Below are 113,872 nucleotides of genomic sequence, written 5' to 3'. Positions count from 1 at the left end.
TCGCGCTGCGGGAACGGGATTTCGATACCCTCTTCCTTGAAACGCTTGAACACGGCAAGGCGCAGATCGTTGCGGGCGTTGAACCCATCGAGCACATTGGCGAGATGAATACGCAGCGTGAAATCGAGCGAAGAATCTCCGAACCCGGCGAATTCCACCGAGGGTTCAGGGTTCTTCAGCGCTTTCGGATGGGCGCGGCCAATCTCCAGCAGGATCTCGATGATGCGTTCCGGATCGGAGTCGTAACTGACGCCGACGGCCACATCGGTTCGCCCCAATTTGTTGCGGTGCGTCCAGTTGCCGAGCGAGGCATTGATGAGCTCTGAATTCGGCACGATGATTGACTGGTTCTGGAAGGTTTCGATTTCGGTCGCGCGCACGGAGATGTGTTTCACGATGCCTTCTGTTGTTCCCGTGACCACCCAGTCACCCACCTTGAAGGGTCGTTCGACGAGAAGGATGAGCCCCGAGACGAAGTTGGAGACGATGTTCTGCAAACCAAAGCCGATACCGAGAGACAGTGCACCTGCAACCAGAGCCAGATTGGAAAGGTTGATGCCGGCCGCGGACACACCGATCAGCAGGGCTACGCCAGCACCGACATAACTGAGCCCTGTGCTGACCGAATTGCGCACCCCCGCATCCATGTTCGAGCGGGCCAGAACGTTATTGTCCACCCAGCGGAGCAACCATTTACTGAAGTAAAGACCGACCAGGAAAATCAGGATGCCGACCAGAATGCTGACCAGCGAGATCTGAATGCTGCCGATCTGAATATTGGACGTGATCGCCTGCGCATAAATCCAGATATCCTGGGCATAGAAGCCCCATTGCAGCATGATGAGAGGAATGCCCAAAAGGAGCACCAGGAAATAGATGCCAAGGCCAAAAGCCAGTCCAAGCTGATCGAGCGCAACATCGCTGAGTTTGAACCGTACCTGAAGCCGCTTGCCGAAATCAGTGTCTGCAATCGCATCACGCTGCGAAACCGCCTTGCCGGAAACGAAGCCGATCCACATTGTTACCAGCAAGGCACCGGTCAGAACAATCTGCGATGAGACAAAGCGGGCAAGGCCCACATAACCTGAAAGCGCGGCGACAATCAGTGCAAGACCTGTTGCAACGAGAAGCCAGCGAATGCTCGGCGGCCATGCTGTCCCCTTGCCGAAAAGCGGATCTTCAGTATTCGGCAGCGGTTTGATGAAAGCCATGAAGATGAATACGAGCCCCGCCAGAAGCGATGCCAGGAAACTGTTGGCAATGGTGAGCACGAGCGGCGCCCCGAGGGCCGAATAAATCCCCGCCATCAGATAATCGCCGGCATTGATCAGCGCCAGCGCAAGCGCGCAGAAAAACAGGCTCCAAGCACCGCGGTTCGACACTGTAACCAGACGCCAGCTCGCTCGGGTGGGCTCCAGTACCGCGCGCGTGACCGTGACCACGAAAAAGAGGACAACAAGCAGACGCAGGATCACGGCGACAATGGGTTCTATGTCAAACCGCAACAGGCCGAATGTATCCATGAAGAAGTAGATGCTTGCCGCAAATGCCGCCGTTGACGCCGACGGCAGCACTGTTGACCAGAATGCGACAGACAGGCGGGTGATGTAAAAAGGGACTTCGTCGGTCTGGCTGCGGTCCAGAAACGGCCCGAAGACGCGGTAGCCGAAAGCCACGAAGATCAGTGCCGTGAGGCAAGAGAAGAAGATCGCGCCCAGCAGTGGCAGCCGCCGGAAGTTCCAGGTGAAGGAAAGCCAGGTGCTGACCGCGTTCACCAGCGTGTTGGATTGTGAGGAATACGCCTCCCGCGCCTCATCCAAAGCCGATGTATCTATGGTCGTTCGTTTAAACAGCGTTGAGGTGAAGAGGCTTTGGCGGGCATTCGATACCTCACTGTTCAACCGCGCAGCCGTTGAGGTGAGATCCTCAGCACGGCCGAGAACACTATTGATGGCAGCACTTTCTGATTGGAGGCTGGTGCGTTCGCGCGTGATAATACTGTCTTCCGGAGCCGAACCTTCAGCTGGAGCATCCCCAATCGCCTTCAGCCTGTCGTTTATGACATTAAGCCGCGACTGCAGGCTGTTCTTGACGGATGCAATCTGCTGCGTTTGCTGTTCAATGCTCGCACGGGCAGCCGCCAACTCCGATTCGTTTTCTTTGTTTTCCGCAATTTTTGCCGCCAGGTCGGACAGTTGATCAGCGACCGCCTTGAGCTGCCTGTCGCCGCTCTCGGCAATGCTTGCCCCATCAGAGGATGCGTCTGCACCATTCTGTGCGAGCGCGGGCGCGGCCAAGACGCCAAGAGCGAAAAACAGGCTGACGAAACAACTGATCAAAATCTTCTTCATGAAATCCCGCCGGTCCCTGCATGACGCCTTGCAAATTAAAAGCCGCTATCCGGTTTTGCCAGATATTCCAGCTCCTCTTTCGTGGAAGGACGAGCCAGAATGGAATTGCGATGCGGGAACCGACCAAATTCGGCAATCACATCGCGATGCGCCTCCGCATAGCGAAGATAGGTGTCATTTCCAAGTGCTTCACAAAGGCGCACCGCGGTGTTCTGGTCGTCCATATTCTCGGAGTGCTCGAAGGGCAGATAGAAGAACAGGCGTTTGCGCGGATGGACCTCCGCATCGGCACCGAGTTCAAGCGCAAGGCGCGCTTCACGCAGCCCCAGCGGGTCGGCGGCAAAGGCATAAGGCGTGTCGCGGTAGATGTTGCGGGAAAACTGGTCAAGCACGATAATCGCCGCAAGGCGCGTTTCGGCATTTTCATGCCATTCCGGGCCAACAGAGCGCAGAAGCGCGCGGTGCGTTGCGCCGAACCGCCTCTCGATCTGCCTGTCCAAGTCCTCGTTCTTGACGAACCAGTCCTCTTCACTCAATTCCGAAAACCAGAATTCGATAACGGCCTCCGGATCAACGATCTGATCGTTTTGCATCAAGCCTCCTCACGGCACTGAAAATCCCGACGACTGCGCGCGAGCCACAATACAGCATTTCCAGTTCATGAAAACGGCAGCTTTGCAGTCGATTGCCTCAACTCGGACCGCAGTATTAGATGGCCCTTTGTGCTGGATAGAGACATGCCGGCGCAAATTCAATGCTGCGCCGGCAGATGAGAGAATCAGGCTTTGGCCAGCGCCTGTTCCAGATCGGCAATGATGTCGCTGGCGTCCTCGATGCCGATGGAAAGACGCACGACATCCGGTCCCGCTCCAGCGGCGATCTGCTGCTCCTCGGAGAGCTGACGGTGCGTTGTGGAGGCCGGGTGAATGACGAGCGACCGCGTGTCACCGATATTGGCGAGATGGGAGAACATTTCCAGGCTCTCGACAAAGGTCTTGCCGGCCTCAAAACCGCCCTTCAGGCCGAAGGTAAAGACAGCGCCGCCACCCTTGGGCGAATATTTCTGCTGCAGCGCATGGTTTTCATCATCCGGCAGAGCCGAATAGGAAACCCATGAAACCTTGTCATGCTGCTTCAACCAGCGGGCCACTTCGAGCGCATTGTCGCAATGTTTCTGCATTCTGAGCGGCAAGGTTTCGATACCGGTCTGGATCATGAACGCGTTGAACGGCGAGATAGCGGGACCGAAATCGCGAAGCCCGAGAACCCGCGCAGCAATGGCAAATGCGATTTCGCCCAGCGCCTGATGCAGGACCACGCCGGCATATTCCGGGCGCGGTTCGGAAAGCATGGGGTAATTACCGGATTTCGACCAGTCGAACTTACCGCCATCAACAATGATGCCGCCCATGGAGTTTCCGTGCCCGCCCATGAACTTGGTCAGCGAATGCACGACAATATCGGCACCGTGCTCGATCGGACGCACGAGATAGGGTGTGGCCATGGTGTTGTCGACGATGAGCGGGAGGCCATGTTTGTGCGCGACCTCTGCAATGGCTGCGATGTCGACAAAGGTGCCGCCAGGATTGGCGAGGCTTTCGATGAAGATCGCCCGCGTCTTCTCATCGATCTGCTTTTCGATATCGCCCATGTCTGCCGGATCGGCCCAGCGCACCTGCCAGTCAAAGCTTTTGAACGCGTGTCCGAACTGGTTGATCGAACCGCCATAAAGCCGCTTGGCCGCAACGAAGTTGCATCCCGGCTGCATGATCGTGTGGAACACCAGAAGCTGGGCGGCGTGACCCGACGCCGTTGCAAGAGCAGCTGTGCCCCCTTCCAGCGCAGCCACCTTCTCTTCCAGAACCGCCGTTGTGGGGTTCATGATGCGGGTATAGATATTGCCGAATTCCTGAAGGCCGAACAGCGCGGCCGCATGATCGGTATCCTTGAACACGAAACTGGTCGTTTGATAGATGGGGGTCGCCCGGGCACCCGTCGTCGGATCCGGCGCTGTGCCGGCATGGATAGCCTTGGTGCTGAAACCTTTTTGGTCGCTCACGATCATGTCTCCTCTAATCTGGCCGGGTTGGTTCGGCTCTTCCTCTTGGCTGCCAACAGATGAACGCGTTTGCTGCAGAGTGCAAGTGCACCCACGCGAGAACACCCTCGGCTTTCCGCTCCCATCGCATGTAAACGGATAGGGCCATTGATCAAGATCAAAGCAATCCAACGCCGTCCGCAGAATGATAAATGCAATAAATCAAATCCGCGGCCAAAAATGAGGAAAGTTCGGGGGATATGAGAGCACAGGCGTCAATGCAAAAGGCCAATCCGGCAGAGTGTCTTCAAGATCCCTGGAGGGCTTGGCTCGCCCAGAACGACGGACAGAACGCGCTGAGGGAAATAGACCGCATTGCGCTTGACAATATCGCCGCTCACGCTGGTGTCACTCCTGGTAATGAAGACCAGAAGCCATCAAACGCCGACGAAATGCCTTTCATGATGCAGGCGCTCAATATTGACCCGGTTGACGTGGAAACAAACGATCCCGAGGCTTTCAAATCCATGCAGGCCGCCTGCTCGACCTGTGCCAACAAGGGCGGCTGCCGTTCAGATCTCCGTGACGGCACGGCATCGGAACGCTATCTCTCCTATTGCAACAATGCCGACCGTCTCAACGCATTGCGTGCGGACCCCGACATGCTTGCGCCCTAACGCGCATCGCAAAACGCTAAACTGCGAGATTTCACAAGCCCAAACGCGGAATCTCGATCGCCGGGCAACGGTTCATCACAACCTTCAGACCCGCCGCCTCCGCTTTGGCAGCGGCAGCATCGTCGCGAATCTCAAGCTGGCCCCAGATAACGCTGGGACGCTCGGTCATCGCCAGTGCATCATCGACGACGGCGCTGAGATATTCCGGTGCGCGAAAAACGTCCACCATGTCCACCGGCTCGTGCACATCGCCAAGCGTTGCCTGTACCGGTTCGCCCAAAATCATCTTGCCGGCCTGGCCCGGATTGACGGGAATGACGCGGTATCCTTTGCTCTGCAGAAACTTCATGACCCGATGGCTTGGCCGCTCCTCCTTTGGGGAGGCACCAACAAGCGCAATGGTTTTCACAGTCTTCAGAATGTCGGTAATGTAGTCGTCTGAGTAATGATCGTGGTTCATGGAAAACCTCTCTTTGGCAAAAGCCTTGCAGGCTATGGATAGCGGCAGGTCAACAAAGCGCCTTGATCTCGCTTTAGAGTTTAGCGCGATAATTGAGATAAGTTCTCGCAAGCCAATTTCAAATGGATGCCCATCATGCGCCTGATAATTGCCGTTCTTTTTTCCGCGCTTTGCGCCTCGCAAGCCCTGGCCATTTCCCGATATGAAACCCAGTCGATGACGTGCGGCCAGATCAGGACTGCCCTCGACCGCGAGGGCGCCGCAATCTTGCGCTATCCATCCGAGCACACACCCGGTCTGACACTCTATGATCGCTACGTCGGCAGACAGAATGCCTGCGGACCGCACGAAGTGACACAGAGAACGGACGTGCCGGCAAAGGACGGCAGTTGCCCTGTTCTACGCTGCATTGACGAGCCGGATCGCTGCGATCTCTTCATTATGGCACCGGGCTGCGATTGACCGCAGCCCTCATTAGTCGGGCAAAACCAGGTGCCCGCTTTCATTCATTTCAAAGAATGGGTTGTGAGCGACCTCCCAGAGATGCCCGTCCGGATCGGCAAAATAACCGGAATAACCGCCCCAGAAGACCTTTTCGGGCGGTTTGGCCGACGTTGCGCCGCACGAAAGCGCAAATTTGTAAACGGCATCGACGCCGGCGCGCGAAGACAGGTTGTGGGCAAGTGTGACGCCCGAGAAACCTTTTTGCGTATCTTCGACCCCTGCATCTTCGGCAAGAGCCGCGCGTGAAAACAGGCCGAGCACAACGCCCTTCAACTGTATGAAGGTCACCGCCTCCTGTGAGACGCTGGAACGAACCCAGCCCAGCCGCTCGTAAAATGCGGTTGCGCGAGCAACATCTTCCACGCCCAGCGTGACCAATGAAATACGCCGATCCATCGACATGACTTTTCCCTAGTGCTGCTTGTACTTATTTTGTTCTTGTTCATGCTATGCGTGATGCGCACGCTCTCGTCAATCCGAATTGAAAAACCAATAACGAAAGAGCCGCTCAAACAGGCAAAAGATTTAAAATTTCAAAACGTTAAAAAAATTCCAATATTGACGAATGCCAAGTTTTAAAGGCCTAAACCCACAAATCAGAGATTGTTTTTGCTTTGTGCCGCTTTTGTACATCCGTATTTCAGATAAATCTAATATTGAGGATGCTCAGTGAAATGGTCACGTCGCAGAAAGCGCAGAAAAACGCGCTGTATTTCGGCGCGCGAATTCGCTACGTCATTGCAGGTATTTCCGTCACACGGGTGGCCGATCAGCATCAGCGCACCTCTCTGCCAGCGGAAACCTCGCGAACGCTTTGCTCCTGAAACGGGAACTGCCGGTGCCACCTGACGTCGTCGCCCTTGTCCTTTTTTCCGCGCTCCTGCATGCAACATGGAACGCAATCGTCAAAAATGGCTCCAACAAGATGCTCGATTCCTCGGCGATTGCGCTCGGCGCTTCGCTGGTTTCGATCATCGGCCTCTTCTTTCTGCCGGCCCCCGGTTGGCAAATATGGCCCTTTGTCATCGGTTCAACATTGATCCACTTCGCCTATTATCAGCTCATCGCGGCGGGCTATCACCACGGCGGCATAGCGCTCGTCTATCCGCTTATGCGTGGGGCAGCTCCATTGATTGTGACCTTTGCCGGAATGACGATCTTTGGCGAATCGCTGCATGGTGGTGCGCTTGTGGGCATTTTCGTCATCAGTGCGGGCGTTCTGGTCATGGCGCTTGAAGCGCGCCGCGGCGGTCCGCTCGCCGCACTCTTTGCGCTTGCCAATGCCTGCGTGATCGCCACTTACACGATGGTCGACGGTTATGGCGCACGTATTGCCAATGACCCTGTTGCATACACATTCTGGATTTCGATCTTCCCGCCGATACCGCTCTACCTCTATGCCTTTTTAAAACGCGGCAGACATGAGGTCGTCGACCATCTTCGCCATAATTGGTGGCGCGCCATTGTTGGCGGCGGCGGCTCCGTTGGCGCTTACAGTCTTGCACTCTGGGCGATGACGAAGGCACCGGTTGCCATGGTGGCAGCACTGCGCGAAACCTCCATTCTCTTCGCGCTGCTGATTTCCATTTTCATCTTCCGGGAACCAGCCAGCAAATGGCGCTACGCCGCAGGTGTCACAATTGCCTGCGGCGCGCTCATTCTCAAATTGGCCTAGAGGCGCTTCAGACAGCGGCAGCCTCTTGCTGAGCAATGAGCTTTTCCTCTTCCGCCTGCACCTTTGCGACCGCCGGAAGCGCCATGATGCGCTCCTTGAGTTGCGAAAAGGCGGGCCGCTCAGGCACCAGGCCGAACATCATCGTCCAGTTCAAGGCAACGCCCCACAGGATGTCTGCCATGCTCATCCGCTCACCGAGGATATAGGGACCGTTCGACAATGCGCCTTCCAGCGTATCGAGCATCAGGTCATAAGTACCGTAGAAAGACTGGCTGATGGGGCCTGGATTATTGCCGAGCGCCTTGTCCATCAGTGCCGGTTCAAAGCAGGCCGCGTAATAGACCAGCCAGCGAAGGTAGACCCCGCGATCGGGATCGTCAGCAGCCGGTGCCAGCTTGGCTTCAGGAAAGAGATCGCCAAGGTAGATGGCAATGGCCACCTGCTCGGTGACCAAACGTCCGCGATGGCCAATGGCCGGCACTTTGCCCAGGGGATTGAGGGCCAGATAGTCCGGACGCCTGTTCTCTCCTGTCTTCATGTTCATGACATGAACATCGTAAGGCACGCCAAGGGTTTCGAGCATGACCCGCGTCCCGAATGCACGGGTTTGGGGCATGTAATAGAGGGTAATACGATCATCGGTCACCGGAGAGCTCCTTGATTTGGCGTTTCGATGAGAACACTCTAGCGCCCTATACCTGTCAGCTTTTGTCATATACAAAATGAAGCGGCAAAAATGAGAGTTTTTTCGTGCGCGCAACACGCCTGATCAATATTCTGACGACACTCCAGGCCCGCGGTCTTGTCTCGGCCGGCGATCTGGCCGAGGAAAACGGCGTGTCCTTGAGAACCATTTATCGCGACATTGACGAGCTCGCAGCGGCAGGCATTCCCGTCTACAGCGAACGTGGCCCTGAGGGCGGTTACCGGCTGCTGGAAGGCTACCGCGTACGCCTCAACGGCCTCTCCCCGGAAGAAGCTGAAGCACTGTTCCTGTCGGGCCTATCAGGTCCTGCCACGATCCTCGGCCTTGGTTCCATCATGACCGCGGCACAAAAGAAACTGTCTGTCGCCCTGCCCGAAAAGCTGCGGGAAAGCGCAGAAAGGATGCGGGCTCGGTTTCACCTCGATACGTCTGCCTGGTTCGACCAGCCGGAAGAACCGGCGTTCATTCAGGACATATCGAGCGCCGTCTGGAACGATCGGCTGGTGAAAATGCGCTATCGAAGCTGGCAGGCCGAGAAGGAACGCACGACTGCACCCCTGTCGCTCGTCTTGAAAAACGGTGCCTGGTACCTGATCGGCCTGACCGACGGGCAGAACCGCACCTATCGTGTGTCGCGCATCCAGGCGCTGGACGTAACGAACGAAACCTTTCAGCGACCCAAGGGCTTCGATGTGGAGACCTATTGGCGTGAAAGCGCCCAACGTCTGGAAGCCGAAATGCATCCGCACATCGCAAAAGTCCGCGTGTCGAACCTGGGCTACCGCATCCTCACCGGCATCAGCCCCGCCTTTGCCCGGGCACGCATGGAGGTTTCCGAACCCGACGAAGCTGACGGCTGGCGCACCGTCAAATTGCCGGCAGGCTCCACGCACGAGTCCGTTTCAACCTTCCTGCGTCTCGGTGCCGAAATCGAGGTCCTGGAGCCGCCGGAGTTCCGCCAGGCGATGCGCGAGGCGTCGGTGAAAATTCACGCCTTCTACAACTGATCCGCTCACCCGCGCATGGCAGCGTCCACAGCCACCCGCACCCAGCGCGCCATCTCATCAGGATCATCCCAGGCATCTTCAGGTACCGACCAGTAGGGCATTTTCACCGGCTTGCCGGTCTTGTTATGCGTATATACCCAGCGACGACTGCCGGCCTGCTCGTAAAGCGCACCAGCCTCCTCGTCTCCCTTCAGCATCATTTCACCGCGCAAGCGGACGGCGAAGATACGCCCATCGACATAAACGCCTTGTCCGCCAAACATGCGCTTGATCGTAACGGGGCCGACCGATTGAAACATCTCTTCAATGGCATCATGATCCATCGTCAGTCTCCCAGTTGCCCGCCTGCCGCAAGAATGGCCGCCGGCGTATCGACGTCCAGATGCGCGGCTTCGCCGATCTCGACATCGATGACATCGACTTCGCTCTTCTCAAGAATGTGCCGCGCGCCGATATCCCCTTCAAGCCGGCGAATGGCGCCGTAAAGGCTCTTCGGCACGATCACTGGATTGCCACGTTTGCCCGACGAGACCGCACGCACCACGGACCGACCGCCGGCAGCGCGGAACGCCGTAATCAGCATGTCGATATCCTTGGTGGTGACACCCGGCATGTCGGCCAGCATGATGCAGAATCCGTCCATATTCTGAAGTGCTGCGAGCCCGGTTTGGATCGATGATGCCATGCCGCTTGCAAATTGCGCATTGTGCTCCAACTGCACGTCAAGACCGGCTATAGCCTTCTCGATCTCGTCACGGCGGTGACCGGTGACCACGACGACACGGTCGGCGGTGCTTGCGCGTGCTGTCTCAGCGCTCAGCCGCACCAGAGGCTGAGTGCCAAACCGCGCCAGCAATTTGTGATGCGCACCGCCCATGCGGCTTGCCTTGCCGGCGGCCAGAAGCGCAATACCAACCGAAATCTCTTCCTTCCTGGAGCGAACCGTTTCCCGCGGTTGCGGCCTCAGCGGTATCTCCATCAAAAGCCCGCCAACACCAAGCTTGGCCGCATCGCTCTGGTCCGGCTTTTCGCCGGTAAGAAGTCGGGCCAATATCCAGTCGAACGCATTTTCCTTGGGACTGCGCGCGCAACCCGGTGCGCCGATCACCGGCGTATCCCCCATCCAGCCAAGCACAAGCAGGTTGCCGGGATCGACCGGCATGCCGGTAATGGTCACTGTGCCACCGCCCAAGCGAATGGCGGCCGGAATAACGTCATCTGGATCTGTCATCGCCGAGGCGCCAAAGACAACGACCATCTCATGCGTATCGGCAAGCTTTCGCAACGCTGCGGCCACAGCCTCGGCGCTGTGATCGACACGCACTTCTTCCCCCAGCCGGCTTTGGCTCGGCAGCAAACGTTTTTCCAGAAGCGTGCGCGTCTTGTCCATCACCGAAGGCTTCAGATGCGGCAGCTTGGTGGCAACCAACCCCACCTTCCGGGATTGGTATGGGGCCACCCGGAACGCTTTACCCCCGGTCAGCAAGGCGACTGCCGCATCGACGGATCGGGAAGAAACGGCAAAGGGAATGATCTTCACCGTTGCCACCATGTCACCCGCATGGACGGGTGCGCGTTCTTCCAGGGTGGCAATGGTGAGCGCCGGGTCAATCGCGTTGACAGCATCGATCAAGGAACGATCAACCCGGAAAAGTCCGGCATCCAACGCATGAAAATTGACCCGCCCGGTTCCAGGCGGCGACACTTTGATCCCGTCAAGTTGAAGGGCATCCGCCACGCGTTGTGCGGCCTCATCTTCAGCTATGTCGCCTCTCTCCAGGCGCGCAGCCACCACTGTTTCCATGCCCGACGAACGCAGCGCTGCCACGTCTTCAGCGGTCAGCCGCCTCCCCTTAGGTAATTTTTTTCCCCCTACGGTAACAGCATGCGCGAGGATTGATCCTTCAGCCTCACCAACGGCAACGGGGCCGAACTTCATGCGCTGAGGCCTCTGCGACGCAGGGCCTGAATAATGTCGCCGAGAATTGCCACGGCGATCTCACCGGGCGAGGACGCACCGATATCAAGCCCGATCGGTGCCGAAATACGCCCGATCTGTTCACCTGACAGGCCCGCAGCCTGCAGACGCTCAACCCGCTTGCCATGCGTTTTTCGACTGCCAAGCGCGCCGACATAAAAGCAGCCGGTCTTGAGCGCCGAAATCAGCGGGTAATCATCGATTTTCGGATCATGCGTGACCGCGACCAGCGCCGTAAATGTATCCAGAGGCCGTTCCTTCAACACGTCTTCAGGCCAGTTTGCCGTGAGCTTGATCCCGGCAAAGCGCTCCGGCGTTGCAAATGCGGTCCTGGGGTCGATGATCTCGATATCGAAACCGGCAATACCGGCCATCGCTGCAAGCGCCTGCGAGATATGAACCGCGCCAATCACCACGATGCGCGCCGGCGGCACCTGCACATTCAGGAAATAGGAGCTTCCCTCACCCTCCACAATGCCTGATTTGCCGGACAGGAAAGCCTTGTTGATTACATCTTGCGGCACGCCCTCTGCACTCTGGCCCTCCCGCACCAGCTGATCGGGACCGCCCGACAGGTTGCTGACGAGAATCGCCGCCTTGCGGGCAGCCCGCAACGTATTCAGCTCTTTCAAAAGGCCAAGATCCATCAGGACACCTTTTCCACATAGACACGAATCCGCCCACCGCAGGAAAGCCCGACCCGCCAGGCCGTTTCATCGGCAACACCAAATTCGAGCATTTTCGGCTTGCCGGTGCCAAGCGCATCCATGGCCTCGGTAATTACCTCGCCCTCCACGCAGCCGCCGGAAACCGAGCCGAAGAAATTGCCGTCGCCATCAATCACAAGATGACTGCCGACCGGACGCGGCGCAGACCCCCATGTTTCCATGACCGTGGCGATTGCCACATCCCGGCCTTCGCCGCGCCAGCGCTCGGCAATATCAAGCGGATTGTCCGTACCACTCACTTCAGGCATGAAGACCTCCCAAAAAACGGCGTGGATCGGTGTCGCGGCTCCGGCTCGCGCCAGACAGCGCCTCGACCAGATCACCGATCGCCTCCAGGTTATGCACGGGACGAAACTCGTCCACATGCGGCAGCATTGCTCTGACCCCGCGTGCGCGGGCTTCAAAGCCATCGAAACGCAACAACGGATTCAGCCAGATGAGGCGGCGGCAGGAACGGTGCAGACGGTCCATCTCGGTGGAAAGCTCCTCAATGGAATCCCGTTCCAGCCCGTCCGTGATCAAGAGGACCACAGCACCTTGACCCAGAACCCGTCGGCCCCAGAGCCGGTTGAACTCATATAGGGTTTCGCCGATGCGCGTTCCACCCGACCAGTCTGTCACCATGGACGCGCACTCATCCACAGCCTCATCGGGGTCCTTGTTGCGCATCTGGCGCGTAACATTGGTCAGCCGGGTGCCGAACAGAAACGTGTGAACGCGCCGCCGCTTCTCCGTCATGGCATGCAGAAAATGCAGGAAGATTCGGGTGTATTGGCTCATGGAGCCGGAAATATCGGCAAGAATGACAAGTGGCGGCTGGATGGTTTTCGGCGCACGAAATGCCGGCAGGATCAATTCGCCACCCGTGCGCAGGCTCTGGCGCATGGTGCGGCGCGGATCAAACTTCACCGGGTGCGGGGTTGGCCTGTAGCGCCGTGTCCGCACCTCATCGAATGGCATCTGCAACTGCGAAAGCGCCTTGCGGGCAACAGCCAGTTCCGCAGACGACATCTGCGCAAAATCCATCTTGCGCAGCACCTCACTGGCCGATGTGGTAAAGCGCGAGTCGATTTCGAGTTCCGGCTCTTCCTTCGGCGGTTTTCGGTTTTCCTGCTCGGCCACCAAAGCATCCGTAGCCCGCTTTTCGCCAGCCTTGCGCTTCTCCTTCTCAGCGCCGGCAGTGCGCGGCGACATCATCTGGATCATCTTTTCGATGAGATCGCGCTTGCGCCAGAACAACCGGAAGGCTTCGTCAAAAACGGCCTTGTCTTCATGCCGCTTGACGAAAACGGCAAACAGCGCCGTGTAAAACTCTTCTCTTGAGCCGATGCCGATGGCATCCACCGCCATGATGGCATCCGCCACCGCGCCCGGCCCGATGCGAAGCCCGGCCTTGCGCAGGGCGCGGGCGAAATAGACAATATTATCGGCAAGCCGCCCCTCGCCCGGCGGCATGGGTGGGATCACAAAACCATCGCCTTCCGTGCCGGTTTCCATGGTCAGCCCGCCAGCAATTCCGCTTTCACGTCATCCAGGAGCTTACGCCCTTCACTGCCTTCGATACGGGCAATGTCGTCCTGGTATTTCAACAGCGTGCCAAGCGTATCGGAAATCGTCTCGGGGTCGAGCGCCACACGATCAAGTTCCGTCAGCGCCGTTGCCCAGTCAATGGTCTCGGCAACACCCGGGCTCTTGAAAAGATCGACCGTGCGAAGCTTTTGCACATAGGCAACGACCTGCTTTGCCAGTTGTGCGTTGCAATGAGGCACCTTGCGGGAAATGATGTCAAGCTCCTGGTGGGCCGCCGGATAGTCAACCCAATGATAAAGACAACGGCGCTTCAGCGCATCATGCACCTCGCGGGTGCGGTTCGTTGTAATGATGACAATCGGCGGCTCCGCAGCCTTGACCGTGCCAAATTCCGGGATCGTGACCTGAAAATCGGAGAGCACTTCGAGCAGAAAAGCCTCAAAAGCTTCATCGGTCCGGTCAAGCTCATCAATCAGGAAAACCGGCGCGCCACCGCTTCCCGGCTCCAGCGCCTGCAGCACAGGGCGACGGATCAGGTATTTGTCAGCGAAGATATCGGATTCAAGCCGGGCGCGATCCTCGACACCTGTCGCTTCGGCCATACGGATTTCCAGCATCTGCGCGGGATAGTTCCACTCATAAACGGCGGACGATACGTCGAGCCCTTCATAACACTGAAGGCGAATGAGATCCCGCCCCAGCGCCTTGGCGAGCACTTTGGCAACCTCGGTCTTGCCAACGCCGGCATCACCTTCCAGGAAAAGCGGCCGCCCCATCTTGAGCGCAAGAAAGATCACCGTCGCCAGCGACCTGCCCGCCAGATAGTCCTGGCTCTCCAGCATTTTGACGGTTTCGTCTATGCTCGTTGGCAGGTCCACTCTGTCGGTCATTGTTCACTCCCTTCGGCCCGCCTTCTCCCGCGAGCATCGCTTTTGAAGAGAGAGTCTATATCGCGTGATAGCCCCGGTCCATATAGACAAGCGATTTTGAGCCATTGCCAAGGCGCAAACCTGCAACTTCGCCGAAGAAAACATTGTGGGTGGAGGCCCGCTTCACATCCACGATACGGCAATCGTAATTCGCAATGGCACCGCGCAGCACAGGTGCGCCGGTGGCCAACACATCCCATTCGGCCTGCTCAAAACGCTCTTCTTCGGTCAGGCCGGAAAACCCCGAGAAATGATTGGCAAGCGTTTGATGCTCCTCACCAAGCGTGTTCAAGGCAAAAATGCCGCTTTGCGAAAAGATGTCGTTGTGCGGGTTGCCATGGTTGAGGCAAACGAGAACCATCGGCGGGCTGTCTGAAACCGAACACGCAGCCGTAATCGTCACACCGCGAAGCGCACCCTCAAAGGCCGTCGTCACGATCTGCACATGGCCGGCATAGCGTGCCATGGCGTTTCGGTACTCTTGCGGGTCAATATGCGGTTTGCTCAACAAGGTTTCTCTCCGGTTTATGCTTGACCTAGCATATGGTGGTTAAGATTATGTGCGCCAAGGCTTAACGCCCGCGCATCGGGCAAAAAGAGACTGCAGACGAGGTTAACCGGACATGTATTTGAGATTTCTGACGTCTGCAGCACTCCTTGCCCTTCCCAAGCTCGCATGTGCGGCAGGTCTGACGATTGCCGTTGTCGCCCCGCAATCAGGCCCCTACGCGCTTCTTGGTCAACAGGTGATAACAGGCGCAAAAAGCCAGATTGAGGCCGCCGGAAATACAATGCTCGCCATCGACGAGACCTGTGAAGACAATGCCGGCGAGGCCATCGCCACAAAGGTGATCGCAGGCGATGCCGCAGCCGCCATCGGATTCTTATGCTCGCAATCGCTTTGGGGTGCATTGCCAGCCCTTGCGCAGACCGACATTCCGGCAATCACGCTCTCGGTGCGCTCGCCGATCCTCTTTGAGGATGCGGCAAAGAAGCAATGGCCGCTCTTTTCGCTCGCTCCGGCACCCGATGCGGAAGAGAAGGCCATTGCCGATATCATTGCCAAACGCTGGGCAAAGGAGCCTTTCGCCATCCTTGATGACGGCACCATCCACGCGCGCGAATTGGCCGAACACGTTCGCCAGAGGCTGGAAGATGTCGGTGTGGTTCCAGTCTTCGCTGACGCTTTTCGCCCCGCATTGGAAAAACAGACACAAGTGGCACGACGTCTTGAAAAGGCAAATGTCAGCCATGTTTTCATCAGCGGCGACCGCAACGATATTGCCATCATTGCCCGCGACGCAAAGGCCGAACAGCCAGACATCACGGTCATGGGCGGAGAAGCGCTGCTGGCTGCCGAAGATAACGTGCCGCTGCCAAGCGGCGTGCTTGCTGTATTCCCCGAGCCCTGGCGCGACCAGCCGCAAGCCTCCGCAGTTCTGGGCGCTCTATCGGAGCAAAATGTGATCGTTGAAGGCTACATTCTGCCAGCTCACGCGGCCGCTTTCATCGCGGCCAAGGCTTCTGAGCAGGCGAAGAAAGAAGGCAAGAAGCCATCCGAAATCTTGCGGACGCAAACCTTCGCGACTGCCATCGGCCCGGTGAAATTCGGGAATGACCAGATCCGCGAAACCAGCCCTTACGCGGTTTTCGAATGGCAAAATGGCGAATTCAAGCCGGCTGAAAGAGGCGAGACACAATAAAAACGGCCGCCACCCCAAAAGGCCCGACCGTCGATAATCCCTTGAATGTAACAGAGTGCTAAAGCATGTCGCGTTTAATCGCCCGCGATTAAGCGACAACGTACATGCGGCAAAACAAGGACAAAGCAGGATCGCATTTGAATCAGATAAAATGCGATCCGCTTTAACGCCTGTTATCCGGCGATTGCGGCCCCGACCGCGTCCAGCGCTGCATCTGCCTTCGCACCATCCGGGCCGCCGGCCTGCGCCATGTCTGGGCGACCGCCGCCGCCTTTGCCGCCCAGTGCTTCGGACGCCGCGCGAACAAGGTCAACAGCGCTCACCTTGCCCGTCAGATCGTCGGTGACGCCAACAACCACGCTGGCCTTGCCATCATCAGCAACGGCAATGAAGGTCACCACGCCGGAACCGATGCTCTTCTTGCCTTCATCAACAAGCCCCTTGAGGTCGCGGGGTTCAACGCCAGTCAGCGTGCGCGCCAGATATTTCACGCCCCCAGCATCGCGGATGTCTGAAGCAGCATTGCCACCAGCCCCGCCGCCAAGCGCCAGCTGTTTGCGCGCCTCGTTCAACTCACGCTCCAGCTTGCGGCGCTCATCAAGTAGCGTCTCGATACGACCGAGCACATCCGCCGGCTGAACCTTCAACAGACCCGCAATGGACTTCACACGCTCATCCTGCTGATCGAGATATTCGCGCGCAGCATTGCCCGTCAGCGCCTCGATACGGCGAACGCCGGCCCCCACAGCGCTGTCGGACAGAATATGCACCAGGCCGATATCACCGGTCGAGCGCACATGCGTGCCGCCGCACAGTTCGACGGAGTAAGACTTGCCCGCCTTCGAGCCACGAACACCGTTGCCCATGGAAACGACGCGCACCTCGTCACCATATTTCTCGCCAAATAGGGCCATCGCCCCTTCGGCAATTGCATCGTCCACGGTCATCAAACGGGTCGTTACCGGTGCATTCTGCAACACGATTTCGTTTGCCATATCCTCGACAACGGCAAGCTCTTCCGCGCTGATGGGTTTTGGATGGGAAATGTCGAAACGCAGCCGCTCGGGCGCCACCAGCGACCCCTTTTGCGCAACATGCGTCCCAAGGGTTTCACGCAAGGCCTCATGGATGAGGTGCGTTGCCGAGTGATTGGCACGCAATTGACCGCGGCGGGCATGATCAACCTCGAGCTGAACAGCATCACCAACCTTCAGCGTCCCGCTAGCGACTTTGGCGACATGGACAAACACGCCCTCGCCCTTCTTCTGAACATCGCGGACGGAAACCTTGACACCATCATGGCTGATTATACCGGCGTCGCCCATCTGGCCGCCCGACTCACCGTAAAACGGCGTCTGGTTGACCACGATCTGAACCTCGTCGCCGGCCTTGACGCTATCGACCGCAGCACCATCCTTGACGATCGCCTGCACTACGCCTTCCGCAGTTTCAGTATCGTAACCGAGAAATTCGGTCGCACCGTGCTTGTCCTTGATCTCGAACCAGATCGTTTCAGTCGCAGCCTCGCCGGAACCCGCCCAATTGGCCCGGGCTTCCGCCTTCTGCCGCTCCATGGCAGCCGAAAAACCGTCCGTATCGACGGAGATGCCGCGCGCGCGCAGCGCATCCTGCGTCAAATCGAGCGGGAAGCCGTAGGTATCATAGAGCTTGAAGGCCGTCTCACCGTCGAGTTCACCGCCCTCGACCATATCCGCCGTGGCATCGGAAAGCAGCCCAAGCCCACGCTCCAGCGTCTTGCGGAAACGGGTTTCCTCAAGCTTCAGGGTTTCGGAAATCAGCGCTTCAGCCCGCACCAGCTCCGGATAGGCCTGACCCATTTCACGCACCAGCGATGGCAGCAGCTTGTACATCAGCGGGTCCTGCGCGCCGAGAAGCTGCGCGTGGCGCATGGCGCGGCGCATGATCCGACGAAGCACATAACCGCGGCCCTCATTGGACGGCAGAACACCGTCTGCAATCAGGAAAGCGGACGAACGAAGGTGATCGGCGATCACACGGTGGCTCGCACGGTTTTTACCCTCGGCCTCGACACCGGTCGCGGCGACCGAAGCCGCAATCAGGGCGCTGAACAGGTCGATATCGTAATTGTCATGCTTGCCCTGCAAAAGAGCTGCAATGCGCTCCAGACCCATGCCGGTATCGATCGAAGGACGCGGCAAATCCAGACGCTGTTCCTTCGTCACCTGCTCGTACTGCATGAAGACGAGGTTCCAGATTTCGATAAAACGGTCCCCATCTTCATCCGGCGAGCCGGGAGGTCCACCCCAGATATGGTCGCCGTGATCATAGAAAATCTCCGAGCACGGCCCGCACGGGCCAGTATCGCCCATCGCCCAGAAATTGTCGCTGGTCGGGATGCGAACGATCTTCTCATCCGGCAGGCCGGCAATCTTCTTCCAAAGGTCGAAGGCCTCGTCGTCAGTATGATAAACCGTCACCATCAGGCGGTTGCGGTCGATGCCGAATTCCTTGGTGATCAGGTTCCAGGCAAGCTCGATGGCATTTTCCTTGAAATAATCGCCGAAGGAAAAATTGCCGAGCATCTCGAAGAACGTATGGTGGCGCGCCGTATAACCGACATTGTCGAGGTCGTTGTGCTTGCCGCCGGCGCGCACGCATTTCTGCGCCGTCGCCGCCCGCGAATAGGGGCGTTGCTCAAGACCGGTAAACACGTTCTTGAACTGCACCATGCCCGCATTGGTGAACATCAGCGTCGGATCATTGCGCGGCACTAGGGGGCTGGAGGAAACAACCTCATGCCCATTTTTCTTGAAGTAGTCGAGAAATGCCGACCGGATTTCGTTGACGCCACTCATGGATTACCCTTTGCCACCTGAACTGTGCTGATTTCACAAGAAAACCACGCGCTTTTATAACCCGCTCCGCCATGTGTCCAGACTGACGGCATCCGAGCAACAAAAGAAAAGCCGGTCCGGATCGACATCGACCGGACCGGCTTGAACATTCGTACGACCAAACGCCTCAATCAGCCATCCGCAGCGCTGTCATCCACGCTGTCGTCGCCGGAACCGTTCTCAAGGAACTTCTCGGCAATCAGACCGGCATTCTGGCGCAATGCCAACTCGATCTCATTGGCGGTTTCGGGGTTGTCGCGCAGGAACTGCTTGGCATTTTCACGCCCCTGCCCCAGACGCTGGCTATCATACGAGAACCATGCCCCCGACTTCTCGACAATACCGGCCTTCACGCCAAGATCGATCAGCTCACCTGTCTTGGAAACGCCTTCGCCATACATGATGTCGAATTCAACCTGCTTGAAGGGCGGCGCCATCTTGTTCTTGACGACCTTGACGCGGGTCTGGTTGCCGACAACCTCATCACGATCCTTCACCGCACCAATACGGCGGATATCGAGGCGAACGGATGCATAAAACTTCAGCGCGTTACCACCTGTCGTCGTCTCCGGCGAACCGAACATGACACCGATCTTCATGCGGATCTGGTTGATGAAGATCACCATGCAGTTCGAACGCGAGATGGAAGCGGTCAGTTTTCGAAGCGCCTGACTCATCAGGCGGGCCTGCATGCCTGGAAGGCTGTCGCCCATTTCACCTTCGATTTCAGCGCGCGGCGTCAAGGCGGCAACGGAATCGACGACGAGAACATCGATAGCTCCGGAGCGAACCAGCGTGTCGGTGATTTCCAGCGCCTGCTCACCCGTGTCGGGCTGCGAAATGAGAAGATTTTCCAGGTCAACACCCAGCTTGCGGGCATAAACCGGATCCAGCGCATGTTCGGCGTCGACAAAGGCGCAAATGCCGCCGCGCTTCTGCGATTCTGCAATGGTCTGCAGCGCAAGCGTGGTCTTACCGGAGCTTTCCGGCCCATAGATTTCAACGATACGCCCCTTGGGCAATCCGCCAACACCGAGTGCGATATCAAGCCCGAGCGAGCCTGTGGGAACAGTTTCAATCTCGACCACATTCTCGTTCGAGCCGAGTTTCATGATCGAGCCCTTACCAAAGGACCGTTCGATCTGTGAAAGAGCTGCTTCGAGGGCCTTGCTTTTGTCCACGGATTTTTCCTCTACAAGCCGTAAAGAGTTTTGTGCCATTGGTATCCACCTTTAGGTTATTGATGTTGGAGAGGCAACAAGGCCGCCGCTGGTAATTTTGTACCGCATTTGTTCTCTTTTTGCAAGTGCAGTATAATGCATTGAAAAATTGCGTTTATTTGCGATTTGTTCTTTTTATGTTTTCGCCCTGAATGACGCCAAGCCGCGTCTCGTTCGCCCAGCCGTAAAAGCGAATCGCCACGTCAATCTGTGCTCCGTTGTCTCAGTGATTCCCGCTCTCCTTGCACCTGGAAATTGGTCTTCGAAGGAAAGCGCCGGATTGGGTCGGCACGGACATGGCAAAACGCGCAAGGCGGGAAGTGGAGAATTCATGATTGGCCCGCTTTGGTCCTTGCGGAAATGCGGCCGCAGCCGCTAAGACCAGCATATGCAGCGCGCCGCAGATTGCGCGGAACCGGAGAAGAAACCGATGACCAATGCCGCCTCCCCGCTTCTCGATATGTCCTACAGCGACGAAGTTGCCGCCGCCAAGCGCGACGGCGTGCCGATTGTCGCGCTTGAGTCGACAATCATCACCCATGGCATGCCCTATCCAGGCAATCTGGAAATGGCGCGCAGCGTGGAGGCCATCATCCGCGAGGCCGGTGCCGTTCCCGCGACAATTGCCGTCGTCGACGGGGTATTGAACATCGGCCTGGAAGCCGAGCAGCTGGAGGCTCTGGCGCTGACCACACATGCGATGAAGCTGTCGCGGGCCGACATTGCCTTCGCAATTGCCGAGCGTCGCACGGGCGCAACCACCGTTGCCGCGACGATGATTGCAGCCGCACGCGCCGGCATCAAGGTCTTCGCCACGGGCGGTATCGGCGGCGTCCACCGCGGCGCAGAAGAAAGCTTTGACATTTCCGCCGACCTCGAAGAGCTGGCACGCACCGGCGTCATTGTCGTCTGCGCTGGCGCCAAGGCCATTCTGGATGTACCCAAAACACTGGAAGTGCTGGAAACCCGCGGCGTTCCCGTGGTCACCTATGACGCAGTGGAGTTCCCCGCCTTCTGGTCGCGCTCTTCCGGCCTGCCAAGCCCGCTTTCGCTCAATAGCCCGGCAGCCATTGCAAACTTCCAGACGACTCGCGAGCTTCTGGGCCTCAATGGCGGCATGCTGGTGGCCAATCCAGTGCCGGAAGATGCCGAAATTCCGCGGCAGGAAATGGAAATCTATATCCGCCGCGCGCTCGACAACGCCGAGGCGGAAGAGATCACCGGCAAGGCGGTTACCCCCTACCTGCTGGATACCCTTTTCCGTCTCACCGATGGCCGCAGCCTGCAGACGAATATCGCGCTGGTGGAAAACAACGCGCGTCTGGCGGCTGCCATCGCCGTCGCGTTGGGCGATTGAGCCTCATCCAAGCCGCTTTTTTTCCGTTGAAAAACAAGAGAATCGGTGACAATCTCGCTGCATAGACAATAACTCGACTGGGGAGTCGCACCATTTCTCGTGGAGGGCGTTAACGTTCGGTTAACCGCCTTCTGGCGTCATGATCGGACATACATTTCTTGTGAACGACATGACGAGGTCAACATGAACGAAGAAATGGCATTGCAGTTAAAGGGCTACGGTCTCACCACAGCAGAGATACTCTACCGCCTGCCCGATCACCCCTCGTTTCTCCAGACATATCTGTGGCAACACTACGATCTGGCACCGCATTTCCCCGAAATGAAAAGCTTCCTGAAGTTCTGGCAGGAAAAGCTGGATGGCCCGCTTCACTCGGTGCGCTATGTCCACCGCAAGCTGATTTCGGCTTCGGAATGGCGGTCACTGAGCGGTGAGTTCGTGATAAACTAGCCACGTCATCGCAAGATCGTGGATTTCAGGAGCCGGGCCTCAAATTGCCTCGACTAGCCGCTGCGCAGCCGCCCGCAAAACCTGCGGTTCAAATCCTGAAAAGCCGATCACCAGACCGTGCTCCATGCGATTGCCACGATACATGGTGGAAAGCGCCTGCACGCCAAGCCCCGCCTCTGCCGCCGCGTTGAGCATTCGGCCCTCCTCTTCCGCATCCTTCAAACCGGCGATCAGATGCAAACCCTGATCGGGTGATCTGATATCAAAGGGGCCGCGTGAAAGCCCTTCCACCAAGGCATCACGCGCATTCGACGCGCGTTTGCGCGCACGGCGAATATGGGAGGAAAAATGGCCCTCACGCATGAAGCCCGCCATCACGGCCTCGGTAAGCGCATTGGGCGAGCGGTCCACCCGCTTGCGCAGATCCAGAACTTTGTCGAACAGGGCCTCCGGCACCACGGCATAGCCTAGCCGCAACCCCGGCAGGACGACCTTGGAAAACGTGCCGAGATAGATCACGCGGCCCTCGCCATCCATCCCCTGGAGAGCCGCCAGCGGTGCGCCGGTGTAACGGAACTCACTATCGTAATCGTCTTCGATGATCCATGCGCCGACCCGGCTCGCCCATTCGATCAAGGCCTTGCGGCGCGGCATTGTCAAAGTGACACCCAGAGGAAACTGGTGCGACGGGGTCAGATAGACGGCCCGAGCATTGTCTGCAAGCACCCGCCCCTTCTCCGGGTCGAGGCCTTCGCGGTCAACCGGCACGGGAACCACCCGCATGCCCGCCTCGTCCAAGGCGCGGCGAGCATTCTTGTAGCCGGGATCTTCCATCCACACTTCATCGCCGCGCTTCAGAACCGCATTGGCGATCAGATAAAGGGAGGCCTGGGTACCGGAGGTGATCATCACCTGATCCGGGTCAACCCGCATGCCGCGCGCCGACCGCAAGTATGACGCGACTTCCTGTCGGAGGCCGATATCACCTTGCGGTGACGCGTAGGTGAAGAGCGTTTCAGGCGGCCGCTCCAAAACCTTGCGGAAAAGCTGCCGGAAGGCTCTCAGCGTCGTCTCGTCAGCGGTGCCACAGCCAAGCGTACCCGGCAGCACCTCCTTCACAACCGTACGCCTTCTGGCGACCGCAGGCGCATGGCTCGCCTGAGGAACATCTCGCGCGACAAACGTTCCCGAGCCCTGCAGGGTTTCAGCGTAACCTTCTGCGATCAGCTGATCATAGGCACCGACAACGAGCCCCCGCGACACACCAAGCTCTTGAGACAGCATGCGGCTGGGCGGCAATTTTTCGCCCGGCATCAGCCGGCGCGTTTCGATCAGGCGTCGCAACTCGCCATAAAGCGCCCGCTGGCGCGGCCCACCATCGGGCAGAATGGGGATCAAGCCGGACCAATCCGGAAAATTGGACTTATTTTTTTGCATAATATTGGACCTTCTTTAGTCCAATAATACACGCATATTTGCCTCCATCAACGACCATTCAACAAGGACCGCGGCAATGAGCAAAGTGAGGGTGCGGGTCTGCGAAATCTATGCAGCACCACAAGAGGTCGGCAACGCCACCGTCTTCCGGCGGGCACCGTTTATAAGCCCGCTTATACTGGCGACCTTGTCGATGGCATTTCCACTTTCCAACAGGAGTAGAAAATGACTGAATCGCATGAGGCGAAAGACACGGCTTACGAAATCAACCAGCGTAATCGGGTAAAGCGCGAGCACCACCGCGCCCATTACGATTATGAAACCGTCCATGCCATTTTGGATGCAACGCCTTTCAGCCATGTCGCCTACATGATTGACGGTCAGCCCTACTGCACGCCGAAGGTCCATTGGCGCGATGGCACAACACTTTTCTGGCACGGTTCGTCGGTCAACAGGCTCCTGAAAGCCAATGGCGGCAGTGCACCTGTCTGCCTGACCGTTTCGCTGCTGGATGGACTGGTGGTCACCCGTTCTGCCTATCACCACACGGCAAATTACCGGTGTGCAATGTGTTTCGGAACCGCGCGTCTGATTGAAGATGACGATGAGAAGGCCGCAGCACTCGACGCCATGGTCGAGCGTCTTTACCCTGGTCGTCTGGCCGGATTGCGCCCGAACACAGCCCAGGAAATGAAGGCGACCAGCGTGGTGCGAATGGAGATCGAAGATGCATCCGCAAAGGTGCGAACCGGCGGCGGGAGCAACGCGCCCGATGAACTGGACTATCCGGCATGGTCCGGCATCATCCCGGTGAAAACCGTGATCGGCCATGCCGTGCCGGATGAAAGCAATATAGCCGAACCGGCAATGCAAGGCATTGACCAGTTCACCGTCGGAAGATCGCTGGACGATGTTCTGGCAGGAAACGCTGGATAGCCCGCTTCACTCCGTGCGCTATATCCATCCATCCTAAGCTGATTTACGCTTCCGAGTGCTGCTCGCTGTGTGGTGAATTCGTTAACTGTGTTAACGGAAGGCGCGCAGGTAATGGTTTTCAAATGCGCGCTTCATCCAGTGAAACAGCCGGGAACCGGGCAGCATGATGTTCCGCTTTGCGCTTCGGTAGATAAGAATCCCCTTATCAAGCGTGTCGACGATACATATCAGTTCCGGCTTGAAATTATGGTCCGGCGTCTTCCCCCGCAGCACTGCAGCAATGTTTCTGGCTGTTGCCAGGGCTTGCAAGTCCGCCTGGTGTGCCTGCTTCGGCAGCCAGTCAGGCCCTGGATAAGAGCCGGCATCACCGACCACCCAAACACCGTCTCGACCGGGAACCCGGCATTTCTCATCCGCTTGGATCATGCCGCCGGGTGAGAGGGGCAAATCGGCAGCTGCAAGCCAGGCGGGTCCTGTCAGCCCCGGCATAAAGAGAATGAGATCAGCAGCAAACTCACCACCTTCTGTAACGACCTTGTCGCTCTCGAAACGAACCATCTTGTGACCCAGATGCGTTTCGATGCTGCGCTTCTTCATCTCTTCCAGCAATTTTTCAACCGCCTTGTCACCCAGACGTTGGCCCGGTTTCTGGGACGGATTGAAAAAGACCAGCTTGAATTTGTCACGTCTGCCCTGCTTGCGCAAAAGTGTGTCGGTAATGAAGAGAAACTCGAACATCGGGCCGCCGCGAACAGCACTTTGCTCATTCGGATTGGAGCCAAAACCAAACGCAATCGTACCGCCATCCATGGACTCCAGTCGCCTGGCATAGTCTTCGCCCACGGCAATGCCGTCACACGGTATCAGGGCGTTCTCAATGCCGGGAAGCTTTTTGATAAAGCGCCCGCCCGCCGCGATGACAAGGTGATCGTTCCTGTAGTGTCCCTGATCGGTGACCACTGTTCGACCGCCATCTTCAAGCCCAACAACTGATGCCTTGATAAAATGGACCCTGTGACTGTCGAAAAAATCGGCGAGCGGAATTTTCAGCTTATCACCGCGCCGCAACCCGGCAGGAAGCCATATTGTACTTGGCAGGTAATGCAGATGGTCGCGTGGCGAAATTACGGTAATGTCCGCCTCCACATTCTGACGGCGCAGTTCGCGTACCGTTGTGAGTGCACCGAAACCCGATCCAAGTACAATGATATTTGCCACACCAGCGCTCCATACATATAATTATTTATATGTATATAGCAGCCCGCCTCATTGAATCAAGGTGTAAAGCGGGTAATTCGCAGCCGTCCCAGTGCAGCGCGCGAAGTGCAGCGCAAGATTTGAGTTGCGCGCGATCATACCCGGTAATAGAAGCCGGGCATGACCGAGACTAACAACGAATTCGATGAAGACGCCCTTGCGGAAGCCTATAACAGGGCTCTCGCGCTGGAAAAGTCCGGGGACTTCGATGCGGCAGCGCTCGCCTATGCCCAGGTTCTGGCGCTTGACCCCGCCGACCATGGCGGTGCCGCCGTGCGCCTTGCCGCGATCGGCAAAGGCGAGACACCGGAAAAGGCCCCGGAGGCTTATGTCGAAACACTTTTCGACCAGCATGCCGGTGCCTTTGAGGACATCCTCGTCGATGCGCTGGGTTACTGCGTTCCCCTGCTGATCCGCCAACAGCTTCAGATGCTGGAACTTGGCCCTTTTGAAAACATGCTTGATCTCGGCTGCGGAACCGGCCTCACAGGCGGAGCACTGCGCGACCTTGTCGCGGGTGAGATCACCGGCCTCGACCTATCTGAAAACATGGTCGAGATTGCCTATGAAAAAGAGCTTTACGAAAACCTCTATGTCGCCGAATGCGTCGATTATCTGCATGAAAATGAGGAAGGCCCCTTCGACATCATCACGGCAGCCGACGTGCTGCCCTATATCGGTGCACTTGAGCCACTTTTCGCTGGTGTTGCCGGCAATATCAAAGACGGCGGCCTTTTTGCGTTTTCATCAGAGACCCGCGACGATGCCTTTACGGGAGCCAAAGGCTACAAAGTCGGCCCCAGCCAGCGCTTTGTGCATTCGGAAACCTATGTCCGAAGATCTCTCGCGGAAGCCGGCTTTGATGTGCTTTCCATAACCGACATCAATGTTCGTATGGAAAACGGCAATCCCTCGCCCGGCCATCTCGTGATCGCGCGCCGGATGTGATCGACCACTGAAAGCTGATCAGGGCGACCGTATCGAGCAGCAATTGAATGATTTTTGCCATATCGGCCTCCTTTCGAAAGCCATATGCCTGCAGTTGCGCATTCGCTTCAAACGAGTTTATTCTCGCTTCAGATGACTTCAGGTTAAGCGAAGATGAGACGAGGACGATTGCCGCTGACGGCACTGAGAAGTTTTGAGGCAGCAGGGCGACGCTTGAGTTTCAAGGCCGCAGCCGATGAGCTGCTTGTGTCCCAATCCGCCATCAGCCGCCAAGTCCGTGAACTCGAAGAGCGCACTGGAAAGCCTTTATTCGAAAGGCATCACCGTTCGGTGACCTTGACTGCGGAAGGCCAGCGGCTGCTGGATACGGTGACGGCAGCCTTCGACGCCATCACCCAGACATTCGTTGAAATCTCAGAGCCGCAGCAGAGCAGAAACGTCTTTGTAAGCGCAGAAGCCGCATTCAGCGCAAACTGGCTGGGACCGCGCCTGCCGGAGTTCAATCGCCTGCACCCGGATATCGATATTTTCCTGGACTCCGACAATCAGCTTGTCGACATGCGCAGCCACCCCGCCGATCTGGCGATCCGCTATGGCCGCAATGAAGACACCTGGAGCGACGGGCACAAACGGCACCTGGCCAATGTCATTATGATACCAGTCATCTCGCCTGCCTTGCTGAAAAAAGTCTCTCCGCTTTCCGCGCCGGCAGACCTGCTGCAATTTCCCTTGATCCATGAAGACAGCCGCGACACCTGGATGGCTTGGTTCCAGGCTGCAGGTGTCGCGGTCACGCCACCTTTGAAGGGCCACCTCTTCAGCGACCACACATTGGTGCTGCAAAATGCGGTACGCGGCAGCGGTGTGGCGCTCGCCGACATCATTCTGGCCCGCGATGATATTGAATCGGGCCGCCTAACCTGCCCGTTTGATTTGACGCTGCCATTCGGCAATTATTGGCTGGTCGCGCGAAATTTCGAGAAACTGTCCCCCTCCGCACGCAAATTCGCCGCTTGGCTAGAAACAACGCTGCCCGATTTCAACACGCCGACACCCGCCTCTTGATCGACATCAAGGAAGCCATCTCGCACTTGCGAAATAAAAGGCTGCGCCGGTCGCTCGTTGAACCGATCCTCCCACTCTCTTCCGCGGCGGCCACGATCTTTTGACCAATAGAATTGAATTGGAAACCCAACCATGGGCGTTCAAGGTTTGTCGCACAACAGTGCAATCGTCGACTTTCAAAGAAAACGCGGTTTTGAATCAACCCGTTACGTTCTACCATTCCTGAATGAAACAATGGATCTCCTGGATATCGGATGCGGTCCGGGCTCCATCACCAATGTGCTGGCCCAGCATGTCAAAACAGCCATCGGCATCGATATTGACGGTGAAACCATCCGCTCCGCGCAGGAGATTGCTGCGCGGCAGAATATCGACAATCTGCGCTTCATTCATGGTTCCATGCTGGCCCTGCCGTTTGAAGACAATCGCTTTGACGCGGTAACCTTTCATGCCGTCCTTTATCATCTCGATGAAGCAACGCTGAACAAGGCGCTGTCGGAAGCCTACCGCGTGCTCAAGCCCGGCGGCCTCATCGCCATCCGAGACAGCGATGTTGGCGGCGATGTGATTTATCCGGAAAACCCGGATATCGAACTGTCGCTCAACCTGTGGCAGCGCTGGTACGGTCATTCCGCCACCGACCGGCCGAAATTCGGTCGCCGTCAAGGCCATGTTCTGCGCACCCACGGTTTCGAGCCTGTCTGGAGCGGTGCAAGCTTCCACAATCACTCAAGTGATCCGGAAACCCGCCGTCAGTCCGTCATAGACGCCAAAGCCAATATGATCGGCCTGTCCGACGACCTGATCGCCAAGGGATTGGCAACGAAAGAAGAAATCGACCGCGCCATCAAGGCCTGGGACGATTGGGGCAACGAACCCGATTGCGTTTATCTGCGCTGCCGCTGCGAATGCATTGCCCGCAAACCCGGTCCCTCGGAACCAGTCTAACGCCTCCTCCTGGAGCCGCCCCGCTGTTGGAATGCGAGTTGATTTGCTTCCTCGCTCTGATGCTCTAAATTGCCGCCAAACGCAGGAATCAGGGAGAGAACAAGCATGGCAAATGTCGCATTCATCGGTCTTGGCGTCATGGGATATCCCATGGCCGGTCACTTGAAGGAAAAGGGCGGACATCAGGTTACCGTCTACAACCGTACCGCCGAGAAGGCTGAAAAATGGGTGGCGCAATATGGCGGCAGCATGCGCCGCACACCGGCCGAGGCCGCCGATGGCGCAGATTTCGTGTTCTGCTGCGTCGGCAATGACGATGATCTACGCGCCGTGACGACAGGTGAAAACGGCGTGCTCTCCGGCATGAAGAAAGGCGCAATCCTCATCGACAACACAACGGCCTCGGCAGAAGTCGCCCGCGAGCTGGCTGAAGCCTGCGCCGCCAAAGGCTGCGGTTTCATCGATGCCCCCGTATCAGGCGGTCAGGCCGGCGCGGAAAATGGCGTCCTAACCGTCATGTGCGGAGGCGAGGAAGAAACCTTTGCCAAGGCAAAACCGGTCATCGACGCCTATGCCCGCATGGTGGGCCTCATGGGCCCCGCCGGCTCCGGACAGCTCACCAAAATGGTCAACCAGATCTGCATCGCCGGCCTCGTCCAGGGGCTTTCCGAGGGCATCCATTTCGGCAAGAAGGCTGGCCTTGATATCGAAAAGGTTATCGACGTCATTTCCAAGGGCGCGGCCGGCTCCTGGCAAATGGAAAGTCGCTACAAGACCATGAACAAGGGCGAGTATGATTTCGGCTTTGCAGTGGACTGGATGCGCAAGGACCTTTCAATCGTCCTCTCCGAAGCCCGCCGCAACGGCGCAAACCTGCCCGTAACAGCCGTCGTCGATCAGTTCTATTCCGAAGTCCAGGCCATGGGCGGCAAGCGCTGGGATACGTCTTCGCTGCTGGCAAGGCTGGAGAAGTAGCAGCGACTTGAGGCGGTGATCTTGCGATGGAAGAGCTAACACGACGTTCAACAGCCGCAGAGATCATTGCCCATTTGAAAACGCTGAGCGATGCCGACAATATTGCCGGCATGACACGCTACGGCATCGTCACGGACACCGCGCTTGGCATTTCAAACACGGAGCTTCGAAAGATTGCGCGTAAGGTTGGCAAGGATCATGCCCGCGCGCACGAGCTATGGGACAGCAACATTCGCGAAGCCCGTCTTCTGGCAGCCTTCACAGCAGAGCCGAAAACTCTGACAGCCGACGACGCAATGCAGTGGGCACAATCGTTCAATTCCTGGGAAATCGTCGATGGCTTTGCTGACCTGTTCATGGAGGCCCGTCTGGAAGCAACAATTCCACAATTTGCCGCCGACGAGCGCGAATTCGTCCGCCGCACGGCCTTCGCGATGATGGCGTGGGGAGCGGTGCATTTCAAGAAGGAGCCGGACGAACGCATTCTGAGCTGGCTGCCGATCATCGAAACCTATGCCAGCGATTCCCGCAACTTCGTGAAAAAGGCCGTCAACTGGGCTTTGCGCAATATCGGCAAACGATCCCGCGCCTGCCATGCGGAAGCTTTGAAATGCGCCGAAAAACTGGCAGCCAGCACGGACAAAACGGAACGCTGGATCGGCCGCGACGCAGTGAGGGAACTGACAAGCGAAAAGACAATCGCGCGCATCAAAAACTGACACACGCGCTATCTCAAACTGCCTAAATCTCTTCTATGAGAAGAATTTGGTGGGTGATCACGGGCTCGAACCGTGGACCCGCTGATTAAGAGTCAGCTGCTCTACCAACTGAGCTAATCACCCGGAAAGAAGCGCTTCAGAAGCGTTCTGCGGGGCGTATAAACGGGAACGCCCCCCTTGTCCAGCGCCGAATTCAAAAAAAAGAGGGTTGAACGCGAAATGGTTGATTTTATTAGAGCTCTAATGTGCCTGAGGCGATGCGAACGGCCTCGCCACCGATGCGCGCGCCGCTGATTTCGCCGCCTGTCACATCCACATGCAGATGGATGGCAGACGGACGTCCCATTTCGATGCCTTGGGCGATGGCGAATGCGTGATGGCCGTCAACCAGCCCATCGAACTGATGGATCATACCGGAAAAGGCGGCGGCCGCAGAGCCGGTTGCCGGGTCCTCCACGATGCCCATATCATTGGCGAACATGCGTGCCTGAAAGCTGATGCCATTCTGGCCGCGGCAAACGGCATAGGCCGAGGCCAGGCTGCCATCGGCCATCGGCGCGATACGCTCCCAGACCGCAGGGTCGAAATCGATTTCGCCAAGCACGCCCAGATCCTTGATCGGCACGATGAGAAACGGCACGCCCGCGCTCCAGAGCTGCGGAACGTAATTCTCGAAACCAATATCCTTGATGTTGATGGACAGAGCATCGGCCAAGCCTTGCTTGTCGAGTTGCGCTTTCAGCGGGTGCTGCTCGGCCTTTTTCGGCAGATCTAACTCGGCAAATGAGGTTTCGCCCTCTCTCAGCTTGATGGCGCAACGCACAGGTCCGGCTTTTTCCTCAAGGACGGACACCATATCCATGGTTGTGCCCTCACCGTTCCTTTCGGCCAGCGCAATGGCAGTCCCCACAGTCGGGTGCCCTGCGAAAGGCAATTCCTTGCCCGGTGTAAATATTCTCAGACTGGCCGTATGCGCCGGCTTTTGCGCCGGCAGGACGAAAACGGTTTCGGATAAATTGAATTCGATCGCGATCTTCTGCATCTGGTCGTCATTGAGACCCTCACCGTCGAACACGACCGCCAGAGGATTGCCAGCAAGCTTCGACCCGGTAAAAACGTCATATATGGCGTAAGATCGTGCCATTCACTCTTTCCTCTGTCTTGAATTGTTCGTTCAATACCCAATTGATAATGGGTCCCATGAAAGATGCAAAGTTTTCCGGCAGGCTTTTTCCGTTTTCTACAAAAACCGGCCCTTCGATCTCCTTTTCATGATCGACGGCCATATGCATTCTTATTCGCGCTTCTGCCTCCGTGACGGTAAGTCCGAGTTCAACGGCTCTGAAAATCACCAGCCGCCCGTTTTCATGAAGCGCCTGGAGGCCATGCACGCCAGCAATTTCCAGACCGGTTTCTTCTTTCAGTTCACGCCGCATGTTGGCGTCATAATCCACAGTCCGCCCGTCGAGATCGCCCTCATCCAATGTACCAGCCGCGCAATAGATACGGCCTGGATTAGCGGTATGGGCAGCCATTTTGATGGCAACCAGCTTGCCTTCAACCGTCATGGGAACGGCCATGCAGAACATGTGGACATAAGGCGTTCTGTAGAAATTGCGCCGCCACCACAAAAGCGTGGCAAAGCGGGTGCGATGAACATCGATGTTCAGCCTGCCATGTGAATATATGACATTACCGGCGAGCAGAACGATACCGTCGTAAAGGGCCGGGTTGGCCTTGCTTTCGCCTTTCCAGCACGCTTCGATTTCGTCTGGAAAGTGCTGCGCAACCGGATGCGGGGCATCCGACAGATTGATTTGAAGTTCGCTGATGGAAACCACAACGCCTTGCGGCGGCAATTGGACAGTCGCATCCGCAAAGCCGCTCATGTCAGCGCCAACTCCACCACTACAGGGCAGTGATCGGATGCCTTCGGCCTATCCCAACCAACGCGCGGATAGCGCTCCACCTCCTGGCCCGGCGGAAAGATCGTCCGATAGGCCTGCCCCGCACGAATGATCTCCGGTATCGCCTGCCGGTTGGTGCGCGCAAGGTGTGGTGAAAGCCAGATATAATCAAGCTGGCAAAGATGACGCTCTTCTGGCCCGCGCGCATGATAATGCGTCCACCGATCGTCTCGTGGCCGGCGCTGAACGATGTTCTCGGCAAACCCGCCGCTGGAAAAGGCGGCAAACGGCTTTGTCTCCTCTTCTACATAGGCAAAGGAATAGCCGTTGCGCTTGTCGCCGGAAATCATCAGCTTTTCCTCGTAATCATTCATATCGCCGCAAATCGCAAAATTGATGTTCGAGGAAACGTTTGAACCGAAACGTTTGGAGATAATATGACGCACAGCCTGCGCCTCGGCCTGCCGGATTGCCATCGTGGCCAAACGCGGATCGCCGCCGCCGCGCGCACCGCCAATGGATTTGAAATGGACAATATAAAGCGTAAGACGCTGGCGACCAACGCGGATATCCGCCTCCAGGCAGTCGCGCTTGAAAACCTGATCTGTAGGCTTCTCGCCGGCCACGGCAACATCCCGGTTGAAAAGGCCAAGCTCATCATAGGTCACACGTGCATGGCTGCGAATATCAATGAGCTCAATCTTTTCGCCCGTGCGTGTTTCGTCGCGCATCATCAGCGCAACATCGATCCCGCGTGAATCGTTGCCTTCGATCAGGTATTTCTGTCGGTATCCCGCGCCCATCATCCGAAAGAGATAGCCATATTCGAACGCCTTGAGCGCTTCGATATTGTCCACCTCCTGCAGGCAGAGTATATCCGCATCCGCATCAAAGATTGCCTGCGCCGTCATCTGCCGCGTGTCGTCGGTCGATGAGATGAAACGCGCCTCCTCGAGCCGCTCGAATTCCTGCTTGCTTTGAATATCAAAGAGCTGCAAGACCCGGTCGCGACGCAGGTCATTCCGGTGACCGGAAAAGTCGAAACGGTTCATCAGATTTTCGACGTTGAAGGTGGCGAGCCTGAGAGTCATTTCTTCCCTTTCGATCAAGGGGAAGATGTCTGCATGGGCCTACTTTGTCAAACCGCCAACGGGCTGAACCTGAGACTCGTCCACCACTTGCTGCGCTGGAAATCGGTTGGCCAGGCTTCTGAACCAGCGCCCGCCGGGTATTTCAATGAACTGACGCGTGAAGTGACTGAAAACAATGATAAACGCAACGAAAGCAACCGCCAGCGGATAAAGCACAAGCGGATGCAGCGACAGGAATTTTGCAGATCCCCCATCAAAATGGATAATTTCGATAAAGGTCATTCCGGTCCACTTCTGGAGCACTTCGAAAACATTGACGAGGCGAAACATGAAGAAGATGTGGCAGACGTAGATGGAGAGCGAGATTGTTCCGAGATAGACCATGAAGCGCGTGCTCAAAAGCGAAGACACGACGCCACCCTGGAACGCAAAAAGCAATATGGCGCACATGTAAAACGGAGGAATGAACAATTGCCAGCGTGTCGGCCCGGTGATTGCCGGCAAGGCGAATGTGAGAAAGACCGTCACGATCTCAAGCGCCGTAAACGTTGAACGACCCACTTTTGTCTGCAGGTTGCGATTCTCAATGCAGCGGAAAATATAGTAGCCAATGACCCCCAGCGCGAAGCCGTAGATCGAGCGAAACACACCAAAGTCATATGTCGCCTGCATTGGGCGCGGCGTGGCAACGTAGAGCACACCGGCGGCGAAGACTGCACCGAAAACCGCAAATGGCAATGTTTTGCCGGGCCGCACAAGCATGGCCAGGGCAAAGAGAAGATAAGCGGCCCATTCTGTTGAAAGGCTCCAGGCCGGAAAATTCCAGGTGAGCGTATCGTGAATATTGAAGCTCTGTATCAGCGCAAGATTGGTAAAGATGGCCCAGATGGATCTGTCACCGGTAAACGGAACCCTCTGATTGATACTCATATGTTCAGTAACGAATGCCAACACGACTTCGGTGAGGACAAAGGCCAGCAGCAATGCGAGGTGGATCGGGTAAATGCGTCCCAGCCGACCCAGAAGGAAACGACGAACATCATACCCCTGAGCAAAGCGTTCCTCATAGCCGACCATGATCACAAAGCCGCTCAGAATGAAGAACATGTCCACCATTACCGAACCGGCAACCACTGTCGGGCCATTTTCCAGTACAAGAAAAGCCGGGAAATGGCCGAGCACGACAAAAATCGCGAAGAGACCGCGCCAGCCGTCAAGGGCGGAAAATCTCATGGTCTATTCTGCCTCCAAACATCTCCCTGACGCGAGGGTGCCTTCACAAAAACCGGACCTTGTAAACCCGTGAGGCGATAAACAGTATCGCCGTTCGAAGTTTCAGAATCATGAAGACGGGGCGCTTTGGGCCTCCCTTGCTCCACAGCGCACCAATGGATATTTTTACGGTTCACGCCGCGACCGTCTCTTTTTCGCGTTGACCCGTTTCAAGCTGCGGGGCGGCCTTTTTGGCACGGACACCATTGAAGAGCAGCGCAGTGATCCGGTTTGCAGCCACAGCCTTGTGCAGCAGATAAGACAGGACGGCCGTAACCGGCGTGATGATTACAAACTCCAGCACCGGAGGCAGATCAACCTTTGCGAAAAGTCCGACGAGCACATAGATGATCGGATGATGGAAGAGATAAATCGAAAAGGACGCATCCGCGATGTTGCGTATGGTCCGGTTTGCACGGTTGAAATGGCGTTGCGCCATATTCGCCACAAATCCCGTAACCAGCAGCGCGGCAAAAAAGCCTGACACCAGAAAGACTGTGCGGCTCCAGACCGTTTGCCCCTCCCATGTCGCGACATAGGCCAGCACAAGCCCGGAAATGCCCGCCAGCACACCAACCCCGAGATATCGGCCCTTGGCGACGGGACTGAGATAAATGGCCCCACCGATCAGGAAATAAGGGGTGTATTGGAGATAGCTCAGAAGCGCCATCAGCTTGGAACCGCCAAGCGCCTCCAACCGCGGCAATGCCACGGCAAGCTGCGTGCAAACAAAGGCAACGACCAGGATGCTCATCGCACCGTTGCGCAGCGCGAATTCAGCAATATTGCGATAGATCGTTTCAAACCGCCCGGTCTGCAGGATACGCGCAAGAATGGAAATACCGACCGTCAAGCCAATGAGGATATAGAGAAACCAGAGGTGCGAAATCCACGGTTCATCAAAATGCGTGAGGCGGGCGATGAGTGTTGAACCGAAAGCATCGGCATCCAGTGTCCCGTTGGAAACCTCGAAATATGTCTGGATGACCATCTGCAGCGGCAGGATTGTCAGTGTGGCGGTGATAAGCGGCACGCCCAGACGGACCATGCGCTCCTGGAAGAACACCCCCACACCTTTGCGGCTGAGGATCATGAAGGAGAAATAGCCGGCAATGACAAAAAAGCCGGGCATGCGCGCGGTGTGCAGCATATCGGCAATAAATGTCAGAACAGGGCTTCGCTCTGGTGACGGCACCGACCAGTCAAAATGGGTGGAATAGGCAACAGCGACATGAAATGGCACGCCCAGGAGCAAGTAGACTGCCCGCACAAAATCCCAGTAAAATTCGCGTTGCTGTGTCTGCATCATCATCAACCTTGGTCCTTGCCCAGCGTCTTAGCACCGCGAGGTTGATGAAAAGAAAAGCCTACAACTTTGACCGCAAAAGCTTGGAAACAGGATTAAGAAAGTATGACCACAACAATAACGCTTCGCGCCCGCCCGGAACAGTTTGGATGCCACCACGTTGTTGAAACAAAAGGAGGCATTTCATGTCAGATCATATTACCACCATTAATCCTGCGACCGGTAAAGAACTCAAGACCTACGAGCGCATGAGCCGCTCTGAGGTCGAGGACATCATCAAGAAGTGCCACGAGGCTCATCTCGACTGGCGCCTCATACCTGCTGAAAAGCGGGCTCAGGTTGTTGCCAATATCGGTAGGTCCCTTCAGGCCAACAAGGAAAAACTCGCAAAGATCATGTGCGAGGAAATGGGCAAGCCGATTTCCACCGGTTATTCCGAAGTCGATGTCTGCACCGGCATTTGTGATTACACGGCTGAAACCGGACCGGAGTTCCTCAAGGAGGAGGCGCGCGATCTTCAGCTCGGCAGAACCGGTTACATCCATTACAGTCCCATCGGCATCGTTTATGGCATTCAGCCCTGGAATTTCCCGGCCTATCAGGTGATCCGTTATGCCATCGCCAGCATTATGACCGGCAACGGCGTTCTTCTTAAACATGCCTCCAATGTCACCGGATCGGGTCTGCTGCTGGAGGAAATCTTCCGCGAAGGCGGCCTTCCCGAACACCTCTTCCGCGTGTTGGTGATCGACCACGACCAGTCAAACGACGTCATTGCCCACGAACTCGTTCGTGGCGTGACCTTCACTGGCAGCACAGAAGGTGGCGCCAAGGTTGCCGTTGAAGCGGCCAAACACGTCAAGAAGTCGGTTCTCGAACTTGGCTCAAACGATGCCTTCATCGTCATGAGCGATGCCGATCTGGACCTTGCTGTCGAAGGTTGCGTGGCAGGCCGCATGGCCAACAATGCCGAAACCTGCATTGCCGCCAAGCGCTTCATCGTGGTCGATTCCGTTTACGAAGAGTTTCAGGCCCGTTTCGTGGAGCGCATGAAGGCGGTCAAATCCGGTGACCCGATGAAGGAAGACACCCGTCTGGGACCGATGGCGCGCAAGGACCTGCGCGAAAAGCTTCATGAGCAGGTGCAGGAAAGCGTGAAGAATGGCGCGCAGATCCTGATCGGCGGCGAAGTTCCCGACGGCGATGGTTATTACTATCCTGCAACTGTCCTGAACAATGTTCAGCCGGGGCAGCCGGCCTATGACGACGAACTGTTCGGTCCGGTCGCCTCGCTCATTCGCGCGAAAGATGATGAAGATGCCTTCCGGCTTGCCAATGACAGCAAGTTCGGCCTTGGCGGTGGCATCTTTTCCAAGAATGTCGACCACGCCCGCAAATTGGCCGCAGATTGCTTCGACACGGGTATGGTGTTCATCAATGGCTACAGTCTGGCCCAGCCCAACATGCCCTTCGGCGGTGTGAAAAACTCAGGCTACGGTCGCGAACACGGTGGTCTCGGCGTGCGCGAATTTGCCAACGCAAAGTCAATCTTCGATATGGGCGGCACCATCGCCGCGTGACGAATGACGACAGACTGAAACAAAATAGAAGCCGGGGAAGTCACCCTCCCCGGCCTGGTTTTCTTGAAGATTGAGGCGCTTAGTTGCGCTCTTTGTCGACGAGTGCGCCCTTCTTGATCCAGGGCATCATGCCGCGCAGCTTTTCGCCAACTTCTTCGATCTGGTGCTTGTCGTTCATGCGACGGATACCCTTGAAGCGAGCAGCACCCGAATGCCATTCCTGCATCCACTCGGAGGTGAACTTGCCGGTCTGGATGTCCTTGAGGACGCGCTTCATTTCAGCCTTCGTTTCAGCCGTGATGATGCGCGGGCCGGTTACGTACTCACCCCATTCAGCCGTGTTGGAGATGGAGTAGTTCATGTTGGCGATACCACCTTCGTAGATCAGATCCACGATCAGCTTCACTTCGTGCAGGCACTCGAAATAGGCCATTTCCGGAGCGTAACCGCCTTCGACCAGCGTTTCAAAGCCGGCGCGGATCAGTTCAACGAGGCCGCCGCAGAGAACAGCCTGCTCGCCGAACAGATCGGTTTCGCACTCTTCCTGGAAGGTGGTTTCGATGATGCCCGAACGCCCGCCGCCAACGCCGCAGGCATAGGAAAGTGCAACTTCAAGCGCATTGCCAGACGCATTCTGGTGAACGGCAACCAGGCACGGCACGCCGCCGCCCTTCTGATATTCACCACGAACCGTGTGGCCCGGGCCCTTCGGTGCGATCATGACAACGTCAAGCGAGGCCTTCGGCTCGATCAGGCCGAAATGAACGTTGAGACCGTGTGCGAAAGCAATTGCAGCGCCATCACGGATGTTGGCAGCAATTTCGTTCTTCCAGATACCGGCCTGCAATTCGTCAGGTGCGGCCATCATGATCAGGTCTGCCCAGGCCGCTGCTTCAGCCACCGTCATCACCTTGAAGCCGTCGGCTTCAGCCTTCTTGGCCGTCGCAGAACCGGCGCGAAGCGCAATCGCCACGTTTTCGGCGCCCGAATCCTTCAGGTTCAGCGCATGCGCGCGGCCCTGCGAACCGTAGCCGACAATGGCAACTTTCTTTGACTTGATCAGGTTGAGATCGGCATCACGATCGTAGTAAACGCGCATTTTGGTTCCTTCCCTTTAAATGTGCTTGTCTGAATTGTCCCTGAAAAGAAGAGCTAGACGCTTCTGATGCGCGGCTCTTCCCATTTCCGATCGGTGCCGTAAAGCGTCAAAAAAGCATCAACTGCTTTTTCCGCCCGCACACCGAATTCCTTGCGTGCATCCTCTGCCCGCAACCCCAAAAGCATGCGAACATGCAAATCCCCGACAGCCAGGCCATACAAGCTTAAATAAGCTTCATTGCCGTCGCTGAAATCGAGAAGTCCCGAACGGCGTCCTGCTTCCAAAAGTGCAATGGTACGCTTGCCAACGGGTCCGCGCCCGCGCTCCAGCATCATCTGGCCCAACTTGCCCCCTTCCCGGCTTGCCTGGCCGATAGCCAGCCGGTTCAGCGCCAGCGAAACCTCGCCGGAGAGAACCTCCAGAAGATCGCGCACGAAAGAGGTCAAATGCGCACGCAGGTCTTCTTCGGTCAGTTTTTCACCAGCGGGTTCATAGGCCCGCACCTTGGACGCCTGATAGGAAATCATTGCGGCGAGCAACCCGTCGCGATCGCCAAACCACTTATAAAGGCTTTCCTTCGAGCAGTTGGCAGCGCGGGCAACACCAGCGGTCGTCAGAGCCTTCTCTCCGCCCTTGATCAGCAGACGCAACGCCTCCTCCAGAACAGCGTTCTGGCGCGGCGTAAATTCATCTGTCTGCGATACCAATGACACGGTGCCTCCAACTCTTATAGTACCGTACGGTACGGTTCTTTTAGAGTTTGGCCGCGGCGCTGTCAATCTGCAAGCCAGAGAAATTCCCATTCTCTCTGGCTTTCCAGCGCCCGTCGTCACATCCTGTGTTTTGGAGCGCCGTTGGCACCTCCGGCTTACGTTTTTTTAACCACATATCATCTAGTGCGGCGCGTGTTTTCACAATCAATGATAGTGAAAACATTCGTTAGCGAAATATCGCTAGCCTGCAAACGTTAATCCGCTCGACACCCCTTCGCTTTCGGTGCCCCACGCCAATCGAAGGAAGTATAAGGCCTTATTTGTGCTTGGTTCCGGTCTAATCCTTATTGCCGCCGCTCTCGTATCGGCGCTAACGCTCTACCGCATTTTGCGCTCGCCGGCCGCGCCCGGCCGGCTCGCTCTTGTTCTTTCAGGTCTTGCATCGATCTGGTGGATTACCGTCGTCATCGTGCGTTTGAACGTGGATAGCCTGAATCTCAAGGTTCTGCTCTGCGAACTGGCCTGGTTCGGCATCCTCGGAACACCGCTTTTCTGGGCGATCGGCTTTCTGGATTACGCTGGATACACAAAGGCAGGCCAGCCGAAGAACTTCGCGATGGCGCTGATGATCACTGCTTTTGGTGGCGTGGCCGCCTTGACCAACCAGTATCACCAGACGATTTACACCGGCATAACCAATATCCATCGTCCCAGTTTCTCTCATGGCTGGCTCTATTTCGTTCTGCTGGCCATCATCTATGTCGCACTGGCCGCAGCCTCCGTCGCCGCCATCCGCAAGTTGAAGCGGTCATCGGGCCTGCACCAGCTGCAATTTGTCGGCGTACTTGCCGCCATGGCGCTACCGTGGGTCGCTAACATAGCATTCAACCTGTTTGAGTTCAGAATTCTCAACGACGACCCGACGCCATTTGCCTTTGCGGCCACCTCGTTCATCATGCTGGCGCTTCAAAGCAAGGCAAAGCTCTTTACATTGCCGCCGGTGGCGCGCGACGTCATCTTCTCAATTCTGCCCGACCCGGTCATCGTGCTGGATGAGAACAATGTCATTCTGGAGCTTAATCCTGCGGCTGAAAGTCACGCCGAATTGGGTGCCAAGCCGGTTGGAAAAACGCTGCCGCTCAATCATCCGCTTTACAACCTCTCGGTCTGCACGCCCAACAAGCACCCGCATCCGGAACTGGTTTATCTGAACAACAACACCCTTATCTTTGAAGTGTCCCAAAGATCGCTCGAACAGTGGGATCGCAAAGGATGCAGGCTGCTCGTCTTGCGTGATGTCACGGCACGTGAAACCGCAAAGCAGAGACTGCTGGCCGTTGGTGAAGACCTGCAGCACCGTCTTGAAGAAAATCTTATTCTGCAGAAGCGCCTCGAAGAAGAGGCAACGCGCGACCATCTGACAGGCCTGCACAATCGCCGCCACGCGAGCACGGCGGCCACAGCGCTTGTCGAATGCGCGACGCCAGACGAGCCGACATCGCTAATTCTGTTCGACCTCGACTTCTTCAAACAGATCAACGATCGCTTCGGCCACGATATCGGCGACCAGGTTCTGGTGGCCTTCGCCGGCCTTTTGAAATCAAGCCTCAAGACCGGCGAGATGGCAGTGCGCCAAGGCGGAGAAGAATTCCTGATCGTCCTTCCGCAATGTTCAACAGCAGATGCCCTGGAGCGAACCGCACACATCCGCAGCGAATTTGCAAAACTCGTTATCCCGGGATTGGAAGACTTTGCGTTGAACTTCTCAGCCGGTATTGCGCAGGCACCGGACGCAGGCATGACGCTCACAAACTGCATCAAAGCGGCCGATATCGCGCTTTATAGGGCGAAGATCTCGGGCCGCAATCAGGATGTTGTGTGGGGCAACCATCTCAAAGGGATGGGCGGCGCACCGGCACCGGCACCGGCACTCCAACCAAATCGGGTGGCCTAGAAGAACGCAAGCGACAACGCTTTTTGCGCCCCCAACGGTTCAGGCAGCCTTTGTCGCCTGTTTCATTCCCGGTTCACCGGAAAGCGCGAAAGAAAGTGCGGCTTCACAGTGAATGGCAGTTGAATCGAATACGGGAAGCGAAAGGCAATGCTCATCCACCAGAAGGCAGATTTCCGTGCATCCGAGGATAACGCTGTCGGCACCGTCTGCCTTGGCAGCATCCACTATCGCCATCATCCGTTGCCGTGATTGGTCGTCTACCTTGCCCGCACATAGTTCTTCGAAAATGATGTCGTGCACCATGGTGCGGTCAGCGGCTTCCGGTACCATGATCTCCAGTCCGTGACGCGCCATCACCTGCTGATAGAAACCGTGTTCCATCGTGTAACGGGTCGCCAGCAGCAGCGGTTTGGAAGCACCGGCAGACTTGATGGCCTTGGCCGTCTCGTCAATGATGCTGATGAGCGGGATATCGACGCTGGCAGCAACAGTGTCTGCAACCTTGTGCATGGTGTTGGTGCAGATGAGTATGCAGTCGGCCCCGCTCTTTTCCAGCATCTTCGCGCTTTCAGCCAGTTTGTTGGCTGCGTCGTCCCACTTGCCGGCCTTCTGCATGGCGACGATCTCTGCGAAATCGACCGAATGCAGGAATAAATCCGCCGACGAAAGCCCACCCAGCGCCTCGCGGACCATCTCGTTGATAAGCTTGTAATAAACCGCCGAGCTTTCAAAGCTCATTCCGCCGATCAGGCCAATCCGTTTCATGGCTTTCCCCATCATGTAAATTGTTTTCAACATGCACAAAGATAAAACGGACTTGTCGCGTTCGGCTTGCATTATTCGTTGATAATGGCGAATATGGCGCAAAATTTTCGCGCCTGTTCTCCAATTTTCGCAATCAAGCATAGAAAAATGGCAGCCAAACGATGATTGACGACCGCGACCGCAAGATACTCAGACTTCTGCAGCAGGACGCAACGATTCCCCTCACGCAGTTGTCAGAAGCCGTAAGCCTTTCCGTCTCAGCCTGTTCGAGGCGCGTTCAGCGCCTGGAGGAAGAAGGCTATATTTCAAGTCGCAGCGCGGTGCTCGACAGAAACCGCATGGGCGTCCCCACCACATTGATCGCGCTGATCAAGACAGCGCGGCATGACGAAGAATGGCTCGAGCAGTTCCGCCGGGCAATCGTTGATATCCCTGAAATCATCGAGGCGCATCGCGTCACGGGCTCTTACGACTACATTCTCACCATCGCCCTGCCGAACGCCGAACACTATGATACTGTCTACAAGAGGCTCGTCAGCAAAGTCTCCATTTTCGAGATTTCAGCCTCAATCTCCATGGAAACGCTCAAAAGCGGTCGCACCATTCCCGTTTCCTATGCCGCCTGACGCAACATTCAGACGAGCCGCAAAATGAGTATGACAGTTCATTTGTGACAGTTTTTTTGACTGTTCGGAAAAATTTCTGTTGCGAAGCTTTCACAAACTTGAAGTAATGAGCGCAGGTGCCGGCGCCTGGCGCATGATGGCTCCCAAACCGCCTGCCTTTTTGAAGCAAAAGGCGGGTTGAAACATAATAAAATCGAACCCTCAGAGGTAGGTCACAATGAAACGCGCACTCTCCAGAATGTCGGGCATTCTTCTCGCAACATCCATGCTCTGTTCCGCCGCTGTCACCGCGGCCCAGGCGGAAACAGTCAAGATCACCTTTCTCGGCGTCGGCGACGTGTACCAGTTTGACGGCGGCAAGACCCGTGGTGGTCTGGCGCGCATGAATGCCGTTGCAAAGGCCGAAAAGGCCGCAAACCCCAACACCATCTACGTGTTCGACGGCGACATGCTCTCCCCGTCTCTGCTTTCCGGCCTCGACAAGGGCCAGAACATGATCGACCTCACCAATATGGTTCCCTTCGACCTGGCCGTTCCCGGCAACCACGAATTCGATTTCGGCACGGAAAACTTCATCGCCAAGCTGAAGGATTCCAAATATCCGTGGGCCGCGATCAATATCACGCATGCCGATGGATCGCCGATTGAAGGTCTTGGCGGCGTTATGTGGAAGGAAATCGAAGGCGTGAAGGTTGCCCTCATTCCAGTCGCGCAGGACACTTCCCCCGAGGTCGCAACCACCGACGACTGGAAGTTTGAATCAACGGTAGAAACCGCCGTCACTGCTGCCAAACAGGCCCGTGACGAAGGTGCTGACCTCGTCGTCGGCGTTGTTCAGGCACCGCATTCTTATGACCAGCTGATGCTGGCCTCCAAGGCCTTCGACGTCATCCTCTCGGGCGACGACCACGATGTCGTGATCCAGTACAACGGCATCACCGCCTATGTCGACACATCGATCGACGCCAACTACATGATCCCGGTCGACATCACCGTCAATGTCAGCGAGAAGGACGGCAAACGCCGCGTCTCATGGGAGCCGAACTTCCGCTTCATCGACACGGCAAACGTGACCCCGGACCCGGAAACCGAAGCCAAGGTCAAGCAGTTCCAGGAAGAACTCGGCAAGGAGCTTGATGTGGTGATCGGCAAGACCGAAACCGCACTCGATAGCCGCCGCAACATGGTGCGCACGCAGGAAACCGCCATGGGCGACCTGATCGCGGACGCGATGGTCAAGGCCTCAGGCGCAGACTTCGCCATTATCAACGGTGGCGGCATTCGTGGCGACAAGGAATATGCCGCAGGCACCGAACTGACACGCCGCGACATTCTCTCCGAACTGCCCTTCGGCAACAAGACGGTTGTTGCTGAAATGACCGGCAAGCAGATCCTCGAAGGCCTCGAAAACGGTGTTTCGATGATCGAAGATGGCGCTGGCCGCTTCCCGCAGGTCTCCGAAGGCCTCAAGATCGAAGTTGACTCCAAGGCAGCACCGGGCAGCCGTATCGTTTCCGCCTCCTTCAACGGCGAGCCAATCGATCCGGCGAAGACCTACAAAGTCGCGACCAATGACTACATGCTCGGCGGCGGCGATGGCTACACCGCCTTCACCGGCAGCAACGTGATCGTTGACGGCAACAACGGCAAGCTTATGGCCAACGACGTTATGGTCTATGTCCGTGAAATGGGAGCCGTATCCCCCAAGGTCGACGGACGCATCGTCGTCAAGTAATCGCGTATTCGATTGTATGAAAGGAGGCCGCTGGAAATCATCCGGCGGCCTCGTCATTTTTTCATCGGACAAAACGCCGCTTGCCTCACTGAGCGGCCCGCTCAGCCTTCGTTGCGCGCCCAATCTGTCACATAGGCATTGAGTGCACGCCGCACTTCGCCATATACGGAACCACTGGTATCTGCGCAGGCCGCCAACAATCCGGCATGACCGAAATTCAGCAACATTGCGGCAGCCAGCATGCATCGATCAGCGCTCGCTTGAGGACAAAGCAACGACAACGCTGCCGCCAGAGGCATTTGTATACTTGCGTCAAGTGCCTGCTCCACATCACCTGGCGCTCCGCGTCGCGCCAGAGCATGAAGCAGCTCTCCCCAAGCGGGCCTTGCCTGATATGTTTCGAAAAGCGGCGGCAACAAAGCATCCATCAGCGACATGGGCGTTTTGGATTGGCGACTGTTCCAGGACTCAAGCGCCGATAGGACACACGCTTCCACAATTGCGGCCTCCCGTTCTGCCAGTGCTTCAATCAAGGCCTCGCGGTTGGAGAAGAATTGATAGAGCGAACCCGGCGCACTGCCCGCAGCCTCCCCGATCGCCGACATTGTAAGACCGTCAACACCGGATTGAGCAATCAAGGCCGCTGCGGAATCGAGAATACGTTGAATATGCGCTTGCCCCCGCGCTTGTCGTCCCGGGCGAATCGTTCTGGCTGTCATGCTCCAAATTTACGAGACTTGCCTCGTATAATCAAATGTGAGAATATCCTCGTAAAAGAGGGGAACTTTCAAATGCTCAATCGTCGAAGCTTTATTGCCACCACCGCCATGCTCGGACTTGCCGGGCGGACCTTCGCAGCCAGCACAGATTACGACGTCGTTATCATCGGAGCTGGCGTTGCCGGCCTCGCGGCGGCGCGCCGTCTTGGCGCACTTGGCCACAGTTTCATTGTTCTGGAAGCACGTGACCGCATCGGAGGCAGAACCCTTACGCAGGATTTCATGGGTGTTCCGGTCGACCGCGGTGCGCACTGGCTCCACAACGGAGATATCAATCCAATGGTGCCAGTTGCGCGCGGCGAACAATTGGCCTTGACGCCATCATCACGCGCCGAGGGACGCTTTTTTGAAGGCCCGGGTGTTTTTGCCGAGGGTGCAGAGGCTGTTTTGGCGCAAAGCACTGAAGCCCTCTACGCCCAGTTTTATGAAAACCAGCAGCAGCTCGCCACCGCCTCACTGGCGGACTTCGCCAAGGGCGATAGCGCACTATCGGCTGAAGTCATTGCCTTTGCCATTGGCGAAGAGCCAGACAAGATAGCAGCGCTCGACGTGGCCATGATGGCTGACGAGAACATCGATTTCACAGTCGAAGGCGGTATGGGCGCGTTCATCCAACGCTTCGGCGCAGGTATTCCAGTCGAGCTGCGTTCGCAGGTCGATCAGATCGATTGGTCCATGCCGGGCGTCGTTGAGGTCTCGGGCGCATTCGGCAAGGTTCGAGCAAAGACCTGCCTGATCACGGTTCCGCCCGCAGTGCTGGCTGCCAGCCCCGGAATTCAATTCCACCCCGCCCTGCCAGCGGCCAAACAGGCAGCCATCGAACGGCTGCCGATGGGCGTATTCACCAAGGTTACTTTGAAAACCGAAAAGCCGATGGATGAACTGCCAATCTATAGCATCGATAGCGCCCGCTTCCTGAACGGCGAACTCCATGCTTTGCACCATGCACCGGGCGAAGAGGTTGTGACCCTGATGCTTGGCGGCGATGCTGCACGTGCCGTCATCGACGCCGGCGAGGCCGCTGCAATGGATGAGGCAAAATCGGTACTGGCTGCCATTGCTGGCACATCTGCCGTTGGTGAGGTGCGCGGTGGCCTGTTGAGCGAGTGGCGATCAGACCCCTTCGCACATGGAAGTTATGCCCATGTGCTTCCAGGCACGGGCAGCCCACGCGACGACTTCGGCGCACCCATGGAAAACCGCATCTTCTTTGCCGGCGATACGCTGGGCGCAGATCTGGTCATGACAGTGGGTGGAGCCTACCAGTCAGCTGAAGCCACGGCTGCAGATATTCACAAAGCTCTGGCCTGATATAATAATCCAGACAGGTGGCGCGGCATGCAGCCGAGCCGCCTCAAAGATCGCCACAAGCCCCACGAAAACGACGCACTGTCTCCGCCATACCATGAATCAGCGCATCAGCGGTCAGGCCGTGTCCGATGGAGACCTCGGCGAGATTGGGGATGCGTGCGGCAAGCGGCGGCAGGTTTTCGACGGTCAGGTCGTGACCGGCATTCACGCCAAGCCCCAACTTGTGCGCAATATCAGCCGTTTGCCCCAGCATTTCCAACAATTCTTCAGCGTGCTTCGGCGCATCGTAGCACCCGCCATAGGGTCCGGTGTAGAGCTCGATGCGATCGGCACCGGCATCTTTGGCCAGTTCAAGTGCCTCGCGATCGGCATCGCCGTCGGCAAAAAGCGAAATGCGAAAACCGCCATCTTTCAGTCTCATGCAGACGGACTGCAGCACGTCATGATGTTTGCGGAAATCCCAGCCATGGTCGGATGTAGCCTGCGCCGGATCGTCGGGAACCAGCGTCACCTGCTCCGGCTGGTGGGCTTCCACCAGCTGAAGAAATTCCTCGGTCGGATAGCCTTCCATATTGAATTCGGCCTGCGGAAAGGCATCGTCTATCAGCGCGCGAATTTCAGGCAGGTCTGAAAACCGGATATGCCGTTGGTCGGGACGCGGATGAACCGTCAAGCCATGCGCGCCCGCCTCCAACGCAATTTGCCCAAGGCCGGTGACACTCGGCCAGGGCAGATCACGCCGGTTCCTCAGCATGGCTATCGCGTTCAGGTTCACAGACAATTTTGCAGGCATGGCAATTCAGCTTTCTTAAAACACGTCGAAGCGAAGTTATTGCCGAACAACGGCTTTTGCCAATGGTTTTGCGCGATATCGCATCATTAAATTTCATAAAACGAAGAGGCACGAAATCCCGAACGACCAATATAGAACAGCATATTCGCGTTGCACATTGCCTGAAATTGCCTGCCGGCAACGAACAGTTCCGATCCCCTATTTCTCTTGACTTACAATGGAAACGAATCGGTTGTAGAATGTTGACCATGTGAAAACTTCACATGTTAACGCAGGGTCAGAATGCTGCCGATAGGGGAAGGAGCTAATCGGGTTCGATAGGTGGTCGGTCAACCCTGTAGATTTTCACACCTGACTGGAAGGCGGATATTTCATGTCAGAAGAAGCACATGCAAGCCAACAGGCCGAAAATGGGGTCTACGAGGCCGACGCCGATAGTGGGTTTCTGCCGGCCATAGAGCTACCAAAACAGCTGCCTTCTGGCGCCATCGGCATTGCCGACATGGCTGACGCCTTCGGCGTAACGCATCGAACGCTGCATTTTTACGAAGAAAAAGGGCTTTTGAAAGCCGGCCGCATTGGTCTGATGCGGGTCTATGATCGCGAACAGGCACAGCGCATGGCGATTATCAATGCCTGCCGCGAAACCGGGATGCCGATCATCATCATTCAGGAATTGATGAAAGACCTTGCGAAGGCCTCTTCAAGGCGGGAAGCTGACAGCATTTTTCAGCATTTCCTGGAGATTCGACGGCGCGAACTGCAGGCCGAGCAGTCCACCATTCTGCGGCAAATCGGGCAGTTGGGCAGCCTGATCGGCCAATTGAACGGCGACGAGGACGAGACGAACGATAACCGTCAGAACGAAGTCCTGACCAAGCTTGAACTGCAGTGCATATCGCTGATCGCCGAAGGCTATTCGAGCACACGGCTGACCCATGCCATGGAAAAGACACCCGCAGAGATTGCAGCGCTCGAAGCAGGCATCATCTCGAAACTGGGGACGAACAACAGGTTCCAGGCCGTTGCCAAGGCCATCATGCTGGGAATCGTCGAAACCTGATTTTGGGCTGGAGTTTGCCGCCCTCACCGCACGATCGTCAGGCGCTCGGCTGCGCGCGTCACAGCCGTATAAAGCCAGCGCTCCCGGCTGTCGCGGAACGCCCAGCTCTCGTCAAACAACACGACCTCATTCCACTGCGAACCCTGCGCCTTGTGCACGGTGAGCGCATAGCCGTAGTCGAATTCGTCAAAACGCTTGCGCGTCGACCACGGTATTTCCGTGTCCAGTTCCTCAAAGGCAGCCTTGAGCAGCTTGATCTTCGCAGCCCCCCGATCCATATCGTCGTCCTCAGGCCGGATCAGCAGGTTGATCCCGGGCTTCACCGTCTCCTTAGACGAGGTCATCACCTGCCAGAGCGAGCCGTTTAAAAGCCCCTTTTGCGGATCGTTACGCAGACATACGAGCTTGTCGCCGGCTTGCGGATAATCGGCGGTGAACCCCTTCAGCTCGCGCAAACGCTTGTTATAGCGTCGCCGGGTCTTGTTGGTGCCGACAAGAACCTGATCGGCGCCCAGCACCAGATCCTGATCCACCTCGTTTCTGGAAATGACCTGCGCGGTCCCCCAGTCGCCATACATCAGCTCCTTGCCCTCACGCACATGCATGGCAAGCTCGATGATGGGGTTGTCGCGCGCCTGACGATGAATTTCCGTCAGCAGAAAATCCGGCTCCGCATCGGTGAAGAAACCACCACCCGTCACCGGCGGCAACTGGCCCGGATCACCCAAAACAAGGATCGGCGTGCCGAAACTCATGAGATCGCGGCCAAGCGTTTCATCAACCATCGAGCACTCATCGATGACAATGAGGGCCGCTTTGGATACCGGGCTTTGCCGGTTGAGCGCAAACATGGGCGTCACTGAGGTTTTGCCGGTTTCCTCATCCGCCACCTCTTCCTCGCCGCGCGGACGATAGATCAGCGAGTGGATTGTGCTGGCATTGGTGGCCCCACGCGAGCGCAACACTTGCGCCGCTTTGCCGGTAAACGCAGCAAACAGGACGTCACCATCCACATTTTCAGCAAAATAGCGCGCAAGCGTGGTCTTGCCGGTTCCCGCATAGCCAAAAAGCCGGAAAAGCGGCGAGCGCCCTTCCTTCAGCCACTTCGAAACCGCCTTGAGCGCGTCATCCTGTTGAGGTGCGAATTCCATGAAACTCGAGTGGCAGGATTCGGCCGCCACATGCAAGGTAAATCATCAAATCGCCCATTATAGTGAGGCCGGTATCAAAATAATCCTGCGCGCGGGAATAAAAGGCGCACCCCGATTGTCTCAACCATGTTCACAGCCGGCAAAAGCCGTCTTAACTTCAAAAATGGGAGACCAACATGAAGGCCCAAATTTCCGCGACGTTCATACTTCTGGCAAGCGTTTCTGTCGCCTATGCTCAGCCCACGATCACGGTGAAAACCGATAAGGGGGATGTCCTGGCCGGTGAAAATGAAATGACCCTCTATACTTTCAAGAACGACCAGCCCGGCGTTACAAATTGCTATGATGCCTGCGCCCAGAACTGGCCGCCGCTGATCGCAGAAGACGGCGCAAAAGCTGAAGGCGCATACACGCTTGTGGAACGCAAGGACGGCTCCAAGCAATGGGCAAAGGACGGCATGCCGCTCTACTTCTGGGTCAAGGACGAAAAGAAGGGCGACACAACCGGCGATGGCGTGAAAGGCGTTTGGGATGTCGCGCGGCCCTGATGGGGAAAAAGACAACACTCTCGAGATGAGAGAACAAACGAAATTTGAGCACGGCATGCTTTCACTCATGCCGTCGCTCAGGCGTTATGCGCGCTCGCTGACGCGGTCAGATGCGGATGGTGAGGACCTGCTTCAGGATTGCGTTGAAAAGGCGCTCTCAAGGCAAACGCAATGGTCGGGATCAAACCTGAAAGCCTGGACCTTCACGATCATGACAAATCTATACCGCAACGGCATCAAACGAGCAGCACGGGCGCCGTTGGCGCCTTTTGAGGACGCCGATTCGATACCGGCGGAAAACGCCTATCCCGGCGACCCTCTGGAACGACGGCGTCTCGCCGCAGCCCTGGATGGACTTGCACCGGATTTCAGAACCGTGCTCATGTTGGTGGTGGTGGAAGGCATGAGCTACCGCGAAACGGCAAACCTTCTCCAAATTCCCGAAGGGACAGTGATGTCAAGGCTGGCGCGGGCGCGCCGTCAATTGGCGCAGGCGCTTCAATCGAGCAATGTGATCCCGCTACGGAGAAGCGAATGAACGATAAACCGAAAACCGTGAGCGAATATGAATTACACGCTTATGCCGACGATCAACTGGCCGCAGATGATATGGTGCGGGTTGAACAGTGGCTCGATGCCCACCCAGAAGACGCTGAACGCGTGTGTCGCTGGCAGGAGCAGAACATCGCGATCCGGGACCTTTATGAACCCTATGCGCTTTCAAGGTCTGAGGACGAAGCACTGCTTTACGCCGGGCACGGGAAACAGCGCCTGAATGCTTCAAAATCTCGCCAGGTCGCAGCTGCCGCAGCGCTTTTCATATTGGGAACCTTGACCGGTCTGTCTATCCCGTCGTTCCTCGGCAGTGCGGCCACGGCAACGCCAATCTATGAGCAGGCAAGCGAAGCGTATTCACTTTACGCTCCCGAGGTACGGCATCCCGTCGAGGTCTGGGCAGATGAGAAAGATCATCTGGTTCAGTGGCTATCGAAGCGGCTCGGCACAAAAATCACCGCACCAGACCTTTCGGCCGATGGCCTCTCACTGGTCGGTGGCCGCCTCATTCCCGCCGAAGGTTCCGCCGGCGCTCTGCTGATGTATGAAGACAAAAGCGGAGAGCGGTTTACCGTTCTCCTGGCGCGTATACCGGAAAACGAGGAGACTGCCTTCATGTTCGATAAACGGGGGCCCATACAAACGCTTTATTGGATGGACGGACCACTCGCTTTCGCCATCACCGGAGAGACCAGTCGCGAGACGCTGAGGCAGCTTGCAGATTCCTGTTATCGTCAGTTCCAAGGATGAGCCGCCCTTTTAAGCGACCGGCAGCCCTCCGCCTGGCGGATTTCACGCCAACATCGGCCAAAGGCTGAGCACCAGCAGGACGGCCATTGTGATGTTGAACCACTTCAGCCGCTGTGAATCGCTGAGAAACACCTTCAAAGTGGTTCCGAATACGGTCCAAAGTCCTGTCGTAAAAAAACCGACGGACAGGAATGCGAGGCAAACGAGACCCGTCGTGAAGACATAATGCTCTGGATCGGCAAATGCCGTATTCGCACCGATTGCCATGACCCAGGCTTTCGGGTTGACGAACTGAAAACCCGCCGCCTGCCAGAAGGAAAATGGCTTTGCCTCGCCGTGTACCCTGCCCATTTCACGGGTCGTGGCAATCTTCCACGCCATCCACAGCAGATAGGACCCGCCGATAACCTTCAAGACGATGTAAAGACGTGGTTCGACGGCAAAAAGCACACCCAACCCAAGCCCGACAGCAAGGATCAGGCCGCTAAAACCGGCTTCGATACCGACAATATGCGGGATCGTCCGGACAAAGCCGAAATTCACACCGGAAGCCAAGAGCATCAAATTATTGGGACCAGGCGAAATCGACGAAGTCAGTGCAAACGCCAGCAAGGCCAAATAAGTCTCAATATCCATAAATAGCTCCGAGCAAGATCTCAGATTGACCACCCTTGCAGAGATTTCCAGTTTCAAATTGCTACCGTGACAAGTTCATCTGAAGGCATAAAAAAAGCCGCTCGTGCAAACGAACGGCTTCAAAGCTTATAGAGCGCGACGCTCTTACATGCCCTGGGCGCCGCGGTTCATGGCGGCAATGCCGGTGCGGCAGACTTCAATCAGTCCGAGCGGCTTCATGATGGCGATGAACTGATCGATCTTGGAAGGTTTGCCGGTGATTTCGAAGATGAAATGCTCCACCGTGGCATCGGCCACCTTGGCATGGAATGCATCGGCAAGGCGAAGCGCTTCCACACGATAGTTCTCCGAGCCAGCAACCTTCACCAGCGCTACTTCCCGCTCCAGCGGGCGTTCATGGCCAAACTGACGGGCGCGAACGGTGAGGTCCACCACCCGGTGAACCGGCACAATGCGTTCAAGCTGCGCCTTGATCTGCTCCAGAACATGCGGCGTTCCATTCGTGACAATCGTGATGCGCGAAAGGTGCGCCTCATGCTCCGTTTCCGAAACCGTGAGACTTTCGATATTATAGCCCCGACCGGAAAACAGACCGATCACGCGGGCGAGCACCCCCGGCTCGTTTTTGACGAGAACCGAGAGCGTGTGATTTTCGGCGGCTTCCGTTTCCTTGGCGATGAAATAGGCGGAGCCAGTGGGTTGAAGTTGAGCGTTCATAAGCGTCCTACCTTTTCATCAAACAAGCTGGCGACCTTTGGCGTCGATGGCATTTGCCACCACCTCATCGGTCGCCTCATCGGGCAACAACATCTCGTTATGCGCCTTGCCGGACGGGATCATCGGGAAACAGTTGGCCAGATTGGCCACGCGGCAATCGAATATCACCGGCTTCTTCACGCTGATCATCTCATCAATGGCCGCATCCAGTTCACCCGGCTTTTCACAACGAATGCCATGGGCACCGTAGGCCTCCGCCAGCTTCACGAAATCAGGCATGGCTTCAGTATAGGAGTTCGACAGGCGGTTGCCATGCAGCAGCTGCTGCCACTGGCGCACCATGCCCATATACTGGTTGTTCAAAATGAAAATCTTGATAGGCGCATTGTGCTGGATCGCAGATGACATTTCCTGAATGCACATCTGAACCGATGCATCGCCGGCAACACTGACAACAAGGCTCTCCGGATGGGCAATCTGCACGCCGAGCGCTGCCGGCAAGCCATACCCCATGGTCCCCAGTCCGCCCGATGTCATCCAGCGGTTCGGCTGTTCGAAACCGTAGAACTGTGCCGCCCACATCTGGTGCTGACCGACCTCGGTCGTGAGGTAAGTATCCAGATGCTTCGTCTTCTCATAAAGCCGCTCGATGGCATATTGCGGCATGATGACATCGTTCGAATGCGTATAGGAAAGCGACTTGCGCGCCCGCCATTTTGCAATCTCACCCCACCAGTCAGCCAGATGTGCCTTGTCAGTACGCTTGGAGCTTGCACGCCACAAACGAACCATGTCTTCCAGAACAAGGCCGACATCGCCGATGATCGGCACATCAACACGCACATTCTTGTTGATCGAAGACGGATCGATATCGATATGGATCTTCTTCGAATTCGGCGAAAACGCATCCAGACGGCCCGTAATACGGTCATCAAAACGCGCGCCGATGCACAGCATGACGTCGCAATCGTGCATGGCCATATTGGCTTCATAGGTGCCATGCATGCCCAGCATCCCCATCCAAGCCTCGCCGGATGCGGGATAGGACCCAAGCCCCATCAGTGTGGATGTGATCGGAAATCCGGTCAGTTCGACAAGTTCGCGCAGCAGCTGGCTCGCTTCGGAGCCCGAGTTTACAACGCCGCCGCCGGAATAAATCATCGGACGGCGCGCACCCTCCATCAGCTTGACGGCTTCGCGTATTTTTTCCAGATCGCCCTGCTTTTTGGGCGCATAGGCCGGCTCGGCCTTGACCGCGGATTTCGGAACATACGTACCGGTGGCGAACTGAACATCCTTCGGCACATCGATCACAACAGGACCGGGCCGGCCACTTGTGGCGATCCGGAAAGCCTCATGAATGACACCGGCAAGCTCGTTCACGTCCTTCACCAGCCAGTTGTGCTTGGTGCAGGGACGTGTAATCCCAACCGTGTCGCATTCCTGAAAAGCATCGGAGCCGATGAGCGTGGTGGGAACCTGGCCGGAGATGCAGACAAGCGGGATGGAATCCATCAGGGCGTCCTGCAGCGGCGTCACCGCATTTGTCGCACCGGGGCCTGAGGTTACCAGCATGACTCCCGGTTTGCCGGTCGAACGGGCATAGCCTTCCGCAGCATGCCCTGCCCCCTGTTCGTGACGAACCAGGATATGCTGAATGTCGTCCTGCTGGAAAATCTCGTCATAGATCGGCAGAACGGCACCACCCGGATAACCGAAAATATGCTCCACGCCATTGTCCCTCAAAGCCTGAAGTACAATTTCGGCGCCCGTCATCTGATTGTCTTTGCCCGTCATCTCTTTCTTCTCATTCCCGATTTTGCTGCGTCTTTAGCTTGATTGGAGACATAAAAAAAGGCCCCTTTGAGGAGCCTCGGTAGCGCATGGGTGCTTTCGCCGGATGGTTACACCATCCTGCCCATGCGCTGTCCCACCACGATAAGTACAAATAGATTTTTCATGGGGCGGATTGTTAGAGGCATTCTTAAACTCCGTCAACATGCAAATCGACCCACGGCTGCATTTTGTCGTCCCGCAAGGCGACACAGAATCGTCCCGAATGCGAAGATACGATGAAAGGGAAACCTCCCGTTAATGCCGCATGCTTAAAATATCAGGCAGATCACCGAGAAAGTTCAGCATGAGCGAATTCAATAACCAAGCTGTATCAGCTGAGGAGAACGAACCCGGACGGGAACTGCGCGGCCTTTATCCAGCCGGCAATCGCCTCATGGGTCGCGTTGTCGCGTGCTCGGGCTCACGCGCAACGATTGCCGCCATCGCCGAACACGGTGCCACAGACATGACTGAGCTTTGGTCTGTCGGTCGTCTCATTTCCATCTCGGTGGACAAGAACCGCGTCGTAGCACTGGTCAACGCCATGCACACCGAAAATGATGGCTGGCAGGCAGAGGCAGACAACAACTTCCACATCGAAGTCGAGCTTCTCGGTGAGGTGCGTGTGAATGATGATGGAAGTGAAGAATTTTCGACCGGTATCAGCCACTATCCTTATCTGGGCGCAATCGCGCACCGCATTCGCTCGGCTGACCTGCGCCGTGTTTATGACACCGGCAGAGAAAACAATTGCGCCATAGGTGCCCTCACCCAGGATACCAGCATTGAGGCGGCCATTCACATTCCCTCCATGCTGTCGAAACACTTTGCTGTCGTTGGTTCCACAGGTGTGGGCAAATCGACGGCGGTCTCCCTGCTTCTGCGCAAATCCGTTGCCGTCGATCCGAGGCTTCGTGTCCTCATTCTCGACCCACATAACGAATTTGCTGCTGCCTTCCCGGATCTTGCCATAGTCGTCGATACGGAAACGCTTGACCTGCCGTTCTGGCTGATGCGGCTCGAAGAATTTGCAGAAGTCGTCTATCGCGGCCGACCAGCCGTTGCCGAGGAACTGGATTTCCTCCGCGATATGATACCCGAGGCCAAGCGCGCGTTTCGCGGCGAATCCGCCTTCATGCGCCGCCAGTCGGAAAAATCCGCCGTTACGGCCGACACACCCGTACCCTATCGTATCTCCGATCTTCTGGCCTTGATCGACGACCGTATCGGCAAGCTCGAAGGCCGCAACGAAAAACCGTTTCTGCGCTCGCTCAAACTGCGCATCATGGCCGCGGTCAATGATCCTCGCTACCATTTCATGTTCTCATCGAACACGATCTCCGACAACATCATGGAGACAATCCAGACCATCTTCCGGATCCCCGGCGACGGCAAACCGATCACCACATTCCAGCTTTCCGGCATTCCCTCCGAAGTGGTCAATTCCGTCGCCTCGGTGCTGACGCGCATGGCCTTCGAAATCGGCCTTTGGTCCAACGGCGCTATCCATATGCTGGTGGTTTGTGAAGAAGCGCACCGCTACGTTCCTGCCGATCCCAACCTCGGCTTTTTCCCGACCCGCCATGCCATCGCACGCATTGCCAAGGAAGGACGAAAATACGGCGTCTCGCTCGGCATCATCACCCAGCGGCCGGGCGAATTGGACCAGACGATCCTGTCGCAGTGCTCGACCGTCTTTGCCATGCGGCTTGCAAATGAACGCGACCAGGAAATCATCCGTTCCGCCATTCCCAATTCATCGACGTCAACGATGAGCTTCATCTCATCCATCGGCAATGGTGAGGCCATTGCCTTCGGTGAGGCTGTGGCAGTGCCGATGCGCATGCGTTTTGAGCGCGTCGCACCGCAGCGCCTGCCCAAGGCACAGATGGTTACCAACGGCAAGGAGACGGACGAATTCGACAGCATCGATCTTCGAACCATCGTCAGCCGCATGCGCGCCGTTGGAACCGAACCTGATATTTCCGACTTCCAGAACCGGTACGAATCCTCCATCGCCGATCGCGGTGAAGAGGACGGCGCGACCAGGCCTGAACGCGCTTCTGATCTGCCGCGATATGAGGAAACCCATATCTCGCCGGTCCGCCAACAGCAATCCAGTGTCGCCCTTGAGTTCGAACGCCCGGCAGCGACACCGCAGCCGCACCGTTCAGAAAACCTGGAAGCTTATCGCCGTGACATGTTGCCGGGTGCGTCAAGACCAGCGGAACCTGCCGCATCCCAAAGCCCATATAGCCGCGTCGAGCGGGCGATTGTATCGGATCAACCGCCAGCCGCCCGCATTCCAACCGACCCGCAACGCGAACCCGCAAGCATTCGCAGAGAGCCCGGCATGTCCCTGCGGGAAAGCATTTTGAAGCGCCCTCTCTCAAGTCTGAAAAAGGACGGTTTCTGAGCCCATCAGACAAACGGTAACCAGCGCCTGGGGCGCACATCGCAGCCATAGCCGATGCCATGGCCGAACCCCGTTGCTTCAAGCCCGACATCACGCAGGAGATGCACGCTTCCGCGTGCATAAACATCACTCAGCGCCTTTCGCTGCAGTCTCGCAAGCCGCAGTTCGTAGATTACCCTTCGGCTCATAGCGAGCCATTTTATCAACCGTCCGGCCAGCATCGCAATCTCCCATCTGCCTGCAGTCTGAAGACGCGTTTGACATTAGACAAACGAATTCCAATAATGGCTGAGATCAGATTTTCTAATGTCGAGGGCGAGACCAGAACGATGTCATATCCGTTGGACAGTGAACTCCTGCGCACCTTCTTGTTTGTTGCCGAACAGGGGAACTTCACCCGCGCAGCCGACAGGGTGAGGCGAACGCAATCGGCTGTCAGCATGCAGATTCAAAAGCTGGAAGCCATTCTCGAAACATCCCTTTTCACGCGCGGCCCGCGCGGTGTGGAATTGACCAAAGAAGGCCAGCGTCTTCTGCCGCATGCCAGAAGTATCGTGAGGATGACCGACGAAACAGCAGCTGTCATGCGCGCTGTGAAACTCGAGGGGCAAGTGCGGATCGGATTTCCGCACGAATATACGACCACGATCCTTCCGCGCGTGATCGCCGCATTTTCAGAGCTTTACCCGGACATCGAGGTGACGACATATTGCGGCTATTCCAGCCAGCAGACAGCGGCCTTGGAAAAGGACGAGCTGGATATCGCCATCCTCTTCGACCCGAAAGATCTGATGGACGGGACATTTCTTGCTGTCGATCCGACCTTCTGGGTCACCTCCACCACGCATAATCAGCATCTGAGATCACCCATCCCGATTGCAATCTACTGGCGGTCAACCTGGTGCCGTGACTATGCTATCGCCAACCTCAAGCAGCATGGGATCGCCTACAGGCAAGCCTATTCCTGCGATACCGCCGGTGCACTCACCGCAGCTGCCAGCGCGGGAATTGCCATCGCGCCGCTCGCCGCAAGCGCCATACCGCCGGATTGCCGCAAGCTCACCGAAGAAGATGGATTCTCGCAGATTGATACGAGCCGGGTGGTCATGCGCTGCAACCCCCGCACCATCAACCCCGCCATTCGTGCCATGGCCGATGCGATCGAAAAGGCTTTCCAACCGATGTTCCTGAACCAGAAGGCCCCTTTCTAACCAAGGCGCTCCCAGGTCTCGTCCATCTGGTTGCGAAACCACGTCATCTGCCGCTTGGCATATTGGCGCGTTGCGGCCGATGATTTTTCGATCACCTCATCGCGCCCCATTTGCCCCTTCAGCATGGCGGCAATCTGCATAACCCCGATTGCTTTCATGACGGGTGCGTCTGCCGGAGGTGACAGCCTCAGCAGCGCGTCAACCTCTTCGACAGCCCCTTCATCCATCATCATCGCAAACCGCTTATCGATGCGGCTGTGAAGATAAGCGCGTTCCGGCAAGACAACGAATTTGCGCGCCCGTGCCGGATCGACCACCACCTCACCTGTCTTGTTCTGAAAGAATGATATCGGCTTGCCGCTTGCTTCCAGCACCTCCAACGCCCGCACGATCCGCTGCCCGTCATTCGCGCGTATTCTCTCCGCTCCCCCGGCGTCACGTGTGGAAAGCTCGGCATGCAGGGCCTCAGCGCCTTTATCGGTGAGACGCTGTCTGAGGCGGTTTCGAATTTCATCTGGAACCTTCGGCATGTCCGAGAGACCGCCGGTCAGCGCCTTGAAGTAAAGCCCTGTCCCTCCAACGAACACTGGCATCTTTCCCAAATCCCGGCAGCGTTTCATCTCGGCTTGCGCCGCCCGCAGCCACGCGCCAGTCGAATAGGTCTCCGCAGCAGGAACATGGCCGTAAAGCCGGTGCTCTATGCCCGCCATCTCATCTTCGCTGGGGCGGGCCGTCAAGACACGCAATGTGTCATAAACCTGCATGCTGTCGGCATTGATAACAATCCCGTCCACCCGTTTTGCCCACTCGAGCGCCAAAGCGGACTTGCCGCTGGCGGTTGGCCCGGTTATCAGGATCGCATCTGTGTTTTCATCCAGGATTTTGTTCATGGCTTCTGTTGCCACGCTTATCGCCAATCCGTCAAACCCCATCCTCACCGCCACCATTGGCGAGCGTGCCGCAGAAAGCGTCAAGGCCTCCGGTCTCTATTGGCTTGCCGATGGCATTGCATGCGATCTGGCGCTGCGCGACGGCACCGATCTTGAAGAGGCGGAAAAAAACATCCGCGCGGTCATCGGCAGCCACCCGATCGATCTCGTAATTCAGGATGCAGAAACGCGCCGCAAGAAACTGCTGATCGCTGATATGGATTCCACCATGATCGGCCAGGAATGCATCGATGAGCTGGCTGCCGAAGTGGGCCTCAAGGACGAGGTTTCGCTGATCACAGCACGCGCCATGAACGGTGAAATCGCCTTTGAACCAGCATTGCGTGAGCGCGTCGCCCTTCTGAAAGGTTTGCCCATTTCGGTCGTGGATGAGGTGATCGAAAAGCGCATCACGCTGACACCCGGTGGCCGTGAACTGATCGCGACAATGAAAGCCAATGGCGGTTACACCGCGCTTGTTTCCGGCGGCTTCACCGTATTCACCAGTCGCATCGCCGCCACGCTCGGCTTCGACGAAAACCGCGCCAATATCCTTCTCGAAAAAGATGGCGTGTTGACCGGCGAAGTCGCCGAACCGATCCTCGGCAAACAGGCCAAGGTGGATGCGCTCAACGCAATATCTCAAACGCTCAACATCCATACCGACGATGCCATTGCAGTTGGCGATGGTGCCAATGACCTCGGCATGCTGCATCTGGCAGGCTCCGGTGTCGCTCTGCACGCCAAACCGGCTGTTGCAGCAGAAGCGGCCATGCGGCTCGACCACGCCGACCTGACGGGCCTTCTATATATTCAGGGGTACCGAAAGTCCGACTTTGCCGGATGACGTTCTGAAGATCGAAATGTGCGTCAGCCGTCTACGAAAGCAGTTGCGCTGAAACTGTTTGCCCCGCAACCTGAGCTTTTAAGCATCACGCGCTTTACGCGATAACCCGGCAAGACTGGCAGGCAAACGCTTCATCACCACCAGCATAAGACCAACGATGACCAGCACTGCGGCAACAAGCTTGATCGTGCCGATCTCTTCGCCGAGAACCAGGGCCGCTGACGACATGCCAAATATGGGAACGAGCAATGAAAATGGTGCGACCTGGCCTGCACCATACGTGCGGATGAGAAAGCCCCAGGCAGCAAATCCGAAAATGGTCGCGCCATAAGCAATATAAAGCGTCGCCCCAAACCCAAGCCAGTTCATCGACATCAGCGCCGCGTAGTCGGCTTGCCAGCCTTCAAAAACGAGCGAAATCAAAAGAAGCGGCAGCGGCGCAACCACGCTGACATGCACCATCAGCCGCAACATATCGACGCTGCCCGCCTTCTTCATCAAGAGGTTCGAACAGGCCCAGAAGAACGCTGCCCCCATCAGCATGAACAGGCCGAGCAGCGAAACATCACCTTCAACCGTGGACATGATCAGCCCGATACCCGCAAAAGCGATGGCAATGCCAACAATTTGCACGCTTGTCGGACGCTCCTTGAGCAGGACCGCTGCAAGTATGACGGTAAAGAAAGCCTGCATTTGCAGAACCAGCGACGCCAGCCCCGGCGGCACACCGATTTTCATGCCCACGAACAACAGCGAAAATTTGAAGACACCGAGAAACATGCCGATACCGAAAATAATGCGGTAAGGCACGTTGGGACGCGGCAGGATCAAGGCAAGTGGCAAAGCAGCGAGAAAGAAGCGCAGCGCAGAGAAAAAAATCGGCGGAAAATTATCGATCCCCACCTGTATCACGACAAAATTGAAGCCCCATACAAGGGCGACCATGAGAGCCAGGGCAATGTGTACGGGGCGCATCGGCGCTATCTTTCTGAGAAAAGAACGTGTCTGCGCTCGACACTAGCCCGAAAGCAGACACCAATCGCATTCAAGTTTCTGATGCAATCATTCAAACGCGTTTCGGTGGCCGTTGCGCGTTATTCCAGCCGCAGCGCCAGAAAACGCAAATCGCCTGCCGCATTGGAAACGAGCACCTGCGCGTTGCGCCGCCCCTCTTCCCGCAGCTTGCCAACCCTTGTTGCAACCTCATCAGGCGTGGCCACAAACTCCTGGCTGACTTCGACCACCACGTCACCCGGCACGATGCCCTGTTGAGCCGCAGCAGAGCCCTCCTCCACTTCGGACACAAGAACCCCGTCAACGGCTTCGTCGATACCGAATTCTTCACGGGCTGCATCATCCAGCGGAGAGAGAAGCATTCCGAGCACGAGCAACTGTTCCGACATCTCGCCGCCATTCTCGCTTTCGTCGTCGGGCGAGGTCATCTCGTCTTCGTCAAACGGCTGGACGGTCTCTTCGTCACTGGGCTCGTCAGCAGCTGTCTCTTCCACAAGCGCCAGCCGCACCGTGACATCCATTTCCTTGCCATCGCGCATGATTTTCACCGGCAGGTCCTTGTCGACCGGACTTTCCGCCACGGCGCGCGTCAACGCCTTTGCATTCAAGATTTCCTTGCCGTTGAACGTCAGCACCACGTCGCCTGCCTGAAGCGGTCCATCCGACACCGGCCCGCCCTCGATAATACCGGCAATCAACGCGCCGCGCGGCATATCAAGCCCCAGGCTTTCAGCGACATCCGCCTCGACCGGCTGAATGCGCACGCCAAGCCAGCCACGCCGCGTCTCGCCAAACTCTTTCAACTGGCTGACCACATTGGCTGCGAGTTCCGACGGTGTGGCAAATCCGATGCCGATCGAGCCGCCGGATGGACTGATGATGGCCGTGTTTACGCCGATCACCTCACCATACATATTGAAGAGCGGACCGCCGGAATTACCCTTGTTAATGGCAGCGTCGGTCTGCAGAAAATCATCGTAAGGACCGGCATTGATGTTGCGGCCACGGGCGGAGACAATGCCAAGCGTCACCGTGCCGCCGAGACCGAACGGGTTACCGATCGCCATCACCCAGTCGCCGATGCGCATCTCGTCGGAATCGCCAAAACGCGCAAATTTCAACGGGGCTTTCGGCTCGACCTTCAATAGAGCAAGGTCTGTCTTCTTATCCGTACCGACCAGCGTTGCAGGAAGCTTGCTTCCATTGGCGAAGTTCACCGTGATCTGGGTTGCGCCCTCAATCACATGATTGTTGGTGACGATGTAGCCTTCCGGCCCGATGACAAAACCTGAACCGAGCGAACTGATATTGCGTCCGGTGTCACGCCCGCCCTTGTCGTCGAAAAAATCGCGGAAATATTCAGGAAACGGCGCACCTTCATCGACAAGCGGAGCCGGCGAATCGTCAACGCCGCCTTCAGCCTTCTGGGAAATGGCGATATTCACCACCGTGTCTGCCAGCCCTTCCGCAAGCTCAGCAACGGAAGCAGGCCCCCTGGAAAGATCACGCGCCATGACTGGCGCAAAGCCGGCATCGACCGTAACAAGGCTAAAGGCGAGTGAGAGTGCAGCACTCACGCTGACTACATGGCGGCGAAGCATAAAAGGCTGTCTCCTCAGTCTTCACGCGGATAATGACCGGCGAATCGAATTTACGCCAGATATACCCGAATAAGCCAAATCAAAAAAACACCAACGGCAATCGCCCCAACCCCGAACCGCCGCAATATATCCTCAGGAATGGACGGAATCATGGCCGCCATCTCCTTCAAAAGCCGAGGGGCCAGTGCATAGACCAGCCCCTTGATCACCAGGAAAAATGCAATTCCTGTAAAAAAGTCAGACATGCCTGATCAGTTACCGCCAGCCGGAGCGGTCGACTGACGTGGTGTCGATCCGTTGTCTTCGTTGAAGAAGCGGAAGAATTCCGAATTCGGCGAGATCAGGAACGTCGTTCCATCACCCGTCAGCGAATTCGAATAGGCGCTCATCGAGCGGTAAAACTCGAAGAACTCCGGATCCTTGCCATAGGCAGCCGCGAAGATCGCGTTGCGCTCGGCATCGCCCTCACCGCGGGTGACTTCCGCATCACGGCGCGCTTCAGCAACGATTTCCACAACCTGACGGTCGGCAACAGCCTTGCGCCGCTGGCTTTCTTCGTTACCGCGTGCACGGATCAGTTCAGCCTCTGCCAGACGTTCAGCCTTCATACGCTCGTATGTCTGCTGCGACACTTCCTTCGTCAGGTCCGTGCGTCTGATGCGCACATCCATGATCGAGAGGCCGAGCGTCTGGGCATCATTACGCAAGTCGTTTTGAACTTCACGCATCATCGCACTGCGCTCCTGCGACAGTGCAGCCTCAAAGCCGCGCAGACCGTACACCCGGCGAAGTGCCGAATCGAGACGTGTTCTCAACCGTGATTCCGCAACGGCACGATCACCCGACACCGCCTGCCGGAAAAGCCTTGCGTCAGTGATCTTGTAGACCACAAAGGCATCCACTTCGTAGAACTTGCCGCCCCGAACCTGAACGCGGATATCGTCAAGATCAAAGCGCAGGGCCTGATCCTGAATATACTGAACGCGATCAGCATCAAGAAATGCAAATGGCAGTTTGAAGTAAAGTCCCGGCTCGTCCTTCACAGACTGAATTTCACCGAACCGGATAACCAGGGCCTGCTGCCGCTCGTTGACAACGAATACGGAAGAATAGGCGATGAACGCGATGACGGCGATGGCAACGAGAATTGCTGTAAGACGCTTTTCCATCAGTTGTTGCCTCCCGTCGTCGTCGTTGTCTCGTTCCGCTTGAGAAGCTCGTTCAACGACAGATAAGGAACCGTGCCGGTGCCGGAAGCCTCATCCGAGATCACTTTTTTCGTGTCCTTCAATACACCTTCCATGGTTTCCAGATACATGCGCTTGCGCGTCACTTCCGGAGCCTTGATATATTCGGCATAGATATCATCAAAGCGCTGGGCCTCACCCTGTGCTTCCTTGACAACGCGGTCCTTATAGGCCGCCGCCTCTTCGCCGATCTGAGCGGCTTCACCGCGCGCCCGACCCAGTTTCTGGTTGGCGTAACGGTTGGCCTCTTCTACGAAGCGGTCTTCATCCTGCTCGGCACGCTGAACCTCGTCAAAGGCATCGGCCACCTCGCGCGGCGGTGCCGCGTCCTCGATCGAAACGGTCGTCACCGAAATACCGGCCTGGTATTGGTCGAGCGTCGCCTGGATCGTGTTTTTCACATCATCTGCAACCGCCTGACGATTGTCGCGGTAGATGTCCTGTGCCGGACGCGAGCCGACCACTTCACGCATCGCGCTCTCAGCCACCTGGCGCAGCGTATCCTGCGGCGCTTCGACCTTGAACAGATAGGCTGCCGGATCGGTGACCGCATAAAGAACGGAGAACTGAACGTTCACGATGTTCTGATCACCTGTCAGCATCAGCCCGGAATCAGCGTTGCCAGACGTGGCGCCGATATTTTGCTGCTGCTCGGTAATGTTGACCATTTCGACGGTTTCAACCGGCCAGAAATGGAAGTGCAGACCGGGCTCGGAAACTTCGTTTTTCGGCTTGCCGAACAGAAGTTCCACGCCGCGCTCATCCGGCTGCACCGTGTAGATCGACTGGAAAAGCCAGAACACAACCAGGATCACGGCACCAATGACGAACACGCCACCATTCGCACCACCGGGCAGAAAGCGCTTCATCTGGTCTTGGCTACGCTTGATAAATTCATCGAGATCAGGCTGGGGTCCGTTGCCTTGCGGCCCGCGTGGTCCCTGCCCCCAGGGTCCCTGATTGTTTCCTCCGCCGCCGCCCCATGGGCCGCCGCCATTTTGATTGCTCCAGGGCATCAAATCCTCTTGTTTTGTTAACACTCGCTCGGTTGAAAATGAGGCCGCCTCCGGCAAACGTCTCGCTTTTGCCAAAAACTCCTGATTTTAAACCGCCCAAGGCCTTATCGACCTCTTATAGGTATCAGGTTCTTCCGTTTCAATGGCTCGCCCCTAATTGAGTGATACATTAAGAGTTTGAAGCGACGTTCAGCTCACAAGAAATCGCTAAAAAAGCGGCAACTGCTCTTCAGAAACCTCTGCCTCTAACCGAAACTGATATTGCTCCCAAAACGCGTCAAGAGTTGGCTCTCGGCCCATCAACTCCTCCTTCACCCTGTACCGATGAAAAGGAACACGTCTTCGATATTCGGTCACCCTAAATGGAAAGTCATCGAAATCTGACCTAGGAAAGTCTTCTTCGCTTTTGATCCACCACTCAGATTTCTTACCCTTTGTTTTTGCATCAAAATCTGTTTCAAATTTTGCATCACCGTTTATGTGACCACAAAACACGTCGGTTACAAAAATACGATTAATTCGACCCTCAAAAATTTGATATATCTGATCTCCGCCAATGACGAAGAACTCCATCTTGCCGGATATGATTGAGTCAATATCAGCTAACAGCAATGCAGTTTCAGGATTAGGAGCCCAGCGTAATTCCGGAAATTCCGTTAGATAATTTGGCTCAGCGCGAGAAAGAATGATATTGGTTCTCTTCGGTAATGGTTGGCCTATAGACTCGAAGGTTTTTCGGCCCATTATAACGGCGTGACCTTGCGTTCGTTTTTTGAACAGCTGAAGATCCGTGCGCAAATGCCAAGGCAAAGTGTTTTCTATGCCGATTATTTTGTCGGGATAGCTTCGTGCCACAATTGAAGCGACTGAGGGCATACGCACCCTCGGTGCGCTTTTTTTTACACGGTGGGCTCGAGGGTTGTTGAACTCTTTTTTTTCTTGGTCTTCACCCACGGTAGGATAACCACCTTTCTGTCGCTCGCAAACCTAGCGAATGGATTGCAGATTCCGGGTTGCTTATCTCTTGATCCCATAGACTGCAAGGCAGTCGAAGATATTTTGTTCATACCGCAATCGGCGCCCTGATGCTTGAATCAGCGTCGTAGCCCTCGAGCGTAAAGTCTTCAAACTTAAAGGCAAAAAGGTCTTTCACGTCCGGGTTCAAGCGCATGGTAGGAAGCGCCTTTGGTGCCCGGCTGAGCTGCAGTTCTGCCTGTTCGAAATGATTGTGATAAAGATGCGCATCACCGAGCGTATGCACGAAATCCCCCGGTTTGAGCCCGGTCACCTGCGCAATCATCAAGGTCAGCAGCGCATAGGACGCAATGTTGAATGGCACGCCGAGAAAGATATCGGCAGAGCGCTGATAAAGCTGGCAGGAGAGCTTGCCGTCAGCCACATAAAACTGGAACAGGCAATGGCACGGCGGCAGTGCCATTTCATCCACCAGCGCCGGGTTCCATGCTGTCACGATGTGGCGGCGTGAATTGGGATTGGTCTTCAGCCCCTCGATCAGTTGCTTGATCTGGTCGATATGGCCGCCATTATAATCGGGCCAGGAGCGCCACTGCGAACCATAGACCGGCCCGAGGTCGCCGTTCTCGTCGGCCCACTCATCCCAGATCGTAACGCCATTGTCGCGCAGATATCCGATATTGGTGTCACCCTTGAGAAACCACAAAAGCTCATGAATGATCGAGCGCAAGTGCAGCTTCTTCGTCGTCGTCACCGGAAAGCCTTCCGACAAATCGAAACGCATCTGATAGCCGAACACGGAACGCGTACCCGTTCCCGTTCGGTCGCCGCGGTCGGAACCGGTATCCTTCACGTGCGCAAGTAAGTCGAGATATTGTTTCATGAGCTTCCCACCGCCGATTCGATTGAGAGAATTTTACACTCAAGCAGGTGCGTCTTGCACCACTTTCGCAACAGTCTACACGCCGCCCGCTATCAGGCGCCATTGTCAGCTTGGCGTTTTCCAATGCTTTCTGAACAGCACGATATTCCAGGCCGATGCCGTACGCATCGCAAACTTACCCCTTTTCATGACCGCTCATAACACCTATATGACACGTGCCGGACTTGATCCGGCTATGGCAATAAACGGACGATGTAATAAACCTATTGGACCCGGGGGCGGTACCCGGCGCCTCCACCAAAAACCGCCTTAAGCTTGTAAAGACGGCTTTTGATGGGGGCGAAATAGGATCGACAAGGGCGTAAAGATCGTACTTTTGCTCGGCATGATACCACCGTTATCGGGTCAAAAGTGTAGTTGCAAATGACAACAACGCTAAGGGTTACGCTCTCGCTGCCTAATGGCGGTGCGGGTTACCCGATCTTAAGCCCTGTTGGTTAGCCCCTTCAGGCGGGGTTCGGAGGTACCTGGCAACAGAAACCTCCACCCACCCGCGCTTTCTTTTTCAAAAACAGCCATTTCACCCGACGGGCCAAAGCCTCAGAGCGAGACCTTGGGAGCGGATTCGATAAGCTGCTTGGCGACAATATCGTGGTTCAGCCACACAACCGGACCTTCAGGTTCTGACATGTCCTTGAAGATCAACATACCGGCAGCATTCACCACCAGCGCACTGAGATTGTCGGTAATCAGTGCATGGTTCGACTGGTGCAGCTGGGTGATCTCACGCGAAACTCCGATCACAGTTTCGGCCAGATCCGGCGCATTCGGCGTCGGCCAGGCGGCAAAGTCCCGGTTTTTCAGGAACACTTCACTGGCATTCAATGTCTGCGTCTTTTCCAACAGCATTTCCAGCGATACATCCTCACGCAGAAGTCCGCGGCAAACGTTCCAAGCCTTGTCGACCCATTCACCACCGCCCTCTTTCTTCATCGCCAGAAGAAGTGAAAACAGCGGCAATTCCACGCCGACAAAGATGTCAGAGGAATTGGTGCGGATTTCCGGGCAATTATAGACCGTTGCCTTGATCCCCTTCTCCCAGTTCTCTTCAGCGATCTGCTCGAGTTTGATCTTCGCGTAGCCCTGCGTGTAGTTTGAATAGGTCTGCCACTCATAGACATCGTTGATCAGAATCTCGGTGCCGTGATAGCCATAGGCCGAATACCGCACCTGCTTGCCATTTTTCTCGGCCCGCTCGCGGATTGCGGCCGTGCCCTCAATCAGGCAGTCAAACGTATTGGCGGTCACTTCCTCAAAATTCTGCAAAACCAACTTGCCGAGATCACTGGCAATAAAGTCGTTCGAGGAGAGGAAACGCGGGCCTGTTCCCTTATATATCCGGTTTGCAAGCGCCAGAAAAACCTTTGTCTTGGGAACACCGCCGGCCATGATATGGGCGAAATAGATATTCTTGTCTTCCGGCACCATGTCGGCGAGCTTTGCAAAAGCCTCCTTCGCCGAAGAACGGAAGCGGTCAACGCCGATCTTGCGGCACTCGGCAAGATAATCCCAGTCGAACTTGGCGTCTTTCCAATTCTCCAGCGTCAGCTGGCCGATGATTTCCTGTGGCTTCAGGCCGCCTGCAGGCGCATCCTGATCGAAACCGGCCATCAGCGGCACATTGATGATACGCCCGCCAAGACGCGCCTCAGCCGTCGCCAGTTCCTCGTCTGTCAAAGGCCGCAACTCGCCGCTTTCGGTACGCCGGCCAACGGTGAAACCAATGATCTCCAGGCCTGCTGCACGGGCCTGCTCAACCAGACCATTTGCATAACCCCGGTCAAAAAGCTCACCGAACAGGACAAACACGTCGCCTTTCTGAAAAAGCTTGTTTTCAGGGAGTTCCCTTAGAGATGTTCTTAGGTTCATTTATCGTACCCTTAATGCAATCCATGAGCAGGTGGCCGGTCAAAAACGCTTGTATAAGCGCCGCCGACTTCAAAACGAAATTCAGCTTTACGCTCCAAACGTCACAATTCCTCGCCGCAAAACCGCTACCCACAGATAAAATTTTCACAAATGTGTGGTATGAACGGTTGAGCATTTAAGCAAGCGTCCTCTGCACAATTAAGATTTCACTCTGTAACAGATGATCGGCATCCCCATACATCAACGGGGACTTCCTTGCCACCGCCGCGCTTGAGATATAGATTTCTCTTGGATTGAATCGTAATCGCGGTTATTAACCGCGCTGTTTTTCAATTGCGGCATAACGAGGGAAATCGAGGTTCACACATGGGGCAGGATCACATCCGCTACGACATTCTCGCGCAGGACGCACTTCGCGGCGTTATCCGCAAAGTGTTGAGCGAGGTTGCAGCGACAGGTGTCCTCCCGGGCGAACATCACTTCTTCATCACCTTTCTCACAGATGCGCCGGGCGTGCGTCTTTCCCAGCATCTGAAGGAAAAATATGCCGAGCAGATGACCATCGTCATCCAGCACCAGTTCTGGGATCTGAAAGTCACCGATTCGCAATTCGAAATCGGCCTTTCCTTCTCCGACAAGCCCGAGAAGCTGGTGATTCCCTTCAACGCCATTCGCGGCTTTTACGATCCTTCAGTGAATTTCGAGCTGGAATTCGACGTGGCCATGTCTGCAGAAGACTTTGCCGAAGACGTGGAAATGGCAGACCATTCGATGCAGGATGCGGCAGCCGACAACGAAGAGACTGCGGCAGAAGGCACTGACGGCGACAACAAGCAGGGTGCTTCCGTCGTTTCATTGGATGCATTCCGCAAAAAATAGGTTCAGGCGGAAAAGACAGGATCCCCGCCCATGGCTTCAGACGTTGTCAACCTGAAACAGTTCCGCAAGCGCAAGGCGCGAGACGAGAAGCAGAAGGCTGCCGAGCAAAACCGCATTTCCTTCGGCCGCACAAAGGCGGAAAAGAACCTGACAACGGCCTTGAATGAAAAAGCCAAAAAAGATCACGATCAGGGACGCCGTATTCCCTCTTCCGACAAGACGGACGAACAGGATTGATACGCAAACATTCCGTCAATCTGAGAGGTCACAAAACCTCCTTTTCCCTCGAAGATGAATTCTGGGCGGAACTGAACGGCATCGCCAAGACCACCGGCCTGCCGATAGGTGCCCTTCTCCAGCGAATCGATGAGAACCGCGACGAAGACACAAACTTCTCCTCGGCTATCCGGCTGTTTGTTCTGAAAGCCCTGAAGGCACAGGCCGAAAAGCGCTAATTTCCCGGCGCTGGCAGAAGTTTCCAGTCAATGGCGCCAGACGGATCGTTGGACGACTTGGAGCCGCTGGCCGCCGGCTGAGGCGAATTGTCGTTTGAAGGCGCAGCATCGGGCTGGGCGGCTTTCTGCTCTTCCTGCAGCGTCTGCTCGGCTTTGCGCTTTTCCTCAGCCTCTTGAGCCTTGCGCGCCTCTTCCTCAGCCTTCAGCCGAGCAGCCTCGCGCGCCTCCGCAAGCGCTTTGTAATAGGCATTTTCCCGTCTCAGACGCTGCTTTTCCATGATGTCGGCCTGCAACAGCTCCACCCGTCGGCGTTCCTGCTCAAAGGCTCTGAGTGACAGGAACCCGGCAAGCTCGGAAACATCCAGTGTGACCGAAGGCGCAGACAGTTCACCGCCAATTTTCAGCGTCACGGCAGGCTCAGCACCGGCCAGCGCCTCATCGCCGGCCTTCAAGACAACGCGCACCGAGCCGTCGATTGAGTGTTCTGCCAAATTGGCATCCGCTTCGAATGTCAATTTTGCATTGTCTGTTTCAGCCCCGACATTGCTGGCCCGCAAGACACTGCCGGACACGGAAAACGGTACCTGAACCTTGCCGAGAGTAGACGAACCGCTGCCAATGATGCCCGCAGCAAGCGGAGCCACCGTGTCGGCGGTCAGGTCTTTTTCGTCCAGGGCATCCACCTTGTTCAAAATGGACGGCAGCACGCCGAGATCAAGGCCCGTTACAGTCAACGGGTCAACCGCGACAACACCCGAACCGCTGAACTGGGACACGAGGTCGGCGACAGATCGACCGGACGATTCCAGCAAAGCCGAGAAATCACTCCGCCCCATCAGCACCGGCATGTCGCCAAATTTCCAGGAAAGCTTGGCAAAAGCTGCATTTTTCACATTGAACTGCGCTCTCAAAAAGGCCTGCCCGTCCGCATTGGCGACAGAAACGGAGCCCTCCGCAGCGCCACCGGCAAAGGTACCCTTGCCCGATTGCAATCCGACCGAGCGCCCATCATAGACCAAGGTTCCATCGAACGCCGTGACCGGCAAGGCGTAGCCTGTCCAAAGCTTTCCAACCTGAACGCCGATCTGCGCATTAAACGCAGCATCACGCGCCGGCGCGATATTGTCGCTGTTCCAGCCGCCGGTCGCATCCGTCACGGGCCCAATCACCGCCTCCGCCAGCCACGCAACGTCAAGCGTGTCCACAGAAAGCGCTCCGTTGACCTTCGGCACAGCGTCGCGGCTCAGCGTCAGGTCGCCTGAAAAACCGTTCTGATCGGCTTTTCCCTTCACCTCGGAAAAGGCAATCGACTCCGGCGCAATAGCAATGGAGGCAGAAAGCGATATTGGCAGCCCCGCACCCATTTGCGGCACGGCAACCCCGGTCATGATCAGATACGGCTCAAGATCATCGCTTTCCAATGTCATGGCATAGCGCCCGTCGAGGAAATGCGCAGAACCCATGTCACCCTCGCCCGAAAGCGTCAGCGATCCATCATCAGCAGTGAAACTCAACGCAATCTGCGCCGGTTTTCCCGCCTTTCGGCTGACCGTCAGCCCGACAATGCCGCCAGACCCTTCGTTAATCGGCAGCGGCTGCAATCCAAACTGTCCGAGAAGCGTAGCCGTATTGCTGTTCTCCCCGGATATATCAAACGAAAACCCGCTGTCTTCCGAGACACCGAGGATGTCGCTGCCAAACTGACCGGTCAGTTTCGTGCCATTCGTCTCTCCGTCAATATCGAGATTGACAGGCCAGGCACCCCCTGCGCCGCTATGGACGGAAAAACGCAGATCGCTATCGACAAAAAAACCACTGCTGGCGGCTAGACGCGTCATCACAGGGTGATCAGGCAGCCTTTTCTGCAGATAGGCAAGAAGGGCTGAAGGGTCTTCCGATTTGACCGTGCCATCCAGCGCAATTTTCGGTTCGTCCAGCGCGCCTTCAATGCGTCCGCTGGCCTGCAGTGAAGCTCCCAGAACAGAGCCCACGCTGAGATTGTCGAGATCAAGCACACCGTCCCGCAGCGAAAATGTGGTCGCAACATCGTTGCTGACCGTGTCGTAGGCCTTGAGCGCCTTGAAACTCAGCTTCGCGGCAATCGAATGATTGAGCACGCCTTGAGCAGCATCGCCACCGAAAACCAGATTGCCCAGCGCCTCCAACGCGTCGATATCGAGTTCACCGCCTGACAGATCAACCGAAATGGAGGGTTTGTGATCACCAAGGGCCTGTCGCTCGGCACGACCGCGCAGAATATCGCCGCCAAGGGCCAGTTCCATACCCTCAAAGCGCTGCAGGCCCGGCTGCAGGCTCACGGACGCGGAAAAGCCGGCCTGATTGAGACCCCGGATGGCAGGGTCCACCCGTCCTGAAAGCCACGCCGCCAAACCCGATGGCTGATTGCTGGCCATCACCAGCTGACCGTCAAAGCCAAATCCACCCTTGACGTTCAGATTGCCGTTCGCTTCCAGCACCGTGCGCCCCGGCAGCTCCGCCGTCGCCTTGGTAATCGTCCAGCCAGTGCCGGCAGGCGCAGCGTCGATGGCAATATTACGGTAGGTCGTATCTCCCGCCACGATCGAAGGCAGCTTGATGGTTGCCCGTCCCGGCACGGTCGGGATTGGCACATCCCCGATCACCGTCATCAAAGCCTGCAGCCGCATCCACGCCGAACCATCCACATACCGCCCCGTCTTGGCAGCCTCACCGCCGATGCGATTGATATCGACCTGTTGACCTTCCGCCGTCAACAGAAACTCCGGTTTGAGACCCGTATCAAGCGTCGCCTCGCCTGTAATGACATAAGGATCAGCGGGATCGCCCACTTCAATCCGGTAATCCGGCAGCCTGACGGCATCATTTGCAAGTTCGAAATTTCCGCTGGCGCGCGGCCCTGGCTGACGAGCCTGATTATCGTTCTCGGGCGGCCGGTAGCGCGCCGAAAACTTGCCCGCATAACGAAGCCGCAGCGCTTCCATCTTCAGGCTGCCCTCAAGATCGAGCTCCACAGGGGTCTCGGCGGGAGATACATGCGAAACAAGCCGCAATTGCCCATCGCCATCATAAGCCCCGGTCGCCGCCGAAAAGCGACCCTCTACACCATCGAGAGCGCCTTCCCCTTCAAACCGCCAAGGGCCACGCAACGTCTTGGCGGACGCGACCATATCAAGGTCGCTGACAACGCGATTGCGGCCGGTCTGCTGATCTTCGAAACTGAGTGACCCGTCGATGATATGGACATTTTCAAGAACGACGGTCTTCGCCGGAATGGTCGGATTGCCAGTCCTGATCCAGTCAAGCGTCCCATCTTTGCTGAGCCGCAGGCGCACCTTGGGCCTGACGATACGCATCTCGAAAATGCGCGCCTCGCCGGACAGGAACGGTGCCAGTTCCATATCCATCGAAAACTGCTCGACGGCGACAAGCGGCTCGGTCTCCCCCTCCTGCGCCACGCGCACATCTTTCATGGTCACGGAGGGAAACGGGATGATTCTCGCGCTGACATCGCCGTAAACCACCACTTTCTTGCCAAGGATCGAAGACGCCTGTCGTTCGAAGTCCTGCCGAAAATTGGTCCAGTCAATAAAATAGGGTGCCAGAAGCGCAGAAAACAGCGCAACGACAAGCAGACCGGCGATAAAAACGAGAAAGCGCCCCAGCACCTTGGCATTTCTCCCTGTCAGAACATGGGCGTAGTGGCTGCTATGCTAGCCGCCACAAACGCAAATACAAGGGCGACAACAATTATTCCAACCTGAATATCTTGCCCGGGTTCAAAATATTGTGCGGGTCCATGGCAGCCTTGATCTGTCGCATGAAATCGACGGTATCACCAAGTTCGGCTACCAGAAAAGCCTGCTTGCCCTGCCCTATACCGTGTTCGCCAGTGCAGGTACCATCCATGGCGAGTGCCCGCTCGTTCAGCCGCGCAACAAAGGCCTCGACCTTGGCGATCTCCTCCGGCTTCTTGTCGTCGAAGAGAATGCTCACATGAAAATTGCCGTCTCCCGCATGACCGACGATGGGTGCCGTCAAACCATGCTCTTCAATATCCGCTTCGGTGAGCGCCACACATTCGGCAAGCTTCGAAATCGGGACACACACATCGGTCGCCAGCGCCTCATAGCCCGGGATCATCGCCTTCACAGCCCAATAGACGTTATGCCGCGCTTTCCACAGTTTTGCCCGCTCTTCGGGGTCCACAGTCCACTCGAATGGCCCGCCACCGAATTCCGCCACGACCTCCCCGAACTGGCGCGATTGCAGGGCGACACTCTCCTCGTTTCCATGAAACTCCACGAAAAGCGTCGGCTGAACCTTGAGGTTTAACTTGGAATAGGCGTTGCAGGCGGCAACTTGTGTGGCGTTCACCAGCTCAATACGGGCAACGGGAATACCAAGCTGAATGGTCATGATCACCGCGTCAGCTGCGTCTTTCAGCGTTGGAAAACCGCAAACACCGCCCGCGATCACTTCAGGAATCCCCTGCAGCCGCAGTGTTATGGATGTGAGGATGCCAAGCGTTCCTTCCGCCCCGACCAGAAGCCGGGTCAGATCATAGCCCGCTGACGATTTGCGGGCCCGCCGCGCCGTTCTGATTTCCCGGCCATCGGCCATCACGGCGGTCAGAGACAGAACATTATCCTTCATCGTTCCGTAGCGCACCGCATTGGTGCCCGAAGCCCGCGTTGACGCCATGCCGCCGATGGACGCGTTCGCACCCGGATCGATCGGAAAGAAAAGCCCGGTATCACGCAGGTATTCATTCAACTGCTCACGCGTCACGCCGGGTTCAACAACGCAATCGAGGTCTTCGGCATTCACCTCGAGAATTCGGTTCATGCGCGAAAAATCGATGGAAATGCCGCCCGATGCAGCGTTGATCTGTCCCTCCAACGAAGAGCCGGTGCCAAAAGCAATGACCGGCACCTTGTGCTCGGCGCAGACCTTGACCACCGATTGAACATCATCCGACGTTTCAACAAACACCACGCCGTCCGGCCATTGCGCCGGCAGATAGGTTGTCGTGTGCGCATGCTGCTCGCGAATGGAATCACCTGTTTGGAAACGCTCGCCGAACTGCTGTTTCAAAATCCCGAGTACGGCAGCTATTCCGGCTTCATTGCGTTTTCCGGCGACAACGTCTTCCAGCGACATGTTTTCCTCCACGAACTGATCGCGGCCATCAATGTCTCAGCAGAATGATGATGTCGAGACCTATTCTCCAGCCATCTGACTTGCCAGCAGCATTTCCTCATGCAAACGCCGCTCTTCATCGGCATGCGGTTTGGAAAAGCGCGCGAAAGCAAGATAGGCAACCGGTGTGAGATAGAGCGTTACGATGGTCGCGAGCCCCAGACCGCCGACAACCACCCAGCCAAGCGCCACACGGGCTTCGGCACCTGCGCCATGCGCCAGAATGAGCGGCACACCGCCAAGCACAGTGGAGATCATCGTCATCATGACCGGGCGAAGACGGATTCGACAGGCGTTTTCGATGGCCGAGCGAACATCCTCGCCCCGGTCCCGCAACTGATTGGCGAATTCGACGATCAGAATACCGTTCTTCGCCATGATGCCTACCAGCATGACAAGTCCGATCTGACTGTAAACATTCAGGCTGTTGCCGGTCAGATACATGGCAAAGACGGCGCAGGCGAGCCCAAGCGGCACGGTCGCCATAATGATCAGCGCGCTGACAACGCTTTCAAACTGCGCCGCCAGAACGAGGAAGATGATCACCACGGCAAAGCCGAAGGTCGTGGCAAGGCTCTGCGAATTCTGCTGCAGCGTTGCCGCTTCGGCAAGCGGTATGACCCGGTAGCCCGGCGGCAGAACTGTCTCGGCAATCCGCGTTGCCTCGTCAAACCCGCCACCGAGCGACAGACCTTCATTCATGCTCATCGACAAAGACACAGACCGCATCTGGTCGTTCCGCTCCAACGTGGGCGAAATCGCCTTTTCCTGCAGTGTCGCAATGGTCGACATGGGCACGATGCGCCCGTCTTCGGTCTTCAGGAATATATTCTCCAGATCGCCGGGATCATTGATCGGATTGGTGCTGGACAGAAGCGTCACGGGATAGGCCCGACCATCGACATAGACATCGCCGACACTGCGTCCATCCAGCAAGGCCTGGATTGCGACCGAAAGTCCGGAAATCGAAATTCCGAGATCAGCGGCGCGTTCACGATCGATAGACACCGACAGCTGCGCCTGGGTCGGCTCGTTGTTCAACCGGATACTGTTGAATTTGCCGCTGTCTTCCAGCGCGGCAATCAGCTTTGTGGCCGTTTCGTTCAAGGTCTCGTAATTGTTGCCGAGAATGGCAAGCTGCAGACCCTGTCCACCGCCACGAATACCGAGACTGTTGGGCTGGATTGCAAATGCCTGAACCGATGGAACCTGTGCCAGTCGCGCGTTGATGTCCTTGACGATGTCGTCTTGGGAGCGCTCACGCTCGCCCCAGGGCGCCAGCGTCATCACCATGAAGGCGCGGTTGGTGCTGCCACCGAATCCGGAGATGGAAAAGATGCGGCGCAATTCGCCGTTATCGCGCATGGGCAGCAACTTTTCCTCCACACGGCGGATTTGCTCGCGCGTATAATCAAGGCTCACGCCGGGCGGCGTCGTAATGCTGGCAAGCACCACCGAACGGTCCTCCCTCGGCGTCACTTCACGCGTCAGAAGCCCGAATGTTCCAAAAGCCGCAAGCGTGAAAATGATGGCGATGACAAATACCACGACCGGCACATCAAGAACGGCGCGCAACGTGCGGGCATAGAAGCCGGCAAAGGCGCGACCGATGAAACCGCCATCCTCCTGTCCGCTGTCTTGCTGCGTCTGGCCTTTTTTGAGCAGACGCGACGCCAGCATGGGACAAAGCGTCAAAGCCACAAACGAAGACAGCATGACGGCAAAGGCCAGCACGAAACCGAACTCGCGGAACAGCCCACCCGTCTGCCCCGGCAGAAACGAGATCGGCACGAACACAGCGGCCAGCGTCGCTGTCGTGGCAATGACCGCGAAAAACACTTCCCGAGTGCCGATCACGGCTGCCGCGCGCAGACCCAGCCCCTCGGATTTGCGGCGCACGATATTTTCCAGAACGACAATCGCGTCATCCACCACCATGCCCGTCGCCAGAACGATGGCAAGCAGGGTGAGAATATTGATCGAAAAGCCAGCCAGATAGATCGCCGCCAGCGTGCCGATCAACGCGACAGGCATGGTCACGGCCGGAATGATGGTCGCCCTCCAATCCCGCAGGAACAGGAAGATGACGACCACAACGATCACCACGGCGATGGCGAGCGCATTGACCACTTCATCCAGCGATCCCTGGATGAAAACCGCGTCATCGCTCGAAACGACAATCTGCGTGCCTTCCGGCAGATTGGCCTGAATCCGCTCGACCGCGGCGTGTATGCCTTTCGAAATCTCCAATGTGTTGGATTGGGCCTGTCGGATGATGCCAAGGCCGATCCCGGTCTTTCCATCCGAACGAAGCGCCGTCGTGCCATCTGCGGCTCCGACCGTCACAGTGGCAACATCGCCGAGCCGAACCCGGTTCGCGATGATCAGGTTTTCGAACTCTTCAGGCTCGGTCAGCTGCGCCGTGGCACGAACGACAATGTTCTGCGATGCGTTTGTCAGCGATCCCGCCGGAACATCAAGCGTCACCGTGGAAAGTGCATTGCCGAGATCGGCAATGGTCAGCCCTCGCCCTGCCAGTTTTGCCTGATCGACATCGACGCGGAAAATCTTGTCCTGCTCGCCATAAACGGACACATCGGCAACACCATTGACCGCCGCCAGCGTATCTTCGATCTGGTTTTCGACGAGAACGGTCAGATCGTCCATCGACAACGTGCTGGACGTCACCGCAAGGCGCATCACCGGCTGACTGTCATCATCGGCCTTTACAATTGTCGGCGCATCGACATCGTCGGGCAGCTGGTTTTCAATCCGCCCCACGGCATCGCGCACGTCGTTGGCGGCAACGGAGATATCGACATCGTCATTGAATTCGATCGTCACCCGGCTGTTGCCCTGGGTGGAGCGCGAGGAAACATCGGCAATGCCCGACACCCGCGCCACCGCCCCCTCGATGATGGATGTGACCTCGCGGTCCATGGTTTCCGGCGACGCACCGGCAAATTCAGCGCGCACGGTGACGACCGGCCGGTCCACCTGCGGCAACTCTCGCACTTCGACACCATAATAGGCCGCAAGCCCGGCAACCACGATCAGCGCATTGAGCACCAGCGCCAGAATGGGCCGGCGAACGAAGATGGCCGTAAAGCTCGCGCTCGCCGAAAGGTGATCATCCTCGGAATGCGCACTCATGACGTGGCTCCATCGGACTTCGACTCGCTTTTGCCATCGCCAGCACCGTCATCGCCAATCAATTTGACATCGCCGCCCTGACGAACACGCTGAACACCTTCGGTGACAATCATATCGCCTGGCTCGACTTCGCCTTCGACCAGAACATTCTCGGGGTTGCGCTGAATGATCCGCACGCCGCTGCGGTTCGCCTTGCCGTCGACAACCTTCCATACATAAGAGCCCTTAGAATCCCACTGGATGGAGACAGGATTGACCGCCGCATAGTTCTGACCATCAAAATGCAGGGTTACCCTGAAAGACATCCCCGCGCGCAACGTGTCGTCCTGATTGGGAACCTCGGCGCGCACGCGAACGGTCCTGCTGGCCTCATCGACGCGCGAATCCACTGCTGCGATCTTGCCTTCATGGACGACACCCGGCTGCGCGATTGCAATGGCCGATATCGGCATGCCGGTTTCAATCGAACCGGAAAAGCGCTCCGGCGCCCAGAACTCGATGAGGATGGAGGAGCGATCATCAATCGTCACCACGGTGGATGATGATGTGAGGTTATCTCCGAGATTGACATCCACAATGCCGGCAACGCCATCAATAGGCGCGACGATATCACGCTTTTCCAGCGCCAGCTCTGCGGATTCCAAGGCCAGCTTGGCCGTCTTTTCAGCGGCAACAGCATCGTCCAGTTCGACCTTGGAAAGGTTACCTTTCAGGCTTGTATAACGCTGCACCTTCTCCTGTGCGGTCTGATATTCAAGCTGCGCGCGATCACGCGCTATCACCTGCTCGCGATTGTCGAGACGCGCAAGAACATCGCCGGCCTCCACCTTTTGACCCGAACGGACGAGGATTTCAGCGAGCTTTCCGGATTCGTCAGGAGATACAGAGACCGAACGGATGGCAGCGCCATTGCCAATGGCAACAAGCCTGTCGTTTGCAACTGCAGATTCAACAGGCTGCGCAACCACCTGCGCAGGACCGCCAAAACCGCGCATCCCACCAAATCCGCCACGGGAGGGCTTTTCGCCAGAGGCAGTATCCGCGCCTTCCGGGGTAAGCAGACCGACGACAAATTCCGGCATTCCGACAGTTGCAAGCGTCTCACGCGATCCCGGGACAAATCGGGCCCAAATAACAAGGGCCACGATGACGACGACAAGGCTGAGAAACAGCTGCTTCCAAAAGCGCATATGATCTCCGAATCTTTGGTAGGAAATGCCTACTGAAAAACTTGGCTGCGATTATCTAGAAAGCGATCAGCGCTGGCAATCGCATAATGCCGAATTACAATTTTGTAATCATGGGCATATTAGGCGACAATAAGGCCGCCAAATGGGTACTATACCCCCTTTTTGTTCCGCTTTATTTTGCCTTTCATACCCGAATCACTACATTGAGCAACAATGACCAATGTAAAAGACATGCCCTTTTTCGATGAGGAGCCCGAAAGCGCCCCATCCCAACCGTCCGCAGGTTTGGCCGCGCGGGCCATGGCCGCGCGCGAAAGTGCGCGAGCGCCGGACTATCTGGACGGGTTGAACCCTGAGCAACGCGAAGCCGTTGAAACCGTGGACGGTCCCGTTCTCGTGCTGGCGGGTGCCGGAACAGGCAAAACACGCGTCTTGACGACCCGCATTGCCCATATCCTGGCAACAGGCCGGGCTTATCCAAGCCAAATCCTCGCCGTGACCTTCACCAACAAGGCCGCGCGCGAAATGAAAGAGCGCATCGGCATGCTGGTCGGCGGCGCGGTGGAAGGCATGCCATGGCTGGGCACGTTTCATTCCATCGGCGTGAAGATCCTTCGCCGTCACGCCGAACTGGTGGGCCTGAAATCAGACTTCACCATTCTCGATACCGACGACGTCATTCGCCTGATCAAGCAGTTGATGCAGGCCGAAAGCATCGACGACAAGCGTTGGCCTGCCCGCCAGTTCGCCGCCATGATCGACGGCTGGAAGAACAAGGGGCTTGACCCCGCGCAAATCCCCGAAGGCGATGCCCGCGCATTCGCCAACGGCAAGGGCCGCGAGCTTTACGCCGCCTATCAGAACCGCCTGAAGACACTGAATGCCTGTGATTTCGGCGACCTTCTCTTGCACCCGATCCGCATGTTCAAGACCAACCCGGACATCCTGGCCGACTACCACAACCGTTTCCGCTACATTCTCGTGGACGAGTATCAGGACACCAACACCGCGCAGTATATGTGGCTGCGGCTTCTGGCGCAGCGTCCGGGCAGCGAGAAGAACAAATCCGCAGTCAACATCTGCTGCGTTGGCGATGACGACCAGTCGATCTACGGCTGGCGTGGTGCCGAAGTTGACAACATTCTGCGCTTCGAGAAGGACTTTCCAGGCGCAAAAGTTATCAAGCTGGAACGCAATTATCGTTCGACCGGCCATATTCTCGGTGCCGCCGGCCATCTGATTGCTCATAACGAAGGTCGCCTCGGCAAGACGCTCTTCACTGATCGCCTCGATCCCGGTGATGGCAAAGTACAGGTACATGCTGCCTGGGATTCGGAAGAAGAAGCCCGCGCGGTTGGCGAGGAAATCGAACAGCTTCAGCGGGAAAAGCACAATCTGAACGACATGGCGATCCTGGTTCGCGCCTCTTTCCAGATGCGCGAATTCGAAGACCGCTTCGTTACGCTTGGCCTCAACTACCGCGTCATCGGCGGCCCACGCTTTTATGAGCGCATGGAAATCCGCGATGCGCTGGCTTATTTTCGCCTTGTCTGCCAACCGGCGGACGATCTGGCGCTGGAGCGTATTATCAATACGCCGAAGCGCGGTTTGGGTGACACCAGTGTGCGAACGGTGATTGATCATGCCCGCAGCCGGGATATTCCCATGCTCGCCGCAGCAGCGGAGATTATCGATACGGAAGAGTTGAAGGCAAAGGCCCGGAAATCTCTGAGCGATGTCGTCAACGACTTCCATCGCTGGCAGTCGCTGCTGGAAAACACGCCGCACACGGAACTTGCCGAGCAGATACTGGATGAAAGCGGCTATACCGCCATGTGGCAGAATGACAAGTCTGCCGAAGCGCCGGGACGGCTGGAAAACCTCAAGGAGCTCATCAGGTCCATGGAGGAATACGCCTCCATGCGCGATTTCCTCGAGCACGTTTCGCTGGTCATGGATGCAGAGCAGAATGCGGAGCTCGACGCCGTGAACATCATGACGCTTCACTCCGCCAAAGGCCTTGAATTCGAGACCGTTTTCTTACCCGGCTGGGAGGAAGGCCTCTTCCCCCATCAGCGCGCGCTTGATGAAGGCGGACGCTCAGGCCTTGAGGAGGAACGCCGCCTCGCCTATGTCGGCCTCACCCGCGCCAAGCGCAACGCCCATATCTGGTTCGTCTCGAACCGCCGCATTCACGGCCTTTGGCAATCCACCTTGCCCTCGCGTTTTCTCGAGGAACTGCCGGAAGCGCATGTGGAGGTGGCCGAGGCCACGAACGATTATGGCGGCTATGGCCGCAACCAATATGGCCAGAGCCGCTTCGACCGCGCCGATCCGTTCCAGAATACCTATTCAACGCCCGGCTGGAAACGAGCGCAAGCTAACAAATCCGACGCCACCCGCAACAATTGGGGCACCCGCTCCGGCCACGCGGTCGAACGTATTGGTTACGGAGAGAGCGGGCCACGCGGCAGCACGATCGAAGGCGAGCTTGTTGCCAAATCCTCAACCGATACACCATCGAAATTCGCCGTCGGCGATCGTGTCTTTCATCTGAAATTCGGCAATGGCAACATCGCGGTCATCGACGGCAACAAGCTGACGGTGAACTTCGACAAGGCTGGACAGAAACGCGTGCTGGACGGCTTTGTGGAACGCGCCTAGATGTTATTCTGATATTGTTTTGATCCGCCTGCAACTGATCCGTAATGCACTGCATAGAGGAAAACGCCTTCGATGAATTGGACCAGCCTGATCCGCGAATTCATAACGCTACTGGTCGTCATTGATCCAATCGGCTCCATTCCCGTCATGCTTTTCGCCGTTTCACGCGTGCCGGCCAATTTACACCGCATCTTCGTCATCAGAGCGGTTGCCATCGCAGGCATTGTCCTTCTCATTTTTCTCATCGGCGGTCAGTATTTGCTGGAAACGCTGGGGCTGCGCCTCGGGTCCTTTCAGATCGCCGGCGGCATCATCCTCTTCATGTTCGCGATCACAATGATATTCGGCGAATCCAAACCCGCCCGGGAGATCGAGGAGGCCGAACGCGACCACCTGGAAGGCGCGGTTTTTCCGCTGGCCATTCCCTCCATCGCCTCTCCCGGTGCAATGTTGGCCATCGTGGTTCTGACCGACAACCATCGTCATTCCGTGGGTGAACAGTCCATCACCGCTGCTCTGCTGTTTCTTGTTCTTCTGGTGACACTCGCCACCCTGCTCGCAGCAACCTACATTTATCGCTTGATTGGCAATAGCGGCGTCAGCGTCGTCAGCCGTGTAATGGGTATCGTTCTTTCCACCATCGCTGTCGATGCGGTACTGGGCGGCCTCGAAGGACTTGGAATCCTCAACATTCACTGACGATCAGGACTGATCAGCACCTGAACTCGACCCTTGCGGCTTATCGTCGAAGAGACAGACACAGTTTTTTCCATGTGACTTGGCCTCATAGAGTGCGGTATCAGCCTGTGCGATCAGCCCTTGGAAACCCTCCCGGCTGAAGGAGGCTGAGCGCACCCCTTGGCTGACAGTCACAATATTGAGCGCACCGTTTTTCTCGTGCGGCAGCTGCATCACCATGACTGCGCGACGAATGCGTTCGGCGACCTTCATTGCGCCCATCTCGTTGGCACCAGGCAGGATCACCAGAAACTCCTCGCCCCCATACCGAACCACCTGATCGGCTTCGTCGCGCACGGAAACGGCGATGGCTCTTGCAACGCTTGCCAGACAGATGTCGCCCGCCTGATGCCCGTAAGTGTCGTTGAAGATCTTGAAGTTATCGACATCCACCATAATGATGCCACTGCAGGAATAGCGCGCGGCGATTTGCGTCAAACCGTTCGCGACAAATTCATCGAGAAATCTGCGGTTCTTCATGCCCGTCAACGGATCAACCTGGGCCTCAGCTTCTACGTTTTCATAGCGAAGTTGATCCTGCAGCGATCTTAGAAAATTAAGCCGGCTATCCCAATTGAAACTCTGATTGGCCATCAGTGAAACATAGGCCGTGGCAAGCATCATTGACAGACTGGCCAGCCTGGCTTCGAGTGAACTGGGTGCCAGCGCAGTGATGATAAAAAAACTGCCGACCAGCAACAGTGTCATCCACTGAGAAACTATATGCCGCGGTCGCATATTGACATTCGCAAACATGAGAACTGCGATTGCAAAATATTGATAGTGCCCGTCAGCCGCCTTCGGATTGAGGATATAAATCAGCATGATCTGAGCAAACATAAGGGTCGGCACCATGGCCTCGGCAACACCGCTCAAGAAGCTGCTTCTGATACCGCCATAAAAGCGCCAAAACAGTAACATCGCAGGGCTGACGACAAGAAAATGCAGCAAGGCTGCCACATGCCAAGTGTCGGGCAGGATAACGATGTCGGCAATCAAAAACAGGTTATAGGTTACCAGAATAGGCAACAACAAACGACGGAAACCCCGCGCGCGTCGGTTGCGACTATGCTGCATGTAGGCAGCTTCAATGGCTGGCGGGAATTTTCCACGCCAGGCTTTTTCGGCCAAACACTGCTCCACCTCGGCAAGGCTGGATACAGTCAGCATATTCCGCTCCCCCAACTCTATGTGATCAAGAAGCACACACTGAGCAAAGATCATACACCTTGGGAGGAAAAATTGACGAGATTCTTATGCCAACGACCTTTGACATTCGCCTGGATGGCGGGTCGTTGGTACGTTTCGCGAAAGGGTGCCGCATCCTCGTACACGGCACCCCCGACCGGGGACCTGCTCTAAAGGGAGCAAACCTCAGTCAAACTTGATCTCCTTGAGCTTATCGATGCCAAGGACCTGCAAGGCAAGCTTTTCATAGAACGGTTCAGATTTGCCCTGCTTCACTTTGCGCAGGAAATATTTCTCAAATCCGATTTTTGCAAGATGAACCCACTTGCCGGACGACGACCAGTTGACGTTGCGAGGCGGTATCTGCGGCTGCGCCACAAAGGCAATGCCGCCATCGCCAAAATCGGCAAGGCAGACCGCGTTCCACGAACCCTGTGCATCGGGATTCTGGCCACGCACCAGGTTAGCGATATTGTGCGCGGTTGCCGTCACCATGGATTCGATCATGAAACCGGTTTTCGGCACACCCACCGGCACCGGCGTAGGCCCGGTCGGCGGAATGGCAATCCCCACACCGATACCAAAGACATTGGGATAAGTCGGATTGCGCTGATGCTTGTCGACGATCACGAAACCGCGCGGGTTTGTCAGACCCTCGATCCCGCGCACGGCGGCCACGCCGCGGAAGGCCGGCAGCATCATCGTATACGCGAAATCAATCTCATGCTTCTTCTTTGTCGAACCATCATCATTGACCTCTTCGACAAAGAGCTTTCCGGGCTCGAATTTTTCGACCTTGGCGTTGGTGATCCATTTGATGTGATGCTCGCGCATCTCGCTTTCCAGAAGCCCCTTGGTATCGCCAACCCCGTCGAGGCCGAGATGACCGATATAGGGCTCCGATGTCACGAAGGTCATCGGCACCTTGTCGCGCACCTTCGCATCGCGCAGCGCCTTCTCCAGAATGAAGGCAAACTCATAGGCGGGTCCAAAGCAAGACGCACCCTGCACGGCTCCAACGACAACCGGCCCCGGATTCTTCACCAGCGCTTCAAAAGCGCCCTTTGCACCCAGCGCATGATCGATATGGCATACGGACTGCGTATTGGCCTCAGGCCCAAAACCCTCAATCTCATCGAAGGCGAGTTCAGGCCCGGTGGCGATGACCAGATAATCATAAGACACGCTTTCACCAGTGGTAAGCTCAACCCGGTTTTCCGCCGGATGCACGCGCGCGGCTCCCTCGGGGCGCAAAACAATGTCCCGCTTTGCAAAAGCCGGTTTCAAGTCGATTTCAATTTCCGCCCGGTCACGCCAGCCAACAGCAACCCACGGATTGGAGGGTACGAAGGAATATTTGTCACCCAGATTGATGACGGTCACCTTGTCCTGCCGAGAGAGATTGTCTCTCAATTCGTACGCCATGATTGTGCCGCCCAAACCGGCACCCAATACCACCACATGCACCATTTCCACTCCTCCTGTTAGCCGCACAACCAAGTAGCGGCTGCTATAATTCACATATAATATATTATATATATAAAAGGAAATATATTTTTAAATGGAACGATAGTCGAATTTGAAAGGATGTCGGCTTGCGGTGCCGCCTTTCCAAATCTATGTCTTGAGTTTCATTATATGACTGTCCGGAGACGATGACTTTGACCTATTTCAAAGACCTGCCTGAAGCACCTGTGGCCACCAAGAAGCCGGTTTTGGATACCCGGCACGGTATTACGCGCACAGATGACTATGCTTGGCTGCGTGTAGACAACTGGCAGGACGTCTTTCACGACACGTCTGTTCTCGACCCCGAAGTGCGCGCGCATCTGGAGGCGGAAAACGACTATATGAAGGCTGCAATGGCCGATACGGAAGAGCTGCAAAAGGCGCTCTTTGTCGAAATGAAGGGACGGATCAAGGAAGACGATTCGTCGGTTCCCATGCCCGATGGGCCATTCGCCTACGGCACGATGTATGTCATCGGCGGCGAGCAGGCGCATTATTTCCGCACCCCGCGTGAGGGCGGCGAAAAAACGGTTCTTCTCGATGGCGACAAAGAGAATGAAGGCAAGGACTATTTCCGGATGGCCGGTCTCAGCCACTCGTCGGACCACAAATGGGGAATCTGGGGATACGACGACAAGGGGTCCGAGTTCTTCACGCTGAAAGTGCGCAATCTGGAGACAGGTGAAGACCTCGACGACATTGTTGAAAAGACATCCGGCGGTGGCGTTTGGGCACCCGATGGCAAGAGCTTCTTCTATACATTACAGGACGAAAACCATCGCCCGTCCAAGCTTTTCCATCACATCGTGGGTGAACCGCAATCACAGGACCGTCTCGTTTATGAAGAAACCGATACCGGTATGTTCATGGGTGTCGGCGGCTCGCTTCTCGACGATTTCATCTACGTTTCCATCCACGACCACGATACGACAGAGGTGCGGCTGATCCCGACAGACGATCTGATGGCCGAACCGAAGATCGTTCATCCGCGCGAGGCAACGGTTCAATACGATCTGAGCGAAGGCGGCGACATATTCTACATCCTCACCAATGCCGATGGCGCGAAGGATTTCAAGATCATGTCCGCGCCGGTCGACGCTCCCGAAAAGGAAAACTGGCGCGAAGTCGTGCCGCATCAAGAAGGCCGTCTCATCCTCTCCCACATGGCATTTGCCCGCCATCTTGTCTGGCTCGAACGCCTTGACGGCCTGCCGCGTATCATGATCCGCGACCGCGCCTCCGGCGAAGAGCACACGATTGCATTTGCCGAGGAAGCCTACTCTCTCGGTCTGTACGGCGCTGCCGAATATGACACCGATGTCATCCGCTTTTCCTATTCCTCCATGACCACACCCAACCAGCTCTTCGACTATAACATGGCAACCCGCGAACGGACGCTTTTGAAGACGCAGGAAGTTCCCTCAGGCCACAATCCGGATGATTATGTCACCCGCCGGTTGCATGCACCCGCACCCGACGGTGAACTTGTTCCCGTCTCCATCCTTTATCGCAAGGATACGCCGCTCGATGGATCCGCGCCGTGCCTTCTTTATGGCTATGGGTCTTACGGCGTCACCATTCCGGCCAGCTTCTCCACCAACGCGCTGTCGCTCGTTGACCGCGGCTTCATCTACGCCATTGCCCACATTCGCGGCGGCAAGGACAAGGGTTATCACTGGTATGAAACGGGCAAGCTGGAAGGCAAGACCAACACATTCAAGGATTTTGTCGCCTCCGCAGATCACCTGGTCAAGGAAGGCTTCACATCCTACGGCAAGATCGTCGCCGAAGGCGGCTCAGCCGGCGGCATGCTGATGGGCGCTGTCGCCAATATGGCACCTGAAAAATTTGCCGGTTTCATCGCCGCCGTCCCCTTCGTGGACGTGCTGACAACCATGCTCGACGACACTCTTCCCTTGACCCCGCCCGAATGGCCCGAATGGGGCAACCCCATCACCTCGCAGGCCGATTACGCACGCATCGCCGACTATTCACCCTATGACAATGTCGATGCGAAACCCTACCCGCCGATCCTCGCGCTTGCTGGTCTGACCGACCCGCGTGTGACCTATTGGGAGCCAGCCAAATGGGTCGCCAAATTGCGGGAAAAGACAACCGGAAAGGCCCCAATACTGCTCAAAACCAACATGGGGGCGGGTCACGGCGGCGCATCAGGCCGCTTCCAGCGGCTTGAGGAAATAGCACTCGAATATGCTTTCGCTATCAAAATCGCAGGAAAGATGTAAGATAAAGCACAAGTGTCTTTGAGTAATCCTTTGCTAACCGCAGTCAAGAAAATCGGCTTCGGAGAAGTCGCTCAATACAAAAGTAATATTTCTTTTACGGCAGAAAGCTAGGAAAGTACTGACGGCACAAGCGAGGGATTAAATTGCGGCGGCGGCTTATTTCGACGATATCGGCTTTCGGCGCGATCATCCTGTTGGTGGTCGGCGCCAATGTCAGCTTCTTCTGGATTGTCGACCACGCTGTCGAAGCCGATGCCAGGCTGAAATCCGAACGCTGGGTTCACCTCTTGCAAGAACAGGTGCCTGCATTCGGCGATGCGTTGTTGTCTGGAAAACCGTCACCGACGCAGCTTGCGATCATGCAGGAACTGCTGCATGAAACCGACACGTTTCGCTTCTCGATTTACTCTGCCGACGGTCGGCAAAGCGCAACATTCGATGAAAACGGCATTGTCAGCCCATCTACCGACGCCCCCCCTTCCAAAGAGGAATGGGCCCGGGCACGTGCGGGCGAACAGGTTATTACACTCGGCAATCAAGTCAGTGCCCGCACGCATCCCAGCAGCTATGCGGTAATCATCAGAACACTCAATGTTTCCGAGAACGACGACGCGACAATTGGCAAAATCTTCATCGACCAGGGCGGTTTTGCCACCACCCTGAAAGATCAGTCGCAGAAGCTCTCAATCGCCCTGACACTGCTTTTCACGGCCATGCTGACATTTTTTCTCGTCCGGATGTTGCGAAGCAACCGGCGCGAGGAAGTATCGCATGAGCGCCTGAATTTTCTCGCCCGCCATGACCCATTGACCAGCCTCTACAACCGAAACGGCTTTAACGACGCCTGGCGCGACATTCCCAAAGAGGCGGGAAGTGCACTTCTCTTCATCGATATCGATCACTTCAAGCAGATAAACGATGCCTACAGCCACTCCACCGGAGACGCGTTTATCAAACATGTCGGCAATATGATCGCAAACAGCCTCGGGCCACAGGACTTTGCCGGACGGCTTGGCGGCGATGAGTTCGCACTGGCAATGCGTTGCAACACCATAGAAGCCGCCGAGAAAATGGCGGCGAAGCTTTGTACATTGGCAACGAAGCCGGCCATGGTCCAGGGTATCCATATTACGGGCTCGCTGAGCATCGGCATCCATTTCTCAGCCGGAAATGCGCCATCCCTCGAAGACCGCATGAAGATGGCGGATTTTGCGCTTTACCAGGCCAAGACATCCGGTCGCTCAACCTATCGCAATTTCTCCGCAGAACTTGCGACCAAGGCCCAGCGTCGGAAGAAAATTGAAAACGCACTCACTAGAGCGCTCGCAAACGACTATTTTTACCTCACGTACCAACCCCTGGTCAGCGCCCAGACACTTGAATGCATCGCCTTCGAAGCGCTCCTGCGGATGAAACTGCCGCATGGCGAAATCATCTCGCCAGCCGAATTCATTCCGCTGGTAGAAGAAATGGGCCTGGCCGAAAAAGTCGGTGAATGGGTTTTGCGAAATGCAGCACTGGCCGCAAAGCAGTGGTCTGACGACATTGCGGTTTCAGTCAATCTGTCGGCCCGCCAATTCAACACCGACGCTCTGGTCGATACCGTCTCAACAATACTCGCTCAAGTGGGGTTGCCAGCCTCAAGACTGGTGCTGGAGGTGACGGAAAGCCAACTTATCGAAGCGCCTGAAGCTGCCGAACGCGAGCTTGCGCAACTGCGCAAACTGGGCGTGTCGATCAGCATCGACGACTTCGGCACGGGTTATTCCAGCCTTGGCTATCTCTGGCGTTTCGGCTTCGACAAAATCAAGATAGATCGCTCATTTGTCATCGGCATGATGGAAAATCGCGCGCGGACGATCAAAATCCTGGATTCAATGATTCTGTTGAGCCACCGCCTCGGCATTCCCGTCATCGTCGAGGGTGTCGAAACGGCAGAACAGGTTGAAATCCTGAAGGATCTCGGCGTCGACAATTTTCAAGGGTTCTATTTCGGAAGGCCAATGGTTAAGAGCGACCTGCCAGCTTACTTCGAAAAGATGCGCAGCGGCAGACAATCACGCACATCGAATCCCTAGTATTTTGCAGCCGCAATGCGAAACGCCCTAGCAAAGGCAAGGCGAAACGCTTGCGCCTACAGGCCATCGTCCCTACCTTTCAGGCAAGAAAGGGCCCCCTCTCATGCCTGCATTCGCATTCGACAATTCCTATACACGCCTGCCAGAGCGGCTTTTTGCGCCGGCAAGACCGGCTGGCGCGTCCGAACCCTTTATGTTCGCCTTCAACAGTCAGCTAGCCGAAGACCTTGGCCTTGATGTTTCCTGGCTGGAACAGAATGGTGCGGCAATCTTTTCCGGGAGCACATCGCCTGAAGGGGCGGCCAATATCGCGATGGTCTATGCCGGCCATCAGTTCGGCCAGTTCAATCCGCAACTGGGTGATGGGCGCGCCATGCTCTTGGGCGAGGTCGTCAGTCCCCAAGGCAGACGATACGACATTCAGCTGAAAGGATCTGGCCCCACCCTGTTTTCCAGAAACGGCGACGGGCGGGCAGCACTCGGGCCTGTGATGCGTGAATATATCGTGTCCGAGGCCATGCATGCTCTGGGCGTACCGACAACCCGGTCACTGGCAGCTGTGGCGACCGGCGACGCCGTCTACCGCGAGACCGCCCTGCCCGGCGCAGTGGTGACGCGCGTGGCAACAAGCCACATCCGCGTCGGCACCTTTCAGTATTTTGCAGCGCGCCAAGATGTCGAAGCCGTCAAGGCGCTCGCCGATCACGCCATTGCCCGCCATTATCCGGAGCTTGAAGGGCGTGAACATCCCTATCTTGGTCTGCTGCAGGCCGTTATTCGCCGTCAGGCGGCGCTGATTGCCAAGTGGATGGGCATCGGCTTCATCCACGGTGTCATGAACACCGACAATATGGCGATCTCCGGCGAGACGATCGATTTCGGCCCCTGCGCCTTTCTGGACGTTTACAGCGCCAGGAAAGTCTTTTCCTCCATCGACCGCAACGGACGCTATGCCTATGCAAACCAGCCCGCCATCGGCCAATGGAATCTTGCGCGTCTGGCAGAAGCATTGCTGCCGCTGATCAACGAGGATCAGGAAGCAGCCGTTGCCGCCGCCAATACAGCGATCACCGGTTACGGCGAAATCTTCCAGGACGAATGGATGACCGTCATGCGTGCGAAGCTCGGACTTGGCGAGGCCAGGGAGAGCGACCTCACGCTCATCCAATCGCTCCTTTCCATGATGGAGGAAGGACAGGCAGACTTCACGCGCACGTTCCGCGCGCTCTACACTGTCGCGCAATCCGACGCAGCGGATGCGGCATTCCGCAGCGAATTCGCCGATCCTCAGAAGGCCCAAAGCTGGCTGAACGATTGGCGCGACCGCACCGCCGAAGACAGCATCGAGCCCACAGTTCGCGCTGAACAGATGCGAAATACCAACCCCGCCATCATACCGCGCAACCACCGCATTGAAGAAGCCATTCGTGCAGCCGAGGATGATGGCGATTTCTCACTGTTCGGGGCACTGCATGCCGCTCTGGCCGACCCTTATTCGGACCGGCCGGAGTTTGAGCGCTATCAGGCCGCACCCTTGCCGCATGAGGAAGTGCCGCGAACATTTTGCGGCACGTGATGCGCAATCAGTGTGTGTGCCCGTGGGCGTGATCATGATGCTCTTCATGGTGCTTGCCCGGCTCACCCTGACGCCACTCCCTCAGGGATTGCCACAGGATCTGCGCCGAAGAACTCAAAAACAGCCCGGCCATGACAGCGGCAACAGCCAGGTCCGACCATGGCGTCGCCGTCAGCCATACGGCGGCAGAAGCGCCCATGACGGCAATATTGCCGATCGCATCGTTACGGGAGCAAAGCCACACGGAACGCACGTTGGCGTCTCCATCCTTGTAGCGCATGAGGATGACCACACTGGCAATATTGGCCGACAGCGCCATCAGACCGACGACGCCCATAACCGGCGCCTCCGGCAGACCCGGCCCAAAGAACTGGTAGATGGTTGAACCCGCAACCCACAGCCCCATCAGCAAGAGGCTGAGCCCCTTCGCCGCCGCTGCCGTGGCGCGCAGTTTCAAACTGGCACCAATCACGGCAAGCGAAATCCCGTAGGTCAGCGCATCGGCGAAGAAGTCCAATGCATCGGCCTTCAACGCTTGTGATCCAGCCGCCTCGCCAGCCGTCATTTCGACGGCGAACATGGCCGCGTTGATAACGATCACCGCAATCAGCCGTCTCTTGTAATCCCGAGAAGCGCCATCAAAATCATGACTATGTCCGCATCCCGCACTCATATGATTCTCCTTGTTTTTTTGCGTCATTGGTGACACCCTACTTCCTCTAGTCGCTAGAGGTTCAAGAGGTTACTTTCAAAAATGATGACGATTGGGAGACTTTCGGAGCAATCCGGCGTCAAGGTGCCGACGATCCGTTACTACGAAGAAACCGGGCTTATGCCGGAGCCGGAGCGCACCGAAGGAAACCAGCGTCGCTACGTGCAGGCTCACCTCGACCGGCTGACCTTCATTCGTCATGCGCGCGAGCTTGGATTTTCAGTCGACGCCGTCCACGAACTGCTCTCCCTTCAAGCCGACCCGGATGCGCCATGCGCCGCCGCCGACGAGATCGCCGAGCGCCGGCTTGACGACATCCGGTTTCGCATTGAAAAGCTGAAACGACTCGAACAGGAACTTCTGCGGATTACACAGCCTCACGACTCGGAGACTGTACGCGATTGCAACGTGCTTCATGCGCTGAGCGATCATGCCCTTTGCGAAAGCGAGCATTAAGACGTGCCGACAAAAATCGCCTATACGCCCTATGACGGATCAGCCAAGCCGTTCACCATCGGATTGAGCCAGCTCGATTTTGAAAAATGGATCGAACCCGATGACCAGCTCGGTCTTTATCTCGACCTGAAACGACAGATTTTGGAAGCCGACCACGACGGCGCATTTCAGGCTGAAGCCGGCACTGAGGATGCACAACAGGAGGTTCTCTCCCTGCTGTCGGAATATCTGCCGAGATTTCATGGCGGTCAGTATCAGCGCAGTGGCGATGCGATGCACATGGCCGGGCGAACAGTCGATCTCAAAGATGGCGCAATGCCCGCGCTTATCCGCGCCGGTCTACTGATCCAGGACGATCTTGTCATCATGCGGCGCAAGCCGGATGGATGGCATTTCAGCGCCGGTTTCGTTGCCTTTCCCTCGTCCTGGTCTGTGCAGGAAAAGTTTGGTCAGGCGATGGAAGGCATTCACGCGCAGGTTCCTGGCTTTGAGGGCGGCACCCGCAATGCCGAACTGATCAACCGCATGTTCGACAAGCTGGCCGCCGACCGCATGGTGACCCGGCTCAACTGGTCGATCAAGGGCAATGGCAACCTGCCCCAGCCGATCTCGAAACATATCGACGATGACCCGGCGACAGCCTCTGCCGAGGCCATGAAGAACTTCGTCCGCGTGGAGCGCCAGACATTGCGCCGCCTCCCCCGATCCGGCGACATCCTCTTCACCATCCGCGTTTATGCAGACCCGATAACCGCGATTGCTCAGCAACCCGATGCTGCAAAGCTGTTTCAAAGCATGGCCGATTTGCTCGCCGACATGACGACAGAGCAGCTGGCCTATAAGGGGCTGCTGACCACGGTGCGCGAACCCTTGCGCCTGTTTCTGCTTCAACAGGCGCAGAAAGCCGCTTGACAGGTTTTATGGTTGGGCGTAATGCGATTTTCATGATCAAGGACACGCACATGACTGCTGTTTATTTTTGGGCCTACCGGTAACGGGCGGCCTTCGATAGATCATATCGACAAAAGCCGCCTTCGGGGCGGCTTTGTTGTTTCAGGCTCTTCCCGAAGGCTCCAAAGGAGAAGGAAGAAGCCAATGTTGAACCCCGACAATGCACTCACCATCGCAGTGCCCGTTTCCGCGCCGGTGCGTCTGGTTGTGCGCAAGGCGCGCAGGCATGACATCGAATCCCTCAACGCACTGATCAACGCGCTCGCAGCGCATCACGGCGATACTGCCACAAACAATCCTGCACGCCTCGAAAACGACCTTTTCGGCGAAATGCCGTGGGCAACGGCATTTGTCGCCGAAACGGCCGGTGAAATCGTCGGTTATGCGCTCATCTATCCCGTTTATCGCGCAACAGAGGGCGAACGCGGCATAGACCTGCACCAGCTCTATGTGATGCCCCAACATCGCGGGGCGGGCGTCGGCCGCCATCTGCTGGCAAAAGTGAAAGCCTTCGCCTCAGCCTCCGGCTGCGCTCATGTGTCCGTCAGCGCGGCAACAGGCAACTTCGCGGCCTACAAGTTCTATGAGGGCCACGGCTTCAAGGCCCGCCCTGTCACCGGTATGCGATTCAACGCAGCACTGTGATCGCCGAAAGCACGTATTGCCCGAAGATCGACTCCAAGCTTCGGGCAAATCCACTCCGAGTATAATCCGACCGGAGTGAAACGAGGATCGATAAGATTATGCTTTACAAATAAACGGTTAGAGTGCCGACCTGATTCAATCAGGCCGAATGGCACTCTAATGCGCCGGAATGGCTTTGAGATAGGCTGCGATCGCTTCACGGTCCTCTGCGGTGAGGTGCGCCATGTTGCGCTGCACCTCCACCATCGAACCACCGACGGAATCGAAATCGGGCGTGAAGCCGCTTTCCAGATAGTAGGCGATGTCCTTGGCGCTCCAGTCACCGACCTCTGCGCCTCCAGGCGTGATGTTCGGCACCACGCCCTCGCCTTCAGGATTGGGCGCGCCGGCCAGCCACTCGGAAGTCTTCCAGCCGCCCAGGAAATCGCGCGGCGTATGACATTCGCCGCAATGTCCCGGCCCCTCGACCAGATATTGTCCGCGTTTGACCGCTTCGCTGGCATCCGAAAGCACAACACGCGGATTGTCGTTGAAATACAGGAATTTCCAGCCGCCCAACGCAAGGCGGATGTTGAAAGGAAACGGCAGATCGTGTTCTGCGGTGACATTGCTGCTTTTCGGCAAGGTCTTCATATAGGCAAAGAGATCGCGAATGTCGGCGTCAGACATATGAACATAGGACGTATAGGGCAAGGAGGGATAAAGGTGCTCTCCATTGCGTCCGACGCCGCGCTTCATCGCTGAGGCGAATTCGGCCAATGTCCAGTTGCCGATCCCCGCATCGGGATCAGGCGAAATATTGGGCGGATAAAAGGTTCCAAAGGGACTCTTCAGCGCCAGCCCGCCGGACAATACCAGTTGCGCATCCCCTTCCGCATCGGGAGACGCATGACAGCTCACGCACCCACCGGCCCAGAACATCATCTCGCCATTCTTGATATCCGGCTCGCCTGCCTCTGCGAAATCGCTCTCCGTGTACGGTTGTGGCCGCGTCAGATACAAATATGCGCCAGCACCAACAGCTCCGATCACTACCAGCGTTGTCAATGCGCGTCCAAAGCGGCCCATGGGAATACTCCTCGCGATATGATTTGGGAATGCGGTCTTTATTGACCTGCGTCTATCCTGTCCCTTCGCATGAAAGGCCCCGCCACGACATATGGCGCGGCCTATCAAGGTTAAGCGCTAGAGCGGAAAGCGCAACCGCAGCATTTACTGCTTTTTCAGGCGGTATTTCTCATGACAGCCGCTGCAATTGGGTCCAATCGCACCCATCACAGCGCCGAGACCTGCTGCGTCAGCGGGAAGCTGAGCGAGCTGGGCTTCAGCGTCGGCTGCAAGCTTTGCCGATCTTGCCTTGAAGTCATCCATGTTTTCCCAGATGGCCGGGCTTGCTTCATCGCCGAGATTCTCTGTGCCCTCGCCGAAATAGTCCGGGAATTTGTGTCCGGTTTCAGCAATGGCTTCGAGCGCCGTCTTGACCGCGTCCTGGTCAAACGGCTTTTCGCCCTTGGCCATCGCGCCGATCGTTCCCATTGCACCGCCGGCCTGCTTCATCAGCTTTTCACGCATTTCAGACGTTTCGTTTGCAAAGGCCGAAAAGCCGAAAGCCGTCAGCGCCAACGCTGTCACTGCGAGCCTCAATTTCATGAATACCTCCTTTTGAACTTGGATTGGACGACAGTTTTCACCACCACACAGGAGCGTAAACAGTCCCCGGAATTTTCAAAATAACATTCCCGTGAAGACCGGATGGCGACCGGGCAAATCTTCAAAGAAAACAAGGCAGATTCGCGACAAAAAAGGCGCTCCGAAAAACGAAGCGCCTGTTTCTTCAAAAGCCTTTGCGGCAACCGATCAGGCAGCAGCCTCATACATTTCCAGAACATAGTCCCAGTTGATGAGGTTATCGACAAATGCTTCCAGATATTTCGGGCGCAGGTTGCGATAATCGATGTAGTAGGAATGTTCCCATACGTCGACGCCCAGGATTGGAGACGCACCGTGTACGAGCGGGTTTTCACCATTCGGTGTCTTCATGATTTCGAGCTTGCCGTTCTTGACAGCAACCCATGCCCAGCCAGAACCGAACTGCGTCATGCCGGCATTGACAAAATCAGCCTTGAACTTGTCGTAACCGCCGAGATCAGAATCGAAAGCGGCCTGCAGCTTGGAAGGAAGCGAGGTTCCGCCGCCGCCCTTCTTCATCCAGTTCCAGAAGTGAACGTGGTTGTAGTGCTGGGCAGCATTGTTGAAGAGACCGGCATGCGTGCCATGCGACTTCTTGACGATTTCCTCGAGAGACAGGTCACTCATGCCCGCTTCTTCGGCCAGCTTGTTGCCGGTCGTCACATAGGCATTGTGGTGCTTGTCATGGTGAAATTCGAGCGTCTCGCGCGACATGTAAGGCGCAAGCGCATCATAATCATAGGGCAATGCAGGAAGTTCAAAAGCCATTGTGTTCTCTCCTTTTCGTATCCTCGTGGGGAATAGTACGTCAAACTGAACATAGGTGCCGCCTGCTGGGCTGGCAACGGGTCGCAGACATAATTTTCCCAATTATACCAATGGCGCGGCCTGCGCCATCAACGGTTGCTCAGAGCCCAATCCATATAGAGTTCATATGCCTTCTTTGTGACAGCACCCTTTTCAAACTCGCGCTCATCGAGCTTGGAAACGGGTTGAACCTTGGAATAGTTCCCCGTCATGAACACCTCATCAGCGGCCATGAAATCGTCCACGGTCAGCGTCTCCTCCCGCACTTCAATACCGTCGGCGCGCAACAATCCGGCGACGCGGTTGCGGGTAATGCCAGCCAGAAACGTGTGATTTGGTGCGGGCGTAAAGGCGACGCCATCCTTGACCATGAAAATGTTCGTAGAGCCGGTCTCGGCAACGTTGCCGAGCATATCGCGCACCAGAGCATTCGCAAATCCGCGCGAGCGCGCCTCCAGCATGATCCGGCTGTTGTTGGGATAAAGGCAGCCCGCTTTCGCGTTCGTTGGCATGGATTCAATCGTTGGACGACGGTACGGCGACACCGTCAGCGTCACGCCCGGTGCATCCTTTTCCGGCATGGCAGCCTCAAAAAGAACGAGCGCAAACCGCGTCGAATCAGCATCGACGGGTACCAGACCCAGACCGCCCTCTTCTGCCCAATACATCGGCTTGATATAGAGCGCACCCGGATTGCTGAATTTGCCGATCCCCTCGAGCGCCAGTTCCATGATCTCTTCAGGCGTTTTGGTGGGCTTCATTCCCATCGCCTCGGCGGAGCGATTGACGCGTTGACAATGCAGGTTGAGATCCGGCGTCAATCCGTCAAACCAGCGTGCGCCGTCGAATACCGAAGAGCCGAGCCACATGGCATGGGTCGAAGGCCCGGCAACCGGCGGATTTCCCGTCAGCCATTCACCATCTATGAAATTCCATGTTTGCGCCGTTTGCTTTTTGTCATGTGCCATGTCTTGCTTCTCCCTTGCGCGGCGCAGTCAATCCGCAGGGGCAAGGAAGGTCAAGGCAATATCGGCGCAAAAAGCGCGTCGCTGTCATATTGACCTTGGGAAACCGGTGCGGCATTGTGCGCCGCACAAAAAACAAGAAGAAGGCGCAGACGAACGCCTTGAAACGGGAAGCTTTTTAGATGTCCTACGCAGCTTATGTTTTCGATGCTTACGGCACCCTGTTCGATGTCCACGCGGCCGTGCGGCGCCATGCGGGCGATGTCGGACCACAGGGGCAGCTTTTCTCGGACCTTTGGCGTGCGAAACAACTTGAATATTCCTGGACGCGTTCCCTGATGGGTGCGTATCAGGATTTCTGGCAGCTCACGGAACAGGCTCTCGATTATGCGTTTCGCCGTTTTCCCGATGTAAACCCCGCCCTTCGTGAGCGGCTGCTTGAAAGCTATTGGAAGCTGGACTGTTATGCGGAAGTTCCCATGGTGCTTCGCAACCTGAAGGCTGGCGGCGCAAAGATCGCCATCCTGTCCAACGGCTCGCCCGCGATGCTGCAATCGGCGGTCAAGAACTCTGCCCTCGAAACGATTGTGGACGACATATTCTCCGTTGATGCGTTGAAAACGTTCAAAACCTCTCCGGAAACCTACGACCTGGTGACCACGAACTACCGTCTCTATCCTGACGCGGTCTCTTTCCAGTCGTCAAACCGTTGGGATGTGGCGGGCGCCACAAAATTCGGCTTCCGCACGGTGTGGATCAACCGCAACGGCCTGCCCGACGAATATTCCGATCTCGGCCCCTCAATGATCCTTCCGACATTGAACGGTCTTGAATAGAAGCGATTTCCTCTGCGCATCAGTTTGAGCGGATCGCAAAGCCGATGCGGTCGCCGTCGCGCTGAATATCGCAGCGAAACGGGTGTCTGGGGTGCTGGGCCAGAATATCGTCGCCAAATGTCTCGAGTTTGTAGCCAAGCTGGCCGATGAAGTCGGTCGTCTTCTTCGCCTTTTCTCCAAACCACTCCATTCCGTGCCAGACCTCGAAGAGAATGGGCGGGAAGTAGTTTCGCGCGATGGTTTCGACCGCGCCTTGAAACACCTCCAATTCGTTGCCCTCTACATCAATTTTCATGAAGGCGATGTTTTCACCGATTTTGAAACTGTCCAGCGTTCTCTGTTCGACCTCGATCAGCGCCTGCGCCTCGGTTTCATAATTGAAAAAGTTGCGGCCGCGCTCTGCTTCCTCGCGCATATTCTTGCGGATGGTTTCGTCAATGGAAAAGCCGCCAATGTTCTGGCTTCTGCTGAAATCCAGCTCCGGAATGGATATGGTCTTGCACGCATTGCCGAGCGCGAAATTGTAGGAATAGACATTGTCCAGCCGGTTCAAAAACGCGTTTGCACAGAGCTGCTGAAAGGCAATCCGCTGCGGCTCGAAGGAAAATATCTTGCCCCCCGCAGCACTCAGCGCCTTGGCAACAGGCAGGGTGAAACCACCGATATTGGCACCTGCGTCAATAACCACACAGTTTTTGCGACCGTTGACGAATGCCTTTCCCAACAGGCCTTCAAGAGCGCCCCATGAGCCGTCCTTGCGGATCGAAGCCGAAATGAAGTCCGGTGAATTCAACAGCAACCAATCAAGCTCACCCGTTCTGATGAGGTCAACCCGTGGCAACATGGCCGTCTCCTTTTTTGCTCGGTCTCGAAAGACTGACTGCACGAAAGCACGTGCGCGCGCAATCGCAAATTCAACGAGGACTTTTTCCATAGAATAATGCCTTTTGGGCGGATACAGCCTTCATGGAGGCTTATTCTTCGCCGTAATGTCACTCGACAAAAGCAGCGCTCAATGGTCCAATATCGACGCCCGAGGAGCACAATGATGGAATGGTCCGCAAGCCAATATCTCCGCTTTGAAGACGAACGCACGAGGCCCGCGCGCGATCTCCTGGCGCAAATTCCGCTTTCGCAGGCCGAAACGGTCTATGACCTCGGCTGTGGCCCCGGCAACTCCACCGAATTGCTGGACGCAAGATTTCCCGGTGCCCAGATTTCCGGCATGGATATGGATGAGGACATGCTGGCAGCGGCACGCAAGCGCCTGCCCCACATTCCCTTTTTCAAAGCCGACCTCACAAGCTGGGTGCCAGAAGAGCCCGTTGACCTTCTGTTTTCGAACGCGGTTTTCCAGTGGCTCCCCGATCATTTGAGCCTCATTTCAAATCTGATGACAAAACTCAGATCAGGCGGCGTTCTGGCCATCCAGATGCCCGATAACCTGACGGAGCCAACCCATCGCCTGATGGAAGAAACCGCGCTTGCCGGCCCCTGGAAGGACAGGTTCTCAAAGGGTGATGTGAAGCGCGCCACACTGCCGCCGCCAGAGGCCTATATGGAGGCATTGTCACCGCAGAGCGACAAGATCAATATCTGGCATACGATTTATTATCACCGTCTCGCCAATGCCGAGGCAATTGTCGAGTGGGTCAAGGGAACAGGACTTCGCCCCTGGCTCAACCGTCTCGACGAGGCCGACCGACCCGCCTATATCGCCGATTATACGGCACGGGTGGCAGACGCATACCGACCATTGAAAGACGGCTCCGTGCTTCTGAAGTTCCCCCGCCTCTTTGTCGTTGGGGTCAAAAAATAGGCCCGCCGGAACCGGCAGGCCTTGGATAAATGCATTTTATGCGGATCGCTTAAACGAACTGGCTGAGACCGGGAACGGATGCAACCACCTGGTCGACGACGTCTTCGCCGGCATATTGCTTGGCAACAGCAATCGTCTCGCGTGCAAGACCGGTAATCTCGCCCATGCCAAGGCCAAGGCTCATCAGCTGCTGGCCAAGAGCCATCACGCCACCGCCCATCAGGCCGCTGAGGAACCCGCCGCCACCGCCGGAATGCTGAGCGACAAGCTCTTCTGCTCCGGGAATAGACGAAATCATTGCTGAAACCGCTTCGTCATCCCCCTCCTTCTGTAGAAAGGCAAGCATCATGCCCACAGCCTTTTCGGCCACATCGGGCGCAATGCCGACATTATCAGCAACCTTGGAAACCAGTTCATTCATGGGGTCTTCTCTCCCGCTCGCGTTGATTGACGTGAACGTCAACGTAATACATGCAAAAACCAAACTCAAGTGATTTGAAACGCCGACACAAACACGCTCCTGCCTGCACAGAAGCGTTGTTGCCGCCTTCCGCAACCGACCGTATAACAAAGAGAAGACGATTCAGTGAAGCGGCGCAAGATCGTGGCGCTGAAAACATCAAAGTTTGAGGGGGCAGTCTCAATGAACATGCTGAGCGATGGAAAACTCTATCTTGGGACCAGCCGCAAACCGGACGACACGATCAACAAGCCGGAATATCTCGAACTCAAATTCGGCAACCGCCACGGATTGATCACAGGCGCAACCGGAACCGGCAAGACCATCAGCCTGCAGATCCTCGCTGAAAGCTTCTCCAATGCCGGCGTTCCGGTGTTCTGCGCCGATGTCAAAGGCGACCTCTCAGGCATCGCGGCGATGGGCGAATATAAGGACTTTCTGGAAAAGCGGGCCAAGACGATCGGCTTTGACGATTACGATTTCCAGGAATTTCCGGTCATCTTCTGGGACCTCTTTGGTGAAAAGGGTCACCGCGTGCGCACCACGATCACCGAAATGGGACCGCTTCTGCTCGCCCGTCTGATGGATGCGACCGATGCGCAGGAAGGCGTCATCAACATCGCCTTCAAGATCGCCGATGAAGGCGGCCTGCCGCTTCTGGACCTCAAAGACCTCAGAGCCATGCTGAATTACATGGCGCAGAACGCTTCGGAGCTTTCCAAGCAGTTCGGTCTCATTTCCAGCGCCTCCATTGCCGCCATTCAGCGCGATCTTCTGGTGCTGGAGCAGCAGGGCGCGGAACAATTTTTCGGCGAACCGGCACTGAAGATTTCCGACCTGATGCGCACCACCAACGATGGGCGCGGGGCGATTTCCGTTCTGGCCGCCGACAAGCTGATGATGAACCCGCGCCTTTATGGCACCTTCCTTCTCTGGCTCCTGTCGGAGCTCTTCGAAGAGCTCCCCGAAGTGGGTGACCCGGAAAAGCCGCGCCTCGTGTTCTTCTTCGACGAAGCGCACCTTCTCTTCAATGATGCGCCGCGCGTCTTGGTCGAGCGGGTTGAACAGGTCGTCCGCCTCATCCGTTCCAAGGGCGTCGGTGTCTTCTTCGTCACGCAGAACCCGATGGATGTACCCGAAACGGTTCTTTCCCAGCTCGGCAATCGCGTGCAGCATGCGCTGCGCGCCTATACGCCGCGCGAGCAGAAGGCCGTTCGCACCGCCGCAGATACGTTCCGCCCCAATCCAGACTTCAGCGCCGCAGAAACGATTACCAATCTCGGCACCGGCGAAGCACTTGTCTCCACGCTGGAAGGCAAGGGCATTCCCTCCGTCGTGGAACGCACACTCATGCGCCCGCCCTCGTCCCGCATCGGCCCGATCACCGACAGCGAACGGCAGAAGCTTCTGGCACTCAGCCCGGTTGCCGGCATTTACGACGAGGATGTCGATCGCCAATCGGCCTATGAAATCCTCAACCAGAAAGCCAAGGAGCTGGAAGAGCGCCAGAAAGCCGAAGAAAAACGCGAACTTGAAGAGCAGGAGAAAGAAACCCGCTGGACCCTGCCCGGCTTTGGCGATGAGCCTGACGACGATGATCGCCGCACCTCCACGCGGCGTACATCCTCACGCAGTTCCGGGCGGCAGACGGTGTTGGAGGCTGCCATGAAGTCGGCAGCGCGTTCCGTTGCAAGCTCGCTCGGTCGCGCGATCGTGCGCGGCATATTGGGAAGCCTGCGCCGATAAAGACGATCAGCGCTTTGCGGCGGTGAGTGAAAAGACGGCACCCTGCGGGTCCATGGCGGAAACGGCCCATGCGCCACCAGGCACTTCCATGGGTCCGTTGATAACCGTTGCGCCGCGCTCTTTGGCTTCGTCGATGGCCGCATCCAGCGCGTCCACAACAAAATAGAAGTTCCAGAATGGGGCCGGCATCTCAGGCATCTTGGTCATGATCCCGCCGATGTCCCGTTCTTCATTGGCAAAGAGCTGATAAGTGCCCATCGGCCCCATATCCATGCCCTGAGACGTCTTCCAGCCGAAGAGCTTGGTGTAGAAGGCTGTCGCCTCCTTCTCGTCGCCCGCATAAAGCTCGTTCCAGCCGACGGTTCCCGGTGATCCGGGCTGCGGCATGTCAGGCATCGGACCATCAGGCATGTTGGGCTGGAAAATGTAGATGATCGCGCCATGAGGATCGGCAACGACGGCAAAACGCCCGATTTGCGGAACATCAGTCGGCGGCATGTGAACCGAACCGCCAGCGTCCGCAAAGGCCTGAGCTTTTGCATCCACATCGGCAACGAAGACATAGCCCATCCAGGCCGGCCTTGCACCGCCGGACATCATCTCCGGCGTCAGCTTCATCATACCGGCAGCCGGCATTTCGAAGCCGGGAATATTGAAGAGATAGTAAGGTTCACCACCGGCAGTGGTGTTGTCAGAGCGCCTCAACGTCCAGCCGACAACCGCCTCGTAGAAAGCACCGGCGGCTTCGGGGTCGGCGGTCATCAACTCGTACCAGATGAAATTCCCCTCGCCTTCCATATCTTCCTCCCGTAAGACACATAATCAGTTTTGACTATATAGTTGATATCAACATATATTGGGATTCATGTCAAACGAGTCGAAAATTCAATATTCGGATACGCTTCACGTCAAAGACCACTGCCTGTGCCTCCATGCGCAGCGTGCAGCACGCGCGCTGGCACGACGGTTCGACAACGCCTTCCGGCACTTGAACATCAATAACGGGCAGTTTTCCCTGCTGATGGCGCTAAACCGCCCCGAGGCTCCAACAATTGCGCCTGTCGCCGAATTGCTGGCCATGGATCGCACAACACTGACGGCGGCACTGAAGCCCTTGGAAAAGAATGGGCTTGTGGCGATCAAACCTGACGAGAAAGACCGACGCAGCCGGCGGCTTCACCTGACAGAGGACGGCAAGGCACTTCTTTCAAAGGCGCTACCGATCTGGATCGAAGAACATGAAAAGCTGGAGGCCGAGCTGCCCGACAACATGGCCGAGATATTGCGAACCGGCCTGCGCGCGATTGCCTGATGCCAAGACCTGAAAAGAAAAAGGAGCAGCCGGAGACTGCCCCTTTCTAAGGAAACGCTGAAGACTGTCGATGCCTCAGGCGAGAACCGCGGAAACTTCCTTGGTCGTGCGCAGGGCATGGCTGTAGGGGCAAACCTGATGCGCCTTGGCAACGAGATCTTCTCCCACTTCGCGATCCAGCCCCGGGATAGACACAGAGATTTCCGGATGAATTTCAAAACCGCCGTCGCGCGGACCAATGCCAACCTTGGCTGAAACGGTCGTATCTTCCGGCAGCTTCACCTTCGCCTGCCCGGCAATGAATTTCAACGCGCTGAGAAAGCAAGCCGCATAACCGGCCGCAAAAAGCTGCTCGGGATTGGTGCCGGGTGCACCATCGCCGCCGAGTGCCTTGGGCATGGTCAGCGTCACTTCCAGATTGCCGTCATCGGATTTCGCGGTACCGGCACGGCCACCGAAAGCCTTCGCATTTGCAGTGTAAAGAACGGACATTGATTTTCTCCTTGGTGGTGGGTGTTTGGTTCATTGTCTATATAGCGCGCAATTAGTTTGCGCACAATATAATTTTGCAAAATTCTTCACGATCGTCTATCATGCGGGTCATTGAAGGAGTTTACCTATGCTCAGCCTCGACAAGCATCTTTGCTTTGCCATTTATTCGGCCTCGCATGCCTTTTCGCGTGCTTATAAGCCGTTGCTCAGCCGGCTTGAGCTCACCTACCCGCAATATCTCGTGTTGTTGACCTTATGGGAAGACGATCGCCAGCCGGTCAAATCGCTCGGGGCTCGCCTGCACCTGGATTCGGGGACGCTCTCCCCGCTGCTGAAACGGTTGGAAAAACAAAAGCTCGTCAGCCGGTCGCGGGATGAGGACGATGAACGCAAAGTCATCGTTGCACTGACGGAAAAAGGGAAAGCCCTGCAGAGCGAGGCAGAAAAATTTGTGGCCCCTGCCATTTATTCCGCAACCGGCTGCACTGCAGAGGAAGCCGGAGAACTCCGCGACGAGCTCATCCGACTTCGCCAATCGCTTGAAAACGCCGCGGACGATAGCAACGCCGCGGCGTAGAGCCTGCATGGATCAAGCGCTGACGGCAGTCAGCCGGTCGACATAGGCAGGATACATCACAATTCTCCCGGCTTCGATGGCAGCGGCCAGAAAGGCTTCCCGCGCCTCTTCTGCACCGATCTGGCCGTGCATCGCTGAAAGCAGAGCCCGGCGGGCCTTCTGATATTGCGAGCCCGGCCTGAATGTCCAGCCGCGCTGCATGTGCTCCAGCGCCTCTTCGGGCGACTGAATGTAGTATTCGACACCTTCATCAGAAAGAACAATGACGGGCATTGACCATCGGCGATAGCGAAATGTCATGGCAAACTCCTCTTCGAGACGTCCACCTAACGTTTCATCTGTGAAAACGTTCCTGAATGCCGTGCTTCAGAGCACCACAATTTCAGCGCCGTCGCGCACGCGATCATAAAGATCGATCACATCCTGATTGAACATGCGCACACAGCCCGACGAGGTCTTCTTTCCAACGGACTGCCAGTCCGGCGTGCCGTGAACACGATAGAGCGTGTCCTTGCCGTCGCGATAGATATAAAGCGCTCGCGCACCAAGCGGATTGTATGTGCCGGCCACAAGGCCGCCACGGGCAGCCGAGAAGGTTTTCAACGCCGGATCATTGTCCACCATATTGTCGGATGGCGTCCAATGCGGCCATTTGCGTTTGAACTTGATAACGCCGCGCCCGCTCCAGGAAACACCCTGCCGACCGAGCCCCACACCGTAGCGCAATGCCTTGCCACCTGGCTCCACCAGATAGAGAAAATTCCGCGCGCGATCGATGACCAGCGTGCCGGGCTTCTCATTCGTTGGATAATCAACGGTCTGGCGAAAAAAACGCGCGTCCACCCGCCCGGCAGGAATAGCATTGACCGCCCGTCCATCGTCCAGCATGGCGGCATAACGGCTCACAAGCCCTTCTTCCTGCTTGACCGGATAGCCGAACAACGCAGTCTTGAGCTTGGTCGAGGTCTTGATATCCTGCTCGGGTATCACAGGCTCCGGCTCACGCCAGAACTCTGGATAGGTCTCATCACCAAAGCGCTGCGCGTTCATGGAGCCTGTGTCGGGAAAGATCGGGATCCAGGGCTCATAGCGCGCATTGCCCAGCACCGGCCCTTTATGCTCGGTGCAACCCGCCAAAGCTGACAAGGCGATAGCCGCAAGAAAGAAGGATCGTAAACGGCTTCCGACCGCCGATGCTGACATGACACTTTCCCCAATGAACAGGCGGAATATGCCAAGCGCGGCTGGCGCGGGGCTGGAATCCTGCCAAGCCTGTCAGATGCCCGCTTAGGGCACCGGGCAATGCTTTAGACCGGTCTTCCGTTCAGCGTGTTGTAGAGCTTTTTACCGAGCAACCACGCAATCGGCAGCGCCACGATGGCACCAATGAGTGCACCGCCTGCAATCTTCGTCCCCTCGAACATGTTCAGGCTCAAGAGCGCTGTCACGATCGCGCCAGCCAAAGCCGTTGAAACCAGAACCCATAGAACTGCTGCAAGACGAAACATGGAAACCTCCATCACGTGTCTGTTTCAGTTGGAGGTTATGCTCGTGCGCCTTATCGGCATTGATCTGGAACAAACAGATCGCGTTTTTTATATCTATAGAGAGCGGCTTGTTTATTTCCGTGCCTCTCCTATCTCAGTAAAAACGCATATGAGGTCCAAATGAAAAATCTGCTTGTTGGGCTCGCCGCCCTCACCCTGTCGCTTTCTGCCGGCGTGGCAGGTGCTGAAACCGTCGGCAAGATCGGCGTCGACTGGATCGGTAACGATATCATGGTCGATGCTGTGGCGGATCCGGAAGTGGACGGCGTTACCTGCCACATCACCTATTTTGATCGCTCGGTGATTGACCGTTTGAAAAACGGCAACTGGTTTGAAGATCCCTCGAACAGTTCCATCGCCTGCCGCCAGACAGGACCGATTACCATTGGCGACATTGACCTTGGCGAAGGCGGGGAAGAGGTCTTCAAGTCCGGACTTTCGCTCATCTGGAAAAAGCTGGTAGTCAACCGCGTCTATGACAAGCCGAACAATACGCTCATCTACGTTGTCCACTCCCGCGAGATTGTCGACGGATCGGCGAAGATGGCCATTTCCACCGTGCCGCTCTACAATCAGGATGTGACCTGGAAAAACGGCGCACCAAAATAGAAGACGCGCGACCGTCACATACGAAAAAACCCGCCGGCCCTGCAGCAGACGGGTTTTGAAATTGTCTGTCTCGAAAATTGAGCGGCCAAGAATTAGGCGGCTTGGGCCAGCTCGTCTGCAATGACCGTATCGAGATTGAGGAAGCAGACCATGTTCTTGTCGAGCGCGACGATGCCGCGGCAGAACCCGCGCTGCTCTTCAGGAATAATTTCCGGCGGCGGCTGCAGCTCTTCGGATTTGATGGTCATCATGTCGGAAACCTGCTCGACCAGCAGACCGACAAGCTTGCCGTTGATGTCGGTAACGATAATGGCGGAACGCTCGGACGGTTCGGTCATGCTCATGCCAAGGCGGCAGGCCATGTCGATAACCGGGATCACGGCACCGCGCAGGTTGATAAGGCCAAGAACATAATCCGGCGTATGCGGCATCGGCGTCACCGGTGCCCAACCGCGAATTTCGCGGATCGCCATGATATCGATACAAAACTCCTGATCACCAAGATGAAAGGAGACGATTTCAAGATATGCGCCCTGACTGCTGGCCACTGTCATCTTCAGAACTTCCCGTCCACGTGTTGAAAGCAGATCGCGGTTGATGCGATTTGCCGCATTGTTCGCTATAAATTGCGCCGAATACATTAATGAAGCCCTAAAAAGACGCCCCAACACTGGGGCAACTGCTCGCAGAAAGAAGAAAATCCATGAAAAGCCGCAACTTGATCATCTGGGGAGCCGTATTTGTGATGGCTCTGTTGGCCGGATGGCTGACAATCGAATTCACCAAGAACCGCGAATCGCTGGACGAGGCGCCTTTCGGCGTGCCCTTCGCGCTGACGGATCAGTCGGGTCAGGAGATCACGCAGGCCGCTTTGCAGGAACAACCGACAGCCCTATTCTTCGGCTACACCCACTGCCCGGACGTCTGCCCGACGACGCTTTTCGAGCTGGACGGCTGGCTGAAGAAAGTGGACCCGGATGGCACCAAGATGAAAGCCTTCTTTGTGACCGTCGATCCCGAGCGCGACACACCCGAAATTCTCGGTCAGTACATTGCCAATGTTTCAAACCGCATCACCGGCATTTCCGGCGAACCAGACAAGGTCATGGAGATGGTGAAAGGCTTCCGCATCTATGCCAAGAAGGTGCCGATCGACGAGAATGATCCGAATGGCGATTACACGATGGACCACACGGCCTCGGTCTTTCTTTTGAATCGCGGCGGCCGTTTCAAGGGCACGATTGCCTATGGCGAAGACCCCGATGTTGCGGTGAAAAAGCTGGAAAACCTGATCAAGGGATAGTAGAGCCTGAGCTGTTCATATTGAAGGGCGGCGCGAAAACCCGTGACGCCCGCTCATATGGGGAGCAAGTTTTTGAGTGAAATCCGCCTCTATGTGCAAGCCGGCGAAAGGCTCTGCGAAACCATCCTCGACCACCTGACGATTGCATTCGAGGACAGCGAATATGCTATCGCCACGCAGGAAATTGATGAGGACCGGGATATCTGGGAAGCCTCGGTCTACACCACCCGGGCCGACGAAGAGGCCGCCAGAGCCACCTTTCAGGCAATTGTCGATGCGGATTTCCCCGATCTGAAAATCGAGCGCGAAGAGCTGCCGGATATAGACTGGGTCGCCAAATCGCTTGAAGGCCTGAAGCCGGTGCGCGCCGGGCGTTTTCTCGTCCACGGCTCGCATGATAGAGACGAGCGCAAGACAGGCGATATCGCCATCGAAATCGATGCCGGTCAGGCATTCGGTACCGGACACCACGGCACGACCGCAGGCTGCCTGGAAATGATCGACCTGACATTGCGCAAGCGCACGGTACGCAATGCACTGGATCTCGGAACCGGCAGCGGCGTGCTGGCCATTGCCGCACACAAGGTCGCGCGCATACCGGTTCTGGCAACAGATATCGACCCGGTTGCCGTCCGCGTAGCCCGCGAAAACGCCAGAAAAAACCACGTTGTTTCAGGAATCACCTTCGCGGCAGCCCCCGGCTTTCACCACCGCTCATTTGCCCAACACGGCCCCTTTGACCTCATTATCGCCAACATCCTTGCAAAACCGCTGATGAAGCTCGCACCGGCGCTGGTGCAGAACCTCGCGCCCGGCGGAACCGTGATTCTCTCCGGCATCCTGGCAAGCCAGCGCTGGAAGGTTCTGTCAGCATATAACGGGCAGAAACTCGCACACGTGAAAACGATCTGGCGCAACGGCTGGGTAACGATCGTTCTGCAGGGCTGAGCCTCGGAACTGTCATCAAATTTATTTCGATTTGAGAAAAAAATTAAGGGCGACGCTGGGAGGAGGTAGCGTCGCCCTTGGATCAGCTTGGCTGATCGCATCTGCCATCGGGAGGAGGAGGATAGGCAGATGCTCCGAACCCGAAATCCAAGGCCCATGGGAGGAGGAGAAGGGCGCGAGAATTCCGGAAACGAATTCTTATATATTAACGGCCGCCGAGAATGTCGGAGCGGGTGCGGCCCATGACGCGGGCGTCTTCCTGGCCCATTTCCTGCATCACGCGCGCTACATAGCGCTGTGCCTGACGTTCGCGAGCTGCGATAATGTTCTTCATTGCGTTACCGAGGAGAGACATCTCTTCATTCCTTTCGGTTAAAATTCGCTGTTCCGTTGTGTTGATTTGAATATAGGTACATATGCTGCAGTGCGAAAGCGCCCATTGAACATATGTGCTATGCAGCATTTGCATAATTGACCGGCTGATAAAAATCGCGAATCGGATTTCTGCAGGCAGCGCTTGCCTGTTGGCCTAAGCGCATTAAAACAGGAATCACACATATTCGATCAGCAGAGAAGCCCATGTTCCAGTCCTATGATGTGACCGCCTCCCCTGAAAATGCTGCGCCGCGGATCAAAGTCCTGCGTGCGGTCATGCCTGACCTCGGCATTGATGGCCTTCTCGTGCCACGCGCCGATGAGTTTCAGGGCGAATATGTGCCGGCATCATCAGAACGGCTGGCCTGGATCACCGGCTTTACCGGTTCCGCGGGCGTGGCGCTGATCTGCCAGGATCAGGCGATCGTCTTTGTTGACGGACGCTATACGACACAGGTTGCAGCACAGACCGACCCCGCCATTTTCTCCGCGGGTGACCTGATAAATCAGCCCCCCGCCAAATGGCTGGAGGACAATGCGCGGAGCGGTTTCCGGCTGGGGCTTGATCCGTGGCTGCACACGCCCGATGAAATCCGCAAACTTTCGAAAGCTCTGGAAGAGAAAGGCGGCGAAGTCATCCTCCTGAAGGACAATCCGATTGATCTTATCTGGCACGACCGCCCGGCACCTCCAAATGGTGCCATCTCCATCCAGCCCAGCGATCTCGCCGGTGAACTGGCCACAAAGAAGCTGGCCAAACTCGCAGCCGATCTGCATGAGAAAAAGCTCGATGCCGTGCTGATCTGCGATCCCTCCTCTGTTGCCTGGGCATTCAACATTCGCGGCAGCGATGTGCCGCACACGCCTCATCCGCTGGCCCGCGCCATCGTCAACGTCGATGGCAGCGCCGAACTCTTCATCGACAGGGCAAAACTCGGCATAGAGGAAGAAGCATACCTCACCCAGATTGCAACGCTCCTGCCGCCCTCAGCGCTCGAAGAGACGCTGCAGAACCTTGCGAAAAACGGCGCAGCCATTCTGATCGATCCGGCCATCACGCCCTACGCGCTGGTTGAAGAAATCGAGAAGAACGGTGGCAAACTGAAGGAAGGCAACGACCCCTGCGCCCTGCCCCGCGCCATCAAGACCAAGGCCGAACAGGAAGGTTCGCGCCGCGCGCATCTGCAGGACGGGGCCGCGATGGTCGAGTTTCTCTATTGGCTGGATCAACAGGCACCCACGACCATTACGGAGATTGAAGCCGCACAAAAGCTGGAAGCCTGCCGCAAGTCGGTCGGTGAGCGCGCCCAAAATCCGCTCAAGGACATATCCTTCGACACGATTTCTGGCGCGGGCAGCAACGGGGCAATCATCCACTACCGGGTAACCACCGCCACCAACCGCAAGCTTGAACCGGGCAGCCTCTACCTTGTTGATTCCGGCGGGCAATATCAGAACGGCACGACCGACATTACCCGAACGGTAGCAATCGGTGCAGTGGGCGAAGACGAGCGCCGTTTCTTCACACTGGTGCTGAAAGGCATGATCGCGATTTCCATGGCCCGTTTTCCAGTCGGCACGCGCGGCGTCGATCTCGATCCCCTCGCCCGCATTGCGCTGTGGAAAGCCGGTGCGGATTATGGCCACGGAACCGGCCACGGCGTGGGTTCCTATCTCTCCGTCCACGAAGGCCCCCAGCGCATATCAAGGGCTGCGATGCAGATCCTGCATCCGGGTATGATCCTCTCCAATGAGCCCGGCTATTATCGACCCGGTGCCTTCGGCATCCGCATTGAAAATCTGATCGTGGTGACAGAGGCCGAAGCCATCGAAGGCGGCGAAACTGCCATGCACGGGTTTGAAACGCTGACCTGGTGCCCCATTGATCGCCGTCTGGTAATGACGGAGTTGCTCACACGCGAGGAATTGCAATGGCTGGACAGCTACCACGCACAAACGCGTGAAAATCTCCTGCCCTTTATCGATGCGCCGGAGATCAGAGCCTGGCTCGAAAGCGCAACGGCATCATTTGATTAGAATGGCGCGTGCCGCAAGACCATGGCGAGCGCCCAGCCGAAGAAAAGCAGCCGCAAACCGGAAAGCTTGAAACCGAGCACGAAGGCAGCCAGGATGACCACCGACACTTCCCACCCGCCGGTCATGGCAGCCGGGGCGACGATGGAGGTCAGGACCGCTGCGGGCACGGCATCCAGGGCCGCTTCCACACGCGGCGGAATATTCTTGAACCGCGCCAGAACCAGATAACCGCCAATGCGGGTCAGGTAGGTTGCCACACCGGCAGCCAGGATAATGAGGATGATATCGGTGCGGAAAAGCTCCATCATACCTCCTCGCCCGCCAGGTCAGCCGGATCAACAGGCTTGACATGATTTTTAGGTGGCAGAAGCGCGCCCACCACGACACCGACAAGTGCGCCGGAGGTGACATGCCAGGGCGAACCGAAGAGATACATGCCAACCATGGAACCCACCGCGCTGGCAATGACAATCGGCAGCCAGCCATGCTGCTTGCGAAACCCCATAACGAGACCGAGGAAATAGACCGGCAGCAGAACGTCGAGTGCAATGGCCTTGGGATCGCCGATGAGGCCGCCGAGATAAGCGCCAACGAAGCTGAAAAGCGCCCAAAGAATATAGATGGTCAAAGCCATCCCCATATACCACCAGAAACTGACTGGCGGGTTGGAACGGCTTTCCCGAGCGGTTTCCGCAAATTGCGGATCGGTCATGAAGAAGAAGGAGACATATCTCTGCAACGCACTGAAATGGCTCACATAGCGAACAAGAGCTGCAGAATAGAGCACGTGGCGAAAATTGACTGCAAAAATCGACAGGACGATCAGCCAGCCCGGAACGTGCTTGCCGAATAGGTCCATACCCACGATCTGGCTGGCGCCGGCGAAAACGCTCATGCTCATCAGCGTCGCTTCGCCCACAGTCAAACCATTATCGACTGCAATAGCGCCAAACAGCGCGCCAAAAGGCGCCGTTGAAAGCACAATCGGTACCGAATGGCGCGCGCCGCGCCAGAATTCACTCATTCGTCCACTCATGAATGTTCAATAGAACGGCCTCACCGCAATGCACAATTCAATTTCTTTGAAGCAACAATAATCTCATCGGATCGATCGCGTCTTGAACGAATTGATCGTCAGCGCAGTTCAAAACGCGACCGGACATGACAGGAGTGGGACGATACCCCGCCAAGAACCGGCCGCGTCGCCGATCCGCCGCGCCCCTTTTGAAGTCAGCACCGCCCACCGGCACAGGTCTTATGGCATACGGATCGAGGCCGCATTGTTACCGCGGGAACAACGTATGCCGTTCAAAAGCGCGCAATCGAACAGGGCTCGTAACCCCGCTTGGTCAGACGCCCGACCCGCATGCCGATCTTTGGTGGAACATCTGCAAAGGAAAGAGCCCCGATTTCACGCGCCATCGAAATTGCCGCAAGCCCGCAAACGATGGCGTCTTCTTTCGCATTGTGATGCACGAAGCGCAATTGCATATGTTCAGCCAGCACATTCAGCTTGTGCGATATCAGATGCGGCCAGACTTTCTGCGACATTTTCACCGTGCACAGATAGCCAAGCTCGGGATAGCTCATGCGATAGGTATCACAGGCACCGCGCAAGACACTCATATCGAATGCGGCATTGTGCGCCAGCAAAAGCCCGCCGCGGAAATCATCGATAAACTCGTCGAGAATCTCGGGAAATTCCGGCGCATGCTCCACATGTTCAGGCCGAATACCATGGATGGATATATTCATCGGCGAAAAGCGCATGGATTTCGGCCGGATCAACCGCTCTTCAACACGAATGACCTCACCGTTTTCGATGAAGGCGAGCCCGATGGAGCAGGCACTCCCCCGCTCCTCACTCGCGGTTTCAAAGTCGATAGCAATTGCTTTCAATGTACTATACTACCATTTATCTAGTTGTTTTCGCACAAAAACCTCCATTAGACTTAGAGGTGCTGCATTGCTATCATATTTTT

At 56.6% G+C, this 113,872-nt stretch carries 110 protein-coding genes, 1 tRNA gene, 1 other RNA gene and 1 pseudogene (1 of these 113 cut by a window edge); 48 read left to right on the top strand and 65 right to left on the bottom strand.

What is annotated here, in order from left to right; all coding sequences use genetic code 11:
• From NHF56_RS05970 to NHF56_RS05960, 3 genes are all read right to left on the bottom strand, one after another.
• Positions 1-2,351, bottom strand: partial view of a mechanosensitive ion channel domain-containing protein gene (locus NHF56_RS05970; RefSeq protein ID WP_252802476.1) — the 5' portion only. Its footprint begins 160 nt before the window's first position; only the first 2,351 of its 2,511 coding nucleotides appear in the window; the start codon lies at positions 2,349-2,351; the stop codon falls past the left edge of the window.
• A gap of 35 nt (positions 2,352-2,386) precedes the next feature.
• Positions 2,387-2,944 carry a DUF924 family protein gene (locus NHF56_RS05965; protein ID WP_252802474.1) on the bottom strand — a complete coding sequence of 186 codons (558 nt, stop codon included), beginning with the start codon at positions 2,942-2,944 and terminating at the stop codon, positions 2,387-2,389.
• Positions 2,945-3,129: 185 nt separating this feature from the next.
• A complete protein-coding gene (locus tag NHF56_RS05960) occupies positions 3,130-4,410 on the bottom strand; it encodes an O-acetylhomoserine aminocarboxypropyltransferase (RefSeq protein WP_373456254.1) in 1,281 nt (426 codons plus the stop codon).
• A 239-nt stretch (positions 4,411-4,649) separates the two neighbouring features.
• Between NHF56_RS05960 and NHF56_RS05955 the strand changes: the two genes are divergently transcribed.
• Positions 4,650-5,066 (top strand): DUF6455 family protein, encoded by a 417-nt coding sequence (locus NHF56_RS05955; RefSeq protein ID WP_252802470.1) that lies wholly within the window; start codon positions 4,650-4,652, stop codon positions 5,064-5,066.
• A 31-nt stretch (positions 5,067-5,097) separates the two neighbouring features.
• Here NHF56_RS05955 and NHF56_RS05950 read toward each other — a convergent pair whose 3' ends face one another.
• Positions 5,098-5,526, bottom strand: a complete 429-nt coding sequence (locus NHF56_RS05950; protein ID WP_252802468.1) for a CoA-binding protein — start codon at positions 5,524-5,526, stop codon at positions 5,098-5,100.
• Positions 5,527-5,661: 135 nt separating this feature from the next.
• Between NHF56_RS05950 and NHF56_RS05945 the strand changes: the two genes are divergently transcribed.
• Complete coding sequence (locus NHF56_RS05945) at positions 5,662-5,988, top strand: hypothetical protein (RefSeq protein ID WP_252802466.1); 327 nt, start codon at positions 5,662-5,664, stop codon at positions 5,986-5,988.
• A 12-nt stretch (positions 5,989-6,000) separates the two neighbouring features.
• Here NHF56_RS05945 and NHF56_RS05940 read toward each other — a convergent pair whose 3' ends face one another.
• A complete protein-coding gene (locus NHF56_RS05940; RefSeq protein ID WP_252802464.1) occupies positions 6,001-6,432 on the bottom strand; it encodes a VOC family protein in 432 nt (143 codons plus the stop codon).
• Between the two features lie 272 nt (positions 6,433-6,704).
• Between NHF56_RS05940 and NHF56_RS05935 the strand changes: the two genes are divergently transcribed.
• Positions 6,705-6,854, top strand: coding sequence for a hypothetical protein (locus tag NHF56_RS05935; RefSeq protein WP_252802463.1), 150 nt, complete (start codon positions 6,705-6,707; stop codon positions 6,852-6,854).
• Positions 6,855-6,868: 14 nt separating this feature from the next.
• The gene (locus NHF56_RS05930; protein ID WP_252802461.1) at positions 6,869-7,705 is read left to right on the top strand and encodes an EamA family transporter; all 837 of its coding nucleotides are present in this window, start codon (positions 6,869-6,871) and stop codon (positions 7,703-7,705) included.
• Positions 7,706-7,712: 7 nt separating this feature from the next.
• Here the strand turns inward: NHF56_RS05930 and NHF56_RS05925 are convergent, their stop codons facing one another.
• Complete coding sequence (locus NHF56_RS05925) at positions 7,713-8,351, bottom strand: glutathione binding-like protein (RefSeq protein WP_252802459.1); 639 nt, start codon at positions 8,349-8,351, stop codon at positions 7,713-7,715.
• A 104-nt stretch (positions 8,352-8,455) separates the two neighbouring features.
• Between NHF56_RS05925 and NHF56_RS05920 the strand changes: the two genes are divergently transcribed.
• Positions 8,456-9,418, top strand: coding sequence for a WYL domain-containing protein (locus NHF56_RS05920; protein WP_252802457.1), 963 nt, complete (start codon positions 8,456-8,458; stop codon positions 9,416-9,418).
• A 5-nt stretch (positions 9,419-9,423) separates the two neighbouring features.
• Here NHF56_RS05920 and NHF56_RS05915 read toward each other — a convergent pair whose 3' ends face one another.
• The 7 genes from NHF56_RS05915 to NHF56_RS05885 are packed head-to-tail and all read right to left on the bottom strand — an operon-like array spanning position 9,424 to position 15,094.
• The gene (locus NHF56_RS05915; protein ID WP_252802455.1) at positions 9,424-9,741 is read right to left on the bottom strand and encodes a TfoX/Sxy family protein; all 318 of its coding nucleotides are present in this window, start codon (positions 9,739-9,741) and stop codon (positions 9,424-9,426) included.
• A gap of 2 nt (positions 9,742-9,743) precedes the next feature.
• On the bottom strand, positions 9,744-11,357 hold the full coding sequence (locus tag NHF56_RS05910) for an NTP transferase domain-containing protein (RefSeq protein ID WP_252802453.1): 1,614 nt from the start codon (positions 11,355-11,357) through the stop codon (positions 9,744-9,746).
• On the bottom strand, positions 11,354-12,043 hold the full coding sequence (locus NHF56_RS05905) for an XdhC family protein (protein ID WP_252802451.1): 690 nt from the start codon (positions 12,041-12,043) through the stop codon (positions 11,354-11,356). The genes NHF56_RS05910 and NHF56_RS05905 overlap by 4 nt, the downstream gene beginning before the upstream one ends.
• Complete coding sequence (locus tag NHF56_RS05900; RefSeq protein WP_252802450.1) at positions 12,043-12,372, bottom strand: XdhC family protein; 330 nt, start codon at positions 12,370-12,372, stop codon at positions 12,043-12,045. Before NHF56_RS05900 ends, NHF56_RS05905 begins: the two co-directional genes overlap by 1 nt.
• Positions 12,365-13,621 carry a VWA domain-containing protein gene (locus NHF56_RS05895; RefSeq protein WP_252802448.1) on the bottom strand — a complete coding sequence of 419 codons (1,257 nt, stop codon included), beginning with the start codon at positions 13,619-13,621 and terminating at the stop codon, positions 12,365-12,367. Before NHF56_RS05895 ends, NHF56_RS05900 begins: the two co-directional genes overlap by 8 nt.
• A 2-nt stretch (positions 13,622-13,623) precedes the next feature.
• On the bottom strand, positions 13,624-14,544 hold the full coding sequence (locus tag NHF56_RS05890) for a MoxR family ATPase (RefSeq protein WP_252802446.1): 921 nt from the start codon (positions 14,542-14,544) through the stop codon (positions 13,624-13,626).
• Positions 14,545-14,599: 55 nt separating this feature from the next.
• Positions 14,600-15,094, bottom strand: a complete 495-nt coding sequence (locus tag NHF56_RS05885) for a flavin reductase family protein (protein ID WP_252802443.1) — start codon at positions 15,092-15,094, stop codon at positions 14,600-14,602.
• A gap of 112 nt (positions 15,095-15,206) precedes the next feature.
• Between NHF56_RS05885 and NHF56_RS05880 the strand changes: the two genes are divergently transcribed.
• Positions 15,207-16,286, top strand: coding sequence for an ABC transporter substrate-binding protein (locus NHF56_RS05880; RefSeq protein WP_252802442.1), 1,080 nt, complete (start codon positions 15,207-15,209; stop codon positions 16,284-16,286).
• 173 nt (positions 16,287-16,459) lie between these two features.
• On the opposite strand, the gene alaS is transcribed toward NHF56_RS05880, so the two are convergent.
• Together alaS and recA are read right to left on the bottom strand one after the other, a co-directional pair.
• The gene (gene alaS, locus NHF56_RS05875; RefSeq protein ID WP_252802441.1) at positions 16,460-19,123 is read right to left on the bottom strand and encodes an alanine--tRNA ligase; all 2,664 of its coding nucleotides are present in this window, start codon (positions 19,121-19,123) and stop codon (positions 16,460-16,462) included.
• 170 nt (positions 19,124-19,293) lie between these two features.
• Entirely contained in the window at positions 19,294-20,382 is a 1,089-nt protein-coding gene (gene recA, locus NHF56_RS05870; protein ID WP_252802440.1) for a recombinase RecA, read from the bottom strand.
• Positions 20,383-20,812: 430 nt separating this feature from the next.
• On the opposite strand from recA, the gene NHF56_RS05865 reads away from it, so the two are divergent.
• A complete protein-coding gene (locus tag NHF56_RS05865) occupies positions 20,813-21,739 on the top strand; it encodes a pseudouridine-5'-phosphate glycosidase (protein ID WP_252802439.1) in 927 nt (308 codons plus the stop codon).
• Between the two features lie 183 nt (positions 21,740-21,922).
• Positions 21,923-22,189: an usg protein gene (locus tag NHF56_RS05860; protein WP_252802437.1), complete on the top strand. Its 267-nt coding sequence runs from the start codon at positions 21,923-21,925 to the stop codon at positions 22,187-22,189.
• Positions 22,190-22,228: 39 nt separating this feature from the next.
• Here the strand turns inward: NHF56_RS05860 and NHF56_RS05855 are convergent, their stop codons facing one another.
• Positions 22,229-23,626, bottom strand: a complete 1,398-nt coding sequence (locus tag NHF56_RS05855) for a PLP-dependent aminotransferase family protein (RefSeq protein WP_252802435.1) — start codon at positions 23,624-23,626, stop codon at positions 22,229-22,231.
• 225 nt (positions 23,627-23,851) lie between these two features.
• Here NHF56_RS05855 and NHF56_RS05850 point away from each other — a divergent pair, with 225 nt between their 5' ends.
• Together NHF56_RS05850 and NHF56_RS05845 are read left to right on the top strand one after the other, a co-directional pair.
• Complete coding sequence (locus NHF56_RS05850; RefSeq protein ID WP_256995380.1) at positions 23,852-24,562, top strand: pyridoxamine 5'-phosphate oxidase family protein; 711 nt, start codon at positions 23,852-23,854, stop codon at positions 24,560-24,562.
• A pseudogene (locus NHF56_RS05845) lies at positions 24,537-24,645 on the top strand (aspartate-semialdehyde dehydrogenase); the annotation flags it as partial. The gene NHF56_RS05850 and the pseudogene NHF56_RS05845, both read left to right, overlap by 26 nt.
• 7 nt (positions 24,646-24,652) lie before the next feature.
• Here the strand turns inward: NHF56_RS05845 and NHF56_RS21020 are convergent.
• The gene (locus NHF56_RS21020; protein WP_252802433.1) at positions 24,653-25,780 is read right to left on the bottom strand and encodes an FAD-dependent oxidoreductase; all 1,128 of its coding nucleotides are present in this window, start codon (positions 25,778-25,780) and stop codon (positions 24,653-24,655) included.
• 159 nt (positions 25,781-25,939) lie between these two features.
• Here NHF56_RS21020 and NHF56_RS05835 point away from each other — a divergent pair, with 159 nt between their 5' ends.
• The 5 genes from NHF56_RS05835 (at position 25,940) to NHF56_RS05815 (ending at position 30,474) form a co-directional block, all read left to right on the top strand.
• Positions 25,940-26,767 (top strand): methyltransferase, encoded by an 828-nt coding sequence (locus tag NHF56_RS05835; RefSeq protein WP_252802430.1) that lies wholly within the window; start codon positions 25,940-25,942, stop codon positions 26,765-26,767.
• Between the two features lie 153 nt (positions 26,768-26,920).
• Complete coding sequence (locus tag NHF56_RS05830) at positions 26,921-27,832, top strand: LysR substrate-binding domain-containing protein (RefSeq protein ID WP_373456253.1); 912 nt, start codon at positions 26,921-26,923, stop codon at positions 27,830-27,832.
• A 132-nt stretch (positions 27,833-27,964) separates the two neighbouring features.
• Entirely contained in the window at positions 27,965-28,780 is an 816-nt protein-coding gene (locus NHF56_RS05825) for a class I SAM-dependent methyltransferase (RefSeq protein WP_256995379.1), read from the top strand.
• A gap of 105 nt (positions 28,781-28,885) precedes the next feature.
• Positions 28,886-29,755, top strand: coding sequence for an NAD(P)-dependent oxidoreductase (locus NHF56_RS05820; RefSeq protein ID WP_252802425.1), 870 nt, complete (start codon positions 28,886-28,888; stop codon positions 29,753-29,755).
• A 26-nt stretch (positions 29,756-29,781) separates the two neighbouring features.
• A complete protein-coding gene (locus NHF56_RS05815) occupies positions 29,782-30,474 on the top strand; it encodes a DNA alkylation repair protein (protein WP_252802423.1) in 693 nt (230 codons plus the stop codon).
• A gap of 47 nt (positions 30,475-30,521) precedes the next feature.
• Here the strand turns inward: NHF56_RS05815 and NHF56_RS05810 are convergent.
• The 6 genes from NHF56_RS05810 to NHF56_RS05785 form a co-directional block, all read right to left on the bottom strand.
• Positions 30,522-30,597 (bottom strand) — tRNA-Lys (locus NHF56_RS05810).
• A 109-nt stretch (positions 30,598-30,706) separates the two neighbouring features.
• Positions 30,707-31,618 (bottom strand): PhzF family phenazine biosynthesis protein, encoded by a 912-nt coding sequence (locus tag NHF56_RS05805; protein WP_252802421.1) that lies wholly within the window; start codon positions 31,616-31,618, stop codon positions 30,707-30,709.
• Positions 31,593-32,363: an NUDIX hydrolase gene (locus NHF56_RS05800; RefSeq protein ID WP_252802418.1), complete on the bottom strand. Its 771-nt coding sequence runs from the start codon at positions 32,361-32,363 to the stop codon at positions 31,593-31,595. Before NHF56_RS05800 ends, NHF56_RS05805 begins: the two co-directional genes overlap by 26 nt.
• Positions 32,360-33,472 (bottom strand): endonuclease/exonuclease/phosphatase family protein, encoded by a 1,113-nt coding sequence (locus tag NHF56_RS05795; RefSeq protein ID WP_252802416.1) that lies wholly within the window; start codon positions 33,470-33,472, stop codon positions 32,360-32,362. The genes NHF56_RS05800 and NHF56_RS05795 overlap by 4 nt, the downstream gene beginning before the upstream one ends.
• A gap of 39 nt (positions 33,473-33,511) precedes the next feature.
• Positions 33,512-34,705, bottom strand: coding sequence for an acyltransferase (locus NHF56_RS05790; protein ID WP_252802413.1), 1,194 nt, complete (start codon positions 34,703-34,705; stop codon positions 33,512-33,514).
• Positions 34,706-34,877: 172 nt separating this feature from the next.
• Complete coding sequence (locus NHF56_RS05785) at positions 34,878-36,056, bottom strand: acyltransferase family protein (RefSeq protein WP_252802412.1); 1,179 nt, start codon at positions 36,054-36,056, stop codon at positions 34,878-34,880.
• Positions 36,057-36,235: 179 nt separating this feature from the next.
• On the opposite strand from NHF56_RS05785, the gene NHF56_RS05780 reads away from it, so the two are divergent.
• Entirely contained in the window at positions 36,236-37,630 is a 1,395-nt protein-coding gene (locus tag NHF56_RS05780; RefSeq protein WP_252802411.1) for an NAD-dependent succinate-semialdehyde dehydrogenase, read from the top strand.
• A 79-nt stretch (positions 37,631-37,709) separates the two neighbouring features.
• Here the strand turns inward: NHF56_RS05780 and ilvC are convergent, their stop codons facing one another.
• Both ilvC and NHF56_RS05770 read right to left on the bottom strand, forming a co-directional pair.
• The gene (gene ilvC / locus NHF56_RS05775) at positions 37,710-38,729 is read right to left on the bottom strand and encodes a ketol-acid reductoisomerase (RefSeq protein ID WP_252802410.1); all 1,020 of its coding nucleotides are present in this window, start codon (positions 38,727-38,729) and stop codon (positions 37,710-37,712) included.
• Positions 38,730-38,782: 53 nt separating this feature from the next.
• Entirely contained in the window at positions 38,783-39,442 is a 660-nt protein-coding gene (locus tag NHF56_RS05770) for a TetR/AcrR family transcriptional regulator C-terminal domain-containing protein (protein WP_252802409.1), read from the bottom strand.
• 322 nt (positions 39,443-39,764) lie between these two features.
• Here NHF56_RS05770 and NHF56_RS21015 point away from each other — a divergent pair, with 322 nt between their 5' ends.
• Positions 39,765-41,396: a diguanylate cyclase gene (locus NHF56_RS21015; protein WP_252802408.1), complete on the top strand. Its 1,632-nt coding sequence runs from the start codon at positions 39,765-39,767 to the stop codon at positions 41,394-41,396.
• Between the two features lie 39 nt (positions 41,397-41,435).
• On the opposite strand, the gene NHF56_RS05760 is transcribed toward NHF56_RS21015, so the two are convergent.
• Positions 41,436-42,161 (bottom strand): aspartate/glutamate racemase family protein, encoded by a 726-nt coding sequence (locus tag NHF56_RS05760; protein ID WP_252802405.1) that lies wholly within the window; start codon positions 42,159-42,161, stop codon positions 41,436-41,438.
• Between the two features lie 161 nt (positions 42,162-42,322).
• Here NHF56_RS05760 and NHF56_RS05755 point away from each other — a divergent pair, with 161 nt between their 5' ends.
• Positions 42,323-42,787 carry an Lrp/AsnC family transcriptional regulator gene (locus NHF56_RS05755; RefSeq protein WP_252802404.1) on the top strand — a complete coding sequence of 155 codons (465 nt, stop codon included), beginning with the start codon at positions 42,323-42,325 and terminating at the stop codon, positions 42,785-42,787.
• A 217-nt stretch (positions 42,788-43,004) separates the two neighbouring features.
• Complete coding sequence (locus NHF56_RS05750) at positions 43,005-44,522, top strand: bifunctional UDP-sugar hydrolase/5'-nucleotidase (RefSeq protein WP_252802402.1); 1,518 nt, start codon at positions 43,005-43,007, stop codon at positions 44,520-44,522.
• A gap of 101 nt (positions 44,523-44,623) precedes the next feature.
• Here the strand turns inward: NHF56_RS05750 and NHF56_RS05745 are convergent, their stop codons facing one another.
• Positions 44,624-45,241 carry a TetR/AcrR family transcriptional regulator gene (locus tag NHF56_RS05745; protein WP_252802400.1) on the bottom strand — a complete coding sequence of 206 codons (618 nt, stop codon included), beginning with the start codon at positions 45,239-45,241 and terminating at the stop codon, positions 44,624-44,626.
• 72 nt (positions 45,242-45,313) lie between these two features.
• Here NHF56_RS05745 and NHF56_RS05740 point away from each other — a divergent pair, with 72 nt between their 5' ends.
• Positions 45,314-46,612 carry an NAD(P)/FAD-dependent oxidoreductase gene (locus tag NHF56_RS05740; RefSeq protein WP_252802397.1) on the top strand — a complete coding sequence of 433 codons (1,299 nt, stop codon included), beginning with the start codon at positions 45,314-45,316 and terminating at the stop codon, positions 46,610-46,612.
• A 43-nt stretch (positions 46,613-46,655) separates the two neighbouring features.
• Here NHF56_RS05740 and NHF56_RS05735 read toward each other — a convergent pair whose 3' ends face one another.
• Entirely contained in the window at positions 46,656-47,405 is a 750-nt protein-coding gene (locus NHF56_RS05735; RefSeq protein ID WP_252802395.1) for a pyridoxine 5'-phosphate synthase, read from the bottom strand.
• A 373-nt stretch (positions 47,406-47,778) separates the two neighbouring features.
• On the opposite strand from NHF56_RS05735, the gene NHF56_RS05730 reads away from it, so the two are divergent.
• Positions 47,779-48,468 (top strand): MerR family transcriptional regulator, encoded by a 690-nt coding sequence (locus NHF56_RS05730; protein ID WP_252802393.1) that lies wholly within the window; start codon positions 47,779-47,781, stop codon positions 48,466-48,468.
• A gap of 23 nt (positions 48,469-48,491) precedes the next feature.
• On the opposite strand, the gene NHF56_RS05725 is transcribed toward NHF56_RS05730, so the two are convergent.
• The gene (locus NHF56_RS05725; RefSeq protein WP_252802391.1) at positions 48,492-49,619 is read right to left on the bottom strand and encodes an ATP-dependent RecD-like DNA helicase; all 1,128 of its coding nucleotides are present in this window, start codon (positions 49,617-49,619) and stop codon (positions 48,492-48,494) included.
• A gap of 176 nt (positions 49,620-49,795) precedes the next feature.
• On the opposite strand from NHF56_RS05725, the gene NHF56_RS05720 reads away from it, so the two are divergent.
• Genes NHF56_RS05720 through NHF56_RS05710 form a run of 3 tightly spaced genes read left to right on the top strand, consistent with a single transcriptional unit; the run spans position 49,796 to position 51,472 of the window.
• Entirely contained in the window at positions 49,796-50,167 is a 372-nt protein-coding gene (locus tag NHF56_RS05720; RefSeq protein ID WP_252802389.1) for a hypothetical protein, read from the top strand.
• Positions 50,151-50,705: an RNA polymerase sigma factor gene (locus NHF56_RS05715; protein WP_252802387.1), complete on the top strand. Its 555-nt coding sequence runs from the start codon at positions 50,151-50,153 to the stop codon at positions 50,703-50,705. Before NHF56_RS05720 ends, NHF56_RS05715 begins: the two co-directional genes overlap by 17 nt.
• A complete protein-coding gene (locus NHF56_RS05710) occupies positions 50,702-51,472 on the top strand; it encodes an anti-sigma factor (RefSeq protein WP_252802386.1) in 771 nt (256 codons plus the stop codon). Before NHF56_RS05715 ends, NHF56_RS05710 begins: the two co-directional genes overlap by 4 nt.
• A 42-nt stretch (positions 51,473-51,514) precedes the next feature.
• Here the strand turns inward: NHF56_RS05710 and NHF56_RS05705 are convergent, their stop codons facing one another.
• From NHF56_RS05705 to NHF56_RS05695, 3 genes are all read right to left on the bottom strand, one after another.
• Positions 51,515-52,108, bottom strand: a complete 594-nt coding sequence (locus tag NHF56_RS05705; RefSeq protein WP_252802384.1) for a LysE family translocator — start codon at positions 52,106-52,108, stop codon at positions 51,515-51,517.
• A 144-nt stretch (positions 52,109-52,252) separates the two neighbouring features.
• Complete coding sequence (gene ilvN, locus NHF56_RS05700) at positions 52,253-52,825, bottom strand: acetolactate synthase small subunit (RefSeq protein ID WP_252802382.1); 573 nt, start codon at positions 52,823-52,825, stop codon at positions 52,253-52,255.
• 18 nt (positions 52,826-52,843) lie between these two features.
• Positions 52,844-54,622 carry an acetolactate synthase 3 large subunit gene (locus tag NHF56_RS05695; RefSeq protein WP_252802379.1) on the bottom strand — a complete coding sequence of 593 codons (1,779 nt, stop codon included), beginning with the start codon at positions 54,620-54,622 and terminating at the stop codon, positions 52,844-52,846.
• A gap of 433 nt (positions 54,623-55,055) precedes the next feature.
• Between NHF56_RS05695 and NHF56_RS05690 the strand changes: the two genes are divergently transcribed.
• Entirely contained in the window at positions 55,056-57,077 is a 2,022-nt protein-coding gene (locus tag NHF56_RS05690; protein WP_373456287.1) for a helicase HerA domain-containing protein, read from the top strand.
• 5 nt (positions 57,078-57,082) lie between these two features.
• Here NHF56_RS05690 and NHF56_RS05685 read toward each other — a convergent pair whose 3' ends face one another.
• Entirely contained in the window at positions 57,083-57,298 is a 216-nt protein-coding gene (locus tag NHF56_RS05685) for a hypothetical protein (protein ID WP_252802375.1), read from the bottom strand.
• Between the two features lie 108 nt (positions 57,299-57,406).
• Between NHF56_RS05685 and NHF56_RS05680 the strand changes: the two genes are divergently transcribed.
• The gene (locus tag NHF56_RS05680; protein ID WP_252802374.1) at positions 57,407-58,288 is read left to right on the top strand and encodes a LysR family transcriptional regulator; all 882 of its coding nucleotides are present in this window, start codon (positions 57,407-57,409) and stop codon (positions 58,286-58,288) included.
• On the opposite strand, the gene miaA is transcribed toward NHF56_RS05680, so the two are convergent.
• Entirely contained in the window at positions 58,285-59,178 is an 894-nt protein-coding gene (gene miaA, locus NHF56_RS05675; RefSeq protein ID WP_252802372.1) for a tRNA (adenosine(37)-N6)-dimethylallyltransferase MiaA, read from the bottom strand. The genes NHF56_RS05680 and miaA overlap by 4 nt on opposite strands.
• Between miaA and serB the strand changes: the two genes are divergently transcribed.
• On the top strand, positions 59,177-60,064 hold the full coding sequence (serB, locus tag NHF56_RS05670; protein WP_252802370.1) for a phosphoserine phosphatase SerB: 888 nt from the start codon (positions 59,177-59,179) through the stop codon (positions 60,062-60,064). The genes miaA and serB overlap by 2 nt on opposite strands.
• A gap of 78 nt (positions 60,065-60,142) precedes the next feature.
• Here serB and NHF56_RS05665 read toward each other — a convergent pair whose 3' ends face one another.
• The 7 genes from NHF56_RS05665 to NHF56_RS05635 form a co-directional block, all read right to left on the bottom strand.
• Complete coding sequence (locus NHF56_RS05665) at positions 60,143-61,039, bottom strand: EamA family transporter (protein WP_252802368.1); 897 nt, start codon at positions 61,037-61,039, stop codon at positions 60,143-60,145.
• A gap of 119 nt (positions 61,040-61,158) precedes the next feature.
• Positions 61,159-62,679 (bottom strand): Do family serine endopeptidase, encoded by a 1,521-nt coding sequence (locus tag NHF56_RS05660; RefSeq protein WP_252802366.1) that lies wholly within the window; start codon positions 62,677-62,679, stop codon positions 61,159-61,161.
• Between the two features lie 50 nt (positions 62,680-62,729).
• Complete coding sequence (locus tag NHF56_RS05655; protein ID WP_252802364.1) at positions 62,730-62,924, bottom strand: DUF2065 family protein; 195 nt, start codon at positions 62,922-62,924, stop codon at positions 62,730-62,732.
• Between the two features lie 6 nt (positions 62,925-62,930).
• On the bottom strand, positions 62,931-63,848 hold the full coding sequence (hflC, locus tag NHF56_RS05650) for a protease modulator HflC (protein WP_252802362.1): 918 nt from the start codon (positions 63,846-63,848) through the stop codon (positions 62,931-62,933).
• Positions 63,848-64,942, bottom strand: a complete 1,095-nt coding sequence (gene hflK / locus NHF56_RS05645; protein WP_252802360.1) for an FtsH protease activity modulator HflK — start codon at positions 64,940-64,942, stop codon at positions 63,848-63,850. The genes hflC and hflK overlap by 1 nt, the downstream gene beginning before the upstream one ends.
• Positions 64,943-65,149: 207 nt before the next feature.
• The gene (locus NHF56_RS05640) at positions 65,150-65,896 is read right to left on the bottom strand and encodes a dihydrofolate reductase (protein ID WP_252802358.1); all 747 of its coding nucleotides are present in this window, start codon (positions 65,894-65,896) and stop codon (positions 65,150-65,152) included.
• 109 nt (positions 65,897-66,005) lie between these two features.
• Complete coding sequence (locus tag NHF56_RS05635) at positions 66,006-66,800, bottom strand: thymidylate synthase (RefSeq protein WP_252802356.1); 795 nt, start codon at positions 66,798-66,800, stop codon at positions 66,006-66,008.
• A 178-nt stretch (positions 66,801-66,978) separates the two neighbouring features.
• On the opposite strand from NHF56_RS05635, the gene ssrA reads away from it, so the two are divergent.
• Positions 66,979-67,348, top strand: a transfer-messenger RNA (tmRNA) gene (gene ssrA / locus NHF56_RS05630).
• 52 nt (positions 67,349-67,400) lie between these two features.
• On the opposite strand, the gene NHF56_RS05625 is transcribed toward ssrA, so the two are convergent.
• Positions 67,401-68,729, bottom strand: coding sequence for a hypothetical protein (locus tag NHF56_RS05625; RefSeq protein WP_252802354.1), 1,329 nt, complete (start codon positions 68,727-68,729; stop codon positions 67,401-67,403).
• Positions 68,730-69,095: 366 nt separating this feature from the next.
• Between NHF56_RS05625 and NHF56_RS05620 the strand changes: the two genes are divergently transcribed.
• From NHF56_RS05620 to NHF56_RS05610, 3 genes are read left to right on the top strand one after another with little or no spacing between them, the layout of a single operon-like run.
• A complete protein-coding gene (locus NHF56_RS05620) occupies positions 69,096-69,608 on the top strand; it encodes an SspB family protein (RefSeq protein ID WP_252802352.1) in 513 nt (170 codons plus the stop codon).
• Between the two features lie 30 nt (positions 69,609-69,638).
• On the top strand, positions 69,639-69,845 hold the full coding sequence (locus NHF56_RS05615; protein WP_252802350.1) for a DUF4169 family protein: 207 nt from the start codon (positions 69,639-69,641) through the stop codon (positions 69,843-69,845).
• A complete protein-coding gene (locus tag NHF56_RS05610) occupies positions 69,842-70,063 on the top strand; it encodes a ribbon-helix-helix domain-containing protein (RefSeq protein ID WP_252802348.1) in 222 nt (73 codons plus the stop codon). Before NHF56_RS05615 ends, NHF56_RS05610 begins: the two co-directional genes overlap by 4 nt.
• On the opposite strand, the gene NHF56_RS05605 is transcribed toward NHF56_RS05610, so the two are convergent.
• The 4 genes from NHF56_RS05605 to NHF56_RS05590 form a co-directional block, all read right to left on the bottom strand.
• Entirely contained in the window at positions 70,060-73,728 is a 3,669-nt protein-coding gene (locus NHF56_RS05605) for an AsmA family protein (RefSeq protein WP_252802346.1), read from the bottom strand. The genes NHF56_RS05610 and NHF56_RS05605 overlap by 4 nt on opposite strands.
• An 82-nt stretch (positions 73,729-73,810) precedes the next feature.
• Complete coding sequence (locus tag NHF56_RS05600; RefSeq protein ID WP_252802343.1) at positions 73,811-75,223, bottom strand: FAD-binding oxidoreductase; 1,413 nt, start codon at positions 75,221-75,223, stop codon at positions 73,811-73,813.
• A gap of 60 nt (positions 75,224-75,283) precedes the next feature.
• On the bottom strand, positions 75,284-78,415 hold the full coding sequence (locus NHF56_RS05595) for an efflux RND transporter permease subunit (protein WP_252802341.1): 3,132 nt from the start codon (positions 78,413-78,415) through the stop codon (positions 75,284-75,286).
• Complete coding sequence (locus tag NHF56_RS05590; RefSeq protein ID WP_252802339.1) at positions 78,412-79,605, bottom strand: efflux RND transporter periplasmic adaptor subunit; 1,194 nt, start codon at positions 79,603-79,605, stop codon at positions 78,412-78,414. Before NHF56_RS05590 ends, NHF56_RS05595 begins: the two co-directional genes overlap by 4 nt.
• A gap of 213 nt (positions 79,606-79,818) precedes the next feature.
• Here NHF56_RS05590 and NHF56_RS05585 point away from each other — a divergent pair, with 213 nt between their 5' ends.
• Both NHF56_RS05585 and NHF56_RS05580 read left to right on the top strand, forming a co-directional pair.
• Positions 79,819-82,269, top strand: a complete 2,451-nt coding sequence (locus tag NHF56_RS05585; RefSeq protein WP_252802337.1) for an ATP-dependent helicase — start codon at positions 79,819-79,821, stop codon at positions 82,267-82,269.
• A gap of 72 nt (positions 82,270-82,341) precedes the next feature.
• Positions 82,342-82,968, top strand: a complete 627-nt coding sequence (locus NHF56_RS05580; RefSeq protein WP_252802335.1) for a MarC family protein — start codon at positions 82,342-82,344, stop codon at positions 82,966-82,968.
• A 3-nt stretch (positions 82,969-82,971) separates the two neighbouring features.
• Here the strand turns inward: NHF56_RS05580 and NHF56_RS05575 are convergent, their stop codons facing one another.
• Positions 82,972-84,177: a diguanylate cyclase gene (locus NHF56_RS05575; protein ID WP_252802332.1), complete on the bottom strand. Its 1,206-nt coding sequence runs from the start codon at positions 84,175-84,177 to the stop codon at positions 82,972-82,974.
• Positions 84,178-84,381: 204 nt separating this feature from the next.
• Entirely contained in the window at positions 84,382-85,665 is a 1,284-nt protein-coding gene (locus tag NHF56_RS05570; protein ID WP_252802330.1) for an NAD(P)/FAD-dependent oxidoreductase, read from the bottom strand.
• A gap of 191 nt (positions 85,666-85,856) precedes the next feature.
• Here NHF56_RS05570 and NHF56_RS05565 point away from each other — a divergent pair, with 191 nt between their 5' ends.
• From NHF56_RS05565 to NHF56_RS05555, 3 genes are all read left to right on the top strand, one after another.
• A complete protein-coding gene (locus NHF56_RS05565) occupies positions 85,857-87,950 on the top strand; it encodes a S9 family peptidase (protein ID WP_252804865.1) in 2,094 nt (697 codons plus the stop codon).
• A gap of 143 nt (positions 87,951-88,093) precedes the next feature.
• Complete coding sequence (locus NHF56_RS05560) at positions 88,094-90,028, top strand: bifunctional diguanylate cyclase/phosphodiesterase (RefSeq protein ID WP_252802328.1); 1,935 nt, start codon at positions 88,094-88,096, stop codon at positions 90,026-90,028.
• A gap of 103 nt (positions 90,029-90,131) precedes the next feature.
• Positions 90,132-91,604: a YdiU family protein gene (locus NHF56_RS05555; protein WP_252802326.1), complete on the top strand. Its 1,473-nt coding sequence runs from the start codon at positions 90,132-90,134 to the stop codon at positions 91,602-91,604.
• Positions 91,605-91,611: 7 nt separating this feature from the next.
• Here NHF56_RS05555 and NHF56_RS05550 read toward each other — a convergent pair whose 3' ends face one another.
• Positions 91,612-92,277 carry a cation transporter gene (locus NHF56_RS05550; protein WP_252802323.1) on the bottom strand — a complete coding sequence of 222 codons (666 nt, stop codon included), beginning with the start codon at positions 92,275-92,277 and terminating at the stop codon, positions 91,612-91,614.
• An 81-nt stretch (positions 92,278-92,358) separates the two neighbouring features.
• On the opposite strand from NHF56_RS05550, the gene NHF56_RS05545 reads away from it, so the two are divergent.
• The 3 genes from NHF56_RS05545 (at position 92,359) to NHF56_RS05535 (ending at position 94,368) form a co-directional block, all read left to right on the top strand.
• A complete protein-coding gene (locus tag NHF56_RS05545) occupies positions 92,359-92,772 on the top strand; it encodes a helix-turn-helix domain-containing protein (RefSeq protein WP_252802321.1) in 414 nt (137 codons plus the stop codon).
• Positions 92,773-92,775: 3 nt separating this feature from the next.
• A complete protein-coding gene (locus tag NHF56_RS05540; RefSeq protein ID WP_252802319.1) occupies positions 92,776-93,684 on the top strand; it encodes a heme-dependent oxidative N-demethylase subunit alpha family protein in 909 nt (302 codons plus the stop codon).
• Between the two features lie 183 nt (positions 93,685-93,867).
• On the top strand, positions 93,868-94,368 hold the full coding sequence (locus tag NHF56_RS05535) for a GNAT family N-acetyltransferase (protein ID WP_252802316.1): 501 nt from the start codon (positions 93,868-93,870) through the stop codon (positions 94,366-94,368).
• A gap of 156 nt (positions 94,369-94,524) precedes the next feature.
• Here NHF56_RS05535 and NHF56_RS05530 read toward each other — a convergent pair whose 3' ends face one another.
• The 4 genes from NHF56_RS05530 to NHF56_RS05515 form a co-directional block, all read right to left on the bottom strand.
• Positions 94,525-95,436 carry a cytochrome c gene (locus tag NHF56_RS05530; protein WP_252802314.1) on the bottom strand — a complete coding sequence of 304 codons (912 nt, stop codon included), beginning with the start codon at positions 95,434-95,436 and terminating at the stop codon, positions 94,525-94,527.
• A 144-nt stretch (positions 95,437-95,580) separates the two neighbouring features.
• Positions 95,581-96,018: a cytochrome c gene (locus NHF56_RS05525; protein ID WP_252802312.1), complete on the bottom strand. Its 438-nt coding sequence runs from the start codon at positions 96,016-96,018 to the stop codon at positions 95,581-95,583.
• A gap of 207 nt (positions 96,019-96,225) precedes the next feature.
• Positions 96,226-96,825, bottom strand: coding sequence for a superoxide dismutase (locus NHF56_RS05520; RefSeq protein WP_252802310.1), 600 nt, complete (start codon positions 96,823-96,825; stop codon positions 96,226-96,228).
• A 128-nt stretch (positions 96,826-96,953) separates the two neighbouring features.
• A complete protein-coding gene (locus tag NHF56_RS05515) occupies positions 96,954-97,832 on the bottom strand; it encodes a branched-chain amino acid aminotransferase (protein ID WP_252802308.1) in 879 nt (292 codons plus the stop codon).
• Between the two features lie 179 nt (positions 97,833-98,011).
• On the opposite strand from NHF56_RS05515, the gene NHF56_RS05510 reads away from it, so the two are divergent.
• The gene (locus NHF56_RS05510) at positions 98,012-98,665 is read left to right on the top strand and encodes a haloacid dehalogenase type II (RefSeq protein ID WP_252802306.1); all 654 of its coding nucleotides are present in this window, start codon (positions 98,012-98,014) and stop codon (positions 98,663-98,665) included.
• 19 nt (positions 98,666-98,684) lie between these two features.
• Here the strand turns inward: NHF56_RS05510 and NHF56_RS05505 are convergent, their stop codons facing one another.
• Positions 98,685-99,509 (bottom strand): FkbM family methyltransferase, encoded by an 825-nt coding sequence (locus NHF56_RS05505; RefSeq protein ID WP_252802304.1) that lies wholly within the window; start codon positions 99,507-99,509, stop codon positions 98,685-98,687.
• Between the two features lie 204 nt (positions 99,510-99,713).
• Here NHF56_RS05505 and tam point away from each other — a divergent pair, with 204 nt between their 5' ends.
• A complete protein-coding gene (gene tam, locus NHF56_RS05500; RefSeq protein ID WP_252804863.1) occupies positions 99,714-100,484 on the top strand; it encodes a trans-aconitate 2-methyltransferase in 771 nt (256 codons plus the stop codon).
• 49 nt (positions 100,485-100,533) lie between these two features.
• On the opposite strand, the gene NHF56_RS05495 is transcribed toward tam, so the two are convergent.
• Positions 100,534-100,905, bottom strand: a complete 372-nt coding sequence (locus NHF56_RS05495; protein ID WP_252802302.1) for a hypothetical protein — start codon at positions 100,903-100,905, stop codon at positions 100,534-100,536.
• A gap of 228 nt (positions 100,906-101,133) precedes the next feature.
• On the opposite strand from NHF56_RS05495, the gene NHF56_RS05490 reads away from it, so the two are divergent.
• Entirely contained in the window at positions 101,134-102,690 is a 1,557-nt protein-coding gene (locus tag NHF56_RS05490; RefSeq protein WP_252804861.1) for a helicase HerA-like C-terminal domain-containing protein, read from the top strand.
• Between the two features lie 6 nt (positions 102,691-102,696).
• Here NHF56_RS05490 and NHF56_RS05485 read toward each other — a convergent pair whose 3' ends face one another.
• Entirely contained in the window at positions 102,697-103,488 is a 792-nt protein-coding gene (locus NHF56_RS05485; RefSeq protein ID WP_252802300.1) for a VOC family protein, read from the bottom strand.
• A 67-nt stretch (positions 103,489-103,555) separates the two neighbouring features.
• On the opposite strand from NHF56_RS05485, the gene NHF56_RS05480 reads away from it, so the two are divergent.
• Positions 103,556-104,002, top strand: a complete 447-nt coding sequence (locus tag NHF56_RS05480; RefSeq protein WP_252802298.1) for a MarR family winged helix-turn-helix transcriptional regulator — start codon at positions 103,556-103,558, stop codon at positions 104,000-104,002.
• 75 nt (positions 104,003-104,077) lie between these two features.
• Here the strand turns inward: NHF56_RS05480 and NHF56_RS05475 are convergent, their stop codons facing one another.
• Positions 104,078-104,494 carry an organic hydroperoxide resistance protein gene (locus tag NHF56_RS05475; protein ID WP_252802296.1) on the bottom strand — a complete coding sequence of 139 codons (417 nt, stop codon included), beginning with the start codon at positions 104,492-104,494 and terminating at the stop codon, positions 104,078-104,080.
• Positions 104,495-104,621: 127 nt separating this feature from the next.
• Here NHF56_RS05475 and NHF56_RS05470 point away from each other — a divergent pair, with 127 nt between their 5' ends.
• A complete protein-coding gene (locus NHF56_RS05470; RefSeq protein WP_252802294.1) occupies positions 104,622-105,071 on the top strand; it encodes a MarR family winged helix-turn-helix transcriptional regulator in 450 nt (149 codons plus the stop codon).
• 12 nt (positions 105,072-105,083) lie between these two features.
• On the opposite strand, the gene NHF56_RS05465 is transcribed toward NHF56_RS05470, so the two are convergent.
• From NHF56_RS05465 to NHF56_RS05455, 3 genes are all read right to left on the bottom strand, one after another.
• Positions 105,084-105,371, bottom strand: a complete 288-nt coding sequence (locus NHF56_RS05465) for a DUF982 domain-containing protein (RefSeq protein ID WP_252802292.1) — start codon at positions 105,369-105,371, stop codon at positions 105,084-105,086.
• Positions 105,372-105,437: 66 nt separating this feature from the next.
• Positions 105,438-106,274, bottom strand: a complete 837-nt coding sequence (locus tag NHF56_RS05460; protein ID WP_252802290.1) for a L,D-transpeptidase — start codon at positions 106,272-106,274, stop codon at positions 105,438-105,440.
• A 104-nt stretch (positions 106,275-106,378) separates the two neighbouring features.
• A complete protein-coding gene (locus NHF56_RS05455; RefSeq protein WP_252802289.1) occupies positions 106,379-106,579 on the bottom strand; it encodes a hypothetical protein in 201 nt (66 codons plus the stop codon).
• Between the two features lie 159 nt (positions 106,580-106,738).
• On the opposite strand from NHF56_RS05455, the gene NHF56_RS05450 reads away from it, so the two are divergent.
• Positions 106,739-107,227 carry a CreA family protein gene (locus tag NHF56_RS05450; protein ID WP_252802288.1) on the top strand — a complete coding sequence of 163 codons (489 nt, stop codon included), beginning with the start codon at positions 106,739-106,741 and terminating at the stop codon, positions 107,225-107,227.
• A gap of 92 nt (positions 107,228-107,319) precedes the next feature.
• Here NHF56_RS05450 and NHF56_RS05445 read toward each other — a convergent pair whose 3' ends face one another.
• Positions 107,320-107,781, bottom strand: coding sequence for a chemotaxis protein CheW (locus tag NHF56_RS05445; protein ID WP_252802287.1), 462 nt, complete (start codon positions 107,779-107,781; stop codon positions 107,320-107,322).
• Between the two features lie 149 nt (positions 107,782-107,930).
• Between NHF56_RS05445 and NHF56_RS05440 the strand changes: the two genes are divergently transcribed.
• Together NHF56_RS05440 and NHF56_RS05435 are read left to right on the top strand one after the other, a co-directional pair.
• Entirely contained in the window at positions 107,931-108,530 is a 600-nt protein-coding gene (locus NHF56_RS05440; protein ID WP_252802286.1) for an SCO family protein, read from the top strand.
• Between the two features lie 72 nt (positions 108,531-108,602).
• Positions 108,603-109,478 (top strand): 50S ribosomal protein L11 methyltransferase, encoded by an 876-nt coding sequence (locus tag NHF56_RS05435; RefSeq protein WP_252802285.1) that lies wholly within the window; start codon positions 108,603-108,605, stop codon positions 109,476-109,478.
• 205 nt (positions 109,479-109,683) lie between these two features.
• Here the strand turns inward: NHF56_RS05435 and NHF56_RS05430 are convergent, their stop codons facing one another.
• Positions 109,684-109,833: a hypothetical protein gene (locus NHF56_RS05430; protein WP_252802284.1), complete on the bottom strand. Its 150-nt coding sequence runs from the start codon at positions 109,831-109,833 to the stop codon at positions 109,684-109,686.
• 224 nt (positions 109,834-110,057) lie between these two features.
• Between NHF56_RS05430 and NHF56_RS05425 the strand changes: the two genes are divergently transcribed.
• Positions 110,058-111,890, top strand: coding sequence for an aminopeptidase P family protein (locus NHF56_RS05425; protein WP_252802282.1), 1,833 nt, complete (start codon positions 110,058-110,060; stop codon positions 111,888-111,890).
• Here the strand turns inward: NHF56_RS05425 and NHF56_RS05420 are convergent.
• The 3 genes from NHF56_RS05420 to NHF56_RS05410 form a co-directional block, all read right to left on the bottom strand.
• Positions 111,887-112,195, bottom strand: coding sequence for an AzlD family protein (locus NHF56_RS05420; protein WP_252804858.1), 309 nt, complete (start codon positions 112,193-112,195; stop codon positions 111,887-111,889). The two genes, NHF56_RS05425 and NHF56_RS05420, sit on opposite strands and share 4 nt — an antisense overlap.
• Positions 112,195-112,914, bottom strand: a complete 720-nt coding sequence (locus NHF56_RS05415; RefSeq protein ID WP_252802280.1) for an AzlC family ABC transporter permease — start codon at positions 112,912-112,914, stop codon at positions 112,195-112,197. Before NHF56_RS05415 ends, NHF56_RS05420 begins: the two co-directional genes overlap by 1 nt.
• Before the next feature lie 284 nt (positions 112,915-113,198).
• Positions 113,199-113,789, bottom strand: a complete 591-nt coding sequence (locus tag NHF56_RS05410; RefSeq protein ID WP_252802278.1) for a 3'-5' exonuclease — start codon at positions 113,787-113,789, stop codon at positions 113,199-113,201.
• Positions 113,790-113,872 lie beyond the last annotated feature (83 nt).

This window comes from Rhizobium sp. L1K21, assembly GCF_024055895.1.
Classification (GTDB): domain Bacteria; phylum Pseudomonadota; class Alphaproteobacteria; order Rhizobiales; family Rhizobiaceae; genus Ensifer_A.
Note: the sequence above shows the minus strand (reverse complement) of the source record. Positions and strands in the feature narration are given on the sequence as shown.

Excerpts from the sequence above, each read along its gene's own strand:
- NHF56_RS05895 (WP_252802448.1), bottom strand. The coding sequence starts at position 13,621 with ATGGAAACCGGCACGGAAGGCGATGGTTTTGTGATCCCACCCATGCCG.
- NHF56_RS05720 (WP_252802389.1), top strand. The coding sequence starts at position 49,796 with ATGAAGGCCCAAATTTCCGCGACGTTCATACTTCTGGCAAGCGTTTCT.
- hflK (WP_252802360.1), bottom strand. The coding sequence starts at position 64,942 with ATGCCCTGGAGCAATCAAAATGGCGGCGGCCCATGGGGCGGCGGCGGA.
- NHF56_RS05825 (WP_256995379.1), top strand. The coding sequence starts at position 27,965 with ATGGGCGTTCAAGGTTTGTCGCACAACAGTGCAATCGTCGACTTTCAA.
- NHF56_RS05655 (WP_252802364.1), bottom strand. The coding sequence starts at position 62,924 with ATGTCTGACTTTTTTACAGGAATTGCATTTTTCCTGGTGATCAAGGGG.
- NHF56_RS05725 (WP_252802391.1), bottom strand. The coding sequence starts at position 49,619 with ATGGAATTCGCACCTCAACAGGATGACGCGCTCAAGGCGGTTTCGAAG.
- tam (WP_252804863.1), top strand. The coding sequence starts at position 99,714 with ATGGAATGGTCCGCAAGCCAATATCTCCGCTTTGAAGACGAACGCACG.
- NHF56_RS05590 (WP_252802339.1), bottom strand. The coding sequence starts at position 79,605 with ATGCGCTTTTGGAAGCAGCTGTTTCTCAGCCTTGTCGTCGTCATCGTG.
- NHF56_RS05495 (WP_252802302.1), bottom strand. The coding sequence starts at position 100,905 with ATGAATGAACTGGTTTCCAAGGTTGCTGATAATGTCGGCATTGCGCCC.
- NHF56_RS05950 (WP_252802468.1), bottom strand. The coding sequence starts at position 5,526 with ATGAACCACGATCATTACTCAGACGACTACATTACCGACATTCTGAAG.
- NHF56_RS05680 (WP_252802374.1), top strand. The coding sequence starts at position 57,407 with ATGTCATATCCGTTGGACAGTGAACTCCTGCGCACCTTCTTGTTTGTT.
- NHF56_RS05520 (WP_252802310.1), bottom strand. The coding sequence starts at position 96,825 with ATGGCTTTTGAACTTCCTGCATTGCCCTATGATTATGATGCGCTTGCG.
- alaS (WP_252802441.1), bottom strand. The coding sequence starts at position 19,123 with ATGAGTGGCGTCAACGAAATCCGGTCGGCATTTCTCGACTACTTCAAG.
- NHF56_RS05460 (WP_252802290.1), bottom strand. The coding sequence starts at position 106,274 with ATGTCAGCATCGGCGGTCGGAAGCCGTTTACGATCCTTCTTTCTTGCG.
- NHF56_RS05425 (WP_252802282.1), top strand. The coding sequence starts at position 110,058 with ATGTTCCAGTCCTATGATGTGACCGCCTCCCCTGAAAATGCTGCGCCG.
- serB (WP_252802370.1), top strand. The coding sequence starts at position 59,177 with ATGGCTTCTGTTGCCACGCTTATCGCCAATCCGTCAAACCCCATCCTC.
- recA (WP_252802440.1), bottom strand. The coding sequence starts at position 20,382 with ATGGCACAAAACTCTTTACGGCTTGTAGAGGAAAAATCCGTGGACAAA.
- NHF56_RS05785 (WP_252802412.1), bottom strand. The coding sequence starts at position 36,056 with ATGATGATGCAGACACAGCAACGCGAATTTTACTGGGATTTTGTGCGG.
- NHF56_RS05795 (WP_252802416.1), bottom strand. The coding sequence starts at position 33,472 with ATGACTCTCAGGCTCGCCACCTTCAACGTCGAAAATCTGATGAACCGT.
- NHF56_RS05865 (WP_252802439.1), top strand. The coding sequence starts at position 20,813 with ATGACCAATGCCGCCTCCCCGCTTCTCGATATGTCCTACAGCGACGAA.
- NHF56_RS05705 (WP_252802384.1), bottom strand. The coding sequence starts at position 52,108 with ATGGATATTGAGACTTATTTGGCCTTGCTGGCGTTTGCACTGACTTCG.
- NHF56_RS05570 (WP_252802330.1), bottom strand. The coding sequence starts at position 85,665 with ATGGTGCATGTGGTGGTATTGGGTGCCGGTTTGGGCGGCACAATCATG.
- NHF56_RS05485 (WP_252802300.1), bottom strand. The coding sequence starts at position 103,488 with ATGGAAGGCGAGGGGAATTTCATCTGGTACGAGTTGATGACCGCCGAC.
- NHF56_RS05695 (WP_252802379.1), bottom strand. The coding sequence starts at position 54,622 with ATGACGGGCAAAGACAATCAGATGACGGGCGCCGAAATTGTACTTCAG.
- NHF56_RS05755 (WP_252802404.1), top strand. The coding sequence starts at position 42,323 with ATGATTGACGACCGCGACCGCAAGATACTCAGACTTCTGCAGCAGGAC.
- hflC (WP_252802362.1), bottom strand. The coding sequence starts at position 63,848 with ATGGAAAAGCGTCTTACAGCAATTCTCGTTGCCATCGCCGTCATCGCG.
- NHF56_RS05880 (WP_252802442.1), top strand. The coding sequence starts at position 15,207 with ATGTATTTGAGATTTCTGACGTCTGCAGCACTCCTTGCCCTTCCCAAG.
- NHF56_RS05790 (WP_252802413.1), bottom strand. The coding sequence starts at position 34,705 with ATGAGATTTTCCGCCCTTGACGGCTGGCGCGGTCTCTTCGCGATTTTT.
- NHF56_RS05805 (WP_252802421.1), bottom strand. The coding sequence starts at position 31,618 with ATGGCACGATCTTACGCCATATATGACGTTTTTACCGGGTCGAAGCTT.
- NHF56_RS05445 (WP_252802287.1), bottom strand. The coding sequence starts at position 107,781 with ATGACAGTGGCCAGCAGTCAGGGCGCATATCTTGAAATCGTCTCCTTT.
- NHF56_RS05820 (WP_252802425.1), top strand. The coding sequence starts at position 28,886 with ATGGCAAATGTCGCATTCATCGGTCTTGGCGTCATGGGATATCCCATG.
- NHF56_RS05690 (WP_373456287.1), top strand. The coding sequence starts at position 55,056 with ATGGGTCGCGTTGTCGCGTGCTCGGGCTCACGCGCAACGATTGCCGCC.
- NHF56_RS05815 (WP_252802423.1), top strand. The coding sequence starts at position 29,782 with ATGGAAGAGCTAACACGACGTTCAACAGCCGCAGAGATCATTGCCCAT.
- NHF56_RS05685 (WP_252802375.1), bottom strand. The coding sequence starts at position 57,298 with ATGCTGGCCGGACGGTTGATAAAATGGCTCGCTATGAGCCGAAGGGTA.
- NHF56_RS05490 (WP_252804861.1), top strand. The coding sequence starts at position 101,134 with ATGCTGAGCGATGGAAAACTCTATCTTGGGACCAGCCGCAAACCGGAC.
- NHF56_RS05625 (WP_252802354.1), bottom strand. The coding sequence starts at position 68,729 with ATGAACCTAAGAACATCTCTAAGGGAACTCCCTGAAAACAAGCTTTTT.
- NHF56_RS05915 (WP_252802455.1), bottom strand. The coding sequence starts at position 9,741 with ATGGATCATGATGCCATTGAAGAGATGTTTCAATCGGTCGGCCCCGTT.
- NHF56_RS05595 (WP_252802341.1), bottom strand. The coding sequence starts at position 78,415 with ATGAGTGCGCATTCCGAGGATGATCACCTTTCGGCGAGCGCGAGCTTT.
- NHF56_RS05515 (WP_252802308.1), bottom strand. The coding sequence starts at position 97,832 with ATGGCACATGACAAAAAGCAAACGGCGCAAACATGGAATTTCATAGAT.
- NHF56_RS05940 (WP_252802464.1), bottom strand. The coding sequence starts at position 6,432 with ATGTCGATGGATCGGCGTATTTCATTGGTCACGCTGGGCGTGGAAGAT.
- NHF56_RS05850 (WP_256995380.1), top strand. The coding sequence starts at position 23,852 with ATGACTGAATCGCATGAGGCGAAAGACACGGCTTACGAAATCAACCAG.
- NHF56_RS05935 (WP_252802463.1), top strand. The coding sequence starts at position 6,705 with ATGGTCACGTCGCAGAAAGCGCAGAAAAACGCGCTGTATTTCGGCGCG.
- NHF56_RS05455 (WP_252802289.1), bottom strand. The coding sequence starts at position 106,579 with ATGTTTCGTCTTGCAGCAGTTCTATGGGTTCTGGTTTCAACGGCTTTG.
- NHF56_RS05475 (WP_252802296.1), bottom strand. The coding sequence starts at position 104,494 with ATGTCCGTTCTTTACACTGCAAATGCGAAGGCTTTCGGTGGCCGTGCC.
- NHF56_RS05480 (WP_252802298.1), top strand. The coding sequence starts at position 103,556 with ATGTCAAACGAGTCGAAAATTCAATATTCGGATACGCTTCACGTCAAA.
- NHF56_RS05440 (WP_252802286.1), top strand. The coding sequence starts at position 107,931 with ATGAAAAGCCGCAACTTGATCATCTGGGGAGCCGTATTTGTGATGGCT.
- NHF56_RS05620 (WP_252802352.1), top strand. The coding sequence starts at position 69,096 with ATGGGGCAGGATCACATCCGCTACGACATTCTCGCGCAGGACGCACTT.
- NHF56_RS05760 (WP_252802405.1), bottom strand. The coding sequence starts at position 42,161 with ATGAAACGGATTGGCCTGATCGGCGGAATGAGCTTTGAAAGCTCGGCG.
- NHF56_RS05735 (WP_252802395.1), bottom strand. The coding sequence starts at position 47,405 with ATGCCTGCAAAATTGTCTGTGAACCTGAACGCGATAGCCATGCTGAGG.
- NHF56_RS05430 (WP_252802284.1), bottom strand. The coding sequence starts at position 109,833 with ATGTCTCTCCTCGGTAACGCAATGAAGAACATTATCGCAGCTCGCGAA.
- NHF56_RS05550 (WP_252802323.1), bottom strand. The coding sequence starts at position 92,277 with ATGAGTGCGGGATGCGGACATAGTCATGATTTTGATGGCGCTTCTCGG.
- NHF56_RS05415 (WP_252802280.1), bottom strand. The coding sequence starts at position 112,914 with ATGAGTGAATTCTGGCGCGGCGCGCGCCATTCGGTACCGATTGTGCTT.
- NHF56_RS05910 (WP_252802453.1), bottom strand. The coding sequence starts at position 11,357 with ATGAAGTTCGGCCCCGTTGCCGTTGGTGAGGCTGAAGGATCAATCCTC.
- NHF56_RS05580 (WP_252802335.1), top strand. The coding sequence starts at position 82,342 with ATGAATTGGACCAGCCTGATCCGCGAATTCATAACGCTACTGGTCGTC.
- NHF56_RS05900 (WP_252802450.1), bottom strand. The coding sequence starts at position 12,372 with ATGCCTGAAGTGAGTGGTACGGACAATCCGCTTGATATTGCCGAGCGC.
- NHF56_RS05955 (WP_252802470.1), top strand. The coding sequence starts at position 4,650 with ATGAGAGCACAGGCGTCAATGCAAAAGGCCAATCCGGCAGAGTGTCTT.
- NHF56_RS05530 (WP_252802314.1), bottom strand. The coding sequence starts at position 95,436 with ATGGGCCGCTTTGGACGCGCATTGACAACGCTGGTAGTGATCGGAGCT.
- NHF56_RS05830 (WP_373456253.1), top strand. The coding sequence starts at position 26,921 with ATGAGACGAGGACGATTGCCGCTGACGGCACTGAGAAGTTTTGAGGCA.
- NHF56_RS05945 (WP_252802466.1), top strand. The coding sequence starts at position 5,662 with ATGCGCCTGATAATTGCCGTTCTTTTTTCCGCGCTTTGCGCCTCGCAA.
- NHF56_RS05710 (WP_252802386.1), top strand. The coding sequence starts at position 50,702 with ATGAACGATAAACCGAAAACCGTGAGCGAATATGAATTACACGCTTAT.
- NHF56_RS05660 (WP_252802366.1), bottom strand. The coding sequence starts at position 62,679 with ATGCTTCGCCGCCATGTAGTCAGCGTGAGTGCTGCACTCTCACTCGCC.
- NHF56_RS05465 (WP_252802292.1), bottom strand. The coding sequence starts at position 105,371 with ATGACATTTCGCTATCGCCGATGGTCAATGCCCGTCATTGTTCTTTCT.
- NHF56_RS05470 (WP_252802294.1), top strand. The coding sequence starts at position 104,622 with ATGCTCAGCCTCGACAAGCATCTTTGCTTTGCCATTTATTCGGCCTCG.
- NHF56_RS05730 (WP_252802393.1), top strand. The coding sequence starts at position 47,779 with ATGTCAGAAGAAGCACATGCAAGCCAACAGGCCGAAAATGGGGTCTAC.
- NHF56_RS05585 (WP_252802337.1), top strand. The coding sequence starts at position 79,819 with ATGACCAATGTAAAAGACATGCCCTTTTTCGATGAGGAGCCCGAAAGC.
- NHF56_RS05780 (WP_252802411.1), top strand. The coding sequence starts at position 36,236 with ATGTCAGATCATATTACCACCATTAATCCTGCGACCGGTAAAGAACTC.
- NHF56_RS05715 (WP_252802387.1), top strand. The coding sequence starts at position 50,151 with ATGTCGCGCGGCCCTGATGGGGAAAAAGACAACACTCTCGAGATGAGA.
- miaA (WP_252802372.1), bottom strand. The coding sequence starts at position 59,178 with ATGAACAAAATCCTGGATGAAAACACAGATGCGATCCTGATAACCGGG.
- NHF56_RS05525 (WP_252802312.1), bottom strand. The coding sequence starts at position 96,018 with ATGAAATTGAGGCTCGCAGTGACAGCGTTGGCGCTGACGGCTTTCGGC.
- NHF56_RS05965 (WP_252802474.1), bottom strand. The coding sequence starts at position 2,944 with ATGCAAAACGATCAGATCGTTGATCCGGAGGCCGTTATCGAATTCTGG.
- ilvN (WP_252802382.1), bottom strand. The coding sequence starts at position 52,825 with ATGAACGCTCAACTTCAACCCACTGGCTCCGCCTATTTCATCGCCAAG.
- NHF56_RS05635 (WP_252802356.1), bottom strand. The coding sequence starts at position 66,800 with ATGAAACAATATCTCGACTTACTTGCGCACGTGAAGGATACCGGTTCC.
- NHF56_RS05740 (WP_252802397.1), top strand. The coding sequence starts at position 45,314 with ATGCTCAATCGTCGAAGCTTTATTGCCACCACCGCCATGCTCGGACTT.
- NHF56_RS05510 (WP_252802306.1), top strand. The coding sequence starts at position 98,012 with ATGTCCTACGCAGCTTATGTTTTCGATGCTTACGGCACCCTGTTCGAT.
- NHF56_RS05420 (WP_252804858.1), bottom strand. The coding sequence starts at position 112,195 with ATGGAGCTTTTCCGCACCGATATCATCCTCATTATCCTGGCTGCCGGT.
- NHF56_RS05505 (WP_252802304.1), bottom strand. The coding sequence starts at position 99,509 with ATGTTGCCACGGGTTGACCTCATCAGAACGGGTGAGCTTGATTGGTTG.
- NHF56_RS05600 (WP_252802343.1), bottom strand. The coding sequence starts at position 75,223 with ATGTCGCTGGAAGACGTTGTCGCCGGAAAACGCAATGAAGCCGGAATA.
- NHF56_RS05575 (WP_252802332.1), bottom strand. The coding sequence starts at position 84,177 with ATGCTGACTGTATCCAGCCTTGCCGAGGTGGAGCAGTGTTTGGCCGAA.
- NHF56_RS05750 (WP_252802402.1), top strand. The coding sequence starts at position 43,005 with ATGAAACGCGCACTCTCCAGAATGTCGGGCATTCTTCTCGCAACATCC.
- NHF56_RS05615 (WP_252802350.1), top strand. The coding sequence starts at position 69,639 with ATGGCTTCAGACGTTGTCAACCTGAAACAGTTCCGCAAGCGCAAGGCG.
- NHF56_RS05665 (WP_252802368.1), bottom strand. The coding sequence starts at position 61,039 with ATGCGCCCCGTACACATTGCCCTGGCTCTCATGGTCGCCCTTGTATGG.
- NHF56_RS05745 (WP_252802400.1), bottom strand. The coding sequence starts at position 45,241 with ATGACAGCCAGAACGATTCGCCCGGGACGACAAGCGCGGGGGCAAGCG.
- NHF56_RS05905 (WP_252802451.1), bottom strand. The coding sequence starts at position 12,043 with ATGGATCTTGGCCTTTTGAAAGAGCTGAATACGTTGCGGGCTGCCCGC.
- NHF56_RS05555 (WP_252802326.1), top strand. The coding sequence starts at position 90,132 with ATGCCTGCATTCGCATTCGACAATTCCTATACACGCCTGCCAGAGCGG.
- NHF56_RS05855 (WP_252802435.1), bottom strand. The coding sequence starts at position 23,626 with ATGCAAAAAAATAAGTCCAATTTTCCGGATTGGTCCGGCTTGATCCCC.
- NHF56_RS05450 (WP_252802288.1), top strand. The coding sequence starts at position 106,739 with ATGAAAAATCTGCTTGTTGGGCTCGCCGCCCTCACCCTGTCGCTTTCT.
- ilvC (WP_252802410.1), bottom strand. The coding sequence starts at position 38,729 with ATGCGCGTTTACTACGATCGTGATGCCGATCTCAACCTGATCAAGTCA.
- NHF56_RS05535 (WP_252802316.1), top strand. The coding sequence starts at position 93,868 with ATGTTGAACCCCGACAATGCACTCACCATCGCAGTGCCCGTTTCCGCG.
- NHF56_RS05860 (WP_252802437.1), top strand. The coding sequence starts at position 21,923 with ATGAACGAAGAAATGGCATTGCAGTTAAAGGGCTACGGTCTCACCACA.
- NHF56_RS05800 (WP_252802418.1), bottom strand. The coding sequence starts at position 32,363 with ATGAGCGGCTTTGCGGATGCGACTGTCCAATTGCCGCCGCAAGGCGTT.
- NHF56_RS05545 (WP_252802321.1), top strand. The coding sequence starts at position 92,359 with ATGATGACGATTGGGAGACTTTCGGAGCAATCCGGCGTCAAGGTGCCG.
- NHF56_RS05835 (WP_252802430.1), top strand. The coding sequence starts at position 25,940 with ATGACCGAGACTAACAACGAATTCGATGAAGACGCCCTTGCGGAAGCC.
- NHF56_RS05890 (WP_252802446.1), bottom strand. The coding sequence starts at position 14,544 with ATGACCGACAGAGTGGACCTGCCAACGAGCATAGACGAAACCGTCAAA.